Here is a 115,343-nt window from a genome sequence, read left to right as displayed (position 1 = left end):
CCTGTACAGAAAGCTGCGCAAGCACGGGATCGCCCGCTAGACGCGGGATTTGTGGCCACTTGATCGTTCCCACGCTCCACGTGGGAACGCAGCCCGTGACGCTCTGCGTCACAAGAGCGGACGCCGAGCGTCCTGGGAGGCATTCCCACGCGGAGCGTGGGAACGATCGAGGCACTGTTCCGGTCAGGTCAGACCCGGAAGTGACTGACCATCGTCTGCAACTGGCTGCCCAGGCGCGCCAGCTCGACGCTGGAAGCGGCCGTCTCGTCGCTCGCGGCAGCGGTCTGCTCGCAGACGTCGCGGACGCTGATGATGCTGCGGCTGATTTCCTCGGCCACCGCGCTCTGCTCTTCGGCCGCCGCGGCGATCTGCTGGTTCATCGACTGGATGTTCGACACCGTGCGGGTGATGTTCTCCAGCGAAGTTCCGGCCTTGCGGGTCAGCTCGACACTGCTGTCGGTCAGCGAGCGGCTGTTGTTCATCACGGTCGCCACCTGCTGGGTACCGCTCTGCAGGGCCGCCACCAGGCCTTCGATTTCCTCGGTGGACTTCTGGGTACGCTGGGCCAGGCCACGAACCTCGTCGGCAACCACGGCGAAACCACGACCGGCTTCACCGGCCCGGGCCGCTTCGATGGCGGCGTTGAGTGCCAGCAGGTTGGTCTGCTCGGCCACGGCCTTGATCACGTCCATGACGCTGCCGATCTTGTCGCTTTCCTGCTGCAGCACGGTCATGGCTTCGGTCGAGCGCACCACTTCCGTGGCCAGGCGTTCGATCTGGGCGATGGCTTCACCCACCACCCGGTCACCGGCACGGGCTTCGCTGTCCGCGGCGGAGGCGGCCTGCGAGGCTTCCTCGGCGTTGCGTGCGACTTCCTGAACGGTGGCGGTCATCTCGTGCATGGCGGTGGCCACCTGATCGGTCTCGACCTTCTGGCTGTTGGCCCCGGCACTGGTCTGGCCGGTGACCGCCGACAGCTCCTCGGCCGCGCTGGCGATCTGGGTCACGCCATCGCGGATCCCGCTGATCAGGTCGCGCAGCGTCGTGCCCATGCGCTGGATGCCCTGCTGCAGCACGCCCAGTTCGTCACGGCGGGTGACCACCAGGTTGTGCGTCAGATCGCCGGAAGCGATGCGCTCCACCACGCCCAGGGTTTCCTGGATCGGACGGGTGATCTGGCGGGTGATGATCACGGCGGCAAGGATGCCGACCAGCAGCGCGAGCAGCGTGCTGCCCAGTTGCAGGCTGCGGGCCTGGGCGCTTTCGCTGTCGCGGCGGTCCAGTTGGATCTGGTACAGCTGCTCGCTGAGCGCGACGATGCTGTTGCCCTGGTCGGTCATTTCCTTGCGGGCCTGCACCACATCGTTGTTGGCCGCCTTGTACGCCTGCACGGCGGTACGGTAGTTGGTCAGGCCGGTCTCCAGCTGCTGCAGTTCGTTCTGCTGGCTGCTGCTGAAATGCTGTGCCAATTGTTTGAGGCCGACAATCGCTTCATTCAGCTGGTTGACAGCCTTCTGTTCGGTCTCTGGGTTACTGTTGGCGGTGTAGCCACGCACTTCGTAACGGGTCAGCTGGAACTGTTCCTTGGCGCGGGTGATGGCCTCGAACCGTTCGAAGCGGTTTTCATCGCCGGGGGCCATCTGCAGCACGTTGTCGTGGAGGGTGGTGATCAGTTTCTGCACGACTTCGGCGGTGTCACCCATGCTCTGGCGCGCGCTGTTGCCGGTGCGGTAGGCCTCGCGCATCTTGTTCAGCGACTGCTGGTAGGCGCTGATGGTCGCCGCCTGCTCCTTGAGCAACTTGACGTTTTCCGGGCTCTTGAAGCTGTTGAGCAGTTTCTGCTGTTGGGCGATGAACGCGTCGAGGTTGACCTGGACGTTCTGCGCGGCGGTTTCATCGCCGTTGGTCAGCATGTATTGCAACCGGGCCACGCGCAGTTTGGTCAGCGAGGCGTTCAGTTGGGTGATGTCGCTCATCCAGTTGCTGCGGTCGATCAGACCGCCCAGGCTGGTCCAGCCGGTCAGCGCCAGGATCGTGGTAAGCGCCAGGACCAGGCCGAAGCCCAGGCCCAGTTTCAGATTGACGCTGATATTGCCAAACCAGCTATTCATTGAGTTCCTCCAGTAACAGGGTGTCGCTTGCTCGTCGGGTGGCTGGAAGGTGTTGTTATTGGCGCCAGCTGAATTTGTCCGTAGGGGTATATCGGCGGTGGGGCCGATAGCTGAAAGGTTTTTTCCCGGGAAGATGTTTCACGAAATGTAACCGCTTATCGGGGACCGCGTCCTACGCCGGTTTACGCTTCGTCGGGTTGTTTTACCTGGGCCGGGCCAGGTTCATGAATTGAGGAATTTTTCACATCCCTTTCACCGCAGCGCAACCTCCCCGAACCTAGGCTCTTTACCCGAATGAGCTGGAAGCAGGTCATGGAGCGGTCTTTGTCTGCGGCAGTGAAGCCCAATGCTCAGTTGTCATTTTTGCGCTGTAGCGTCGCCGACACTGCTTGCTCAACCGCCTTTGCCTCAGGGGCAGCCGAACGTGGAATCAAGACTGCCGTACAGCTGGGTGAAGCGCATATTCGAATTGAGTCGCCTCGCCAAATACCGCAATACCCTCGTGGTGCTGCTCGCTGCGCTGTTCGTCACGCCGGTGACGCTGGCGGTCCTGCGGCCAATGGCCGCTGTCGACCTGGCCCGCGCTGGCAACCACAGTGCGAAGGCGCTGAGTGCGGCCTGGGGCAGGGGTGACATGGTGGTGCTGGTGCGCCATGTCGAACGCTGCGATCGCTCCAATGCACAATGCCTGGCGGGGGCGGATGGTATCACCGATCGCGCCCGCGATGTGGCGGTGGGGCTCGGAGCCCGCTTCGAGCAGCTCGGCCTGGCCAAGGCCGACATCTACAACAGCCCGTTGACCCGGACGGTCCAGACCTCCACCTATATGTTCAACCAGGCCAGCAGTACCCAGGACTGGTTGTTCAAGTGCCGCAAGACCATGTTGCGCGACATTCGCCGCTACAAGGTCCCGGGGCGCAACCTGATCCTGGTCACCCACAGCGAATGCATGAGTGCACTGGAACAGTCGATGAATTTCTCCATGCCATCCCCGGGCTACGGCCTGTCGTTGTTCCTGACCGAGACTTCAGCCAGCAAGGCGCCGACGGTCATGGGCTACCTTGATGCCGCCGATTGGCAACGGGTGTTCAAGCCGTAGGAAAACGTTGGGCACTCTGTGGCGCAAGCCTCATGGCACTCGATGAGGCATTTGAGTTTGCCGCGATCCCCTTTACAGTACGCGCCCCCTGGGAAATGAATCCCGGGGTTTTTCCCATGGAGTTATCCCTTGAAATACGCGAGCAAGATCGCAGCTTCCCTGCTGTTCACCCTGGCCCTGGGCGGTTGCACCGGCACTGCGATGAAAACCCGGCAGTTGGACAGCAACCAGTACACCGTGATCGGTCACAGCGAAGCGACCGCGACCGGCATGTTGCTGTTCGGGGTGATCCCGATCCGCCAGAACGATCGTTTCGTTCGTGCCCAGACCGCAGCCATCCAGGCCAAGGGCGGTGACGCACTGATCAATACCCAGGTCCAGGAAAACTGGTTCTGGGCCTGGGTCCTGACCGGCTACACCACCAAGGTGTCCGGCGACGTGGTCAAGCTGAAGAATGCTCAGTAAGTACCCGCCCCAATAAAAAAACGGCGCTCCTGAAGCGCCGTTTTTTTATGACCGCAGCCTGGTGGCCTGGGTGGCTAATTCGCCTAGTCAACTTCGGCCCAAGGGTTTGAGCATCCGAATTAACCGTACAAACCGTAAAGGCCACTAGCGGGTGTAGAAGTAGTAGGTGCGCTTGCCGCCGATGGTGACGGTAGCCAGGACCTTGTGCGAGGCATCGGGTTCCTGGTTCTGGGCCACGGCGACATTGTCCGGCGACGCCTGCAGGAATGCATCCAGTTGCTCCTGGGTCTGCACCACATCCTGTTGGCGCTGGGTGTAGAACACCGTCGAGGCCAGGCGTTCGTCCGGTTGGAACAGTGCGATCCGCTTGCCGCTGGCCTGCAGCGCGATGACCTGGTCGGTCACCGGTTTGAACGAGGTGTTACGGTCGGCCAGGGGCGCGCGCCAGGCGGCGACCAGGTAGCCACAGACCACGATGGCCAGCAGCGCGGCGGCCAGGGGGCGGCGCTTGTCGACCAGTTGGCGACTGAACGTCGACGTGGCGGAGCGGCAGCGCAGCCAGTCGAGAATCACCGCGCTGTATTCGGCGGCGATGATGGCAGCGGCCGGAGCCATGGACACCATGTACACCATGCGCTTGCTCGAGGCCAGGGTCAGCAGGGTGAACTGCGCCAGCAGCCAGATGCTGGCAAACAGCAGGTGGCGCTTGCGCATCAGGTCCTTGCGCAGGTGCCAGAGGCCCAGGTAGACCAGCAGGTTCCACGGCAGGAACGCCTCCGGCAACTTGGTGAAGTAATAGTAGAAGGGCTCGTAGTGGCCGGCGGCGGTGAAGGAGCCACTGAAGCGGCCGACACTGTTGGCCCACAGGACTTCCCTGACCGCATCCGAGCCGCCTTGCCCGTACAGCAGCTTCAGCCAGATCAGCAGCGGGATCAGCCCGGCCAGGGTGAACAGTGCCGGGCGCAGCCAGCTGCCGAGGGTGAAGCGCCTGTCGGCCAGGCTTTCACCGACCAGGTAGAAGAAAATCACCACGCCGGGCAGGGCCAGGCCCAGCACGCCCTTGGTCAGGGGCGCGATGGCGATGCCGACCATGAACACCAGCCAGCCCCCGAGGGTGCCGGCCTGGCGCTTGCGCTGTTCATGGGCGTGGAAGAAGGCGAACAGTGCCAGCGACACGCCGAGGCTGAGAATCGCATCTTCACCGACCTGGCGGGCGTTGCCCAGGTAGCTGGCCATGGTCATCAGCATCGCGGCAGCGGCCCAGGCGAGCAGGGTTGGCCGACCGATCTTGCGCATGAAACCGTAGAGTGCGAGCACCGTGAGCAGGCCGGCGAACGCCGAGGCCAGCCGCACCGCCAGCGGCGTGCCGCCCAGCAGCTTGATCGCCGTGGCGTCGAGCCAGAGGCTCAGCGGGGGTTTTTCCAGGAACGGGTCACCCAGCAGGCGTGGAGTGATCCAGTCGTTGTTCAGGTGCATTTCCATGGCGATCCCGGCAACCCGGGATTCGGTGGAGCCTTGCAGCTCGTGGTTACCGAGGGCAAAGAAGAAAACGAGACAGCCAAGCAGCAACAGCAGGAGGACGGGACGTGTTGTTCGCATGGAAATACCGGCGCAATGAAGCTCAGCCCTGGGGCAAGCAGATAACCCGGCACTATACGGAGAAAGATCTTAAGAAATTGTGAATGACTGTGTGCCAATTGGGCGGTGATGGTGAGCGGTGGCGAGCGAGCCCGCCACCGATGCTCCGGGTCAGTCGCCCAGGGCTTCCCCTTCGCGCCGCGGATCGGCGCCACCGGCCCAGGAGCTACGCCCTTGAGCGTCGCGTACCCGCATGATCGCCTGGGTTCCGCTGGTCATTTCCAGCTCGTTGAGCGCATGCCCCTGCTTCTTCAGGGTTTCGACCAGCGCTGCCGAGAACAAACCGGGTTCCAGTTCGGTCGGGCCGTTGCGGCTGCCGAAGTTGGGCAGGTTGATCGCCGCTTGCGGATCGAGGTTCCAGTCCAGCAGGCCGACCAGGGTCTTGGCCACATACTCGATGATCTGCGAGCCACCTGGCGAGCCGACGGTACCGAGGAACTCGCCGTTCTGGCGGTCGAACACCAGGGTGGGGGCCATCGATGAGCGCGGGCGCTTGCCCGGTTCGACGCGGTTGGCCACCGGCTTGCCGTTCTCGCTGGGAATGAAGGAGAAGTCGGTCAACTGGTTGTTGAGGATGAAACCCTCGACCATCAGGTGCGAACCGAACGAGCTTTCCACCGTGGTGGTCATGGACACGGCGCCACCCTGGTCATCCACGGCAACGATCTGCGAGGTGGAGATGCGCATGGGCGAGCGATCCGGGGCGAGAGCGACCGTCAGGCCGGCCGGTACCCCGGGTTCGGCCTTGCCCAGGCTGCGTTCGCCGATCAGCCGGGCCCGTTCGGCCTGGTAGGCGGGGTCGATCAGGCCGGCCACCGGTACCGGGACGAAATCGCTGTCGGCCACGTACAGGCCACGGTCGGCGTAGGCCAGTCGCTCGGCTTCGGCGATCAGGTGCACGGCCTCGGGACGAGGCTCCAGGCTGGCGGCCGTCGCGGTTTTCAGGGGCGGCAGTGCCGCTAGCGCCCAGCGCTTGTCGCGGGCTTCGAGTGCCTGCAGGGTGCCGAAGATCTGCGCGATGGCGATCGCGCCGGACGACGGCGGTGGCATGCCGCAGAGTTTCCATTGCTTGTAGTCGGAGCAGATCGGCGTGCGTTCCTTGGCCTGGTAGCCCTGCAGGTCGGCCAGCGACAGGCTGCCGGGGTTGCTGCTGCCATTGACGGCTGTGACGATTTCTTCGGCGATGCGGCCTTTGTACAGGGCATCGCTGCCTTCCTTGGCGATGCGCTTGAGCACGGCGGCCAGTGCCGGGTTCTTCAGCGTCGTGCCGACTGCTTTCGGGCGACCGTCAGGGTCCAGGAAGTAGGCGGCCATGGCCGGTGACTTCGGCAGGAACGGGCTGGCGGCAATCTGCTTGTGCAGGCGTGGTGAAATCGGAAAACCCTGTTCGGCCAGGCGGATCGCCGGCTCGAACAGTTGTGCCCAGGGCAGTCGACCGTTGCTGCGATGGGCCAGCTCCAGGGCACGCATCACACCGGGCGTGCCGACCGAACGGCCGCCGATCTGCGCCTGGGTGAAGGCCATCGGCGTTCCATCGGCATTCAGGAACAGCTTTTCGCTGGCGCCGGCCGGCGCGGTTTCGCGGCCGTCGTAGGCGTGCACCTGCTTACCGTCCCAGACCATGATGAAGGCACCGCCGCCGATCCCGGTGGCCTGTGGTTCGACCAGCGTCAGCACGGCCTGCATCGCGATGGCGGCGTCCACGGCGGAGCCGCCCTGGCGCAGGATTTCCCGGCCGGCCTCGGCAGCCAGCGGGTTGGCGGCGGCGGCCATATGCCTGCTGGCGTGTTGGGTGAGCATGCCGCTGCGATAGCCCGTGGCGATCTCCGGGGCATCGGGCAGAGGCGCGGCATGACTGCAGACGCTGAACAGGGCCAGCGACAGGGCGAGCGTCAGGGTACGAAGGGAGTGGGGGCGGGAAGTGATTCTGGAGTGCACTGCGTAGGCTCCTACCTTGGACTGAGGGGGGACTATAGAGCGAGCCAGGAGCCGGGGACAGCCCAGCGCTCTTTATCGAGAAGCATTCCCAGTCACTCGGCTTCTGCGCCTTCGTTCAGGGAGCATTCAGTGCCACGAAAGGCACCATGTGGGTTTGCCCGCCCACCCTGTCGCTGCGGATGAGTCGTACACCGATGCTTCACGAAAAACGCCTTGGCCTTGAATCGCTATCGATCTTCCTGATCGCCCTGTTGCTCTTCACCCTTGGAATCTGGGACCAGACGGCCCAGGGCTTCGACGGGCGCTGGTGGTTGTTCCTTGAGGAAATGTACCGTCATGGCCCGGGCTTCTTCGCCACGACCTATGGCGAGCCCTATCCCGACTACCCGGGCACCGCGACCTTCCTGAGCTACCTGTTCGCCCGGCTGTTCGGTGCACCGAACCACCTGGCCAATATCATGCCCACGGCGCTGGCCTCGGCGGGTGTACTGGCGATGGTCTACCGGTTGCTGGCGCCGTCCGGTCGCACCTGGGCCTTGTTGACCGTGCTGCTCACCGCGCTGACGACGCAACTGCTCGAGAAGTCCCGTTCGGTGTGCCTGGACCAGATGACGTCGCTGCTGTGCCTGGCCTGTTTCTACCTGCTGCACACTGGCGAGCGATTGGGATCGAGGCTGCGTCACTCTGCGGTGTTGACGTTGTTCGTGCTGGGTTTTGTCATTCGCGGGCCTTTGGGATTGATCGAGGTCTGCGGCGTGGCCTGTGTCTACTGGGCGATGGGAGTTTCCCGGTCGCGGGCCGACACGCTGCAGATCGTGCGCCGGGTGTTGGGCTACGGCGTGGCCGGCCTGCTGTTGCTGGCGGCCTGCTGGTGGGGGCTGATGAGCCTGGCCCGCCTGACGGCTGGCGAGGATTTCGCCCGGCAGGTCTACACCATGCAGATCGGTGGCCGCCTGGGTGAAAGCGGCGAGCCGTTCTTCTTCTACTTCCAGCTCAGCCTCTACCGCTACTTCCCGGTGGTGCCGCTGGCGCTGGCAACGCTGGTCGCGCTACGGCACAAATGGTCGCAGCGTGGGCACGACGACCAGGTGCAACTGGTCCTGCGGCTGGGGGCCTGTGGCCTGATGATCCTGCTGGGCTTGTCGGTCCCGCACTTCAAGCGTGCCTACTACATCCTGCCGATGGTGCCGATGTTTGCGGCAGTGGCAGCCTTTGGGCTGCTGAACGCGCAAGGTTGGCTGGTGGGTGTGCGGCGTGTCTACACCGCACTGGTGGCGTTGTTGCCGGGGCTCGGAACAGTCGTGGTGTTTGTCCTGCGTCACTCCTGGCTCAAGCATGGGTTCTGGCCGCAGGTGTCGGTGCCACTGCTGGTTGGCGTGCTGTTGGTGCTGCAGGTGATCGCGGCCTATCTCTGGCTGGGGAAAGCCGCCGGGTCGGGGCGGCGCCTCGTGCTGCTCAGCCTGATCGCCCTGGCGGCCCAGTGGTTGCTGCTGGTGAAGGTGGTCGAGCCGGCCAAGGACCTCGAGTTCGACACCCGCGGCTTTGTCGGCCCGGTGGAGCACCTGCGTGCGGCGAACCCGGGTCCGCTGGTGTTCCTCAACCTGGGGCAGGATACCTGGGCGGTCCGCTACATGATGAACCTGGATCACGACGAGAAGCCGCTGTTCATCGCCGGCAAGGATGCCGCCAGCCTGGACTCGCTGCCACGTCCGGCCTGGGTGATCCTGTCGCGCAAGGAGAGTGGCCTGCTGGTGGGCACCTCGCTGGAGAAGGCGGAGCCGGCGTTCGAAGGGCGCTTCAACGGCAATCCCTGCCTGGTGTTCGAGCTGAAGTAAGGGGCTGGAGGGGAGGGTCTTCGTTCAAATAGTGCTCGCCAAGGCCAGGGCATGGAGCTTTAATCGGGTCCGATTCCATTCAATCCGATTCGAGGTGACGAGCCCATGACGCAAGCAAACAACCTGGTCAGTTTCAAACGTCCGGACGGTCGCGAAGTCAGCGGCTACCTGGCCCGCCCGGCCAAGCTGGAAGGCGCCCCGGCCATCGTGGTCATCCAGGAGTGGTGGGGCCTCAACGACCAGATCCGTGGCGTGGCTGATCGTCTGGCGGCCAGCGGGTACCTGGCACTGGTGCCGGACCTGTACCGTGGCGAGTCCACGGTGGAAGAGGAAGAAGCCCATCACCTGATGAGCAAGCTCGATTTCGCCGAAGCGGTTGCCCAGGACATTCGCGGTGCCGTGCAGTACCTGGGTGGCTACACGAAGAACATCGGCGTGACCGGTTTCTGCATGGGCGGTGCACTGACCCTGCTGTCGCTCAACGCGATTCCGGAACTGACGGCCGGCGTGGTCTGGTACGGTTTTCCACCGCTGGAGTACCTCGACGCCTCGGCGATCAAGGCGCCGCTGCTCGGCCACTGGGGCACCCAGGACCTGTTCTTCGCGATCGAAACCGTCGATGCGCTGGAGGCCAAGCTGCATGAGGCCGGCGTCGATGCGACCTTCCACCGCTACCTGGCGCACCATGCCTTCGCCAACGAAACGGCCGTGGGCACGGGTCGTATCGCCGGCACCCAGTTCGACCCGGTCTGGTCGCAGTTGGCCTGGGACCGCACCCTGACATTCTTCGGCAAGACCCTCTGGCAGAACTGATCCCTTGCCACTGATCGTTCCCACGCTCAGCGTGGGAACGATCGGTGTAGGGTGGGGAAGTGTTCTGGGGGTGTCAGTACGCTGGCACTCAGTTAGATCCGTTCTGGTGACGCGGAGCGTCAGGGGCTGCATTCCCACGCGGAGCGTGGGAACGATCGGTGTAGGGTGGGGAAGTGTTCTGGGGGTGTCAGTACGCTAGCACTCAGTTAGATCCGGTCTGGTCGCAGCTGGCGTGGGACCGCCCCCTGACTTTCTTCGGCAAGCCCCTCTGGCAGAACTGATCCCTTGCCACTGATCGTTCCCACGCTCCGCGTGGGAACGCCTCCCAGGCCGCTCGGCGTCCGCTCTGGTGACGCGGAGCGTCAGGGGCTGCATTCCCACGCGGAGCGTGGGAACGATCAGAGTAGGGCGGGGAGGCGCTCGGGGTTTGTCAATACGCCCGCACCCAGCGCACCCGGGTCGTCGCCTGGGTCGAGGTGCCGCCGCTGCCCGTGCCGGGTGTCGACGGGTTGGTGATGGTCTGGTCACTGGTCACCGACGAAACGTCGATGGCGATGCCACCCTGGGAAATGGTGGTCGGGCTGGGGCTGTTGTTGCCGGTGGTGAGCGAGCCCTTGATGTTGGTGGTGGCCCCCGAGGTGCTGACCAGGCCGCCGAGGATCACGTTGCCGTAGAGCGTCCAGCCGCTGGTGGACAGGCCACCGTTGGCCTCGATCGCGATGTTGCCGATCGGCAGGCCGCTGTGGGTCACGTTGGACGAGTCGGTCCAGGTGGCCAGGGCCGGTGGCGTGGCGCTCTTGTTGCACAGGTTGGTCGGGTAGAACGAGCCTGTGCACAGGTTCGAGTAGCCGGAGAAGTTCGGCGAGTACAGCGGCACCATGCCGCTGCTGGTCAGGGTCACGTCACCGGTGGTCAGCACGGTGTTGGTCAGGCGACTCATGCTCTGCACGCCGTTGAAGGTCACGCTGCCGTCGAACCACAACACCCCGGGCGGGAATGCGGTGATGCCGGTCAGGTTCCAGCCGTTGCCTGGCGTCGCACCGTTGCCGCAGGTGCTGTTGCCGTAGTTGCAGATCATGAAGTTGCTGCCCAGCAGGGTACGCAGGTCGGTGGTCGCCAGGTTGTAGGGGCCGGCGGAAACCGTGGTGCCCGCGGCGGTCTTGACGTTCTGGATGGTCAGCATCGGGGTGTTCCCGGAGAACGAGAACACGTAGTTGGCCTGGCTTTTCAGCGGCGCCACATCCACTGCCGTGGCGGTGATGTTGCAGTACGGCACGCCGGGCAGGCCGGGTGAGGCACCGGCGACGTTCGGTGTCAGGTTGGCGATGGTGTTGCCGGTGTAGACCGTGCCGTCCTGGTTGAGCACCCTGCCGGCGATCTGGCTGGCGGTGCTGAACGTCGGCGTGTTCCATTGCGTCACCTTGAGGTTGCCGCCACCCTGGAACTTGCCGACGTTGGCGGTGAGGATCGAGACATCGCTGTTGGCCTTGAGCAGGTTGTAGGTACCGCTGAAACCCTGCATTGTCAGGGCATCGCCCCAGAAGGTGCCGACGGTGCCGGTCTGGAAGATGACGTCTCCTCCATAGATCGAGTTGTAGCTCAACGAGATGCTGGCGGGCAGGGTGCCGGTGCCGGAGATCAGTTGCGCACCGCTGGTGCTGATCGCCCCCGCCGACCGCGTGGCCTTGCTCAGGTCAAGGGTGTAGATCGCGCCGGAGGTCAGGGTGATCAGCGCGGTGCCGGTGCTGGCGGCGGTGATCGAGTTGTCGCTGTTCTTCGTGCCGCCGGCCAGCGCGGTACCGATGGTCGAGCTGCCCGACAGCACGTTGGCCTTGAAGGCACCGGCCTGGATCGCCACGTAGCTGCCGCCCGATTGCTGGATGTTGATGGACTTGGCGCCCACCGTCAGATTGACCGGTGTGCTGCTTGAGCTCAGCTTGAATGTCCCCTCGGTATTCAATGTCGCGTTGTCCGCGATGCCTCCGCCGCTGAGGGTGATACCACCCTTGGCGCACCCGGAGACATAGGCCTTGGAACCGCTCGAGATGCTCAATATGCCGTTGACGACGATGTTTGCCAGGGTCGTGCCGTTGGTGATCGACAGGCTGCCACCGGTATAGCTGAAGTCACCGTTGAACTGCAGCGCCGGTGGCAGCGGGCCGCCCGTCGTTGGCGCCGTGGTGCTGGCCGGGGTCAGCACATAGACTACCTGCAGGGTGTTGGAGGCGAGGTTGCTCTTGGCGGTGATGGTCGCTGTGACCAGGGTACTGCCGCCACTGGGAACCTTGGAGTTGATCTGGGCCGTGAGCTTGGGGTCGCTGATCGGCAGGTTGCCGACGGTGACATTGGCCAGGGTGCTGTCCTGGGTCAGTTGCCCCTGCAGGTACAGACGCACCCATTCCACGCCACTCCAGACCCGCGACTCCGCTGGCGAGGCGGCGTGGGCCGCCATCTGTTGCTGCTGGGCGCCGCCGATGCCGTACATCATGCTCAGCGCGGTGACGCTCAGGGCCATGCCGACGAACAGGATCATCAGGGTAGCGGCCATGCCGCGCTGGGAAGCGCGCGTCGAACGGGAAAACGCGGGTGCAGGCATCGGGCGCTCGGTCAGGAAGTGGGTTTTTCGAAGTTGATCAGGCAGGCCGTCGCCTTGCTTTTCACATACGCCGGCTGTGGGTCGGTGCTGTTGGGATCGAGCGTGCTGTTGTTGGCCGTGAGGCTGACTTGCAACCGATACGCGGTATTGGTGGTGTCGGTGGTCCGGCCGTAGGGCCAGCAGGTGGCGAAACCGACCGCCAGTGATGCATTGCCCTGGCCGCTTTCGATCAGCGTGGTGCTGGTCCAGGTGGTGCTGCCCCATTGCGTCGACGCCTGGGTGCAACTGACCGCCGCCTTGAGGCTGAGCAGGGCGCCGTTGCTGATCAGCAAGCCGGCGCAACTGGCGGTCGCGGTGGAGCTGGTCTGGTAGGACCAGACGATCGCGTTGCCGCTGATGCCGTTCGGTGCCGTGCTGGTCAGGGTCGGGAAGCTGGTCTGGGCGGTGGCGGTACCGGTCAGGGTACCGTTGCTCAGCAGCGCGCCGGACAGCAGGATGAAATTGTTGTCGATGTCGGAGGTGGCCCGCGCCGTGGCGCTGCCGCTCCAGAATCCGGCGTTCATCAGCTCGCGCTGTGCGGTGATCAGCGCCGAGGCCACCTGGCCGTCCTGGCGGGAACTCTGGACCGACGCCAGCGAGTTGTAGACCACGTTCTTGTACAGCGCGAGCATGGCCAGGATGCTGATCAGGGAAATGGTCGTGCCGACGAGCAGGCTGATCAGCGTGAAGCCGCGCTGCGGGCGGTTCAAGATTCGTCTCCGACCCGAATGACGCCGCCAAACAGGCTGCTGTCCTGGGAACGGGTGGTGAGCACCACCGAGCTTTGCGGCGTGCCGCCGGTGATCGTGCTGGTGCCGACGGTGACGGCCGATGCGCTGGTGCAGGTGGCAGTGATCGGTAAGGGGTCAGTCTGAGTCGGGATGGAGATGGTGATCGAACTTTTCGAGCACAGCAGCGCACCATTCTGCTCCAGCAGGCTGCGCATCTGGTTGACCACGATGTTCTGCAACTTCATGTCGCGCTGGCTGACCGCCGCCCGCGACGAGGCATAGGTGATGCCCAGGCCGATGGTCGACATCAGCAGGATGCCGATCAATGATTCGAGCAAGACATCGCCGCGTTGGCGCGCCGGCAATTTATATGAGCGGGACATCGACTGAACTCTCGCTGCCCGCCGTGACCTGCAGTGTGCCGGTGGTGCAGGTGCTGCCGCTGACCGCCAGGCCGCGGTTGCTGAAGGCGACACAGGCCATGTCGACACCCGCGACCTTGATCCCCGCGACGGCCGGAATCGGTGTGCTCCAGAGTGGCTGGCTGGTTGCGGTGCAGTCGATGGACTGCCCGGTGTTGAGGCTGAACAGCTTCAGGCTTTGCCCGGAGCGGCAGAGTACGGCGGCAGGTGCGTTGTCCTGCACGGCGCCCTGGTTGCGCAGCGCCGTCGCCTTGGCCCGGCTGATCCCCTGCTTGAGCAGCCCGGCGGCATCGCGCTGGTAGCTGCTGTTGGTCCAGGACTGGGTCAGGGGTACGCCCACGAACAAGATGAGGCCGAGCAGGGTGATGGTGATCATCAATTCGATGAGGGTGAATCCGCGGCAGCGCATTACAACCAGCCATTACTACTGTTGTAAGGGTCACATGAGCTGATGCTTCGGCTGTTGCTCTGGTCCAGGCTGATGGTGCAACCGTTGAGCGCACCGCCGTTGCCGGTCGCGGTCACGGTGTAGGTGGTCGAAGTGGAACTGAGCGAGTAGTTGAACTTGCTCGACTGGCTAGGCTGCCAGCCCGAAGACGGGTTGCTGGTACAGGACGATGGGTTGCCTGTCAGTACGCACTGTATCTGGGTGCTACCACTGGCTGTGGCGGTCGGATACACCAGTTGTTTCTGATAGGTGTTTTCCAGGTTCAGGCTCAAGGCCACCAGGTCGGACTGAGCCGCCTTGATCGTGCTCTTGTTGACGTAGCTGCTGTAGGCCGGAACCGCGATGGCGGCCAGGATGGCGACCACGACGACGCTGACCATCAGTTCCACCAGGGTGAAACCCGACTGTGCTGGATTGTGCTTCATGGATGTTTGACCGATGTGTTCCGGGGACCCCGTGGGCGCGGCGCATTATGCCACTATTGCGTAACGGTTCGGTGACTGTACCGCCTACCGTTGGGTAACTTTTTTGCGGGTGATCGCCCGTTGGCTGACGCCGGTTTCCCGTCAGCCGGCACGGGGTTTGCTCAAGCATTGCCAGCCATCCGCTGCCGGTGTCGTGGAACTGGACAACCGGCAGCGGCGGCGGCATCGTCAGGGCTACGGCCAGCCGGGCTGGCGATGATGTACGGATTCTGGCGGGAGCGAACATGGCACGGCATATTCAAATAACAACGGCTACCGACCCATGGCACGAAACGAGACAGGCGCGTCTCAAATTGCTACACGAGGGCGAGGTGCCCAACGGTCTGCTGCGCGACGAAATCCACGCGTCCTGGCGCCGTAGTCTTGGGCACGGGCTCAGTTGCCTGGAGCATGAGCCGTCCTGTCACAACCAGTACGGCGACCTGTCGTTGCTGCTCGACAGCAACCGCCTGCTCATCGATGCGGCGACGCCGGAGCTGGAGTACCTGGTCAGCCAGCAGGGCAAGGCCGGGCTGGTGATCCTCGGCGACGCCCAGGCCAACATTCTCGCTCTCGAAGGCCAGACGCACCTGTTGAAAGACTTCGGCCTCAACGACCTGCGCCCCGGCAGTTGCTGGAGCGAGTCGCTGCGGGGCACCAACGCGCTGGGCACGGCGGTGCTGGAAGGCAAGCCGACGCTGATCAACTGCGGCGAACACTACCTGGACCGCCTCAGCCGATTCTCCTGCACCTCGGTGCCGATCCGCGATCCGTCGGGCCAGGTGATCGGCGTGCTCGACGTGACCCGCGACGGCGTGATGAGCCAGCCGCAGGACAACCTGGCGACCCTGCTGCTGGCCGCCAGCAATATCGAAAGCCGGCTGTTCGCCCGCTGCTACCCCGAGCACCTGGTGCTGGCCTTCCATTCCCGTGCGCAGTATCTCGGCTCCGCCTGGCACGGCCTGCTGGCGCTGAGCCTGGACGGCGAGGTGTTGGCGGCCAACCAGCAGGCCTGCGACCTGCTGGAAATCAGTCGGGAGAAACTGCTCGGCCGGCGCAGCAGCGATCTGCTGGGCAGCCGCTCACAGCAATTCATCGCCCGCCTGTTGCAGGGTGGTGTCAGCAGCGTGCAAACCGCCAAGGGCGAGTTCTACTTCCGGGCCCTGCAGGTCCCTCGCACCACCAGCCTGCTCGGTGTGCAGCCGACGCGCAGTGCGCCACCCAAGGCCAACCTGCTGGAAGACCTGGCTGCCGGCGACAGCCGCTTCGCCCGTAGCCTGAACATGGCCAGCAAGGGCCTGGCCGGCGAACTGCCAGTGTTGCTGCTGGGCGAGACCGGCACCGGCAAGGAAGTCGTGGCCCGTGCCCTGCACCAGGCCAGCGGGCGGGCCGACAAGCCGTTCGTGGCCGTCAACTGCGCGGCGATTCCCGAAGGGCTGATCGAGTCCGAACTGTTCGGCTATCGCGACGGCGCCTTCACCGGCTCGCGCAAGGGCGGCATGGTCGGCCGGCTGATGCAGGCCCACGGTGGCACGTTGTTCCTCGACGAAATCGGCGACATGCCGCTGACCTTGCAGGCGCGCCTGCTGCGTGTGCTGCAGGAGCGCAAGGTGGCGCCGCTGGGCGCTGGCGAAGAACAGGACATCGACATCGCCGTGATCTGTGCCACTCACCGCGACCTCAAGCGGCTGGTGCAGGACAGGAGCTTCCGTGAAGACCTCTACTACCGGGTCAACGGCGTCAGCCTGCGCCTGCCGGCGCTGCGCGAGCGCGGCGAACTGGGCGGGATGATCGCCCTGGTGCTGGAAAAGCTTGGTGCCGCCCAGGTGAGCCTGGACAAGGACCTCGCCGAACTGTTCGCCGGCTATGACTGGCCCGGCAACATCCGCCAACTGGAAATGGTGCTGCGCTCGGCCCTGGCCATGCGCGAGGCCGATGAAACCGTGCTCGGCCTGGATCACCTGACTGACAGCCTGCTCGACGAACTCACCGCCAACTGCCGCCAGCCCGGCAGTGTGCGCGAGACCGAGCTGGAACTGATCCGTGCGGCGCTGGAGCGGCACCAGGGCAATGTCTCGGCGGCGGCGGATGCCGTGGGCATCAGCCGGGCCACCCTGTACCGCAAGCTCAAGCAACTGCGTACCTGATGATCGCGCTGCTGGCTCGGCTGGTCGACACCCACAACCCGGCGCTGCTGCGCCAGGCACTGGCCTGGCTGTACGGTTTCGTGCGCCCGCATTTGCGTGCCGTGGCGGCGTTGCTGGGTTTGTCGCTGTGCGCCTCGCTGCTGGTGCTGGCGCAACCCTGGCTGACCAAGACGCTGATCGACGACGGCCTGCTGGCCCGGGACTTCCCGCGGCTGGTGCAGGTGGCCGTGGCGATGATCCTGGTCGGCATCCTCGGCACGCTGCTGGGCGGCATCAATCGCTACCTGCACACGCGGTTGTCCGGGCGCATCCTGTTCGCCCTGCGTGACGATCTCTACGGCCACCTGCAAACCCTGTCGCCGGCCTTCTACGGGCGACGGCGCATCGGTGACCTGATGTCGCGCCTGGATGGCGACATTGCCGAAATCCAGCGATTCGCCGTCGACTCGCTGTTTGGCGCTGTGTCCGCGGTGATCGGCCTGGCCGGGGCGATCGCGCTGATGCTGGCGCTGTCCTGGCAACTGTCGCTGCTGCTGGCGGTGCTGATTCCCTTCGAGGTGCTGTGGCTGCGCTGGATGCGGCGCAAGGTCGAGCGTGATGCCCGCGGCTTGCGCGAGCGTTCGGCGGACCTGTCGTCGTTCCTGGTCGAAACCCTGCCGGCGATGAAATTCATCCAGGCCGCCGGCCAGCAGTCGCGCGAGGCGCAGCGGCTGCACGGGTTGGGGCAGGGCTATCTGCACCAGTTGCTGAAGTTGCAGGTCACCGAGTTTTTCACCAACGCGGTGCCCGGCACGCTGACGTCGCTGTCGCGTGCCAGCGCCTTCATGATCGGTGGTTACTGGGTGGTGCAGGGCAGCTGGCAACTCGGCTCGCTGATCGCCTTCTCCACTTACCTGGGCATGGCTGTTGGCCCGGTGCAGAGTCTGCTCGGTATCTATGTGGCGATGCAGCGGATGAGCGTCAGCCTCGGACGCGTGATGGAACTGAAGAACGAACCGGCCGAGGTCAGCCAGGTGGCGCAGCCGATGCCGCTGCCGGAGGGACGCGGCGAGCTGCGGCTCGACGGTGTCTGGTTCGCCCATGCCGAGCGCGCCGAGGCGGTGTTGCGCGGTGTCGACCTGCGGGTCGCCGGCGGGCTCAAGGTCGCCATCAGCGGCGCCTCGGGTGTCGGCAAGTCGACCCTGATCGACCTGCTGCAACGTTTCTATGACCCCAGCCAGGGACGCATCCACCTGGACGGCTGCGACCTGCGCGAACTGGACCTGGCCGAGTTGCGCCGGCGTATCGCCGTGGTCAGCCAGGACATCGTGCTGTTTCGCGGCAGCCTGGCCGACAACCTGGCCTATTCGGCACCGCACGCCAGTCGTGAGGCGATCCGGCAAGTGGCGCAGTTGGCGCAACTGGACAGCCTGATCGACGGCCTGCCGCAAGGCCTCGACAGCCAGCTCGGCGAGCGCGGCCAGCAGTTGTCCGGCGGCCAGCGGCAGCGGATCGCGATCGCCCGGGCCCTGCTGCAGGACCCACTGATTCTGGTGCTGGACGAAGCGACTTCGGCGGTGGACGAAGCCACCGAGCGCGAAGTGATCAGTGCCATCGACCGGCTGTTTGCCGGGCGAACCCGTATCCTGATCAGTCACCGGGCCTCGACGCTGATGCAGGCCGACCTGCGCCTGCACCTGGCGGACGGGCAGCTCAGGCCGTTGGGTGAAGAGGTGCTGAAGCATGGCCAATGACCTGCTGGTCGGGCTGGTCGATAGCGGGCACGCCTCGGAGCAGGCGTCGCTGATCCACGCGGGGCAGCGTTTCTGGTTGGAGGATGAGCAGCTTCGGCAGGGGCCGTTGCACACCGACAGCCTCGGCCACGGCGCGACCATGATCAGCCACCTGATGGCCGAGGCCGGCACGGCGCGCCTGTGCCTGGCCCAGGTGTTCGGCCGTCGCGGGCAGACCAGTGCCATTCAAGTGGCTGCCGCCATCCACTGGCTGATCGGGCAGGACGTGGCGCTGATCAGCCTCAGCCTCGGTTTACGCCAGGATCGGCCAGTGCTTCGACAGGCCTGCGCCGCCGCGCATGAGGCGGGCATTGTGCTCTGTGCCTCCAGCCCGGCGCAGGGCGAGGTGGTGTTCCCCGCAGCCTACCCGGGTGTGCTGCGCATCACCGGCGATGCCCGTTGTGCCGCGGGGCAGTGGTCCTGGCTGGACAGCGCCCAGGCCGAATTCGGTGCCTCGGTGCGGGCGGGCAACGGCATGGCCGGCGCCAGTGTCGCCTGCGCGGCACTGGCCGGGCATATCGTTGGCTTCCTGCAACGTGAGCCAGGGGCTGGCCGCCAGGCAGTCATCGACCATTTGCGCCAGGGCGCGAGTTTCGTCGGCCCGGAACGCCGTCGGGTGGCGCCGTGAGCATCCTGGTACTGGGCGCCGGCCCGGCGGGCGCAGCCGTCGCGTTGGGGCTCAAGCGGCTGGGTTATCCGGTGCGGGTGATCAGCGATTGGCGGCGCTTCGCGGCGGTGGAGGGCGTGTCGCAGCGCGTCCTGGATGGCTTGCGCCAGGCGGGCCTGGTGCGAGCGGTGGCCTGTGCCAACCCGGCTTCGCCGCGTCGGGTGCAGTGGAGTGGCGAGGAGCGCGGGGTCAATCAGGAGTTCCTGATCGATCGCACGGCCTTTGACCGAGCGCTGCGTGTCGATCTGCTGGACGCCGGCGTCGAACTGGTCGAGGCGCGGGTGAACGCGGTCGAGACCTCGGTCGATGGGCACCGGGTGCAACTGGACAACGGCGACACCCTGCACGGCGAATTCCTCGTCGAGGCCCGTGGGCGCCAGGCGCCGCTGGCCGGCAAGCGCCGGCGTGGTCCGGAAACCCTCAGCCTGCTCAACCGCTGGCAGGCGCAGCCCGGTCGGCCCGCCTCGGCGATCCAGAGCCTGGCCGACGGCTGGGCCTGGATGGCGCGGCTGGCCGATGGTCGTTGCTACTGGCAACTGACCCTGGATGCCGCCGCCGAGCTGCCCGGCAAGGCGCAACTGGCGCACTGGTGCGCACGGCGGCGTGGCGAATCGGCATTGGTGCGCGAGCTGTTTGGCGACGAGGCATTGCAGCCGGCCGAGTTGCACGCTCGCAGCAGCACGGCAATCGTGCTCGATGACGTCAGCGGCCCCAACTGGCTGCGGGTTGGCGATGCGGCGATGGCGGTGGACCCGCTGTCCGGCAATGGCATTTTCCAGTCGCTGTCCTCGGCGTTGCAGGCGCCGGCCGTCATCAACACCCTGCTGCGTTATCCACAGCGTGCCGAGCTGGCGCGAGGGTTCCACCAGCAGCGGGTCGAGCAGTTGTTCCTGCGCTTCGCCCGTACCGGTCGGGATTTCTACGCCTTGGAGCAACGCTGGGCCGAGCAGCCGTTCTGGCGAACCCGCAGAGCCTGGCCGGATGCCGAGCCGATGCACGCGGCGGCGGATTTCGCGCAGATGCGCGTGGTGTCTTCAGCGGTGGTCCGTGGCGATTCGATCGAGGCGGTCGAGGTGGTGGTGACGGCCGACCAGCCCCTGGGCATCTGGCACTTGCAGGGGTTGGAGCTGGCGCCTTTGGTGCGGGCGCTGCAAGCCGGCACGGTGCTGGATGAAGTGCTGCTGCGGGTGCCCGTCCCGCAGCAGCCGATGTTCCGCGCCTGGCTGGTCAGCCAGGGCATGGCTAGGTCACGCTGATCAAAGCTTGATCAGCACCGACTTCAGCTCGGTGTAGTGCTCGATGGCCGCCGCACCCATCTCACGCCCCACGCCGGACATCTTGTAGCCGCCAAACGGCAAGGTCGGGTCCAGTGCGCTGTGGCAATTGACCCACACCGAACCGGACTTGATCCGCGGGATCATCCGGTGCACCGCCGCCAGGTCGTTGGACCAGATGCTCGCACCCAGGCCATAGCGGTTGTCGTTGGCCAGGCGCACGGCTTCGTCGAGATCGTCGAACGGCATCGCCACCAGCACCGGGCCGAAGATTTCCTCCTGCACCAGGCGATGTTGCTGGTCGACGTCCACCAGCACCGTCGGCTTGACGAAATAACCCGGCCCGAACGCCTCGCCACCGCAGGCGATGGTGGCCCCGGAGTCACGGCCGATCTCGATGTAGTTGCTGACCCGCTCCTGCTGCCGTGCGGAAATCAGCGGGCCCATGGCGACGCTCGGGTCGAGGCCGTTGCCCAGCTTCATGCCGTTGGCGATATCGGCGATGTCGGCGACCACCCGGTCGAAGTGCTTGCGGTGCACATATAACCGCGAGCCGGCGCAGCACACCTGGCCCTGGTTGAAGAAGATCGCGGTGGCGGCGCCGGCGGCGGCTTCCTGCAGGTTGGCGTCTGGCATGACGATAGTCGGCGACTTGCCGCCCAGTTCCAGGGTCACGCGGGTCATGTTGTCCATGGCCGCCTTGCCGATCTGCTTGCCGACCTCGGTCGAGCCGGTGAAGGTCAGCTTGTCCACGCCCGGATGCTGGGTCAGCGGCACGCCGGCGTTCAGCCCGGTACCGGTCACCAGGTTGAACACGCCGGCCGGGTAGCCGGCCTCGATCACCAGCTCGGCCAGCTTCAGCGCGGTCAGCGGTGTTTCGTCGGCCGGCTTGAGCACGATCGTGCAGCCGGTCGCCAGGGCCGGGCCGAGCTTCCAGCAGGCCAGCAGCAGCGGGAAGTTCCAGGCGACGATGGCGCCGACCACGCCCACCGCCTCGCGACGGACGAAACCGTGGAACTGGTCGTCGGGCATCAGGGGCAGCGAGGCGTCGACGGTGTGACCTTCGATCTTGGTCGCCCAGCCGGCCATGTAGCGCAGGAAGTCGATCGCCAGCTGCACGTCCATCACCTGGGCCACGGCGGCGCTCTTGCCGTTGTTCAGGCACTCCAGCTCGGCCAGCTCCCGGGCGTCGCGCTCCATCAGGTCGGCCAGGCGCCACAGCAGGTTCTGCCGCTCGCGCGGGCGCATGCGGCTCCACGGCGAGTCGTCGAAGGCCAGGCGCGCGGCACGCACGGCGCGGTCGACATCCGCTGCCGCGGCCGATGGCACCTCACCGAGCACTTCGCCGGTGGCCGGGTTGCGAAAGCTCAGGGTCTGGCCGCTGGTGGCGTCGACCCACTGGCCGCCGATCAGCATCTTGTGCGGACGGGCCAGGAAGTTGCGGGTTTGGGGAAGTATCGGCAGTTCGGCAAGCATGGTGTGTCCCTCTGTCTTTTTAGTTGAGAAGGACTTTCGCAACCGCCATGCCAAACCCGGCTGTTAGTTTAAGTGCATGAAATGGCTGCACTTATTTCAACTTGATGGACAGCGGGAGATCGGCGGGCTGTTGCACTTTGAGACGCCTTGAGACACGGCTGGGACAGCCGTCGTGGCGGGTGTGGCCGGTTGTCTCAAGTTGGAACAGCCTGTCGCGAAATTAAACGCCGCAGCGGCTTTGCGGGGCCCGGTGAAAACCGCCTGGTAGAACTTAAGTAGTTGAGCTGAAAGTGTTTTCAGGAAGTGGCACGCAATATGTATTTGCTGTTTCAGCTGCACCGACAGGCACAATCATAAGAAAAAACTGTGGAGGTCTGATCTTGAAAACCACTCGACACCGGCATCGCGCAGCGAGCCTGGTCCTGGCCACGGCATCCTTGCTGCTGTGGACCCTGGCACCAGCCGCGGAGGAGGGCGAAACCCTCCTCCAGAACAAGTGCGTGGGTTGCCACCTTCCCGAGGGCAAAGATTCCTACAGCCGCATCAGCCACCAGCGCAAAACCCCGGAAGGCTGGCTGATGAGCATTGCGCGCATGCAGACCATGCACGGTCTGAAGATCGAGGACGACGAGCGCCGTACCCTGGTCAAATACCTGGCCGACAAGCAGGGCCTGGCGCCGAGCGAGACCGACGGTGTGCGCTACGCCATGGAGCGCCGGCTCAATACGGTCGAACACTTCGACGAACCGCTGACCCAGATGTGTTCGCGCTGCCACTCCGGTGCGCGTATCGCCCTGCAGCGACGTCCGGCGAAGGAGTGGGAACACCTGGTCAACTTCCACCTCGGGCAGTGGCCCTCCCTCGAGTACCAGGCCCAGTCGCGCGACCGTGACTGGCTGGACATTGCCCTCAAGCAGATGGTGCCGGACCTGGCCAGGCGTTTCCCGCTGGAAAGCCAGGCCTGGACCGACTGGCAGAAGAGTCGCCCGGCCGCCAAGACCCTGGCGGGGCAGTGGAGCTTCAGCGGCCACATGCTGGCCAAGGGCGACCTGCGCGGCCTGATGACCGTCACCGCCGAGGCCGGCGACACCTTCAAGGTCGAGGTCAAGGGCCAGTACGCCGACGGTACGCCGTTCACCGGCAGTGGTTCGGCAATCCTCTACAACGGCTATGAATGGTGCGGCAACGTGAAGATCGGCGACACCCACATCCGCCAGGTGTTCGCCGCCATCGACGGCCAGATGAAGGGCCGGATGTTCGAGGCCGAGCACGATGAGCGCGGCATGGACTTCAGCGCCGCGAAGGACGGCAGCAGCCAGTTGCTGGCCGTGCAGCCGGCCTACCTCAAGGCGGGCAGCGAGGCTGAACTGACCCTGGTCGGTAATGGCCTGGGCGGCACGCCAGACTTCGGCCCCGGCGTCGAAGTGCTCAAGGTGCTGGAGGCCACGCCGCAGCAGGTGCGGGTACGGGTCAAGGCGGCCGTGGATGCGCCGGTGGGCGTGCATCCGGTCAGCCTCGGCGCGCTCAAGGGCGGTGAGCTGTCGCTGTACCAGGCGATCGCCCAGGTGAAAGTGGTGCCCGAGTTCTCCGTGGCACGTATCGGCGAGAACGGCGGCTCGACGCCCAAGGTCCAGGGCCGTTTCGAGGCCGAGGCCTGGGGCAAGGGCGCCGACGGCCAGCCGTACCGCATCGGCTACCTGCCGGCGAAATGGTCGGTGGCGCCGTTCAACGAGCGCGCCAAGGACGACCAGGACGTCAAGTTCGCCGGCGTGATGGGCAAGGACGGCGTGTTCGTGCCGGGCGGTGCCGGGCCGAATCCGCAGCGGCGGATGATGACCAACAACGCCGGCAACCTGAAGGTCATCGCCGAACTCGAAGACGGCGGCCAGAAGGGCGAAGGCCACCTGATCGTCACCGTACAGCGCTGGAACAACCCACCGTTGCCATGACGGCACACCGCTCCGGACGGCGGGTGCCGTCCGGGGTTGCAAGGTCGATTGGGCTGTTTCCCCGGAGGTCGCCATGGGCGCAATCTTGAATCTGGTCGAACGCAACCTGCACGAAGTGCGGGTGGATGCCGACCGCGTGCTGTTCCATATCCCCAGCAGTTCGCTGTTCGCCACCGATGCCGTCACCGGCGGCATCATCGATGTGCTGCGCGAGCAGAGCTGTTCCCCCGAAGACCTGGTGCAGCGCCTGGCCGGGCGTTTCGCCAACCAGGAAGTCAATGAAACCCTGCGTGAGCTGATCGCGCTGGAAGTGGTCAGCGACGGCTCGCCGCTGACGCCGGAAATCGGCATCCGCAAGGTCGAGCGCACCGCGCTCAACACCGTGGTGCTCAACGTCAACACCGGCTGCAACCTGAGCTGCACCTACTGCTACAAGGAAGACCTCGACAAGCCGTCGGCCGGCAAGCGCATGGGCGCGGAAACCGCCGAGGCCTCGGTGGAAATGCTGTTGCGCGAATCGCCCGACGAGCAGCGCTACAGCGTGGTGTTCTTCGGCGGCGAGCCGCTGTCCAACCGGCCGCTGATCGAGCACATGGTCGACTACTGCGAGCGGCGCTTCGCCGAGGCCGGCAAGCAGGTGGAGTTCATCATGACCACCAACGCCACGCTGCTCACCGAAGAGATCGTCGACTACCTCAATGCCCACCGCTTCGGCTTGTCGGTGAGCATCGACGGGCCGAAGACCGTGCACGACCGCAACCGCATCACCGTCGGCGGGCAGGGCACCTACGACGTGGTGCGGCGCAAGGTCGACCTGCTGCTGTCGCGCTACCGCAGCCGGCCGGTCGGCGCACGGGTCACGCTGACCCGCGGCATCACCGATGTCGAGACCATCTGGAACCACCTGTTCAACGAACTGGGTTTCGCCGAGGTCGGCTTCGCCCCGGTCACGTCTGGCGACATGGCCGACTTCAACCTCACCGGCGAGGAACTGGTGCAGGTCTTCGCCAACATGAAGGCCCTGGGCCGGCGCTACCTGGAGGCGGCGCTGGAGCACCGCAACATCGGCTTCTCCAACCTGCACCAGCTGATCACCGACATCCACGAGGGCCACAAGAAGGCGCTGCCGTGCGGTGCCGGGCTGAAGATGCTGGCGGTCGACCACAAGGGCGAACTGAACCTCTGCCACCGCTTCACCGGCTCCAGCCTGCCGACCTTCGGCAACGTGCACAGCGGGGTGAAACAGGCCGAGCTGAACGACTTCCTGTCCCAGCGTCTGGACCGCACCGACACCGGCTGCGACAGCTGCCGCATCCGCAACCTGTGTTCCGGCGGTTGCTACCACGAGAGCTATGCGCGCTACGGCGACCCGGCTCACCCGACCTATCACTACTGCGAGCTGATGCGCGACTGGGTGGACTTCGGCATCGAAGTCTACAGCCGCATCATGGCCGTCAACCCGGCCTTCATCAGCAGCTACATCTCCCCGCGGAAGGCGCACTGACATGAAACACCTCAAGCCGCTCAACCAGAAGGCCCAACTGCTCGAACAGGCAGCCGCCGAAGATCGCCTCGAAGACGTCGTCGCCATGAACTCCGTGGCCGGCTGCACCGCCACCACCGACCCGGGCTGGGAAGTCGACGCCTTCGGTGGCGTGGCCTCGCTCTGCCAGCCGATGGAAGCCGACCTCTACGGCTGCTCCGACCCTTGCTGGTGGCCGGCCCAGGTGCCGGACATGATGAGCACCTACCAGGACTGGAACGCCAGCGCGACCGACTCCCTACAGGACTGGCGCAACCTCGGCACCGTATTCCCGAAAGACAAATGACCGGCGAGCAGAACAATAAGAGGGAACCACTGATGAAACTCCAAGCCATCGCCACCCTGGCGACCGCTGTCGCCGGGCTCGTCCTCGGCGCCCACGCCTGTGCGGCGGAGCCGGTCGGGCCGGCCCTGAAGGCCGGTCACGAATACCTGATCGCCACCAACTACCCGAACAACCTGCACGTGGTCGACCTGGCCACCGACCGCCTGTACAAGAGCTGCCGCCTGCCCGACGCCTTCGGCCCCGGCACGGCGATGATGGCACCGGACCGCAAGACGGCGTTCATCCTCAACAACCACTACGCCGACCTCTACGGCGTCAACCTTGATGACTGCAGCACGGTGTTCCACGCCCAGCTCTCGCAGAAACCGGGGGAGAAGGCCCGCTCGATGTTCTCCTTCGCCGTGAGCGCGGACGGCAAGGAGCTGTACACCACGGTCAACCCGACCCTGATGCTCAACGACCACTACGAAGTCCAGCCGCCGCGCCTGGACGTGTACCGCATCGCCGACGGCCTGGACGCCAGGCCGGTGCGCAGCTTCCCCATGCCGCGCCAGGTCTACCTGATGCGCGCGGCGGATGACGGCAGCCTGTACGTCGCCGGGCCGGACATCTACAAGATGGACGTGCAGACGGGCAAGTACAGCGTGGCGGTCGCTGGCCGCAACTGGAACCGACCGCACTACAGTGCCCCGGACGTGCTGTATTTCTGGCCGCACCAGACGCCCAACCACCAGTTCTCGATGCTCTACACCACCGCCAGGTTCAAGGACGACAAGCAGGACCCGGAAACCGCCGACCTGATCTACGGCTACCTGAGCATTGACCTGAAAACCGGCAAGAGCGTGGTCCAGGACTTCGCGCCTTTGACCGAACTGTACTTCACTGGTCTACGTTCGCCGAAGGATCCGAACCAGATGTTCGGTGTGCTCAACCGCCTGGCCAAGTACGACATCAAAAAGCAGAAGTTGCTGAAAGCGGCCGACCTCGACCACACCTACTACTGCGTGGCCTTCAACACCCAGGGCAGCAAGCTCTACCTGGCCGGAACCTTCAACGACATCGCCGTGTACGACCCCGACAGCCTGAAAAAGCTGAAGAACATCAAGCTGCCCGGCGGCGACATGGCGATCACCACGACGCAGGTCTTCGTGCGCTAAACGTTCAACCACGCGGCGGGAGCGAGCGGGCTCGCTCCCCCAGGCAAGGCCTCCCCGCCAGGACGGCAGACAACAACAAGATCGAGGGGACACCATGACTTCACCCAGCTACACCCGCGGCCAGCAGGACAAGCCCCTGCTGACCCTGACCATCGGCGCCGCATTCGACCAGACCGTGGCACGCTTCGCCGAGCGCGAGGCGCTGGTGGTGCGCCACCAGCAGGTGCGCTACAGCTGGGCGCAACTGGCCGAACAGGTCGAGCGCTGTGCCCGTGCGCTGCTGGCGATCGGCATGCAACCGGGCGACCGCCTCGGCATCTGGGCGCCGAACTGCGCCGAGTGGTGCATCAGCCAGTTCGCCAGCGCCAAGGTCGGCGTGATCCTGGTCAACATCAACCCGGCCTACCGCGTCAGCGAACTGGAATACGCGCTCAAGCATTCCGGCTGCCGCTGGTTGATCTGCGCCGACGCGTTCAAGACCAGCGACTACCACGCCATGCTTGGCGAACTGCTGCCGGAACTGGCCGGCAGCGCCCTGGGCGCCTTGCACAGCCGCATGCTGCCGGAACTGCGCGGCGTGATCAGCCTGGGCCGCAGCCCGGCCGCCGGCATGCTCGGCTGGACGGCGCTGCAGGAGCGCGCCGAGTGTGTCGCCGTCGAAGACCTGCGCGCCTGCAGCGCCCAACTGCAGTTCGACGAACCGATCAACATCCAGTACACCTCCGGCACCACCGGCTTCCCCAAGGGCGCGACCCTCAGCCACTACAACATCCTCAACAACGGCTACATGGTCGGCGAAAGCCTGGGCCTGACCGAGCAGGATCGCCTGGTCATCCCCGTGCCGCTGTACCACTGCTTCGGCATGGTCATGGGCAACCTCGGCTGCCTGACCCACGGCAGCACCATGATCTACCCGGGCGACGCCTTCGACCCGCTGACCGCCCTGCAGGCGGTGGCCGAGGAACGCGCCACCGTGCTGTACGGCGTGCCGACCATGTTCATCGCCGAGCTGGACCACCCGCGCCGCGGCGAATTCGACCTGTCCACCCTGCGCAGCGGCATCATGGCCGGCGCCACCTGCCCGATCGAAGTGATGAAGCGGGTGATCGGCGAAATGCACATGGCCGAGGTGCAGATCGCCTACGGCATGACCGAGACCAGCCCGGTGTCGACCCAGACCGCCGCCGACGACGACCTCGAGCGCCGCGTCGCCAGCGTCGGCCGTACCCAGCCGCACCTGGAGAGCAAGATCATCGACGAGGCCGGCCGCATCGTGCCGCGCGGGCAGATCGGCGAACTGTGCACCCGCGGCTACAGCGTGATGCTTGGCTACTGGAACAACCCCGAAGCCACCGCCGAAGCCCTCGACGGCGCGCGCTGGATGCACACAGGCGATTTGGCGGTGATGGACGAGGCGGGGTACGTGAGTATCGTCGGGCGCAACAAGGACATGATCATTCGTGGCGGCGAGAACGTGTATCCGCGGGAGATCGAGGAGTTTCTGTTCCGGCACCCGGCGGTGGCGGACGTGCAGGTGATCGGGATACCGGATGAGCGGTATGGCGAGGAGATTGTGGCGTGGGTGAAGTGTCATCCGGGGCATAGTGCGGGGGATGAAGAGTTGAAGGCGTTCTGCAAGGGGAAGATTGCGCACTTCAAGGTGCCGCGGTATTTCCTGTTTGTTGAGGCGTTTCCGATGACGGTGACGGGGAAGGTGCAGAAGTTTCGGATGCGGGAGATGAGTTTGGAGCGGTTGGTGGGGGAGAGGGTGGGGTGATGTGAGGAACATGACGTGTCGCTATTTCCGGGTTTTAGCGACACGTTTTTGGCTTATGTCGTTGGCAGCGACATAAGCGATTCTCCTTTCTCGGTGGTGGCTTGCCGATGCTTCGTAATGAGTAGAAATAGCTTTCAAAATGAACTTACTTTTCCTACGTGATTTAGGCGTGGGAGAATGTTGTGTGTGCCGATGACCGTGCCTACATTCCTGAGGTCGCTGCAAATTCAGCGATACGGGTTTCGCAGCCCGGCGATCAGTCAGGCGCACAGCGCCGCGTTAGCGGCTTTTTCATGTCTGCTTTATGGTGGGCTGTGCGCAGGAGGCTTATGCCTGCCGGTTTTTCCTGACTGACCGGTCTGCGAACCTGCGTACAGTTCGCCACCCTTGTGTCGCAGCGAGCGTGGAGATCCCCTATCACAGTCAGGAGATTTGCCATGGTTAAGAAAATCACACCAGATCCGCCGCCCTGTTCCGATGACCCTGTTAGCCCGACACGGCCCGATGCGGCTCGTTTGCTTGATACCCTCACGTTAACACTGTCCAAAACCGTCAATCGCGCTGATCCGCTTTGTCCCTCGATTTTTGCTATCCAGCCTGGGGTTACGGCTCATGATGCGTTGAGCTATGTGTCGAAATTGCTGGAGGTTGCCGAGCTGAATGGGGATGAAATCAGCTTGCATGAGAACCCGGTGGAGCGGACGTTGTTCTGGGGGATGTTGCATTCGGTGGAGATGGCGAAGGCTGTGGTGGATGCGTTGCTGGAAGGATCGCCGCCGCCGTTGGATGTTTGATTTATCAACGTAAGCATGAAGCCGCCTCAGTGGGGCGGCTTTCGTCGCAACTGTCATAGGGCGTCTGCCAATGACTTCTAACCTGCGCCGTTGACGTTCGTGAGCAGAAACTGCTGCAGCGCCGGATCGACCGCGTACAGCACAACCCCTCGACGAGCCCTTGTGAGAAGTACGTAATAGATGTTGCGAATGACTTGTTCGCGTACGGCAGGATCTGTTCGCATATTGCTCAGTCTCCTGTCCGCATTGCAGCTTGAGTCAATTTCGATTCGACCACTTCTCAGGACGATGTCCGGCCCAAGAATGACTCCCACATAGTCATACTCAAACCCTTGTACCGTGTAAATGGCACCCACTTCCTCGTGGTATCCGACGAGTTGATTCCACTCCTTGAATGCCATTTTCTGGTTCCAGCGGGCCTGCCATGGCCCAATATGGATGTCCGTGCCTACTCCGGGCGTGCGCTCCGTCTGCCAGTGCCAGCAGTAACCCGCCACGATGCGGCTTGATGCATTTCCTTGAGCTTGCTCTCTTAGGTGGTCCTCCATGACCTGAGGGGATTCAGCCACCTGCACTGAGAATTCCGGGACTGATGAATACGCCTGGGTTGCTGCTCCGAACACTAGGTCGTAGACCCAATCCACATAACTGTTGGCGCCACGACATCTCAACTGCTCGTCCAGGACATGGGTTATCACGTGGTAACCACGCGCATTGGCCATTTGCTGGAGATCACCGCTGCGGCAGTTCTCCTCTGGACTGATCCATTGAGAATCATCGATGAAAAAGACAATGAGGTGCTTGTTGTCCATCAAGCCTGCGGCCGTTGCTTTTGTCAGGCGATGGGCTTCATCGACGACGAGATAAGGAGTGACCGCCCTTCCATTTACCGCGAAGTCCAGGCCTTTTATGCACTGGCCGATAGCGGCTGACTTGACGTAGTACTTGGGATTCTTGCCCAGCCTCATGAGGTGCTGCACAAGCTTCATGGCGAGAACGGTTTTTCCGGTGCCGACCAATCCGTGGATGATGACGCAAGTGTTCGTCTGGACCTGTTGCACCAGTGGCGCAATCCTTTTGAAAGCATGCGTTTGCTGGCCAGTCGCCTTGAAGAGGTCACTGCAATTGAGTTTTTCGCTGAAATTCAGGATGAACGCGTCCGAGTACTTTCTCTGTGGCGAGGTCAGGTGCGCAAGTGCCTGTGTAGGACGCTTAAGTCGGGATAACAGCAGTGCTGCATCCTGTTCCCCATGGTTCAGAGAGCGGAGCAGGGAGCTGCTGACATGTGAGCTGAACTCATTGGCACGCAACACTTCCTCTTTCGGTTTTTCCTGGTAGTTATGAAGAAAAACCAGCGTGTTGATGGTGGGCTTGAAGTCTCCGAAGTTGAGCGCATGTTCCAGCGCCGATCGGTAGATATTCACTTGCTCACAGGGGTGTTTGCTTGGGTAGGGTTCGGACGCCGCGACTTCCAGCCAGGTCAGGCCGTGATTGGCGCGCAATTTCACAGAGCCTTGTGTCCATTGCTTCAACTCAATGACGATGATTTCCAGCCCCGCCTCACTCTCGCCGAGCAGGATGCAATCGGCACGTTCAGAGCCAATCGGCATCGGGTACTCGATCAGGATATGACCTTGGAGTGGCGGTTGCTGTTGCAGGAGCAACTTGGCGAGTTCAGGGAGGGAGTTCCTCCAGGAGCGGACTTCGGATTCTGATAGTTCCGAATCGGGAAACGTCAGGGCGAAGTCCTTGCACAGTCTTTCGATAAACTCCGGCTTTGCTGCTTCCGAGCAGAAGTCTTCGATCTTGAGGGTCGCAAGAGCCGCCATTGTCACCACTCCATACCGAATTCATGAGCCCGTGCCAACGCGTCAGGTGCACGAGGTGGGTTCCAGGCGAGGTTGCTGGTTAATTGCTCAAGGGCTAGGCGGGTGGTTTCGACGGGCTGGGAGGTGGCAGCAATGGTCACGAAGATTCCTGTGGTGTTGAGCAGGCGAAGATGCGATGGCCACTATTTCGCCTTCATTTCGGATGCTCGACACCTTACTTCCTACAGGCATGATGAGGAAGTGCGTACGACATTTCTCTGTTAGTTGAGAGGGGATTCATTGGGCCCGAGGGGCCCAAATGAGAGCCATTGCACTAGGCCAAGAGTGCGCGGGAACGAGCGGAAGTATCCGGCTTGCGTACGAGCAACCGTTCGCGGAAGTACTGGGCCGTTTCTTCATCTGTGCAGTACAGGTAACAGCCCTTCATCCCGCGGGTCATCAGGGTCCTGTAGGTGTTCTTGATAATCAGGTCGAGTAACTGCCGTATTTTTTCCGGCTCGGCTTTCATGAGCTTCTTGTAGCCGTAGACCGAGCGATCGTTCTTGTCACGTTGCTCCGGCACCGTCACCACATTGCCGCCTCGAATGATCAGGTCTGGGCCGATGATCACTCCGATGTAGTCCACTTCCAGACCCTGGCAAGTGTGGATGCAACCCACCTGTTCGACAGAGTTCTGCGCAATGATCCAGCGCTTCTCATCTTCTTCCAGGTTCCACTGGCGGCGGTAGTGCTCACCAATGACGATATCGTCGTCGCTTGCCCGCTTCTTGCTGTTCCAGGGCCAGCAATAACCGGCGACAACGCGAGCCTTGTTATTACCGTTCTTGCTCTGGATCGCCGCATGCATGGCTTGCGGCGTGTCGAACACCTTGAACTCGTATTCCTCGGTGTCGAGATGCCGGTTTGCTGTTTCCCGCACTTGGAGTGCATTGTCGAGCCAGGCCAGGTAACCATCCGATCCGCTGCAACGGAATTGCGAGGTGAGAACGTATTCCTCGACCTCGGCACCGCGTGTCTTGGCAAAAGCGCGGATGGCTTCGCGATTGCCGATATCTTTCAGCGTGACGCGCTGGTCTTCGTCGATAAAAAAGATCGTGCAGTTCGCGGCATTGATCAGTTCCTTGATCTGGTTATCGCCTTTCTGGCCGTAGAGATCGCTCTTCTCGGTCAGGCGATGGGCTTCGTCCACCACCAAAAAATCGAATGCGCTGGTGGGGGACTCCATGAACGAGCCGGAGCCGGTAAACAACTGCGAAAAGTGGCTGCGGGGCAGGGCGCCGGTCAGCTTGCTTTCGTACACCTGCCGAGGGGCGGAGTTTTTCGATACGTATTTGCCCACCAGCCCGCGACTGGTGAGGTTGACCAGCAGGTTGAGTGCCACCACGGATTTGCCGGTACCCGGACCGCCCTCGATGATCACCACTTTTGGGCGCTCCGTCGAAGCGCCTGCCGCGGCGGCCATGCAGTTTTCATGGATTTCTTTCTGGTCGTCGATAAGAACGAACTCGGCCTGCTTCTTCAGCAGTTTCACCAGCGAGTCGGCTAGAGCCTTCGATGGGCGAATGGGGCTCGCCATCAGTTCATGCAGGACGCTCTTTTCATCGCCCTTGGCGATGTGCTGCTTGATGAACGCCCGCATACGGGCCAGTTCATCCCTGCCTTTCATGAATAGCGGGGCCTTGCTGATGTAGGCCTGGTAGTGCGGCCCATCGATGACATCATCTGGCGTGTAGTTGTGCAGATAGGCACAGGCATGCACTTGGATGCCGCCGGAATACACGGCCTCGTTGAAACCCTCCAGCAGCGAGGCATACGACCAGGCCTGATAGGACGGGTGCACGGTTTCCCGGATCTTGCGGCCCAGGAGGGTTTTGACAATGGCGTCCTTGGATGTCGCACTGGCTTCAGCCCATTGTTTCAGCTCAACCAGCACCACGTTTTGCTTGCCGCTGGCATCCAGGCCGGTCAGGGTGATATCGATGCGCTTGGAGGTCTGCGGTATGTGCAGCTCAATGGCCACGCCGATGTCATTGGGGATTTCTTCGTCGCGCAACACCCGTGACATGGCTCCGAGAGAGTTCTTCCAGGCGTTCATTTCTGCGGCTGCGACGATCCGGCCGGTGGCTGACTCGAAACTACGGAGGATCACGTCCTCGATGTCGTCGTTATCGTTGTCTTTCTGAAACTGCTGTTTGGTCGCTTCGTAAACGATCAAGGTCCTTCTTCCTTACTGGAGCCGGGCAATCAGAGTTGGTCGTATTTCTTTGCGCTGTTCCGAGCCTTCTCGACCGGGTACTTCTCGCCGTTGAGTTGCAGCTTGCGTTGGGCGGCGGCGTTCAGATCGACGCCAAGCACTGAGGCCAGGCGCACCAGATACATGAGCACGTCAGCCAGCTCTTCCTCGACGGCTTGGGCTGTTTCGGGCGTGCGAGCGGCGGTCCTGGAAGCGTCTTCGGTGAGCCATTGGAAGATTTCGGTCAATTCTCCGACTTCGCCGCTCAGGGCCATGACCAGGTTCTTGGGGGAGTGGAACTGGGCCCAGTTACGGTCGCTGGCGAATTTTTCGAGGGCTTGAGCGAGTCGGGTGGTGTCGATGAGCTGGGTAGAGGCGGCGGTGAGAGTGGTCACGGAGGTGTCCTATGGTGTTGAGCAGGCAAGGACGGGAGGGCCAGTGTTTTGCCTTTACTACGGATGCTCGACACCATACTTCCTACAGTCGGTATGAGGAAGTGTGTGCGACATTTCTTTGGGGTATGAGGGAAATTGTTGAGTTTGTTTCGGCATGACCTGCTTGAGCAAGGCTGGAAATGAAGAAATAAATTTGTCCCCATTCCCACCCGTCCCCATTTCCCATTGGAGTAGTTGGCGCGGTTTCGAGGGCGATGGCGTTTGGCTGCGGCTTGCTTCGGGTTGGATTGGCTGGAGGGTTTACAGCGAGAATGGGAGGTTCTTGCTGTTGGCGTATTCGCGGGCAAGCCCGGCTCCTACAGGGGGCGGGGTATGGGGCGAAAGGCCGAGTCGGGCGAAAGGCAAACGCCAGAAACAACAAAGCCCGCACAAGGCGGGCTTTGTTTGCTTTGTTTTGGTGGAGCCGGGGGGATTTGAACCCCCGTCCGCCAGTACTCCGCTGTCGGTCCTACATGCTTAGCCGTGTCTATTGAGTTAACCCTCAGCGACCCGACGGGCAGGGTGCTTTGGGCGAGTTGTGTAAGTTTTAGCCACTTCGTCCACAACGTACTACGCGGCGATTCTGTTCTATATGACAATCATTTTGGGTTTACAGACATCCCCTGATGATTGCTGGACCCGAAGGTGCCAGGAGTGCATGTCAGCTGCAGTTAAGCAGCGAGAGCAGCACCGTATTGGTCGTCATTGGCAACTATAGAAGTTGCAACAGTGGATTTACGAGTTCTGTTACCAACTCGGCATGCACCTAGAGTTTCGCAACCAGCGTCGAATCCAAAACGGCCCCGAACCGGCTTACTTCTCAGTAGGCAGGGCCAGTGTACGCCAATGTGGCTCGAAAGGCCATCCCAACGCATGGCACCACGCTTTCGCTAGCCGCCTTTCTGGCTGTTCTGGATCTGCTGGATCGCGCGCTGGGTGATGGAGATGCACTCCTTGGTGCCCTCGGAGGTGTTCTTCGCCTGGGCGGCCTGGGCCTGCTGCACGCTGTTGGCGATCTCGCCCTGCAGGTCGGCGGCGATGATGGTGGTCTTGGCGTTGCTGATGGTCTGCAGGTTGGTGGTGCACAGGTCTTTCTCGCCATCGGCGAAGGCCGGGGCGGCAAGGAGTGCGGTGACAACGAACAGGCCGGGCAGTACGGAACGTTTCATGTGGATCTCCTTGAACCTGGGGTTCAGGCTGCGAGGTTGCCGAAGTGGCAGGGAGGCCCCTATGGGCGGGGCCTGCTCAATAGACTTCGCGGGGTGTTCAAAGGTTCTGTTTTTGTTGAGCGCGGTGGGGCTGTGGGCGCGTGGCTTGCCGGCGAAGGCGTCTTCCAGATCGCTGAAAGCTTCGCGGGCAAGCCTCGCTCCTACAGGGGAGTGGTGGGCGTTAGAGCGGTTTGGGCTGGGTGACCCGGTCGACCAGGTAGACGAGGCCGTGGTAGTCGATGCCGCCGTGCTGGCTCAGGCCGATTTCGCAGGTGCGGCTGGTGGAGATGCCTTCTTCGCAGTACTGCACCGCGTCCTTGAGGGTGCGCAGGGAGTGGGCGTTGAGTTCCGGGGTGGTGAAGCCCTTGTCGCCAGCGAAGCCGCAGCAGTGGATGCCTTCGGGGATCACTACGTTTTTGCTGCAGCGCCGCGCCAGGTCGATCAGCGCCTGGCTTTCGCCCAGGTGCTGGGTGCTGCAGGTCACGTGCACGGCAATCGGCGCGTCCTGCGGGGTGAAGGTCAACTTATCCACAAGGTGCGTGCGAATGAAGCGCACCGGGTCGTAGAGGTCGAGGCGGCTGTCGCCCAGGTCCTGGACCAGGCGCAGGGTGCACGGGCTGGTGTCGCAGTAGATCGGGTCGAGGCCGCCGCGGCTGGCGTGCAGCAGGGCGCCGATCAGTTCCTGGCGCTTGTGTTCGGCCTGTTCGGTGTAGCCCTTGGAGGCGAACGGCTGGCCGCAGCACAGTTGGTCGGTGTTGTCCGGGAACACCACCTGGTAGCCGGCCTTTTCCAGCAGCGCGCGGGTCTTGTCGAGCAGTGACATCTGTTCCTTGTCGCCAGCGGCCGGGCCCATCACCCGCGAGACGCAGGCGGCCAGGTAGACCACCCGTGGGCGTTCGTCGTTGACTGTCGGGCTGAAGCGCACGGCCCGCTCCGGTTGCGGCATGGCATTTGTCCACAGGGGGGCGCGGCCTTTGGACAACCGGGTCAGGCCGGCCGACAGCCGCGCCAGGCGCGGCGCACCGAGCAGCATGCGTGCGCCATTGGCAACGTGCAGGGTGAAGCGGGCGCCTTGCAGCGAGGTGGCGAAGTGGGTCGCCAGCCAGTCGGCGCGCTTCACGTGGGTGGCGTCGCGAGCGCGCAGTTTTTTCACCAGCTCGCCGGTGTTGATGCCCACCGGGCAGCGCTGGGCACACAGGCCGGTGGCGGCGCAGGTATCGATGCCCTGGTAGTGGTAGGCGGCTTCCAGCTCGGTGGTGTCGACGCCGGCACGCTTCTTCGCCTGGATGTCGCGCCAGATGACGATGCGCTGGCGCGGGCTGAGGGTCAGTCCCTTGGACGGGCAGACCGGTTCGCAGAAGCCGCACTCGATGCATTTGTCGACGATTTCGTCGGCGGCCGGCAGCGGCTTGAGGTTCTTCAGGTGAATCTGCGGGTCGTCGCTGAGCACCACGTCCGGGTTGAGGATGCCCTGGGGATCGAGCAGGCGCTTGATCGACCACATCAACTGGTAGGCGTCGCTGCCCCATTCCTGTTCGACGAAGGGCGCCATGTTACGCCCGGTGCCGTGTTCAGCCTTGAGCGAGCCGCCGAACTCGACGGCCACCAGTTGCGCCACGTCATCCATGAACGCCTGGTAGCGGGCGACTTCCTCGGCGCTGTTGAAGCCCTGGGTGAAGACGAAATGCAGGTTGCCCTCCAGGGCATGGCCGAACAGGATCGCTTCGTCGTAGTGGTGCTTGTCGAACAACTCGATCAGGCGGTTGACGCCGATGGCCAGTTGTTCGACCGGGAAGGTCACGTCCTCGATGATCACCGTGGTGCCGGTCTGGCGCACGGCGCCGACGGCCGGGAAGGTGTCCTTGCGGATCGCCCAGAGCCTGGCGTTTTCCGCTGGGTCTTCGGTGAAGTCGACCTGTTTCTCGACCGGGAAGGTCGTCAGAGAGGCCATGATCTGTACCAGTTGTTCGTGCAGCAGCGACGAGCTGGCGGCGCGGGACTCGATCAACAGGGCACAGGCGTTGTTCGACAGCTCGCGGACGAAGGCCGGCATGCCGGGCTTGTCCTGCACCGAGCGCAGGCTGCGGCGGTCGAGCAGTTCGACGGCGGACACCGGCTGGCGCTTGAGCACGGTGACGGCGGTGCAGCAGGTTTCCACGTCGGGGAAGACGATCAGCGCCGAGGCCTTGTGCGGGTGGTCGACCACGGTGTCGTAGGTGACGGCGCTGATGAAGCCGAGGGTGCCTTCGGAGCCGACCAGCAGGTGGCTGAGGATATCCAGCGGTTCGTCGAAATCCACCAGGGCGTTGAGGGACAGGCCAGTGGTGTTTTTCAGGCGGTACTTGTGGCGGATCTTCGCGGCGAGTTCGCTATTGGCGCGAGTTTCGCGGGCCAGGCTCGCCAGCTGGTCGAGCAGGTCGCCGTGGCTGCCGCGGAAGGCGGCGACGCTGGCCGGGTCTTCGGTGTCCAGGCGGCTGCCGTCGGCCAGCACCAGGCGGATGCCGGCCAGGGTGTGGTAGGTGTTCTGCGCGGTGCCGCAGCACATGCCGCTGGCGTTGTTGGCGACGATGCCGCCGATCTTGCAGGCGTTGATCGAGGCCGGGTCCGGGCCGATTTTGCGGCCGAAGGGTGCCAGCCAGGCATTGGCCTGGGCGCCGATGACGCCGGGTTGCAGGCGGATCTGCTGGCCCTGCTGGCGAATCTCGCGGCCGTTCCAGTTGTCGCCGAGGACGATCAGCACCGAGCCGCTGATGGCCTGGCCGGACAGGCTGGTGCCGGCGGCGCGGAAGGTCACTGGGACCTGGTCGCGGCGGGCCAGCTGGAGCAGGGCGACCACTTCGTCTTCGGACTCGACGCGGATCACCAGTTTCGGGATCAGCCGGTAGAAGCTGGCGTCGGTGCCGAAGGCCAGGGTCGAGAGCGCGTCGTCGAAACGGCGCTCGCGGGGAATCAGCTGTTCTACCGAATGGAGGAACGGGGTGGGCAGGCTCATGCAAACTCCTAACGAGGCCGTTGGCATCTGGCGTGCCCTGGCCGACCCCGTTCAGTCAGGCGGTAATTCGTGTGGGCGCTACGGTTCAGGCGCCCAGTTCACGGACCAGCGAATCACGGGTGATCTCGCTGATCGACTTGGCGCCGGTGAGCACCATGGCAACGCGCATTTCCTTCTCGAACAGCTCCAGCAGGTTCTTCACGCCCGCTTCGCCAGCGGTGGCGAGGGCGTAGAGGAATGCCCGGCCGATCAGCACGGTATCGGCGCCGAGGGCGATCATGCGCACCACGTCGAGGCCGCTGCGGATGCCGGAGTCGGCGAGGATCTTCAGCTCGCCCTTCACCGCGTCGGCAATCGCCGGCAGGGCGCGGGCGCTGGACAGCACGCCGTCGAGCTGGCGACCGCCATGGTTGGAGACGACGATGCCGTCGGCGCCGAATTTCACCGCGTCCCTGGCATCCTGCGGGTCGAGGATGCCCTTGATGATCATCGGGCCGTCCCAGAACTCGCGGATCCACTCCAGGTCCTTCCAGGAGATCGACGGGTCGAAGTTGGCGCCGAGCCAGCCGATGTAGTCGGCAAGGCCGGTCGGGTTGCCGCGATAGCGCGAGATGTTGCCCAGGTCATGCGGCTTGCCCAGCAGGCCGACGTCGAGGGCCCAGCGCGGGTGGGTCATGGCTTGCCAGACCCGGCGCAGCGGCGCGTTCGGGCCGCTCATGCCGGAGTGGGCATCGCGGTAGCGGGCGCCGGGTACCGGCATGTCCACGGTGAACACCAGGGTGGTCACGCCGGCGGCCTTGGCCCGCTCCAGGGCGTTGCGCATGAAGCCGCGGTCTTTCAGGACGTAGAGCTGGAACCACATCGGCCGGTCGATGGCCGGGGCGACTTCCTCGATCGGGCACACCGACACCGTCGACATCGTGAAGGGGATGCCGTGGTCGGCGGCCGCGCGGGCGGCCTGGACTTCGCCACGGCGGGCGTACATGCCGGTCAGGCCGACCGGGGCCAGGGCGACCGGCATGCTCAGGGTCTCGTTGAACAGCCGGGTTTCCAGGCTCAGTTCGGACATGTTCTTCAGCACGCGCTGGCGCAGGGCGATGCCGGCCAGGTCCTCGACGTTATGGCGCAGGGTGTGCTCGGCGTAGGCGCCGCCGTCGGCATAGTGGAACAGGAACGGAGGCAGCTTGCGTTGGGCGGCTGCGCGATAGTCGGTAGAGGCGGAAATGATCATGGGAACTCGCAGCGTGGGTTGACGGGGTACGGCTGTCGGGGCCTACGAGAGACCCCGACATCCTCACGTTAGTGCACCAGCATGCCGGTGAAAACGTAGGCCTGGGCCAGCGTGATCAGGCCGACGATGGTGGCGAAGAACAGACTGTGCTTGAGCGTGAAGCGGAACAGGTCGGATTCCTTGCCCACCAGGCCGGTGGCGGCGCAGGCGACGGCGATCGATTGTGGCGAGATCATCTTGCCGGTGACGCCGCCGCTGGTGTTGGCCGCGACCAGCAGGGTGTCGTTGACGCCGATCTGGTGTGCGGTGGTGGCCTGCAGCGAGCTGAACAGGGCGTTCGACGAGGTGTCCGAACCGGTCAGGAACACGCCCAGCCAGCCGAGGAACGGCGAGAAGAACGGGAACGCGGCGCCGGTCGCCGCCAGCACCAGGGCCAGGGTCGAGGACATGCCCGAGTAGTTGGTGACGAAGGCGAAGGCCAGCACCATGCCGATGGACAGGATCGGCCAGCGCAGCTCGTAGAAGGTCTCCTTCAAAGTGGTCAGACCAGTTTTGAAGTCGATCTTGAGGATCAGCATCGACACCAGCGCGGAGAAGAAGATCGCGGTGCCGGTGGCGGAGATCGGGTCGAGCTTGAACACCGCCGGAATCGGCGTCGGGTTGGCGACGATCGGCGCGGTCTTGATCACCAGTTGGTCCAGGTGCGGCACGGCGAAGTTGAACACGCTGCTGTACATCGCGCCGCCAGTGGCGAACATCGCCTTGAACGACTTCAGCGTCCAGATCGTTACCAGTACGGTGAGGATCAGGAACGGCGACCAGGCCTTGAAGATCTGGCCCAGGCTGTAGGGCGAGGCCAGGGTATTGCGCGGCTGGCCAAAGCCGCCGGCGCTGGCGGTGACCGCGGCAGCCGAGGTGGCACCGGCGATCTGCGCACCGGCGGTACGGCGCGGTTGCCAGACTTTCAGGAACAGGGTCAGGCAGACCAGGCTGGCCAGTGCCGAGGTGATGTCCGGCAGTTCCGGGCCGATGAAGTTCGAGGTGAAGTACTGGGTGACGGCGAAGCTCAGGCCGGCAACCAGCGCGGCCGGCCAGGTTTCGCGCACGCCGCGCAGGCCATCCATCATGAACACCAGCCAGAACGGCACGAACAGCGACAGCAGCGGCAATTGGCGGCCGGTCATGGCGCCGATCTTGAACGCATCGATACCAGTGACCTGGCCGGCGACGATGATCGGGATGCCCAGGGCGCCGAAGGCCACGGGTGCGGTGTTGGCGATTAGGCACAGGCCGGCGGCGTACAGCGGGTTGAAGCCCAGGCCGACCAGCAGGGCGGCGGTGATGGCGACCGGCGCGCCGAAGCCGGCGGCACCTTCCAGGAACGCGCCGAAGCAGAAGCCGATCAGCAGCACCTGCAGGCGCTGGTCGTCGGTGATCGACAACACCGAGCTGCGGATGATTTCGAACTGACCGCTCTTGACCGTCAGTTTGTAGAGAAACACCGCGGCAACGATGATCCAGGCAATCGGCCAGAGGCCATAGGCGAAACCGTAGCCGGCCGCAGCCAGCGCCATGTCGACCGGCATCTTGAAGGCGAAGATCGCCACCAGGATCGCCAGCGCCAGGGTAATGCTGCCCGCCACGTGCCCCTTGAGACGGAACACTGCCAGGGCCAGGAAGAAGAACACGATGGGAATGACGGCCGCGAGAGCGGACAGGCCGAGGCTGCCGAGCGGGCTGTAGAGCTGTTGCCAGGTTTGCATATGGGGTGGCCCCTAATTGTTGTTGGTAGGCGCAGATAAACCGATTTGGGTAATTGGTAATACCAATTTACAATCGTTGAGCGCTAGGTTAAAAGCCTTGCAGGGCATGTGTCAATTTGCCGCCCTGAAACTTTCGTCGCAGAGGCGGTTGGGAAAGGGGCTGATCGGGTGATTTATGCGCTGTCTGGTGGGTGCTGGCGCGGCGCCAATAGGCCAGAATAGGCAGCCCCGGCAAGGGTTCGGGAGCGTGAGGAGTGAGTGATGGGGTTTGATCAGATTCGTCAGCGCCGTTTGTCTGACGATATTGTCGAGCGGCTCGAGGGGATGATTCTCGAGGGCACGCTCAAGCCCGGTGAGCGCCTGCCGGCCGAGCGTGCGCTGGCCGAGCAGTTCGGCGTGTCGCGGCCGTCGTTGCGCGAGGCGATCCAGAAGCTGGTGGCCAAGGGGCTGCTGGCGAGCCGGCAGGGTGGTGGCAACTATGTGGTGGAGACGCTGGGCTCGACGTTCAGCGATCCGTTACTGCACCTGTTGGAAAACAATCCCGAGGCCCAGCGCGACCTGCTCGAATTCCGCCATACGCTGGAGGCGTCCTGCGCCTACTACGCGGCACTGCGCGCCACCGAAGTGGACCGCGATCGGCTGCGGGTGGCGTTCGAGCGACTGCAGAGCTGTTATGCACGGGCGGATGAGGTGAGCCGGGCGGAGGAGGGCGAGGCGGATGCGAACTTCCACCTGGCGATTGCCGAGGCGAGTCATAACGCGGTGTTGCTGCACACGATTCGTGGGTTGTTCGATCTGCTCAAGCGCAACGTGGTGACCAACATCGGTGGGATGTACAAGCAGCGCACGGAGACGCGCGACATGCTGATCAGTCAGCACCGGGAGTTGTACCTGGCGATCATCGAGGGGCGGGCCGAGCAGGCGCGCGAGGTGTCGAGCCGGCATATCCTGTATGTGCAGGAGGTGCTGGAAGAGGTGCGTCAGGAAGTGCAGCGGGTGGCGCGGGCGGAGCGGCGCAAGGGGATTTGAGCGGGTGATTGTGTTCGTTCAGGTGGCAAGGAGGTTGCCGGTAGATTCTTCGCGGATGAATCCGGCTCCCACAATGATCGCGTCGTGCACGACGCAAATTCTGTGGGAGCCGGATTCATCCGCGAAAGGGGCAATGGGACCTAGTCTTCCTTGCCCTTGTTGCGCACCGCGCGCTGCAGTTCGCGACCAGCGTCGCGTTCGCGTTCGGTATCGCGCTTGTCGTATTCCTTCTTGCCCTTGCCCAGGGCAATCTCGCACTTGACCAGATGCTTGCTCCAGTACAGCGAGAGGCACACGCAGGTGTAGCCCTTCTGCTGTACGCCGGCGAAGATCTTCTCCAGCTCGCGCTGGTTGAGCAGCAGCTTGCGCGTGCGCGTCGGGTCGGCGATGACGTGGGTACTCGCGGTGGTCAGCGGCGTGAAGTGGCTGCCGAACAGCCAGGCTTCGCCATCCTTGAGCAGCACATAACTGTCGACCAGTTGTGCCTTGCCCGCCCGCAAGCTCTTTACTTCCCAACCGGCCAGGACCAGGCCAGCCTCGAACCGTTGTTCGACGAAGTAATCGTGGCGCGCCTTTTTGTTTTGCGCGATGGTCCCTGTGGGGTGTTTCTTCTGTTTAGCCATAGGGGCGGCATTATAGGGGGTTGCGCGTCCGTCGGCTACGGTGAAGCTGCGTGCTTGAGCGCGTAGGATGAATCCCGGACAATGCGCCCTCTTTTGTATGCTGCCCAGCCGTGGAATTGACGCTGACATGACGACCCATATTCAACGTTCGGCCTTGCTGCCCTATCCGGCACAGGCGCTTTATGACCTGGTGAACGACGTCGCACGTTATCCGGAATTCCTGCCGTGGTGCTCGGCCTCCCAGGTGCTGGAGAGCTCGGACGTGCACATGCGCGCCACGCTGTCGGTGGCCAAGGGTGGCCTGAGTCAGCAGTTCGTGACCCGCAATACCCTGGTGCCGGGACAGTCGATCGAGATGAATCTCGAAGAGGGTCCGTTCACCCAGTTGCATGGTGTCTGGGTGTTCAAGGCGCTGGGTGAGAAGGCCTGCAAGATCAGCCTCGACCTGACCTTCGATTACGCCGGGCCGATCGTGCGGGCGACTCTCGGGCCGTTGTTCAACCAGGCGGCGAATACGCTGGTGGATGCGTTCTGTCAGCGGGCGAAGCAGATTAATGGCTGAGTCGCGGGTCGCCATCGAGGTGGTGTACGCCGAGGTCGGGCGTCAGTGCCTGCTGGAGGTTTCGGTGCCGGTGGGGACGACCTTGCGGGCGGCAGTTGGCTTGTCGGGGATGGCCGAGCAGTTTCCCGGGGTGGATCTGTCGGGTTGCCCGTTGGGGATTTTCGGCAAGGTGGTGAATGACCCGGAGGTCAGGGTCGTGGTCGAGGGAGATCGTATCGAGATCTATCGACCGCTGCTGGCGGATCCGAAAGAGGTGAGGCGGCTACGGGCGGAGAAGGCGGCCAAGGCTCGGGCGCAGAACTTGTAGGCGCATCGATCGTTCCCACGCCCCTGCGTGGGAACGCAGCCGGTGACGCTATGCGTCACAACGGCAGACGCCGAGCGTCTAGAGAGGCATTCCCACGCGGAGCGTGGGAATGATCAAAACCTTATTCAGGACTAGGCAGGGTGATATTGCCTATGGTGCAGGCTGCTCAGTGTGGCGAGCGGGCTTGCCCGCGCTGGGTGCAAAGCACCCCAAAACCTGCGGGTTGCGCCGTCTCAGGCGATACGGCTGCGGCTGCGTTGCAGCCGAGCGCGGGCAAGCCCGCTCGCCACAAAACCTGCTCTTATCCCGAGAGTTCGGCTTTCATCACGGTAAACCTGCTGACCGCTGTCAGCAGGCTTTTCTCGCGATTGGCTGCTCCGTAGGGTGTCGAGGCTGCTTTCGATCGTTCCCACGCTCCTGCGTGGGAACGCAGCCGGTGACGCTATGCGTCACAACGGCAGACGCCGAGCGGCTAGAGAGGCATTCCCACGCGGAGCGTGGGAACGATCAAAACCTTATTCAGGACGGGGCATCAACAAATAAAAAAGCCCGGACATGCCGGGCTTTTTTTGCGTCGCGATATTACTGCGGTGAGGTATCCAGCGGCTCCGGGGTCGGAACCGGCACGGTTTTCACGCCATCGACGTCTTTCTGGATCTGATCGAGCAGCGAACCTGGCTTGGCTGGCTTCTCTTTCTTCTTCGGTGTTTCGACGTTCTGCGCCGGAGCTTCGACCGTCGTGCCGCTGTCCTTGCCGAGAATGGCTTCGTCACGGCTCACGCCGGGCATGAAGTCGCCCGCCAGGCTCATGAGCTTGTCGTCGTCACTGAAAATCAGGCTGACACGTTCCTGCTGGCGCTCACCGCCACCAGGCTGCAGGCTGTACAGGTAATCCCAGCGATTGGCGTGGAATGTGTCGGTCAACAGGGGGTTGCCCATGATAAACCGTACTTGCCGTCGGGTCATTCCCGGGCGCAACTGGTCTATCATGTCCTGCGTGACGACATTGCCCTGTTGGATGTCGATTTTGTAAACCCCGGGGAATGAACAACCGGCGAGTGCGAGCAGTCCCACTAAGGTGAAACTGGTTAGCAAGAGCTTGGTGTTTTGCATCGGTGGGCGACTTCCACTATCTTGGCTGGGACAACGTAAACCCCGATCATACCCGTATTAAGAGAAGCTGCGAAGCAGCATCGGCGAGAAAGCTGACCATGGTTGAAAATAGCGAACTACGCAAAGCTGGCTTAAAAGTGACTCTGCCACGGGTCAAGATTCTACAGATGCTCGATTCCACCGAGCAGCGTCACATGAGCGCCGAGGATGTGTACAAGGCGTTGATGGAAGCTGGCGAGGATGTCGGCCTGGCGACGGTCTACCGTGTATTGACCCAATTCGAAGCGGCCGGGCTGGTGGTCCGTCACAACTTCGATGGCGGCCATGCCGTGTTCGAGCTGGCGGACGGCGAGCATCACGATCACATGGTGAACGTGGATACCGGTGAAGTCATCGAGTTCATCAACCCGGAAATCGAGAAGCTGCAGCGCGCCATTGCCGAAGAGCATGGCTTTGAGCTGATCGATCACAACCTGGTGCTGCACGTACGCAAGAAGAAGTAATCCTGCGTTACGGATTCAGGTCCGGTGAAGCGAGCGAAGGCGACCCCAGGGTCGCCTTCGTGCTTTTTTATTACCAGAAATGTTCCGGCTTGGAGATTGGCCTCCATTCAGCTTTTGGCCGTGACCACCATCTTCTTCGCGTGAGCGAGGGATTCCTTGGTGAGGTCGATGCCGCCGAGCATGCGCGCGACTTCCTCGACCCGCTCGGTCTTGCCCAGCTTGGACACGGCCGTGTGCGTGGCATTGCTGCCGCGAACCTTGTGTACGAATAGATGATGGTGGCCCTGGGCGGCAACTTGCGGCAGGTGGGTCACGGTCAGCACCTGCCCGCGGTCGCCGAGGCGTCGCAGCAGTTGGCCGACGATTTCCGCCGTCGGGCCGCCGATGCCCACGTCCACTTCGTCGAATACCAGGGTCGGGATGCGCGAGGTCTGTGCGGTGATCACCTGGATCGCCAGGCTGATGCGCGACAGCTCGCCACCCGAGGCGACCTTGGCCAGGGCTTTCAGCGGCTGCCCCGGGTTGGCGCTGACCAGTAGTTCGACCTGTTCAAGGCCATAGGGCAGCGGCTCGTCGCTGGTGTTGGCGTGCAACTCGATGTTGAAGCGTCCGCCGGGCATGCCCAGACGCTGGATTTCCTGTTCGACCGCGCTGGCCAGGCCGGTGGCGGCTTCGCGGCGCAGTTCGCTGAGTTCGCGGGCGCGTTCCTGGTAATGTCGGGCGTAGGCGGTCAGTTCTTCGCCGAGGCGTTCGATGGCCTCGTCGTTGGCGTTCATGGTTTCGATTTCGTCCAGCAGCTTCTGCTGCAGGGTCGCCACTTCGGTCGGCTGGATGCGGTGCTTGCGTGCCAGGGTATAGATGGCATCCAGGCGTTCCTCGAGATACTGCAGGCGGCCCGGGTCGGCGTCGAAGTGGTCGACGAAGCGGTTCAATTCGCCGACGGCTTCTTCCACCTGGATCTGCGCGCTGGCCAGCAGGTTGGCGGCTTCACCCAATGCGCCGGAGCCGTTGCTGACGCTGGTCAGGCGATTGAGGCAGGAGGTGAGGGCGTGCAGCACGTTGCCCGAATCGCTCTCGCTGCATTGCTCGACCACCTGGCGGCAGACACCGAGCAGGGTCTCGGCGTTGGTCAGGTTCTTGTGTTCCTGTTCCAGCTCTTCCAGTTCGTTTTCGCCGAGGGCGAGGTTTTCCAGTTCTTCGAGCTGGTAGCTGAGCAACTGGTGGCGCGCGCGCTGCTCGTCGCCGGAGTTGGACAGGCGCTCCAGCTCCTGGCGGGTCTGGCGCCAGCGTTGGGCAGCGAGCTGTACCTGGCGGGCGAGGTCGGTCGCGCCAGCGTACTCGTCGAGCAGGCGGCGGTGGGTGTCGGTCTTGAGCAGGGACTGGTGCTCATGCTGGCTGTGGATATCGATCAGCAGCTCGCCCAGGGCCTTGAGGTCGCCGAGGGGGCAGGTCGAGCCGTTGATGTAGCCGCGTGAGCGTCCTTCGGCGGTGATGACCCGACGCAGGATGCACGGGCCGTCGCTGTCCAGGTCGCGTTCGGCGAGCCAGCTGCGTGCTTCCGGGATGTCCTGCAGGTCGAAGGTGGCGAGGATGTCGGCCTTGTCCGCGCCGGGGCGCACCACGCCGCTGTCGGCCCGGTCGCCAAGGGTCAGGCCGAGGGCGTCGAGCATGATCGACTTGCCGGCACCAGTCTCGCCGGTGATGACGCTCATCCCGCGGTCCAGTTCCAGGTCGAGATGCTCGACGATTGCGTAATTGTGTACGGACAGGTGCACCAGCATGAAGGCCGCTCCCAGGTTCATGTCTGGTTATTTATACAGTGTTTTCATTTTGCCTGACAATGCCCGGCCTTAGTTCGATTCGCTTGAATGGCCGGCTTTTTTAGCGCGATCGGCGATGCATGGGGTCCATCGATCGGGCGGGGTGCATTTTTTTCGGCACTTGAACCTGGAAAATGCGGCCCCATATACGGGGGCAGAAGCGCGGGCCAAGCCCGCGGACGATATTGAAAGGAGGTTTTTATGGCTGACGAACAGAATCTGGATGCGCAAAATCAGGAAGCCAATCAGGCGGCCGAGGCTTCGAGCGATGACCTGGCAACCCGCGTGCAGGCGCTCGAAGAGCAGCTGGCCGCTGCCCAGGATCAAGGGCTGCGCGTAGCCGCCGACCTGCAGAACGTTCGCCGCCGTGCCGAGCAGGATGTCGAGAAGGCGCACAAGTTCGCCCTGGAAAAATTCTCCGGCGACCTGCTGCCGATCCTCGACAGCCTGGAGCGCGGCCTGGAGCTGTCCAATCCCGATGACGAAAGCATTCGCCCGATGCGCGAAGGCATCGAGCTGACCCTGAAGATGTTCCAGGACACCTTCAAGCGCCACCAGCTGGAAGCCATCGACCCGCACGGTGAGCCCTTCAACGCTGCGCTGCACCAGGCCATGGCCATGCAGGAAAGCGCCGACGTCGAGCCGAACAGCGTGCTGAAGGTGTTCCAGAAGGGCTACCAGCTCAACGGTCGCCTGCTGCGCCCGGCCATGGTGGTGGTGAGCAAGGCGGTCGCCCCGGTTTCGCCGACTATCGACGAGCAGGCTTGAAATCGGTCGTAGCGACCCCATCTATAAGTCAAGCGTTTAAGTGCTACCGCAGTTGGCCATAACCGCTGCGGCAAAAAAATCCAAGTTTCGGGAGAGTGAAATGGGCAAAATTATCGGTATCGACCTGGGGACTACCAACTCCTGCGTCTCCATTCTGGAAAACGGCAACGTCAAGGTGATCGAGAACGCCGAAGGCGCTCGGACCACGCCGTCGATCATTGCATACGCCAACGATGGCGAAACCCTGGTTGGCCAGTCGGCCAAGCGCCAGGCCGTGACCAACCCGCACAACACCCTGTACGCGGTAAAGCGTCTGATCGGTCGCAAGTTCGACGAAGAAGTCGTACAGAAAGACATCAAGATGGTGCCGTACAAGATCGCCAAGGCCGACAACGGTGACGCCTGGGTTGAAGTGAACGGCCAGAAGATGGCGCCGCCACAGATTTCGGCTGAAATCCTGAAGAAGATGAAGAAGACCGCCGAAGACTACCTCGGCGAGGCCGTGACCGAAGCGGTGATCACCGTTCCGGCCTACTTCAACGACAGCCAGCGCCAGGCGACCAAGGACGCCGGTCGTATCGCCGGTCTGGACGTCAAGCGCATCATCAACGAACCAACCGCCGCCGCTCTGGCCTACGGCATGGACAAGGCCAAGGGCGACCACACCGTCATCGTCTATGACCTGGGTGGTGGTACCTTCGACGTTTCCGTGATCGAAATCGCCGAAGTCGATGGCGAGCACCAGTTCGAAGTACTGGCAACCAACGGCGACACCTTCCTCGGTGGTGAAGACTTCGACATCCGTCTGATCGACTACCTCGTCGACGAATTCAAGAAAGAAAGCGGCATGAACCTCAAGGGTGACCCGCTGGCGATGCAGCGCCTGAAGGAATCCGCCGAGAAGGCCAAGATCGAGCTGTCGTCCTCGCAGTCGACCGACGTCAACCTGCCTTACATCACCGCCGATGCCTCGGGTCCGAAGCACCTGAACGTGAAGATCTCCCGCGCCAAGCTGGAGTCGCTGGTGGAAGACCTGGTTCAGCGCACCATCGAGCCTTGCCGCATCGCCCTGAAAGACGCCGGTATCGACGTCGGTTCGATCAACGACGTGATCCTGGTCGGCGGTCAGACCCGCATGCCTCTGGTGCAGAAGCTGGTTACCGAGTTCTTCGGCAAGGAAGCACGCAAGGACGTGAACCCTGACGAAGCCGTGGCCATGGGCGCTGCCATCCAGGGCGCGGTACTGGCCGGTGACGTGAAGGACGTTCTGCTGCTGGACGTCAGCCCGCTGACCCTGGGTATCGAAACCATGGGTGGCGTGATGACTGCGCTGATCGAGAAGAACACCACCATCCCGACCAAGAAGTCGCAGGTGTTCTCGACTGCCGACGACAACCAGGGCGCCGTGACCATCCACGTTCTGCAGGGCGAGCGCAAGCAAGCCGCACAGAACAAGTCGCTGGGCAAGTTCGACCTGTCCGAGATCCCGCCAGCACCCCGTGGCGTGCCACAGATCGAAGTGACCTTCGACATCGACGCCAACGGCATCCTGCACGTCGGTGCGAAGGACAAGGCCACTGGTAAAGAGCAGAAGATCACCATCAAGGCCAACTCGGGTCTGTCGGATGAAGAAATCCAGCAAATGGTTCGCGATGCCGAGCTGAACGCCGAGGAAGACCGCAAGTTCGAAGAGCTGGCTGCCGCTCGCAACCAGGGCGACGCACTGGTGCACTCGACTCGCAAGATGGTCGCCGACGCTGGCGACAAGGTGACCGCGGAAGAGAAGACCGCGATCGAAGCGGCCGTGGTTGCCCTGGAAGCCGCCGTGAAGGGCGACGACAAGGCTGCCATCGACGCCAAGGTCGAGGAGCTGTCCAAGGTCTCCGCGCCTGTGGCCCAGAAGATGTACGCCGAACAGGGCGCCAAGCCTGAGGCCGGTGCACAGCCTGCCCAGGAAGAGGCGCACAAGGACGACGTCGTCGACGCCGAGTTCGAGGAAGTCAAAGACCACAAGTAATCAAGGCTTGTTGGTCGGCCGGTTGACTGCGTTTGCGCGGTGACTGGTAGGATGTCGCCGCGCGGGAGCTTGCTCCCGCGTTGGCGTGTCTGGAGTACGCAAATTTTTACAGCATGCGACAACGCTCGGGTGCTGGCCTCAGGGGCAATTTATGGCAAAGCGTGACTATTACGAGGTATTGGGGGTCGAGCGTGGCTCCAGCGAGGCGGAGCTGAAAAAGGCTTATCGTCGTCTTGCGATGAAATATCACCCGGACCGCAATCCGGATGACAAGGCTGCGGAAGAGAAATTCAAGGAGGCCAACGAGGCCTACGAGGTCCTGTCCGATTCCAGCAAGCGTGCCGCCTACGACCAGTACGGTCATGCCGGTGTCGACCCGAGCATGGGCGGCGGCGGTGCCGGTTTCGGCGGGCAGAACTTCTCCGATATCTTCGGCGATGTGTTCAGCGATTTCTTTGGTGGTGGTCGCGGCGGTTCCCGTGGCGGCGCCCAGCGTGGCAGTGACCTGCGCTACACCCTGGAGCTGAACCTGGAAGAAGCGGTGCGCGGTACCACCGTGAATATCCGTGTGCCGACACTCGTCAACTGCAAACCGTGCGACGGTTCCGGCGCGAAGAAGGGTTCTTCGCCGGTGACCTGTCCGACCTGCGGCGGTATCGGTCAGGTGCGCATGCAGCAGGGCTTCTTCTCGGTGCAGCAGACCTGCCCGCGCTGCCATGGCCAGGGCAAGATCATTTCCGATCCGTGCGATTCCTGCCATGGTCAGGGGCGCGTCGAAGAGTACAAGACCCTGTCGGTCAAGGTGCCAGCTGGCGTCGACACCGGCGACCGCATTCGCCTGTCCGGCGAGGGCGAGGCGGGTACCCAGGGTGGTCCGACCGGCGACCTGTACGTGGTGATCAACGTGCGCGAGCACGACATCTTCCAGCGTGACGGCAAGCACCTGTACTGCGAGGTACCGATCAGCTTCGTCGATGCCGCCCTGGGTGGCGAACTGGAAGTACCGACCCTCGATGGTCGGGTCAAGCTGAAAATTCCGGAAGGTACCCAGACTGGCAAGCAGTTCCGTTTGCGTGGCAAGGGTGTGGCGCCGGTGCGTGGCGGTGGTGCGGGCGACCTGATGTGCCGCGTGGCCGTCGAGACGCCGGTGAATCTGAGTCGTCGTCAGCGCGAGCTGCTGGAAGAGTTCCGTGCCTCGCTGGATGTCGACAGTTCCCATTCGCCCAAGGCCAGCGGTTGGTTCGAGGGCATGAAGCGCTTCTTCGGCGATCTGTAAGGGGCGTTTATGCGACGTATAGCTGTAATGGGCGCCGCCGGGCGCATGGGCAAGATCCTGGTCGAGGCGGTGCAGCAGCAGGTGCCGGTCGCCGGCCTGACGGCTGCGGTGGTGCGTCCGGGCAGTTCGCTGGTCGGTGCCGATGCTGGTGAGCTGGCTTCGCTGGGGCGCATCGGCGTGCCGTTGTCCGATGCGCTGGACAAGGTGGCTGAAGAGTTCGATGTGCTGATCGACTTCACCCTGCCGGAAGTGATGCTGAAGAACCTGGCGTTCTGCCGCAAGGCGGGCAAGGCCATGGTAATCGGCACCACTGGCCTGACGGCCGAGCAGAAGCAGTTGCTGGTGGAGGCGGGCAAGGAGATTCCGATCGTCTTCGCCGCCAACTTCAGTGTGGGCGTCAACCTGTCGCTGAAGCTGCTCGAGCTGACTGCCCGGGTGCTGGGTGAGGATGCGGACATCGAGATCATCGAGACCCATCACCGGCACAAGGTCGACTCGCCTTCGGGGACGGCCATGCGCATGGGCGAGGTGATCGCCGATACGCTGGAGCGTGACCTGCAGAAGGTGGCGGTCTACGGTCGCGAAGGGCATGTCGGCGCGCGGGCGCGTGACACCATCGGCTTTGCCACCGTACGCGGTGGTGACGTGGTGGGCGATCACACCGTCTTGTTCGCTACCGAGGGTGAGCGCCTGGAAATCACCCACAAGGCCTCGAGCCGCATGACCTTCGCCAAGGGGGCCGTACGTGCGGCGCTGTGGCTGGATGGCAAGGCGGCCGGCCTGTACGACATGCAGGACGTGCTCGACCTGCATTGATCTGAGTGATGTTCCCCCTGCTTTCACTTATGGGGGCAGGTCCTGTGAGGCGGTGCAGTCAGGCCTTGTGGGAGCCGGATTTATCCGCGAAGCTTTTAGCGACCTTGAGATGGCTAAAGGCTTCGCGGATAAATCCGGCTCCCACAGGGTAGGCTCCCACAGGGTAGGCTCCCACAGGGTAGGCTCCCACAGGGTAGGCTCCCACAGGGTAGGCTCCCACAGGGTAGGCTCCCACAGGGTAGGCTCCCACAGGGTAGGCTCCCACAGGGTAGGCTCCCACAGGGTAGGCTCCCACAGGGTAGGCTGGGTGTTCTCGAAACCGCTTGGCGACGTCCTGTCGCATTCTCCAGCCTTTAAGGCTCATTAGCGGTGGATTAAAAAAGCGTTTTTCTGTAAGCTACAGCTTTAGTGTGTCCACTAAAAGCGCGCAGAATAATTCAGTGAAAGAAGCGGGGTGACGTGTCCATACGTCACTCCGCTTTTTTACAACCTGCGATCGCCCTTTCAGGCTTTATTTACGGGAGGTCTTCTTGACTAAGCCAGCCATACTTGCCCTTGCTGATGGCAGCATTTTTCGCGGCGAAGCCATTGGAGCCGACGGCCAGACCGTTGGTGAGGTGGTGTTCAACACCGCAATGACCGGCTATCAGGAAATCCTTACCGATCCTTCCTACGCCCAACAAATCGTTACCCTGACCTACCCGCACATCGGCAACACCGGCACCACGCCGGAAGACGCCGAGTCCAACCGTGTCTGGTCGGCTGGCCTGGTCATCCGCGACTTGCCGCTGGTGGCGAGCAACTGGCGTAACACGATGTCCCTGTCGGACTACCTGAAGGCCAACAATGTGGTGGCCATCGCCGGTATCGACACCCGTCGCCTGACCCGCATCCTGCGTGAGAAGGGCTCGCAGAACGGCTGCATCCTGGCCGGCGACAACATCACCGAGGAAGCGGCCATCGCCGCAGCCCGCGGCTTCCCAGGCCTGAAGGGCATGGACCTGGCGAAAGTCGTCAGCACCAAGGAAGCCTACGAGTGGCGTTCGACGGTCTGGGAATTGAAGACCGACAGCCATGCGACCATCGAGGCCGCCGACCTGCCTTACCACGTCGTGGCCTACGACTACGGGATCAAGTCGAACATCCTGCGCATGCTGGTCGAGCGCGGTTGCCGCGTCACCGTGCTGCCGGCCCAGGCGCCTGCGAGCGCGGCGCTGGCCCTGAACCCGGATGGCGTGTTCCTGTCCAACGGCCCTGGTGATCCGGAGCCTTGCGACTACGCGATCCAGGCGATCAAGGAAATCCTCGAGACCGAGATCCCGGTGTTCGGCATCTGCCTGGGTCACCAGCTGCTGGCCCTGGCCTCCGGCGCCAAGACCATCAAGATGGGTCACGGCCACCACGGTGCCAACCACCCGGTACAGGACCTGGACTCCGGTGTCGTCATGATCACCAGCCAGAACCACGGTTTCGCCGTGGACGAAGCGACCCTGCCAGGCAACGTCCGGGCTATCCACAAGTCGCTGTTCGACGGCTCGCTGCAGGGCATCGAGCGTACCGACAAGAGCGCGTTCAGCTTCCAGGGCCACCCTGAAGCCAGCCCGGGCCCGAACGATGTGGCACCGCTGTTCGATCGCTTCATCAATGAGATGGCCAAGCGTCGTTGATTGCCTGAATGCCCAGGGCGGCCCCGCGATGCGGCGGCCCCCTCGGCCACTTCAAGGATTGTTCAACGGCTTGCCGACTGACCCGCGGATTTGAGTGACAAACCCATGCCAAAACGTACAGACATTAAAAGCATCCTGATTCTCGGTGCCGGCCCGATCGTCATCGGCCAGGCCTGCGAATTCGACTACTCCGGCGCCCAGGCCTGCAAGGCCCTGCGCGAGGAGGGCTACCGCGTCATCCTGGTGAACTCCAACCCGGCGACCATCATGACCGACCCGGCCATGGCGGATGCGACCTACATCGAGCCGATCAAGTGGCGCACCGTGGCCAAGATCATCGAGAAGGAGCGTCCGGACGCGCTGCTGCCGACCATGGGTGGCCAGACTGCCCTGAACTGCGCCCTGGACCTGGAGCGCGAAGGCGTCCTGGAGAAATTCGGCGTCGAGATGATCGGTGCCAACGCCGACACCATCGACAAGGCCGAAGACCGTTCGCGCTTCGACAAGGCCATGAAGTCCATCGGCCTGGAGTGCCCGCGCTCCGGTATCGCCCACAGCATGGAGGAGGCCAACGCGGTCCTCGAGAAGCTCGGCTTCCCCTGCATCATCCGTCCGTCCTTCACCATGGGCGGCACCGGTGGCGGTATCGCCTACAACCGTGAAGAGTTCGAAGAAATCTGTGCCCGTGGTCTGGACCTGTCGCCGACCAAGGAACTGCTGATCGACGAATCGCTGATCGGCTGGAAAGAGTACGAAATGGAAGTTGTCCGCGACAAAAAGGACAACTGCATCATCGTCTGCTCCATCGAGAACTTCGACCCGATGGGCGTGCACACCGGTGACTCGATCACCGTCGCGCCGGCGCAGACCCTGACCGACAAGGAATACCAGATCCTACGTAACGCCTCGCTGGCGGTACTGCGCGAGATCGGCGTGGAAACCGGTGGTTCCAACGTGCAGTTCGGTATCTGCCCGGACACTGGCCGCATGGTCGTCATCGAGATGAACCCGCGGGTATCGCGTTCCTCGGCGCTGGCTTCGAAAGCCACCGGCTTCCCGATCGCCAAGGTCGCCGCCAAGCTGGCCGTGGGCTACACCCTGGACGAGCTGTCGAACGACATCACTGGTGGCAAGACCCCGGCGTCCTTCGAACCGTCGATCGACTACGTCGTCACCAAGCTGCCACGCTTCGCCTTCGAGAAATTCGGCCAGGCCGATGCGCGCCTGACCACCCAGATGAAGTCGGTGGGTGAAGTGATGGCTATCGGCCGGACCTTCCAGGAATCCCTGCAGAAAGCCCTGCGTGGCCTGGAAGTGGGTGTCTGCGGCCTGGACGAGAAGCTCGACCTGAGCAACCCGGAAAGCATGAGCGTGCTCAAGCGCGAACTGACCGTGCCGGGCGCCGAGCGCATCTGGTACGTGGCGGACGCCTTCCGTGCCGGCATGAGCGTCGAAGACATCTTCGGCATGAACATGATCGACCCCTGGTTCCTGGTGCAGATCGAGGACCTGGTCAAGGAAGAAGAGCGCGTCAAGACCCTGGGTCTGGCCGCCATCGACCGCGACCTGATGTTCCGCCTCAAGCGCAAGGGCTTCTCCGACCAGCGTCTGGCCAAGCTGCTGGGCGTGACCGAGAAGAACCTGCGGACCCACCGCCAGAAGCTGGAAGTGTTCCCGGTCTACAAGCGCGTCGACACCTGCGCGGCCGAGTTCGCCACCGACACCGCCTACCTGTACTCGACCTATGAGGAAGAGTGCGAGGCCAACCCGTCGACCCGCGACAAGATCATCATCCTGGGTGGTGGTCCGAACCGTATCGGTCAGGGCATCGAGTTCGACTACTGCTGCGTACACGCGGCACTGGCGCTGCGCGATGATGGCTACGAGACCGTCATGGTCAACTGCAACCCGGAAACCGTTTCCACCGACTACGACACCTCCGATCGCCTGTACTTCGAGCCGGTGACCCTGGAAGACGTACTGGAAATCGTCCGCGTCGAGAAGCCGAAGGGCGTGATCGTCCAGTACGGCGGCCAGACTCCGCTGAAACTGGCGCGTGCCCTGGAAGCGGCCGGCGTGCCGATCATCGGTACCAGCCCTGACGCCATCGACCGTGCCGAAGACCGTGAGCGCTTCCAGCAGATGGTCGAGCGTCTGAACCTGCGCCAGCCGCCGAACGCCACTGTGCGCAGCGAAGACGAAGCCGTCCGCGCCGCGAGCAAGATCGGTTATCCGCTGGTTGTGCGTCCGTCCTACGTGCTGGGCGGCCGGGCGATGGAAATCGTCTACAAGGAAGAAGAGCTCAAGCGCTACCTGCGCGAAGCGGTCCAGGTGTCGAACGACAGCCCGGTCCTGCTCGACCACTTCCTCAACTGCGCCATCGAGATGGACGTGGACGCGGTCAGCGACGGTACCGACGTGGTGATCGGCGCGATCATGCAGCACATCGAGCAGGCCGGCGTTCACTCCGGTGACTCCGCGTGCTCGCTGCCACCGTACTCGCTGCCGGCGCACATCCAGGACGAGATGCGCGAACAGGTCAAGAAAATGGCCCTGGAGCTGGGCGTTGTCGGCCTGATGAACGTGCAGCTGGCGCTGCAGGGCGAAGACATCTACGTCATCGAAGTGAACCCGCGTGCCTCGCGTACCGTGCCGTTCGTGTCGAAGTGCATCGGTGTCTCCCTGGCCATGATCGCTGCCCGCGTGATGGCTGGTAAGACCCTGAAGGAACTGGGCTTCACCAAGGAAATCATCCCGAACTTCTACAGCGTGAAAGAGGCGGTGTTCCCATTCGCCAAGTTCCCTGGCGTTGACCCGATCCTCGGCCCTGAAATGAAGTCCACCGGTGAAGTGATGGGCGTCGGCGATACCTTCGGCGAAGCGTTCGCCAAGGCGCAGATGGGTGCCAGCGAAGTGCTGCCGACCGGCGGTACCGCGTTCATCAGCGTGCGTGACGATGACAAGCCACTGGTTGCAGGCGTGGCCCGTGATCTGATCAACTTGGGCTTCGAAGTGGTTGCGACCGCCGGTACTGCCAAGCTGATCGAAGCGGCAGGCCTGAAAGTGCGCCGGGTCAACAAGGTGACCGAAGGCCGTCCGCACGTCGTTGACATGATCAAGAATGACGAAGTCACCCTGATCATCAACACGACCGAAGGCCGCCAGTCGATTGCCGACTCGTACTCCATTCGTCGTAACGCGCTGCAGCACAAGATCTACTGCACAACCACCATTGCTGCTGGCGAAGCCATCTGCGAGGCGCTCAAGTTCGGTCCCGAGAAGACCGTTCGTCGCCTGCAGGATCTACACGCAGGATTGAAGGCATGAGCATAACCAAGTACCCCATGACCGTTCAGGGTGCCAAGGCCCTGGAAGATGAGCACGCTCACCTGACCAAGGTCGTCCGTCCGAAGCTGAGCCAGGACATCGGCACGGCCCGCGAGCTGGGTGACCTGAAGGAAAACGCCGAATACCATGCTGCTCGCGAGCAGCAGGGTATGGTCGAGGCGCGGATTCGCGATATCGAAGGTCGCCTGCAGAACGCGGTGATCATCGATGTCACGACCATTCCGCACACCGGCAAGGTGATCTTCGGCACCACGGTGGAGATCGCCAACGTCGAGACCGACGAAAGCGTGACCTATCACATCGTGGGTGAGGATGAAGCTGACATCAAGCAGGGCAAGATTTCGGTGGGTTCGCCTATCGCTCGCGCCCTGATCGCCAAGGACGAAGGCGATGTCGTGACCGTCAAGACGCCGGGTGGCGTGATCGAGTACGAGATTGTCGCAGTCCGTCACATCTGAACGCAGGCGCCCGCTACGTGCGGGTGCCATGCTCTGGCAGCTGGCCCAGATGCTCTGGGTCGGCGGCTTGTGGTTATTGCACGTTGGGCTGTTGCCGGTCCTCGCGCAGATTGGCCTGGCGCCGCTGCTGATCGAAGAGATCGGCGGCCAGCTGGGCTCCTTATTGGTGGGATTTGCAGTGGTCTGCGTGACCGTGCAGGTCCTGGTGCTGGTTCGAGTCGAAGGTCGATCGAGTCTGTGGCGCGATACTCGCGGGCAGTTGCTGCTGATGGCCTGGTATGCGGGCGCGATGTATTTCGCGGTGCGCTACTGGCAGCCGCAGGCCTCGCGCTGGCAGTTGTTCAGTTATCTGGTGCTCGGCCTGTCCGGGCTGGTGCTGGTACTGCAGCCCGTTCCGGGCGAAGGTGGCAGGGCACGCGAAGCGTACCCCTGACCCTGGCGGGTATCACTTGTAGCGATGAACGTTCGACAGTTGCTTGTTGACGTCGAAGTTGCGGCGATAGATCAGTGCCATCTTGCCGATGACCTGGACCAGGTCCGCCTTGCCGACCTTGCACAGCTCTGCGATGTGCGCCAGGCGCTGTTCGCGGTCGAGGATATTGAGCTTGACCTTGATCAGCTCGTGATCGTTCAGTGCGCGCTCGAGTTCGGCTAGCACACCTTCAGTCAAACCGTTGTCAGCCACAGTCAATACTGGTTTCAGATGGTGGCCAATGGATTTGTACTGTTTCTTCTGCTCTGGAGTGAGCGGCATAATCTGACCCTGCGTCTGATCTTGTAAAAAAATGGCGGCTAGTTTACCCGACCGAGTCCGGGCCCGCCTAGTTAATCGCGATTCGACAATTTTCGAGGTGGCCCGTGGCCCGTTCCAAAACCAGCCAGAACTGGCTGAAAGAGCATTTCAACGACCCATTCGTCAAAATGGCGCAAAAAGATGGGTATCGCTCCCGTGCCAGCTACAAGCTGCTGGAGATCCAGGAGAAGGACAAGCTGATCCGTCCGGGCATGACCGTGATCGACCTGGGTGCGGCGCCGGGTGGCTGGTCGCAGGTGACCAGTCGTCTGATTGGTGGCAAGGGCCGGCTGATCGCGTCCGATATCCTGGACATGGACAGCATTCCCGACGTGACCTTCATCAAGGGCGATTTCACCGAGGATGCCGTGCTGGCGCAAATTCTCGAGGCGGTCGGAAATTCCGAGGTAGACCTTGTGATTTCCGATATGGCCCCCAATATGAGTGGTACGCCTGCCGTGGATATGCCGCGCTCGATGTTCCTCTGCGAGCTGGCGCTGGACCTGGCGGGGCGTGTGTTGCGCCCTGGTGGTGATTTTCTGATCAAGATCTTCCAGGGTGAAGGCTTCGACGAGTACCACAAGAATTTCCGCAAGCAATTCGACAAGGTACAGACGCGCAAGCCGGCGTCGTCCCGTGATCGCTCCCGTGAGCAGTACCTGCTGGGTCGCGGTTTCCGTGGACGGAGTGAGTAAGGCGGTTTTTTTTGGCGGGGCGATAGGAAATTCGCATTTCGCCTCGCGAACATAAGCGAATATTGTGTAGTCAATGTTTCACAAAGGGTTACAGACGGCGCCTGCGAAGCTGTAGGTAATGTAGTAAGTTATGCCGGTGAATATCATGCGAAGCGCGCGCCACGAACGGAGCAAGCTTCAGAGGGTAGTTAATTGAACGATATGGCAAAGAATCTGATCCTGTGGTTGATCATCGCGGCTGTCCTGGTGACGGTGATGAACAACTTCTCCAGCCCTAACGAGCCACAGACCCTCAACTATTCCGACTTCATCCAGCAAGTGAAGGATGGCAAGGTCGAGCGCGTTGCCGTGGACGGCTACGTAATCACCGGCAAACGCAACGATGGCGACAGCTTCAAGACCATTCGTCCGGCAATCCAGGACAATGGCCTGATCGGCGATCTGGTCGACAACCACGTCGTGATCGAAGGCAAACAGCCTGAGCAGCAGAGCATCTGGACCCAGTTGCTGGTCGCCAGCTTCCCGATCCTGGTGATCATCGCGGTGTTCATGTTCTTCATGCGCCAGATGCAGGGTGGCGGTGGCGGCAAGGGCGGGCCGATGAGTTTCGGCAAGAGCAAGGCGCGCCTGCTGTCCGAAGACCAGGTGAAAACCACCCTGTCCGACGTCGCCGGTTGCGACGAGGCCAAGGAAGAAGTGGGCGAACTGGTCGAGTTCCTGCGTGATCCGGGCAAGTTCCAGCGCCTGGGTGGTCGTATCCCGCGCGGCGTGCTGATGGTCGGCCCTCCGGGTACCGGTAAGACCCTGTTGGCCAAGGCTATCGCCGGTGAGGCGAAAGTACCGTTCTTCACCATTTCCGGTTCCGACTTCGTCGAGATGTTCGTCGGTGTCGGTGCCAGCCGTGTTCGTGACATGTTCGAGCAGGCCAAGAAACACGCACCTTGCATCATCTTCATCGACGAGATCGATGCCGTGGGTCGCCATCGTGGCGCCGGCATGGGTGGTGGTCACGACGAGCGCGAGCAGACCCTCAACCAGTTGCTGGTGGAGATGGACGGTTTCGAAATGAATGACGGCATCATCGTCATCGCCGCGACCAACCGTCCGGACGTGCTCGACCCGGCGCTGCTGCGTCCTGGTCGCTTCGACCGCCAGGTGGTGGTCGGCTTGCCGGATATCCGTGGCCGCGAACAGATTCTCAAGGTGCATATCCGCAAGGTGCCGGTCGGTGACGACGTTGCGCCAGCCGTGATTGCCCGTGGTACCCCCGGTTTCTCCGGTGCGGACCTCGCCAACCTGGTCAACGAGGCTTCGCTGTTCGCCGCTCGCGCTGGCAAGCGCATCGTCGAAATGAAGGAGTTCGAGCTGGCCAAGGACAAGATCATGATGGGCGCCGAGCGCAAGACCATGGTCATGTCCGAGAAAGAGAAGCAGAACACCGCTTACCACGAAGCCGGTCACGCGATCGTCGGTCGTGTGGTTCCCGAGCATGATCCGGTCTACAAGGTCTCGATCATCCCGCGCGGTCGTGCGCTGGGTGTGACCATGTTCCTGCCGGAAGAGGACCGCTACAGTCTGTCCAAGCGCGCGCTGATCAGCCAGATCTGCTCGCTGTACGGTGGCCGTATCGCCGAAGAGATGACCCTGGGCTTCGATGGCGTTACCACGGGGGCTTCCAACGACATCATGCGTGCCAGCCAGATTGCGCGGAACATGGTGACCAAGTGGGGGCTGTCCGAAAAACTGGGCCCGCTGATGTACGCCGAGGAAGACCAGGAAGTCTTCCTGGGACGTGGCGGTGGTGGCCAGAACGCCAGCTTCTCCGGCGAGACGGCCAAGCTGATCGACTCCGAGGTGCGCAGCATCATTGACCAGTGCTATGGCGCGGCCAAGCAGATCCTCACCGACAACCGCGACAAGCTCGACGCGATGGCTGATGCGCTGATGAAGTACGAAACCATCGACGCCGACCAGATCGACGACATCATGGCCGGTCGCACTCCACGCGAGCCGCGTGACTGGGGTGGTTCGGGCTCTTCGGGTACCACGCCTCCGGTAGCGAAGAACGAGCGTCCTGAAGCACCGATTGGCGGTCCTGCGGCTGATCACTAAGGTTATCAATGACTTCTGTTAAGTCCTCGACCCGGTTGCCTTGCGGCAACCGGGTTCTTGATTTGGCCCGGACGCATGTCATGGGCATTCTCAACGTTACCCCTGATTCCTTTTCCGATGGCGGGCGCTTCAGCCAGCTGGACGAGGCGTTGCGGCATGCCGAGGGCATGGTGCAGGCCGGTGCTACGCTGATCGATGTCGGTGGTGAATCGACCCGGCCGGGCGCGCGGGTCGTTTCGCCCCTGGAAGAGCTCGAGCGGGTGGCACCGATCGTCGAGCGCATCCATCGCGAGCTGGATGTGATCATTTCGGTCGACACCTCGACGCCGGCGGTGATGCGGGAAACGGCACGCCTCGGTGCGGGCCTGATCAATGACGTGCGTTCGTTGCAGCGCGACGGCGCGCTGGATGCGGCGGCGGCCACCGGCTTGCCGGTGTGCCTGATGCACATGCTCGGCGAGCCTGGCGACATGCAGGACAATCCGCACTATGCCAATGTCACGCAGGAAGTGCAGGCGTTTCTGGTCGAGCGCATGGCCGAATGTGAAGCGGCGGGGATTCCCGCGCAGCGGATCATCCTGGATCCGGGTTTCGGTTTTGCGAAAACCCTCGAGCACAACCTGAGCCTGTTCAAGCACATGGAGCAGTTGCACGGGTTGGGCCGGCCGCTGTTGGTCGGTGTCTCGCGAAAGAGCATGATAGGCCTGACGCTTGGGCGACCGGTGGGTGAGCGCCTGTATGGCAGCCTGGCCCTGGCGGCGTTGGCGATGACCAAGGGCGCGCGGATCCTGCGCGTGCATGATGTGGCCGAGACGGTCGACATCGTCAGGATGATCGCTGCGGTGGAAGCTGCCGAATAAGAATGATGGAGCACGTATGAAGAAAAAATATTTCGGCACCGATGGTATTCGGGGCCGCGTCGGGCAGTACCCGATCACCCCTGATTTCATGCTCAAGCTGGGCTGGGCCGCGGGCATGGCGTTCCGCAAGCAGGGCGCCTGCCGTGTGTTGGTCGGCAAGGACACGCGCATTTCCGGCTACATGTTCGAGTCCGCCCTGGAGGCCGGCCTGTCCGCCGCTGGGGCCGATGTGATGCTGCTGGGGCCGATGCCGACTCCGGCCATCGCCTACCTGACCCGCACGTTCCACGCCGAGGCGGGGATCGTCATCAGTGCTTCGCACAACCCGCACGACGACAACGGCATCAAGTTCTTCTCCGGTGAAGGCACCAAGCTGCCGGACGAAGTCGAATTGATGATCGAGGAATTGCTCGATGCGCCGATGACCGTGGTCGAGTCGGGGAAGCTCGGCAAGGTTTCGCGGATCAACGACGCGGCCGGTCGCTACATCGAGTTCTGCAAGGGCAGCGTGCCGACCGGCACCAAGCTGTCCGAGCTCAAGATCGTGCTGGACTGCGCCCATGGCGCTACCTACAAGGTGGCACCGAGCGTTTTCCGCGAGCTGGGTGCACAGGTCACCGCGCTGTCGGTGCAGCCCAACGGGCTGAACATCAATGACAATTGCGGCTCGACCCATATCAAGCCGCTGCAGGCGGCGGTGCTGGCCGAGCAGGCTGATCTCGGGATCGCTTTCGACGGTGACGGCGACCGGGTGCTGATGGTCGATCACACCGGTACGGTGGTCGATGGCGACGAGCTGGTGTTCATCATTGCGCGGGACCTGGCCGAGCGCGGCAAGCTCAATGGCGGCGTGGTCGGCACGCTGATGAGCAACCTCGGCATGGAGCTGGCGCTGAAGGAGCTGGACATCCCGTTCGTGCGTGCCAATGTCGGTGACCGCTATGTGATCGCCGAGCTGCTCGAGCGCGACTGGCTGGTGGGGGGTGAGAACTCGGGCCATATCCTGTGCCTGAATCACAACACGACCGGTGATGCGATCATTGCCGCGCTGCAGGTGCTGCTGGCGCTGCGCCGTCGTGGCGAAACCCTGGCCGAGGCGCGCCAGGCCGTGCGCAAGTGTCCGCAGGTGCTGGTCAACGTGCGTTTCGGCGGTGGCGTCGACCCGGTCAAGCACCCGCAGGTGGTGGCCGAGTGCGAGCGTGTCACCCAGGCCATGAATGGTCGTGGGCGCGTGCTGTTGCGCAAGTCGGGTACCGAGCCGCTGGTGCGTGTCATGGTCGAAGGCGAGGACGAAAAGTCCGTTCGTGGGCATGCCGAAGGGCTGGCAAAACTGGTTGCTGAAGTTTGTGCCTGAAATTGGCTTGCCAGTGATGATCTGGTTGGGTAATATCTGCGCCCACTTTGACCCGCGAGGTAGAGCATGCGTCGCCCCATGGTAGCTGGTAACTGGAAGATGCACGGTACCCGCGCCAGCGTCGCTGAGCTGATCAAAGGGCTGCGTAATCTGGCCCTGCCGAGCGGTGTTGATGTTGCGGTATTCCCGCCTTGCTTGCATGTCACCCAAGTGGTCGATGGTTTGAAAGGCAAGTCGATTTCGATCGGTGCGCAGAACTCTGCGGTGGAATCCATGCAAGGCGCCCTGACAGGTGAGATTGCACCGAGCCAATTGGTCGATGCAGGTTGCTCCCTGGTTCTGGTTGGGCACTCCGAGCGTCGCCAGGTAATGGGTGAAACGGATCGGATGCTCAATCGCAAGTTTGCGGCAGCGCAGGCTTGCGGGCTGATACCGGTGCTGTGCGTAGGGGAGACCCAGGCAGAGCGTGAAGCCGGCAAGACGCTGGAAGTGGTTTCGCGTCAGTTGGGCAGCATCATCGAAGAGTTGGGTGTCGGTGCTTTTGCCAAGGCTGTGATCGCTTACGAGCCGGTCTGGGCCATTGGTACCGGGCTGACAGCTTCGCCGCAACAGGCGCAGGATGTGCATGCAGCCATTCGCGCGCAGTTGGCGGCAGAGAATTCTGAAGTCGCTCAAGGTGTGCGGCTTCTATACGGCGGCAGCGTGAAGGCGGCCAATGCGGTCGAACTGTTCGGCATGCCGGATATCGATGGGGGGCTCATTGGTGGAGCTTCCCTGAATGCAGATGAATTCGGTGCGATCTGTCGCGCTGCGGGAAACTGAGAAATGCTGGAAACGATCGTAGTCGTTCTTCATCTGTTGGCTGCACTGGGAGTGGTTGCTCTCGTACTGCTGCAACAGGGTAAAGGTGCGGAAGCTGGTGCATCTTTCGGCGCAGGTGCTTCAAATACTGTGTTCGGAAGCCAAGGTTCCTCTACCTTTCTTAGTAAGTTTACTGCTATACTTGCCGCAGGTTTCTTCATAACCAGCTTAGGGTTAGGTTACTTTGCTAAAGAGAAAGCTCACCAGCTGACTCAAGCAGGTCTTCCAAGTCCGGCAGTGTTGGAAGCGCCAAAGCAAAAACCGGCATCTGATGATGTACCGGTGCTCCAGGAGCAAAAGTCGGCCACTCCGGCAGGCGATGTACCTCAAGCTCCAGAGCAGAAGAAGTAAAACGGGTTTCATGCTGTAAACGTTGTATTGCCGAGGTGGTGGAATTGGTAGACACGCAACCTTGAGGTGGTTGTGCCCATAGGGTGTAGGGGTTCGAGTCCCCTTCTCGGTACCAATTATCAGGAGAGCCCGCTGTTGCGGGCTTTCTTGTAGGTGGAAGGTTACATTGACCCAAAATGGGTTCGGTCGTATACTTTTGCCCCAGCTTTGTCGCGGGGTGGAGCAGCCTGGTAGCTCGTCGGGCTCATAACCCGAAGGTCGTCGGTTCAAATCCGGCCCCCGCAACCAGTTTTAGCGGAGCCCCTTTTCAGGGGCTTTTTGTTAGCTGGACCACAATTGATGCCGCGTTGACGGCATTTCAGGGATGGGCGATTCGCCCATTTTTTGTTTTCTTAAATCGCATGCACATCATGCACGAGGGGGTTCAGGTGTCGAGCAAGCTAGAACAGTTGCAGGCCTTGCTGGCCCCGGTGGTCGTGGCCCTGGGCTATGAATGCTGGGGTATCGAGTTTTCCGCTCAAGGCCGCCATTCCGTGTTGCGCGTTTATATCGATAAAGAGGGTGGTGTCCTGGTGGATGACTGCGCCATCGTCAGTCGCCAGATCAGTGGTGTACTGGATGTCGAAGATCCGATTTCCACTGAATACACCCTTGAAGTTTCTTCTCCTGGCATGGAACGCCCGCTGTTCACCCTTGAACAGTTTGCCTCGCATGCCGGCGAACAAGTGAAAATAAGGTTGCGCTCGCCTTTCGAAGGTCGACGCAACTTTCAGGGCCTTCTGCGTGGAGTGGAAGAGCAGGACGTCGTGGTGCAGGTGGATGACCACGAGTTCCTGTTGCCGATCGATTTGATCGACAAGGCCAACATTATTCCCAGTTTTGACTGAGACGCGGATCCCGCGGATCCAATGGCTTGCGAAAGGCGAGGCGTACGATGAGCAAAGAAGTATTGCTGGTTGTTGAGTCGGTATCCAATGAAAAGGGTGTACCGGCAGGCGTGATTTTTGAGGCGCTGGAGATTGCTCTGGCGACTGCTACCAAGAAGCGCTTTGAAGACGAAGTTGACCTGCGTGTGGAAATCAACCGCCACACCGGTTCCTATGAGACTTTCCGTCGTTGGACTGTGGTCGAGGAAGCCGATCTTGACGATCCGGCGATCGAGACCTGGCCAAGCAAGGTGGCGCAGACCCATCCGGGTGCCAAGGTTGGCGATGTCGTCGAGGAAAAGATCGAGTCCATCGAGTTCGGTCGCATTGCTGCCCAGACCGCCAAGCAAGTCATCGTGCAGAAGGTCCGCGAAGCCGAGCGTGCGCAGGTCGTCGATGCCTATCGCGAGCGCCTGGGCGAGATCATCTCCGGCACCGTGAAGAAAGTCACCCGCGACAACGTCATCGTTGACCTGGGTAACAACGCCGAAGCGCTGCTGGCCCGTGAAGACATCATTTCCCGCGAAACTTTCCGCGTCGGTGTACGGGTTCGTGCACTGCTCAAGGAAATTCGCACCGAGAACCGTGGTCCTCAGCTGATCCTGTCGCGTACCGCGCCGGAAATGCTGATCGAACTGTTCCGTATCGAAGTCCCGGAGATCGCCGAAGGCCTGATCGAAGTGATGGCTGCCTCCCGTGACCCGGGTTCGCGTGCCAAGATCGCCGTCCGCTCCAAGGACAAGCGTATCGACCCGCAAGGCGCGTGCATCGGCATGCGTGGTTCGCGCGTCCAGGCCGTCTCCGGCGAACTGGGTGGCGAGCGTGTGGATATCGTGCTGTGGGACGACAACCCGGCCCAGTTCGTCATCAACGCCATGTCGCCGGCTGAAGTCGCGGCGATCATCGTTGATGAAGATGCCCACGCGATGGACATCGCCGTGGGTGCCGACAACCTGGCCCAGGCGATCGGCCGTGGCGGCCAGAACGTCCGCCTGGCCAGCCAGCTGACCGGCTGGACCCTGAACGTGATGACCGAGTCGGACATCCAGGCTAAGCAACAGGCAGAAACCGGTGACATCCTGCGCAACTTCATCGACGAGCTGGAAGTCGACGAAGAGCTGGCACAGGTGCTGGTCGATGAAGGTTTCACCAGCCTGGAAGAAATTGCCTACGTACCGTTGGAAGAGATGCTCAACATCGACGGCTTTGACGAGGAAATCGTCAACGAGCTTCGCGCTCGTGCCAAGGATCGCCTGTTGACCAAAGCCATCGCTACTGAGGAAAAGCTGGCAGACGCCCATCCGGCCGAAGACCTGCTCTCGCTCGAGGGCATGGACAAGGATTTGGCGATGGAACTGGCGGTGCGCGGCGTCATTACCCGCGAAGACCTGGCCGAGCAGTCGATTGACGACCTGCTCGACATCGACGGCATCGACGATGATCGTGCCGGCAAGTTGATCATGGCCGCCCGAGCCCACTGGTTCGAGTAATTAGGCGCGGCCTGAGGAGAGAAGTGCATGACGCAAGTCACGGTGAAACAACTGGCCGATGAGGTCAAAACACCGGTAGAGCGCCTGTTGCAGCAGATGCGTGAGGCAGGTCTGCCGCACACCGCCGCCGAGGAGCATGTCAGCGACAGCGAAAAGCAGTCGCTGCTGACTCACTTGAAGAGCAGCCACAAGGCGAAAGTGGAAGAACCGCGCAAGATCACCTTGCAGCGCAAGACCACCAGCACCCTGCGTGTTGCCGGCAGCAAGAGCATCAGTGTTGAAGTACGCAAGAAGAAAGTCTTCGTACAGCGCAGCCCGGAAGAAATCGAAGCCGAGCGCAAGCGCGAGCAGGAAGAACGTCGCGCCGTAGAAAATGCGGCCCGTCAGAAGGCGGAAGAAGAAGCCAAGCGCCGCGCCGAAGAAGAAGCGCGTCGCCAGCCTGCGCCTGCGCCGGTGGTCGAGCCTGTGGTCGAAGCGGTCGCCGCTCCGGCCGAAGTCGACGAGCCAGTGCGTGAAGCAGCACCGGCTGCCGCGCCGGCCCCTGCCGCCGACACCCGCAAGCGCGAAGAGCCACGTCGTTCCGACAAGTCCCGTGGCGACGAAAACCGTCGTGGCGACGGCGAGCGCAAGAACGCTCCGCATCGCGCTTCGGTCAAGGAAAAGGCGCCGGCTGTACGCGTTGCTCCACGTACCACCGACGAGGAAAGCGATGGCTTCCGTCGTGGCGGTCGCGGCGGTGGCAAGGCCAAGCCGAAGAAACGCAACGCTCACGGTTTCCAGAGCCCTACCGGGCCTGTGGTACGTGACGTGAAGATCGGCGAGACCATCACTGTGGCCGACCTGGCTCAGCAGATGTCGGTCAAGGCTGCCGAAATCATCAAGTTCATGTTCAAGCTGGGTACTCCGGCGACGATCAACCAGGTTCTGGACCAGGAAACGGCCCAGCTGGTGGCCGAGGAACTGGGCCACAAGGTGACCCTGGTCAGCGATACCGCCCTGGAAGATTCCCTGGCCGAGTCGCTGAAGTTCGAAGGTGAGGAATTCTCCCGCGCGCCAGTCGTGACCGTCATGGGTCACGTTGACCACGGTAAGACCTCGCTGCTCGACTACATCCGTCGTGCCAAGGTTGCCGCTGGCGAAGCCGGTGGTATTACCCAGCACATCGGTGCGTACCACGTGGAAACCGACCGCGGCATGGTCACCTTCCTCGACACCCCGGGTCACGCCGCGTTTACCGCGATGCGTGCCCGTGGTGCCAAGGCGACCGACATCGTGATCCTGGTGGTCGCGGCCGACGACGGTGTGATGCCTCAAACCATCGAAGCCGTCCAGCATGCCCAGGCAGCTGGCGTGCCGCTGGTTGTCGCGGTGAACAAGATCGACAAGCCGGGTGCCGACCTCGATCGCATCCGCAGCGAGCTGGCGACCCACGGCGTGACCCCGGAAGATTGGGGTGGCGATACTCCGTTCGTTCCGGTCTCGGCGAAAGTCGGTACTGGCGTCGACGAACTGCTCGAAGCGGTCCTGCTGCAGGCCGAGGTCCTGGAACTCAAGGCAACGCCTTCCGCTCCTGGCCGCGGTGTCGTGGTTGAATCGCGTCTCGACAAGGGCCGCGGTCCGGTCGCCACTGTCCTGGTTCAGGACGGTACGCTGCGCCAGGGCGACATGGTCCTGGTCGGCTCGAACTATGGCCGCGTGCGCGCCATGCTCGACGAGAACGGCAAGCCAATCAAGGAAGCCGGCCCGGCGATCCCGGTCGAGATCCTCGGCCTGGACGGCACTCCGGATGCGGGCGACGAGATGAGCGTGGTGGCTGACGAGAAGAAAGCTCGTGAAGTCGCGCTGTTCCGCCAAGGCAAGTTCCGCGAAGTCAAACTGGCTCGCGCACATGCCGGCAAGCTGGAAAACATCTTCGAAAGCATGGGCCAGGAAGAGAAGAAGACGCTTAACATCGTCCTCAAGTCCGACGTCCGTGGTTCGTTGGAAGCGCTGCAAGGCGCGCTCAACGGTCTGGGTAACGACGAAGTGCAAGTGCGCGTCGTCGGTGGCGGTGTCGGTGGTATCACCGAGTCCGACGCCAACCTGGCACTGGCCTCCAACGCTGTACTGTTCGGCTTCAACGTGCGTGCCGATGCTGGCGCACGGAAGATCGTCGAGCAGGAAGGTCTGGATATGCGTTACTACAACGTGATCTACGACATCATCGAAGACGTGAAGAAGGCCCTGACCGGTATGCTGGGCAGCGACGTTCGGGAGAACATCCTGGGCGTGGCCGAAGTCCGCGACGTATTCCGTTCGCCTAAGTTCGGCGCCATCGCCGGCTGCATGGTGATCGAGGGTAGCGTGCACCGTAACCGTCCGATCCGCGTACTGCGTGAAGACATCGTGATCTTCGAAGGCGAGCTGGAATCCCTGCGCCGCTTCAAGGATGACGCTTCCGAAGTCCGTGCCGGCATGGAATGTGGTATCGGTGTGAAGAGCTACAACGACGTCAAGGTCGGTGACAAGATCGAAGTCTTCGAGAAGGTTCAGGTTGCTCGCAGCCTCTGAATCGCAGGCTTCCAGGAGCCGTGATGGCCTGTCGCAGTATTCTGCACGGGCCTTGAGCGGACTCTAAACGCAACGCCCGGTCCGGCTTCTGCCAGGCCGGGCGTTTGCCGCTTTCAGACCTCTAGGCTTTCGCCTCGGGGCAGTAACAGGTAACAAGACATGGCAAAAGAATATAGCCGTACCCAACGCATCGGCGATCAGATGCAGCGCGAGCTGGCCCAGCTGATCCGTCGTGAGGTCAAGGACCCGCGCGTCGGCCTGATCACCATCACCGCAGTCGATGTCAGCCGTGACGTCGGCCATGCGAAGATCTACATCACCGTGATGGGCCAGGACAACCTGGCAGACATCGCCCAGAGCATCAAGGTGCTCAACTCGGCGGCCGGGTTCCTGCGCATGCAGCTGGCCCGTGAAATGAAGCTGCGCAGCGTGCCGCAGTTGCACTTCCACTACGACGAAAGCGTTGCCCGTGGTGCCCACCTGTCGGCACTGATCGAGCGCGCCGTGGCCGAGGACAGCCTGCACGGCGAGGGCAGCGACCCTCAGGGCGCCCAACCAGAAGACGGTCGGGAGTAAGTAGTGGCCCAGGTCAAACGTATCCGCCGCAACGTCAGCGGTATCATCCTGCTGGACAAGCCGCTGGGGTTCACCTCCAACGCGGCACTGCAGAAGGTTCGCTGGCTGCTCAACGCCGAGAAGGCCGGCCACACCGGCAGCCTCGACCCGCTGGCCACCGGCGTGCTGCCACTGTGCTTCGGCGAGGCGACCAAGTTCTCGCAATACCTGCTCGATTCCGACAAGGGTTATGAAACCCTGATGCAATTGGGCAAGACCACCAGCACGGCGGACGCCGAAGGCGAGGTTTTGCAGACTCGCCCGGTGACCGTTGGTCGTGCCGATATCGACGCGGTGCTGCCGGATTTTCGTGGTGAAATCAGTCAGATACCGCCCATGTACTCGGCCCTCAAGCGTGATGGGCAGCCGCTGTACAAGTTGGCTCGTGCAGGGGAAGTAGTGGAGCGCGAACCGCGTTCTGTTACTATTGCGCGCTTGGAATTGCTCGCCTGTGAAGGCGATACTGCCCGACTGGCAGTGGAGTGCAGCAAGGGCACCTATATTCGTACCCTGGTAGAGGATATCGGTGAGCGGCTCGGTTGCGGTGCGTATGTCGCCGAACTGCGTCGGACCCAGGCCGGTCCTTTCAGCCTGGCCCAGACGGTGACGCTCGAAGAGCTGGAAGCCGTGCATGCCGAAGGTGGCAACGAGGCGGTCGACCGCTTCCTGATGCCGTCGGACAGTGGCCTGCAGGATTGGCCTTTGCTCAAGTTTTCCGAGCACAGCGCGTTCTACTGGCTCAACGGCCAGCCAGTGCGTGCTCCGGACGCGCCGAAATTCGGCATGGTCCGGGTACAGGATCACAATGGTCGCTTCATCGGTATCGGTGAAGTGAGCGAAGACGGGCGCATCGCGCCGCGTCGACTGATTCGGTCAGAATGACCGGACGAGGGTGGCTGTCAACAGGCACGGTCACTACTCTTTTATAAATGCGGGGATTTGTCCCCGGCCTGTTGAAACTGTCCCTGGATGGTTTCCTGATATAAGGATTGCCCACATGGCACTCAGCGTTGAAGAAAAAGCTCAGATCGTTGCCGACTACCAGCAAGCTGTTGGTGACACTGGTTCGCCAGAAGTGCAAGTTGCACTGCTGACCGCCAACATCAACAAGCTGCAAGGTCACTTCAAGGCCAACGGTAAAGACCACCACTCCCGTCGTGGTCTGATCCGCATGGTAAACCAGCGTCGTAAGCTGCTGGACTACCTGAAAGGCAAGGACGTGACTCGCTACAGCACCCTGATCGGTCGTCTGGGCCTGCGTCGCTGATCCAGCGATTGCGCTAGAGGTTGGTTGTCTGTCCTGTGTCAGTGGGTTTCCCACCGGCATGGGGCAGGCTCCCAGCCTCAAGTTTTATCTGGAGTGCCGGATCATTACGAAAGCTGCCCCGCAGGCCGTTTTCGTAATGATCCAGGACCGGGTCGATGCCCGGTACTGGCCAAGGATTTCGCAAGAAGCCAGTTCCCCCAAGAGCCACAAAGAAGGTAGGACACCGTGAACCCGGTAATCAAAAAATTCCAGTTCGGTCAGTCGACCGTAACCCTCGAGACTGGTCGCATCGCTCGCCAGGCTTCCGGCGCAGTGCTGGTCACCGTTGACGACGACGTCAGCGTGCTGGTGACCGTTGTTGGTGCCAAGCAAGCCGATCCGGGCAAGGGCTTCTTCCCCCTGTCCGTGCACTACCAGGAAAAGACCTACGCTGCCGGCAAGATCCCTGGCGGCTTCTTCAAGCGTGAAGGCCGTCCTTCCGAGAAAGAGACCCTGACCTCGCGCCTGATCGACCGTCCGATCCGTCCGCTGTTCCCTGAAGGTTTCATGAACGAAGTGCAGGTTGTCTGCACCGTCGTCTCCACCAGCAAGAAGACCGATCCGGACATCGCGGCGATGATCGGTACCTCGGCTGCCCTGGCTATCTCCGGTATCCCGTTCGACGGCCCGATCGGCGCCGCTCGCGTAGCTTTCCACGAAAGCACCGGCTACCTGCTGAACCCGACCTACGAACAATTGAAAGCCTCGAGCCTGGACATGGTCGTGGCCGGTACCTCCGAAGCGGTACTGATGGTCGAGTCGGAAGCCAAGGAACTGACCGAAGACCAGATGCTGGGCGCGGTACTGTTCGCCCACGACGAATTCCAGGCCGTTATCCAGGCCGTGAAGGAACTGGCTGCCGAAGCGGCCAAGCCAACCTGGAGCTGGGCTCCGCAAGCCGAAGCCAGCGAGCTGCTGGGTGCCATCCGCGCCGAATTCGGCGAAGCGATCTCCCAGGCCTATACCATCACCGTCAAGGCCGAGCGTTATGCGCGCCTGGACGAGCTGCGCGAGCAGGTCGTGGCCAAGCTGTCGGGCGAAGAAGGCCAGCCTTCCGCCGGTGAAGTCAAAGCCGCTTTCGGTGAAATCGAATACCGCACCGTTCGCGAAAACATCGTCAACGGCAAGCCACGTATCGACGGTCGCGACAACCGCACCGTGCGTCCGCTGAACATCGAAGTCGGTGTTCTGCCGAAGACCCACGGTTCGGCCCTGTTCACCCGTGGTGAAACCCAGGCGCTGGTGGTTGCCACGCTGGGTACCGCCCGTGACGCGCAACTGCTGGACACCCTCGAAGGCGAGAAGAAAGACCCCTTCATGCTGCACTACAACTTCCCACCGTTCTCGGTTGGCGAGTGTGGTCGCATGGGCGGTGCTGGCCGTCGTGAAATCGGTCACGGCCGTCTGGCCCGTCGTTCTGTCCAGGCCATGCTGCCAAGCGACAGCGACTTCCCGTACACCATCCGCGTGGTATCGGAAATCACCGAGTCCAACGGTTCCAGCTCCATGGCTTCGGTCTGCGGTGCTTCCCTGGCCCTGATGGACGCCGGTGTACCGATGAAGGCGCCAGTGGCCGGTATCGCCATGGGCCTGGTGAAGGAAGGCGAGAAGTTCGCCGTCCTGACCGACATCCTGGGTGACGAAGACCACCTGGGCGACATGGACTTCAAGGTAGCCGGTACCGCCAAGGGCGTCACCGCGCTGCAGATGGACATCAAGATCAAGGGCATCACCGAAGAGATCATGGAAATCGCCCTGGGCCAGGCCCTGGAAGCGCGCCTGAACATCCTCGGCCAGATGAACCAGGTGATCGGCCAGTCCCGTAGCGAGCTGTCCGCCAACGCCCCGACCATGATCTCGATGAAGATCGACACCGACAAGATCCGTGACGTGATCGGTAAAGGTGGCGCGACCATCCGTGCGATCTGCGAAGAGACCAAGGCTTCGATCGATATCGAAGACGACGGCTCGATCAAGATCTTCGGTGAGACCAAGGAAGCGGCCGAGGCAGCTCGCCAGCGCGTCCTGAGCATCACTGCAGAGGCCGAGATCGGCAAGATCTACCTGGGCAAGGTAGAGCGCATCGTCGACTTCGGTGCCTTCGTCAACATCCTGCCGGGCAAGGACGGTCTGGTGCACATCTCGATGCTGAGCGACGCTCGCGTAGAGAAAGTCACCGACATCCTGAAGGAAGGCCAGGAAGTTGAGGTGCTGGTGCTGGACGTGGACAACCGCGGCCGTATCAAGCTGTCCATCAAGGACGTCGCCGCTGCCAAGGCATCGGGCGTCTGATCGACCCTGCGCCTCGTGTTGAAAAGGACCCTTCGGGGTCCTTTTTTCATGGGTGATGGAAAGTGGTGGGCATTCAGCGGATTGCTGGCAGAAAGACGCTGCAACTTGCAAGCCCGGGTGAAGGCCTGTCATGCAATCTGCACGATCACTGTTTTTGGCTTTTTCATTAACTATTTGATTTTTAAGGAATTTATTTCTTTCTGAAAATTGGCACAGCGCCTGCAATATTCAGGTAACCCTGCTGCCAGGACACGGCGCAGATTTTCCAGAAGAACAGGAGTGACTCATATGAAAAAGTTCGCTATCGCTACCGCAGCTGCCACCGCTCTGACTCTGACCCTGGCCAATGCTGCCTTCGCGGCTGAACAGACTCAGGCTTCCAAGCCGATGATGATCGCCGCCGGTGAAGTCACCAAGGCCAAGGAAGAGACCTCCGATACCTGGATCACTACCAAAGTCAAAGCTGACCTGCTGACCGAGAAAGGTATTCCTGGCAGCGATATCAAAGTCGAAACCGAGAAAGGCGTCGTGTCGCTGTCTTCGGAGAAGAAGGTGACCTCGGCCCAGAAAGAGACCGCGGTGCATATCGCCAAGAACATCAAGGGCGTGAAAGGCGTTACTGCCGAAGCTCTGAAAACCGAGTAAGCCTGGAGTTTCGCCGGAACCGGCAGTAGGGACCAACGGATGAGTGTGTAGTCCATCCGCTGGACCCTGAGGTTCATGCGACGGGTCACAGGGATGTGACCATTACAGGCCTCGGCGTTTTGCGTCGGGGCCTGTTCTATTTTGGGGGCGGTAAAAGCTTCGCGGGCAAGCCTCGCTCCTACAGGGTGTGTTGCACACCCTGCGTGCACATACAACTCTGTAGGAGCAGGGCTTGCCCGCGAATGGGCCCTGAAGATCAGCCGCGGCTCAAGGGCTGCGGGTACTGCGGATATCCACCAGCTGGCCGCCCTCGAAGCGCAGCGACTGCTTCATGCCACCGCTGGGCGTGTAGATCCATTCCTCGACCTTGACTCCGTCCCGACGGTTGCCGTGGCGCACCTCGATGTAGCCCTTGTCGATCACCGCCACCGGCTGGCCACACTTGGTGGTCACGTCGTAGGTGCTGTCGCCGTAGCTGATCAGGCCCTTTTCGCAACGCAGGGTGGAGGCGTGGGCCTGGCCTGCCATCAACAGGATGGCCGCCAGGCTGAAGATGAAGCGTTTTGGCATGGTTACTCGCTGTCCAGGTGCAGGGGGGTAACGACGCGGCCATCACTTTCGGCATCGCCGATGGTGGCGTCGATGAAGTACACACGATCGTCTGCCAACTGTCCCTTGTCCACCAGGAAGTCCTTGATGCTGCTGGCGCGATCCTGGCCCAACTTGCGCAGGAGCACGGTGTTGCCGCTCCAGTTCTTCAGCACGCCGTCGCGCAGCTTGGCGGTGCGCTCGTCGCGGCTCAGCTGTGCCCATTCAGCCGGTGGCTGCTGTTTGATCAGGTTGCGGTAGATGCCTTCCAGCATCGGAGCCTTCTCGTCTTCCGGCACCTGCAGTTGTGCCGCCTGGGCCGGGACCTTGTCGCCACGACGCTGGAGCATCTTGTAGTAGGTCGCCTGGTACTCGCGCTCCAGGCGCTGCTGGGCGATCAGCATGCCGTCGCTGCTCTGGGCGCTGGTGCCTTCGATTTCCAGGCGCAGGTTGGGCCGTTCTTTCAGTGCGTCGGCCAGTTTGCTCAGTGACGATTCGGCGTCCTTGCTCAGGTCGCTGGAGCCTGGTGCAAACGCGACGTTGCTCAGGTCCTGGGCATCACCACCGGCAATCAGGCCGCCGATGAACTTGAAGGGCGCCGCCGCCGCACGGACGATCAGGTTACGCAGGGTCTGCCAGACGATCGGCATTACGCTGAATTGCGGATTGTTCAGGTCGCCGGAAACCGGCAGCTCGATGGAGATCTTGCCATCGACGTCCTTGAGCAGGGCAATGGCCAGCTTGATCGGCAGGTCGACGGCATCCGGGCTGTCGACTTTCTCGCCCAGTTGCAGTTGCTCGACCACCAGCTTGTTCTCGGCCTTGAGCTGGCCCTTGGTGATCAGGTAGTGCAGGTCGAGGTTGAGCCGGCCCTTGCGGATGCGATAGCCGGCGAATTTGCCGGAGTAGGGCGTCAGCGTGGTCAGCTCGACACGCTTGAAGCTGGTGGCGATATCCAGGCTGGCCATCGGGTCGAACGGGTTCAGTGCGCCCTTGATGGTCACCGGCGCATAACGGTCGACCTTGCCCTTGACGTCGACGTCCGCCGGTTTCGCCTGGCGGCTGTCGATGGTGCCGATCTGGCCGTTGAGCTGCTGGATGGCGGTGGCGAAGTTCGGCGTCAGGCTGAAGTCGGCGAAGTTGGCCGAGCCGTCATTGATGGCGATACCGCCGATATGGATGCCCAGCGGCTTGCTGTTCGACGGCGCCGGCTTGGCGGCGGGCTTCCTGCCACTGCTGGCGGGTTGCGGGATCAGCAGGTCATCGACGTTGGTGGTGCGGTCGTCGTTGATCATGAAGCGCGCGTAGGGCTGGTACAGGCTGACCTTGTCGATCGACAGGCTGTCACCGTGCTGGTAGTTCAGGCCGTCCACCTGCAGCTTCTGCCACTTCACGAAGTCCCGGCTCTTGAGGGTGTCGAGCGTGTGCATCTGGTCGACCTGGGCTCGGCCGGTAACGCTGAAGGCCAGCGGGTCGACGCTTTTCAGGTTGACGTCGAGGTCGCTACCGAGCATGCCGCTGCGTACTTCCAGGCGGATGAACGGCTCGACGTAGGCCTGGGCCACCCGCAGGTCGATGTCCTTGGTGTTGACCTTGAGCTTCGCGCTGATGGGGCTCAGGTTGACCTGGCCGCTGGCGAGGACCTTGCCCTGCTTGCCCAGCCCGGTATCGAGCTTGAGGGTGAAGGGCGACTGGTTGAGGCTGTCGAAGTTCTGCAGGTCCAGGTTCAGTGGGCCGACCTCGAGCGCGACCGGTGTCTTGTTGGCCCGGTCGGCCAGGTGCACGCGGTAGTCACGCAGTTGCACGTCCTTGAGCAGCACCTGCCAGGGCTTGCTCGGTGCGGCAGGCGCAGGTGGCGGCGCGTCGGCGGTGGCTGGCTGCGGTTTCTTTTCCTCGGGCTTGGCCGGTTGGCTGGCGAACAGTTTCTGCCAATCCAACTGCCCGTCGGCTTCGCGGGCGGCCCAGGTTTCCAGTTTGTTGCTGTGGATCTTGCCGACCACCACCTGTTGCTTGGCCAGGTCGACGGTGGTTTCGCTCACGTCCAGGCGCTCCAGGCGCGCCAGGGGACGACCATCAGGTGCCTTGATGGCGAACGGGGCAACGCTGACCGAGGCGTTGCTCAGCTGCATCTCGGTTTCCTTGGCGAGGCTGAGCTTGTAGTCGGTGCTGAGGTTCAGGATGCCGTCTTCGAGTACCAGCGGCAGGGCGTCACGTACATACGGCCACCAGAGCTTCATCTTGCCGTCGGTGACTTTCAGCGAGCCTTCGGAGGTGATCGGCGCCAGGCTGAAATTGCCTTTCCAGTCGATTCGCCCACCCTCGGGACCAGCGGCCACCAGTACCATGTCGGCGCTGTCGTCGGGGAGGGTGCTGAGGTGTTTCAGCTGCAGGTCCAGCTTGTCGTAGAGGAATTCGATGGGCTCGCTGGGGCGCAGGTCCTGGAAGTGCACGTAGCCACCGGCCAGGGTGATCTGGTCGACGCGTACCGGGAACGGCTTGGCGTTCGGATCGGCCGGGGTCGGTTCGCTGGCGGGCAGCTTGAACAACTGCGCCAGGTTCAGCGTGCCGTCCTTGTTGAAGATGATTTCAGCGTGTGGCGTGTCGAGCTGGATATCCGCCAGGTGCAGGGCGTGTGTCCAGAGGCTGTCGATCTGCAGGTTGACGTACAGGCGTTCGAACGACACCTGCTCCTTGCCCGGCTCGCCGATGTTCAGGCCCCACAGCGTGACCTCCAGGCTGAACGGGTTGAGTTCCAGGCGCTGGAGCTTGGCCGGCACCGTGGCGTAGTTTGCCAGCTGCTGGTTGGCGATGCGCAGCACCACGCCCGGCAGGATGAAAAAGCCCAGCACGGTGTACAGCGCGAGGACGGTCAGCAAGGCGCCGAGGGCGCGTTTCAATCCTTTGGACATGTGATGCGTCGTCTTTCTCAGTCGGAGGTGCCTTGGAGTATGGCACGCGTTTATGGTTGCGAAGCAATCCCCTTTTTTCTTCGCAACCCCCGGTTTTCTGGCGTCATTTCTAGAGCTGGAGGATCAGGGTTTTCAGTGGTGGCTGGCCGTCTTTGGACGGGAAGTCCCCGGCCGGCTTGAGCACCTGCCAGTCGCGGACCGGGCGGCCGGCTTTTTCCGCACAGCGCAGTACCTGCTCGCGCCAATCGTCTAGGCTGACCTTCGCCAGGTTGTTGCAGCAGATCAGCACGCCGTTGTCGGCCGTGGCCAGCAGGGCCGGCTTGAGCAGGCTCTGGTAGTCGCGCAGCAGGTCGACGGTGCCGAAGGCGCTCTTGGCCCAGGCGGGCGGGTCGAGCAGTACGAGGTCATACTGGCGTTGTTCCAGGCGCGGATAGCTCGGCAGCTTCTGGCCCCGACGCTGGGCAATCGGCAGCCCGGCCAACTGGCGGATGGCCGGGAAGTAATCGGATTGCACGAACTGCATGGCGGGCAGCTCAGGGTTGAGCTGCCCGTTCTCGCGACCCACCGCCAGGTTGCCTTCGGCGAAATCGAGGTTGCAGACCTCCCGCGCCCCGCCGGCCGCAGCGCTCAGGCCGACGCCACAGGTGTAGGCGAACAGGTTGAGCACGCTCTTGCCACGGCTGTGCTGCTTGACCCAGCCACGGGCATTGCGCAGGTCGAGGAACAGCAGTGGGTCCTGGCCGGCGTGGCGACCGCGAACACGGTAGTTGAGGCCCCACTCATGACCGACCAGGTCGACCAGGGCGTTTTCCTCGGCGCGATAGACAGCATCTTCCCGGTCGACCCGCGAATTGCCCCGCGAGCGATCGTTGTAGACCAGCAGGGTTTCCAGGCCCAGTGCCTGGTTGACGGTGGCGTGCGCGTCCAGCAGCGAGTCGCGATCCAGCGTCTGGTGGAAACTCTGCACCATCAGTTGCGGACCATAGCGGTCGATGGTCAGGCCACCGGCGCCCTCCTGGCTGCCATGGAACAGCCGATAGCAATCGGTGCCCTGGGCATGCAGTTCGGCCAGCAGGTCCTGGCGTTGATCGAGGGCGGCGCGCAGCGCCTGGTTCAAGGGAGACATGGAGCGCGCCTTGGGTCGGAATTGGCGGGCGATTCTACCAGCCTTTTGCGCCTCGATCCCGCCCGTCGCCCCCGCAAGACGGGGGCTGGGAGTGGTTTTCGTTTCGCCGCTCAGTGGTTCAGGCGCTGGCCGATCAGGTTCTCGACCACGCTCGGATCGGCCAGCGTCGAGGTGTCGCCGAGGCTGTCCAGTTCGTTGCAGGCGATCTTGCGCAGGATGCGCCGCATGATCTTGCCCGAGCGGGTCTTCGGCAGTGCCGGTGCCCACTGGATCAGGTCCGGCTTGGCGAAACTGCCGATTTCCTGGCTGACATGGGCCAGCAGTTCCTTCTTCAGGGCCTCGTTTGCCTCGATGCCGTTCATGGGCGTGACGAAGGCATAGATGCCCTGGCCCTTGAGGTCATGGGGATAACCGACGACAGCGGCCTCGGCGATGCTCTCATGGAGCACCAGGGCGCTTTCCACCTCGGCCGTGCCGATGCGATGCCCGGAGACGTTGATCACGTCATCGATCCGCCCGGTGATCCAGTAGTGGCCATCCTCGTCGCGACGCGCCCCGTCGCCGGTGAAGTAGTAGCCGGGGTAGGGCTTGAAGTAGGTATCGACCATGCGTTGCGGGTCGCCGTAGACGCTGCGGATCTGTCCCGGCCAACTGTCCCTGATGACCAGTACGCCACTGCCGGCACCGCTGATTTCCTTGCCTTGTTCGTCAAGCAGCACCGGTTGCACGCCGAACATCGGCTGGGTGGCGCAGCCGGGCTTGAGTTGCCGGGCGCCGATCAGCGGGGTGAGCATGATGCCGCCGGTCTCGGTCTGCCACCAGGTATCGACGATGGGGCAGCGTTGCTCGCCGACCACGTTGAAGTACCACTCCCAGGCCTCCGGGTTGATCGGCTCGCCAACGCTGCCGAGCAGGCGCAGGCTGGCCCGGGAGGTCTGCTTCAGCGGCTCGGCACCCTCGCGCATCAATGCCCTGATGGCCGTCGGGGCGGTGTAGAAGATGTTCACCTGGTGCTTGTCGACCACCTGCCAGAAGCGCGAGCTGCTCGGGTAGTTCGGTACGCCTTCGTAGATCAGGCTGGTGGCGCCGTTCGCCAATGGGCCATAGACGATGTAGCTATGGCCGGTGACCCAGCCGACATCGGCGGTGCACCAGAACACCTCGCCCGGACGGTAGTCGAAGACGTGGCGGAAGGTCATCGCCGCCTGCAGCAGATAGCCGCCAGTGGTGTGCAGCACACCCTTGGGCTTGCCGGTGCTGCCGGAGGTGTAGAGGATGAACAGCGGGTCCTCGGCGGCCATCGGCTCGGGCGGGCAGTCGTCGCTGATGCCATGCACGGCCTCGTGGTACCAGATATCCCGTCCTTCGAGCCAGGGCACGGGGCTTTGGGTTCGTTGCACCACCAGCACGCTGCTGACCTGTGGACAACTTTGCAGGGCCTTGTCGACGTTCTGCTTGAGCGGGATGTACTTGCCGCCGCGTACGCCTTCGTCGGCGGTGATCACCGTCTGGCAGCCGGCATCGAGGATGCGGTCGCGCAGGGCCTCGGGCGAGAAGCCGCCGAACACCACCGAGTGGATCGCACCGATCCGCGTGCAGGCGAGCATCGCGTAGACCGCCTCGGGAATCATCGGCATGTAGATGCAGACCCGGTCACCTTTCTTCACGCCACGCTGTTTGAGCACGTTGGCCAGCCGGCAGACGTGATGGTGGAGCTTGCGGTAGGTGATCTGCGCCGACTCGGCGGGATTGTCGCCTTCCCAGAGCAGCGCGGTATCGTCACCGTGTTCGGCGAGGTGGCGGTCAATGCAGTTGTAGCTGACGTTCAGTTGGGCACCGTCGAACCAGCGGGCCTGGCCGGTGCGCAGGTCGCATTGGCGCACCGTGTGCCACGGCTTGATCCAGTCGAGAAAGTGCCTGGCCTGTTCGGCCCAGAAGGTGTCGGGGTGGTCGATCGATTGTCGGTAGAGCCGCTGGTAGTCGTCCTGGCTCAGTTGGGCGGCCTGGCGGGTGGCTTCGGCCTTGGGGTATGTGCTGATATCGAACATGGCGATTCCTTGTTCTTGTCTGCGACAAACTCAAGGGTGCGCCCTGTTGAGGCGGGGTTCAAGCGGATAAAAGGCCGAATATCGCACCTGCAGGAGCAGGGCTTGCCCGCGAAGAGGCCGGTCAGAGCGCTGATCGTTCCCACGCGGAGCGTGGGAACGATCGAAGCTTGACCGGGAACAGTGCCTATCAGCCGCGATGACGACCGCGGAAGTAGTTGATCAGGCCCTGGGTCGAGGCGTCCTCGGCGGCCGACTCCTCGCTGCCGGTCAGGCGGTTGTAGACGCCCTTGCCCAGCTCCTTGCCCAGCTCCACGCCCCACTGGTCGAAGGCGTTGATACCCCAGATCACGCTCTGCACGAAGACCTTGTGCTCGTACATCGCCACCAGCGCACCCAGGCGACGTGGGCTGATGCGTTCGACCACCAGGGTGTTGCTCGGACGGTTGCCCGGGATCACCTTGTGCGGGGCCAGCTTCTGCACGTCGGCTTCGCTCATGCCCTTTTCACGCAGCTCGGCTTCCGCCTCGGCGCGGGTCTTGCCGAGCATCAGTGCCTGGCTCTGCGACAGGCAGTTGGCGTACAGCCACTGATGGTGGTCGGCGACCGGGTTGAAGCTGACGATCGGCACGATGAAGTCGGCCGGGATCAGTTGGGTGCCCTGGTGCAGCAACTGGTGGTAGGCGTGCTGGCCGTTGCAGCCGACGCCACCCCAGATCACCGGGCCGGTATCGGTCGACACCGGCGTGCCGTCCTGGCGCACGCTCTTGCCGTTGGATTCCATGTCCAGCTGCTGAAGGTGCTTGGTGATGTTGCGCAGGTAGTGGTCGTACGGCAGGATCGCATGGCTCTGCGCACCCCAGAAGTTGCCGTACCAGACACCCAGCAGGGCCAGCAGGACCGGCATGTTCTGTTCGAACGGCGCGTTCTGGAAGTGCTGGTCCATGGTGTAGGCGCCGGACAGCAGTTCCTTGAAGTTCGACATGCCAATCGCCAGGGCGATCGGCAGGCCGATGGCCGACCACAGCGAGTAGCGGCCGCCGACCCAGTCCCACATCGGGAAGATGTTCTCTTCGCGGATGCCGAAGGCCACGGCGGCGGCGTTGTTGCTCGATACCGCGATGAAGTGCTTGTACAGCTCGGCCTCGGAACCACCTTGGGCCAGGTACCAGGCGCGGGCGGCCTGGGCGTTCTTCAGGGTTTCGAGGGTGTTGAAGGATTTCGACGAGACGATGAACAGGGTGGTCTCGGCGCGAATCTTCGCCGACAGCTCGTGGAATTCACTGCCGTCGATGTTCGCCAGGTAGTGGCAACGAACGCCCTTGTGGGTGTAGGACAGCAGGGCCTCGGAGACCAGCTCCGGGCCGAGGAACGAGCCACCGATACCGATGTTCACCACGTCGGTGATCGGCTTCTCGGTGTAGCCGCGCCACAGGCCGTCGTGGATGCGCCCGACCAGCTCGGTGATCTGGTTCAGCACCTTGTGCACGTCGGGCATCACGTTGACGCCGTTGACCAGCAGCTTGTCGCCGACCGGCCGGCGCAAGGCGGTGTGCAGGGCCGGGCGGGCCTCGGACGAGTTGACCGGCTCGCCGGCGAACAGCGCCTTGATCGCGCCTTGCAGGTCGACTTCATTGGCCAGGCCGACCAGCAGGTTGCGGGTTTCGCTGGTGATCAGGTTCTTGGAGTAGTCGAGGAACAACCCGCAGCTGCTGAGCGTGAATTGGTTGAAGCGCTGCGGATCGGCATTAAAGGCTTCGCGCATGCTGAAGTTGTGCATGTTTTCGCGGTGTTGATTCAGCGCCTGCCAGGCGGGCAGAGCGGTCACGTCGTGAGGAGTGCGGTAGTACGCCATCGCTGCGGATTTCCTTTTACGAGAACTGCCTTTTGGACATTTGGCTTTTTTGGACACCAGAAACGCCGGATCGTCCTGCTCTTGTGGTAGGCAGTGTCCGGCAATCTGCGTCGGCACGGTTGGGAGACGCAGCGCGATTACAGTAAACCTCGCGCTGGCATCTGTCTTGGCTTTGTCTGACCTTTTCCCGGTACTTTTTCGCACTTACCCCGGTTTTCCCCTGGTGGGCGAGTGGTTGCGAAATCGTCTGGAAGTCCACGTGCGGCGGCAGTTTGCCCGAACCCTTGGGTCCGGGCAATCGCTGCTCAGGCTGGCGTGTCGAGGTTCAGGTGCAGGTTGTCGATCAGGCGGGTAGTGCCGAGGAAGGCGGCGACCAGAATCACCAGGTCACGGTCCTGCGCGGTGGCCGTGCGCAGGTTCAGGGCGTGGCGGATTTCCAGGTAGTCCACGCGCAAACCGGCACTCTCGATCAGCTTGGCCTGCTCCGCGAGCAGCTTGGAAAAATCGCGTTCGCCCTGTTCGATGGCCGTGGCGATCTGGCTCAGGCTGCGATACAGGGCCGGGGCGGCAGCACGCTCGGTTTCGCTGAGGAAACCGTTGCGCGAGGACAGCGCCAGGCCGTCGGCAGCGCGCACCGTCGGCTCGCCGATGATCTGGATCGGCATGTTCAGGTCGTGGACCAGGGCGCGAATCACCGCCAGTTGCTGGAAGTCCTTCTGGCCGAACACGGCCAGGTCCGGCTGGACCATGTTGAACAGCTTGCTGACCACGGTCGCCACGCCTTCGAAGTGCCCCGGCCGACTGGCGCCGCACAGGCCTTCGGACAGTTGCGGGACGCTGACCCGGGTCTGCCCGGCCATGCCGTCGGGGTACATCTCTTCCACTGTCGGCGCGAACAGCAGGTGGCAGCCGGCTTCCAGCAGCTTTTCCTGATCGGCGGCGAGGGTGCGCGGGTACTTGTCGAGGTCTTCGTTGGCGCCGAACTGCAGCGGGTTGACGAAGATGCTCGCCACCACGAAGTCCACGCGTTGCGCAGCCTTGGTCACCAGCGCCGCATGGCCGGCATGCAGGTTGCCCATGGTCGGCACGAAACCGATGCGCTTGCCTTCGCTGCGCGCGCGGGCGACGGCGGCGCGCAGTTCACGAACGGTCTTTACTGTATTCATGCCGAAAACCCGTGTTCGGTCCCAGGGAAAGTCACTGCCTTGACTTCGCTGACGTAGGCGCCGATGGCGGCCTGGATGCTGGTCTGGCCGGCCATGAAATTCTTGACGAACTTGGGCACGCGGCCGCTGATGGAGAGGCCGAGCATATCGTGCAGCACCAGCACCTGGCCGTCGGTCGCACTGCCGGCGCCAATGCCGATGACCGGAACCTTCACCGCCTGGGTGATCTCTGCCGCCAGGTCGCTTGGCACGCACTCCAGCAGGATCATCGCGGCACCGGCCTGCTCCAGGGCGATGGCGTCGGCGCGCATCTGGCGGGCCTGGGCCTCGCCGCGGCCCTGGACCTTGTAGCCACCGAAGATGTTCACCGATTGCGGGGTCAGGCCCATGTGCGCACACACCGGTACGCCGCGCTCGGCCAGCAGGCGAATGGATTCGGCCAGCCAGGCGGCGCCCTCGACCTTGACCATGTTGGCGCCGGCCTGCATCAGCTGGGCGCTGTTGTGCAGGGTCTGTTCGACGGTGGCGTAGGCCATGAACGGCAGGTCGGCGACGATGAACGCGCCCTGGTTGCCGCGCTTGACGCAGGCGGTGTGGTACGCGACTTCGGCCACAGTCACTGGCAGTGTGCTGTCATGCCCTTGGGAAACCATGCCCAGCGAATCGCCAATCAGCAGCACTTCGACACCGGCCTCGCAGCTGGTTTGGGCGAAAGTGGCGTCATAGCAGGTCAGCATGGTGATTTTCTCACCTTTCTGCTTGAGGCTTTGCAAGGTGGTCAGGGTAATGTCTGGCATGAAAAAGTCCTCTTCAGGCGCCGTGCAAATTACTGCGAGTAACGCGCGTGATTCGTCATTTATACAGGCGCACGTTCTTCTGTCGTGCTTATAAAGCCTGGATTGCGCCCTTTAACGCCGCAGGGGCGGCAATGGGACGCCTATAGTCGTGAGGAGGACTGGGGAAGTCAATCGTATGTGTTACCGCAATGTTACGGTAGAAGTGTTACCGCTGTGACTGATGCGATTCAGCACGGGACGACAGGCCGGGGAGGGAACGCTTTACCCGTAGGAGCGAGGCTAGTCGGGGCGCTCCCGCAGGGTTACGGGGCCAGGCGTTCCACGCCGACGAACGGACATTCGGCCAACAGCTCCTGCAGGCTGCGGCCATCGGCCAGTTGCAGGTCGGCCGGGGCCAGTTCCGCCAGTGGGTAGAGCACGAACGCGCGGGCCTGCATGTGATAGTGCGGGACCTTCAAGCGCGGCTCGTCGATCAGCCGGTCACCGAACAGCAGGATGTCCAGGTCCAGCGTGCGCGGGCCCCAGCGCTCGTGGCGTTCGCGACCCTGGTCGAGCTCGATGCGCTGCAGGGCGTCGAGCAGTTCCAGGGGCGGCAGGCGACTGTCGATCGCGGCTACCGCGTTGGTGTAGCGCGGCTGGCCTGGCAGCAACGAGTCGCTCTGGTAGAACGCGGAAACACCGGCCAGTTCGCTATCCGGCAGTTGGGCCAGGGCCTGCACCGCGTTGCGCAGTTGTTCCGCCGGGTCGGCGAGGTTGCTGCCCAGTCCGATATAGACGCGCTCCATCAATTCACTCTTCCGAACCGGCGGTGCGCTTGCGTTTGCCGGCGTTGCTGCGCCGACGCTTGCGGGGCGCGCCACTGCTGTCTTCCTTGCCGCTGAGGTCGCGGATCATGTCGCGGCGACCGGCATCGGTGGCGTCCTGGTAGTCGGTCCACCATTCGCCGAGGCCGTCGGTCTGCTCGCCCGCGGTTTCACGCAGCAGCAGGAAGTCGTAGCCGGCGCGGAAGCGCGGGTTGTCCAGCAACTGGTCGGCCCGTTTGCCGCTGCGGCGCGGCAGGCGTTCCTGCATGTCCCAGATCTCGCGGATCGGCATGGTGAAGCGCTTGGGGATCGCGATGCGCTGGCATTGTTCGCTGATCAATTCGTGAGCGGCTTCCTGCATGGCCGGAATCGGCGGCATGCCGCGCGATTGCAGGCGCAGCACCCGTGCTGGCAGCGCCGGCCACAGCAGCGCGGCAAACAGGAACGCCGGGGTGACCGGCTTGTTCTGCTTGATGCGCAGGTCGGTGTTGATCAGCGCCTGGCTGATCAGCGTGTGGGTGTAGGTCGGGTTGTGTTCCAGGGCCTCGAAGCTGGCCGGGAACAGCGGTTCGAACAGGTTCAGGTCGACCAGCATCTCGAAGGTGTCGGCGGCATGGCCGGAGAGGAACAGCTTGAGCACTTCCTCGAACAGCCGTGCCGACGGGATCTCGCGCAGCAGTGGCGCCAGGTCGCGAATCGGGGTGACGGTGTGGCGTTCGATGCCGAAGTCGAGCTTGGCGGCGAAACGCACGGCCCGCAGCATCCGCACCGGGTCTTCCTGGTAACGGCGGGTCGGGTCGCCGATCAGGCGGATCAGCCGGTTGCGGATGTCGTGCACGCCATTGGCGTAGTCGAGAATGCGCTCGCTGACCGGATCGTAGTACAGGGCGTTGATCGTGAAGTCGCGGCGCTGGGCATCGTCTTCCAGTGTGCCGTAGACGTTGTCGCGCAGAATGCGCCCGCTTTCGTTACGGGACGACTGGTTGCTGTCTTCCTCGTCCTCGTCCTGCGGATGGTTGGCGCGGAAGGTCGCGACCTCGATGATTTCGCGGCCGAAATGGATGTGCACGAGCTTGAAACGCCGCCCGATGATGCGGGCATTGCGGAACTCGGCCCGGATCTGTTCCGGCGTGGCGCTGGTGGCGACGTCGAAGTCCTTGGGCGTGATGCCCAGCAGCATGTCGCGCACGCAGCCGCCGACCAGGTAAGCCTGGTAGCCGGCGTTCTGCAGGCGCTCGACGATATTCACCGCGTACCGGCTGAACTGGGCCTTTTGCAGCGAATGCTGGCTGCTGTTGAGCACTTCAGGGGTACTGCGCTTGTGTGGCGTTCGACGCACGGGAGAACGGAATGACTGGAACAGCTTCTTCAGCATGGGATGCACTGTTTGAAGGAATATTCGGCGAGCACGGATAATGGCCGCATGATGGGCGGGGATTCTAGCATTTAGTCGAGGGATGGTGTAGGACGCTGCAGGACGACTGTCCTGGATGGGCTCAAGGCCTTGTAGTGCGGGGCTGATCGAGGCAGGAAGGGGATGTTGCGGAAACTACAAGGGGAGCTCGAGGCTCCCCCAGAAGTAGTTGCGTGCTCTTTTTATTATGGTTGCGGGCTTTTTGTTTTTGTTGATCGCCCTGTGTCACAGGTCTTCCCTGTGACGCCTCCCAATCGGGAGTCAAGAGCAAACGGATTGCTTTGGTCGCTGTGTCGTCATGATCCGTGGATCCAATCAGTTCGGGCTCTGCTTCGAGTGCAGTTTTTGTTGTTCTCGGCCTGATCGTGGGGCAAGCCCCAAATACAACGCCTCTCCAAAAGAATCAGTTAGCTGCGCCTCCGCCGTTTTGTTCTTGTTATGCGTGAGTCGATTCGTCTTATTTTTATTGTCTTGTACGTCGCTTGTTATTGTTCTTGTACCAAACATATAGCAGGTGCCGTGCCAACTTTTGCGATCTCCAGTAAAACCGGGGCTTTCGACGGTTTTCCAGCTTTTCGGAGGCGAAAAAAAGCCGGGCTTTCGTTACCGATAGACCCGGCTTTTGTTACGTGAAAAATCTGAGGTAACAGTTTTTTCACATCCAAGGGTGTTACCTGTGGGGCTGTGCCGCTCAGCTTTCGCTGGTTGCCCCGGTCTTGCGCCGCGGGATACCCAGGCGCTGGCGACGTTCCCACAGGCACTTGCGGCTGACGCCGAGCTTGCGTGCCAGCTCGGTCTCGGTCATGTGGTCCTGGTGCTCGAGGACGAAATGCTGGAAGTAGTCTTCCAGGGACAGGTCCTCGGTCGGTTCGTGGCTGCTGTTGGCCGCGCTGCTCGGCGCTGGCGCCAGGCCGATGAATTCCTCTTCCTCCAGGTCGCCCAGCTCGATGTCGATACCCAGCAGGTCCGCCGAGATTTCCGGGTTCTCGCACAGAATCACCGCGCGCTCGACCGCATTCTCCAGCTCACGGACGTTACCCGGCCAAGAGTAGTGGCGGATGGCTTGTTCGGCATCGGCGGCGAACTTGAGGTCGTTACGCCCGATGCGGGCGCTCTGGCGGGCGAGGAAGGCGTTGGCGATTTCGTTGACGTCTGCACCACGTTCGCGCAGGGCCGGCAGTTTCAGTGCAATCACGTGCAGGCGGTAATACAGGTCTTCACGGAACTGGCCGATCTTGGCCAGGTTCTTCAGGTCACGGTGGGTCGCGGCGATCAGGCGCACGTCGACCTTCTGCGACTGTACCGAACCGACCCGGCGGATCTCGCCTTCCTGCAGCACGCGCAGCAGGCGCGCCTGGGCTTCCAGTGGCAGTTCGCCGATTTCGTCGAGGAACAGCGTGCCGCCGTCAGCCGCCTCCACCAGGCCGGCACGACCGGCGCTGGCGCCAGTGAATGCGCCTTTCTCGTGGCCGAACAGCTCGGACTCGATCAGGGTTTCCGGGATGGCCGCGCAGTTCACCGAGATCATCGGGGCCTTGGCCCGCTTGGACAGGTTGTGCAGGGCACGGGCCACCAGCTCCTTGCCGGTCCCCGACTCGCCCTGGATCAGCACGTTGGAGTCGGTGGGCGCGACCTTGCGGATCTTGCCATAGAGGTCCTGCATCGGTGGGCAGGAGCCGATGATGCCGATCTCGCCGTTGCTGTTGCCGCCCAGGGATTTCTCCGCCGCGCCAGCGCTCTTCGGTGCGCTGCGCTCGGCCGGAGCCGCCTGGCCGTTCTGGCGGTCGCGCAGGATGCGCGCGACGGCCTGCAGCATCTCGTCGTGGTCGAATGGCTTGGCGATGTAGTCCACCGCGCCCATCTTCATCGAGTCGACGGCCGAACGCAGGCTGGCGTAGCTGGTCATGATCAGCACCGGCGTGCCCTGGCCGAGCTTGATCAACTCGGTACCCGGCGCGCCGGGCAGGCGCAGGTCGCTGACGATCAGGTCGAACGAGGGGATGCTGAAGCGTTCCTGGGCTTCCTGTACCGAGCCGGCCTCGCTGACCTGGTACTGATTGCGCTCCAGCAGGCGGCGCAGTGCGGAGCGGATAATGGTTTCGTCTTCGACGATCAAAATGTGCGGCATTGATTCGGTTCTCTCGACGGTCTCAGTTCACAGCGGACGTCGCTTCGACATGACGGGGCAGGGTTATCCGGATACGGGTGCCTCGTTGGCTTTCGGTGTCAGCCGGGCTGTCGATGGTGATTTGTCCATAATGCTCTTCAACGATGGAATAGACCAGTGCAAGGCCCAGTCCGGTACCTTCGCCAGGATCCTTGGTGGTGAAGAAGGGTTCGAACAATCGATCCATGATGTTCTTCGGAATGCCGGTGCCTTCATCTTCGACGATCAGATCGACGGTATGTTCGAAGGCCTCGCTCTTGACCCGTACCGCGCTGCCGGCAGGCGAGGCGTCACGGGCGTTGGACAGCAGGTTGATCAACACTTGCGCCAGGCGCTGCGGGTCGCCCTCGACGCAGTGGTCCGGGTCGCAGAGGTTGAAGAACTGTACTTCGAAATTGCGCCGGTTCAGCGCCAGCAGACCAATGGCATCCTGCGCGACCTCGGCCAGGCATACCGCTTCGTCGTTGTGCTGGTGGCTGCCGGCGTGGGCGAAGCTCATCAGCGACTGGACGATGCGCGACACGCGTTTGGTCTGTTCGAGGATCTGCCCGCTGATTTCGGTGATCTCGCCGTCTTCCTCGCGTTCCTCGCGCAGGTTCTGCGCCAGGCAGGCGATACCGGTGATCGGGTTGCCGATTTCATGGGCAACCCCGGCCGCCAGGCGGCCGATGCTCGCCAGGCGCTCGGAGTGCACCAGCTTGTCCTCGAGCATCTGCGTTTCGGTCAGGTCTTCGACCAGCAGCACCAGCCCGCTGTTGCCAGGGGCCAGCGGTTCGTCGATCGCCGCCTTGTGAAGGTTCAGCCAGCGGGTCTGGCCGTCGAGGGCCAGGCGTTGCTTGTGCAGGTGTTCGTCCGGCAGGTTGATAAAACCTTGCAACAATTCTCTCCACGGCTCGCCCAGGGTCGGCAGGCGCGAGCCGACCACTCGTTGCGCGGCGACGCCGGTGAGTTCCTCCATGGCCCTGTTCCACATCAGGATTTCCTGGTCCTTGGCCAGCGAGCAGACGCCCATCGGCAATTCCTGCAGGGTCTGGCGGTGGTAGCGGCGCAGGGCATCGAGTTCGGCGGCCAGGCCGGTCAGGCGCGAGTGGTAATCCTCGAGTCGGCTTTCGATGAAGTGGATGTCCTCGGTCACGTAGCTTTCGCCGCCAGCCTTGTAGGGCAGGAAGGTCTCGACCATGTCCTGGGCCACGCTCGGCCCCATCAGGCCGGACAGGTTGGCCTCGATCCGGTCGCGCAGGCGACGCAGGGCGTAGGGGCGGCGCTCGTCGAAGGGCAGGTAGAGGTCGCGCAGGGCCTGTTCGACTTCCTTCTGCGCCGCCTTGGCTCCCAACGGCTTGGCCAGTTGCGTGGCGAACTCCTGGGGCGAGGCGGCATGCAGTTCGCGGCGCTGCGGACGACGGACGTTGTCGACTGCGCAGGCCTCGGCGGCACTGGCCTCCTCGGTGCTGGCATTGCTGAACAGCGAGACCAGGGTGAACATCAGCACGTTGGCCGCCAGCGAGGCGATCGCCGCCATATGCCAACTGGTGTCGTCCAGCACGTAGATCATGTTCAGCAGCGGAATATAGAAACCCTGCAGGTTGCCGACCAGCGGCAGCATCATGGTCACCAGCCACACCAGCACCCCGGCCATCAGACCGGCGATGAAACCGCGCCGGTTGGCGGTCGGCCAGTACAGCACCGACAGCACGCCCGGCAGGAATTGCAGGGTGGCGACGAAGGCGACGATACCGAGGTTGGCCAGGTCCTGTTCGGCGCCCAGCAGCAGGTAGAAGCCATAGCCGGCCATGATGATCGCGACGATCAGGGCGCGGCGGGTCCACTTCAGCCAGCGGTAGATGTTGCCCTCGGCCGGTGGCTGGTAGAGCGGCAGCACCAGGTGGTTCAGGGCCATGCCGGAGAGGGCCAGGGTGGTGACGATGATCAGCCCGGTGGCCGCTGACAGCCCACCGACGTAGGCCAGCAGGGCCAGGGCCGGGTTGTTCGCGGCGATACCGATACCGAGGGTGAAGTACTCCGGGTTGGTGGTGGCACCCAGCTTCAGGCCAGCCCAGAGAATCAGCGGTACCGCCAGGCTCATCAGCAACAGGAACAGCGGCAGGCCCCAACTCGCGCTGACCAGCGAGCGCGGGTTGAGGTTCTCGGTAAAGGCCATGTGATACATGTGCGGCATCACGATCGCCGAGGCGAAGAACACCAGCAGCAGGGTGCGCCAGGGGCCTTCCTGCAGCGGGGTGTGCAGGGCGGCGAGGGCGGTCTGGTTCTGCAGCAGCCACAGTTCCAGTTGCTGCGGGCCGTCGAATACGCCGTAGAGGGCATAGAGACCGACGCCGCCGATGGCCACCAGCTTGATCACCGACTCGAACGCGATCGCGAACACCAGGCCCTGGTGCTTTTCCCGGGTGGCGATGTGCCGGGAGCCGAAGAAGATGGTGAAGAGCGTGACCAGGGCGCAGAAACTCAGGGCCACGCGATGCTGCACCGGCTCGCGGGTGAGGATGCCGATGGAGTCGGCCACGGCCTGGATCTGCAGGGCCAGCAGTGGCAGCACGCCGATCAGCATGAATACCGTGGTCAGCGCGCCGGCCCAGGTGCTGCGGAAGCGGAAGGCGAACAGGTCGGCCAGTGACGACAGCTGGTAGGTGCGGGTGATCTTCAGGATCGGGTACAGCAGCACCGGTGCCAGCAGGAACGCCCCGGAGACGCCGAGGTAGCTGGAGAGGAAGCCGTAGCCATACTGGTAGGCCAGGCCGACCGTGCCGTAGAACGCCCAGGCACTGGCATAGACGCCCAGCGACAGGGTGTAGGTCAGCGGGTGGCGAATGATCGAGCGTGGGATCACGCCCCGTTCGCTGATCCAGGCCACGCCGAACAGCGCCAGCAGGTAGGCGGCGCTGACCAGCAGCATCTGGGTCAGGCTAAAGCTCATCGGCATCTTTTTGGCTCTGCAGGATGAAGGTCACGACGATCAGGATCAGCCAGAGCAGGTACGGCCGATACCAGGCGCCTGTCGCGTCGATCCACCAGTCCATGATCGCTGGCGAGAACAGATAGATCCCGACGACCAGGAGCAGGACCAATCGATAGATGTACATCCTGGCCTCTCTTTTTTATGACGTGCCCGAAAACGTGCGGCGATGGTAACGGATGGGCGCCAACCTGCAAGGGGCGTCAGTGCAATTGCGCTTCGGCCAGGGTCGCGACCCTGGGTATCAGTGTGGCATCCCAATGGCCAATTCCCCAGTCGAGTACTTCCCGCGGCGTGGCCTGTTCCAGTTCGGCAGGCGGCTTCTGGCCGAGGGTGCGCAGGGCGCGCAACAGCAGCGGCGTGGCCTGGTCGCCGGTCAGCGGCGGCGAGCGGTAGGACTTGCCGAGCTTGTTGCCGTCCGGCTGGATGATCAGCGGGACGTGCAGGTAACGCGGCTGCGGCAGCCCGAGCAGTTCCTGCAGGTAGAGCTGGCGCGGCGTCGAGTCGAGCAGGTCGGCGCCGCGGACGATATCGGTGACGCCCTGCCAGGCGTCGTCGAGCACCACTGCCAGCTGGTAGGCGTAGAGGCCGTCGCGGCGACGGATCACGAAATCGCCGGCTTCGCGCCCCAGGTGCTGGCGCAATTCGCCCTGGACCCGGTCCTGGAAGCTGTAGCTGAGCTCCGGGACACGCAGGCGGATGGCCGCGTTCTCCTGGGCATGGCCAAGGTTGCGGCACAGGCCCGGGTAGACCCCGTGGTAGGCCTCCAGCTCCTTGCGCGAGCAGGTGCAGGCATAGGCCAGCCCCTGGCTGAAGAGGCGATCGAGTACCTGGGCGTAGGCGTCGTGGCGTTCGCTTTGGCGGATCAGTTCGCCGTCCCACTCGAAACCGTAGCGCTCCAGGGCGTCCAGAATGGCGGCCTGGGCGCCCGGCACTTCCCGTGGCGGGTCAAGGTCTTCCATGCGCAGCAGCCAGCGGCCGCCGACCGCGCGGGCATCCAGGTAGGAAGCCAGGGCCGCGACCAGCGAGCCGAAGTGCAGGTGTCCACTGGGAGTAGGGGCAAAACGACCGACGTAGGCGGGAGAAGCAGTAGAGGCAGTCATGGAGGGCAGGGTACTGGAGAATCCGCAGGTGGTGCCAGCAGGCGCAGAAACGAAAACGGAGCGTTCGCACGCTCCGTTCGTTCAGTTCGGCGAGGGTTACTTGCCGACCTGTTTTTCCTTGATTTCTGCAAGGGTCTTGCAGTCGACGCACATGTCAGCGGTCGGTCGGGCTTCCAGTCGGCGGATGCCGATCTCGACGCCGCAGGATTCGCACCAGCCGTACTCTTCGTCCTCGATGAGTTGCAGGGTCTTGTCGATCTTCTTGATCAGTTTGCGTTCGCGGTCGCGGGCGCGCAGTTCGAGGCTGAATTCCTCTTCCTGGCTGGCGCGGTCGGCGGGATCAGGAAAGTTGGCTGCTTCATCTTTCATGTGATCAACGGTGCGGTCGACTTCCTGCATCAGGTCCTGCTTCCACTTCTGCAGGATCTTGGTGAAGTGCTTGCGCATGGGCTCACCCATGTACTCCTCGCCCTGGCTTTCAACGTAGGGTTCGAAGCCGCTGATCGACTGGATGTTTTGCTGCTTTGCTTGGGTGGGCATGTAATGGACCGCCTCTACTCTTCTAATCCATTGCGCAGGATTGAAACGTCACCGACACCTGCCGGCCCTGCGGCTGCAAGCGGGCGAACTTACCAGATCAAATCGGGGCGCGCTACTCCCGGTTGTCGAGCCTGGCGGGACGGGATGGCCGATAATTCATTTTAGTCAATCCTGGCCATGATGTCGGAATGCTTCGCCGCCGGTCTTCATGGACTTCGCCGATGTTTTAAAGGTTCCCGGTGGGCTGCGCTCGGGTAAGATCGGATTTTGCCCAACCCGATTTTGCCTACACGAATGCAAGGAAGGCCAATGGCTCAGTCCTACAGTGCGCGCAGCCGCGCGATCGAACCGTTCCACGTGATGGCCCTGCTGGCGCGCGCCAACGAATTGCAGGCCGCCGGGCACGACGTGATCCATCTCGAAATCGGTGAGCCGGATTTCACCACTGCCGAGCCGATCATCCAGGCCGGCCAGGCGGCCCTGGCCGCGGGCAAGACCCGCTACACCGCCGCCCGTGGCTTGCCGGAGCTGCGCGAGGCGATCTCCGGGTTCTACCGCCAGCGCTATGGCCTGGCGATCGACCCGCAACGCATCCTGGTCACGCCCGGTGGTTCCGGGGCATTGCTGTTGGCCAGCAGCCTGCTGGTCGACCCGGGCAGGCACTGGTTGCTGGCCGATCCGGGATACCCGTGCAATCGTCACTTCCTGCGCCTGGTCGAAGGGGCTGCACAGTTAGTACCGGTCGGACCGGATGTGCGCTATCAGCTGACGGCCGAGCTGGTCGACCGGCATTGGAACGAGAACAGCGTGGGTGCCCTCGTCGCCTCCCCGGCGAACCCGACCGGGACCTTGCTGGGCGGTGATGAACTGGCGAGCCTGTCGAAGGCGGTCAAGGGCCATGGCGGTCACCTGGTGGTGGACGAGATCTACCACGGGCTGACCTACGGTTGCGACGCCACCAGCGTGCTCGAAGTCGATGACAGTGCCTTCGTTCTAAATAGCTTTTCCAAATATTTCGGCATGACCGGTTGGCGCCTGGGATGGCTGGTCGCACCGCCGGAGGCCGTGGCTGAACTGGAGAAACTGGCGCAGAACCTCTACATCAGCGCCCCGAGCATGGCCCAGCATGCCGCCCTGGCCTGTTTCGAGCCGCAGACCCTGAGCATTCTCGAAGAGCGTCGCGCCGAATTTGCCCGTCGTCGGGACTTCCTTCTGCCGGCGTTGCGCGAGCTGGGCTTCGGCATCGCGGTGGAGCCTGAAGGCGCGTTCTACCTGTACGCGGATGTCAGCGCGTTCGGCGGCGATGCCTTCGCGTTCTGCAAGCATTTCCTGGAGACCGAGCACGTGGCGTTCACTCCGGGCCTGGATTTCGGTCATCACCTGGCCAGCCATCATGTGCGTTTTGCCTATACCCAGAGCCTGCCGCGCCTGCAGCAGGCGGTGGAGCGGATTGCCCGTGGCCTGCGGAGCTGGCAAGGCTGATGCGTTTTTCTCCTGCACTCGAAGAGGGACGGCTGATCAAGCGCTACAAGCGCTTCCTGGCGGATATCGAGACCGCCAGCGGTGAATGGCTGACTATCCACTGCCCGAACACCGGCTCGATGCTCAACTGCATGGTCGAAGGCGGGCAGGTCTGGTTCAGCCGTTCCAACGACCCCAAGCGCAAGCTGCCCGGGACCTGGGAAATCGGCGAGACGCCCCAGGGACGGCTGGCATGCATCAATACGGCACGGGCCAACCCGCTGGTCGAGGAGGCCCTGCGTGCCGGGCTGATCAGTGAACTCGATGGCTTCACCGGCTTGAAGCGCGAAGTTGCCTACGGCCAGGAGAACAGCCGGGTCGATTTCCGCCTGGACTACCCGACGGGGCCGGCGTTCGTCGAGGTCAAAAGTGTCACCCTCGGCTTCGATGACTCCGCGGTGGCGGCCTTTCCGGATGCCGTCACCCAGCGCGGCGCCAAGCACCTGCGCGAACTGGCCGCGCTGGCGCGCGAGGGGGTACGGGCGGTGCAGTTGTACTGCGTCAACCTGACCGGAATCGAGGCGGTGCGTCCGGCACAGGAAATCGATCCCGGCTACGCCCAGGCCCTGCGTGAGGCAGTGGCGGCAGGTGTCGAGGTGTTGGCCTACGGGGTCAGCCTGACGCCTGAGGAAGTTCGCGTGGACCGGCGCCTGCCAGTACTACTCTAGGCCCGCACCCAGATGCCCTCGGCGTCTTCCCGGCAGGGCAGCGCCGTCAGCGACTGGCCGGCACAGGGCCCGGCCACGCATTCACCGTTTTCGATCAGGAACAGTGCGCCATGGGTGGCGCACTGGATCAGGCTGGCGCTGGGATCGAGGAACTGGTCGGGTTGCCATTCGAGGGCAATGCCACGGTGTGGGCAGCGATTGCGATAGACATACACCTGCCCGGCACGACGCACTGCCAGCAGCGGGCTGCCGTCCAGGTCGAAGCCACGGCTGCTGTTGTCGGCGAGGGTGTCTGAAGCACAGAGAAATTTCATTTCGATCCTTTGCAAGCCGCTCCGGCCTTTAATTAAGGGGAAGGATACGGCAGGCGATGGGATGGGGTGAAACCTGTGACAGGAGATGTCTCGGGTTGACGTCCAAATGCAAATAATTATCAAATAACCGTTTGCTCGAGGGCGAACGGGCACCTGCCTGTCCCTGGGGCCTGTCGCTCGATCATCTTTCGAAGGATATTTGTCCATGCGCCTGAGTTCATGTCTGATTGCACTGGGGGCCGGGCTTGCGCTCAGCCATGCGGTGATGGCCGAGCAAGTGCCGCAGCGTTGGGTCAGTGCCGGCGGCGCGTTGTCGGAGTGGGTCAGTGCGCTGGGTGCGGAGTCGCACCTGGTGGGGGTCGACACCACCAGCCAGCACCCCGAGACGCTCAAGGCCCTGCCAAGCATCGGTTATCAGCGCCAGCTGTCGGCCGAGGGCATCCTGAGCCTGCGCCCGCAGATCCTGATCGGTACCGAGGAAATGGGGCCGCCACCCGTTCTGGCGCAGGTGCGTGGCGCCGGAGTGCGGGTCGAATTGTTCTCCGCCGAGCCGGACCTGCCGAGCCTGCAAGGCAACCTGCAGCACCTGGGCCGGTTGCTGGGTGACGAGCCGCGGGCCGCGCAGCTGTTCCAGGGTTACCGGCAGCAGCTCGACCAGCAGCAGGCCAGCCTCAGGCAGGTTCAGGCCGGGCAGCCGGCGCCAGGGGTCTTGCTGCTGATCGGAAATGCCGGGGGCAAGCCGCTGATCGCCGGCAAGGGCACCGCCGCCGAATGGCTGGTGACCCAGGCCGGCGGGCATAACCTGGCCACCCATAATGGCTACAAGCCTTTCTCGGTCGAGGCCCTGGCCGGATTGAATCCCGAGGTGCTGGTGTTCGCCGATCGCAGTCTGAGCGGCGATGCCGCCCGCCAGGCGCTGCTCAAAGAGAACCCGATCCTGGCCTCGACCCGCGCGGCCAAGGCCGGGCGGGTCTTCGAGCTGGATCCGACCCTGCTGGTCGGCGGGCTTGGGCCGCGCTTGCCGGCGTCGCTGAAGAAACTCACCGGGGAGTTCTACGCGAAGGGTTCGTCCGCACCATGACCGTGCTGGTCAAGCCTCGTACCTTGTTCGTCGGCCTGGGCCTGCTGTGCCTGCTGGCGACCTGGCTGTCGCTGGCCTTGGGCCCGGTCAGCCTGCCGCTGGCCGATATCCTGCGGGCGGCATTGCGCCTGCTGGGCGTGGCGTTGCCGGCCGAGGGGCTGGAGCAGGCGGAGCTGATTCTCGGGCAGATCCGTCTGCCCCGTACCCTGTTGGGACTGTCGGTGGGTGGAGTGCTGGCATTGTCCGGGGTGGCGATGCAGGGATTGTTTCGCAATCCCCTGGCCGACCCGGGGCTGGTGGGGGTGTCCAGCGGCGCGGCGCTCGGGGCGGCGATTGCGATCGTCGGAGGGGCGGCCTTTGGCGGATTGCCGGAGGTGATGGGCCCCTACCTGTTGTCCCTGTGTGCCTTCCTCGGCGGATTGGGGGTGACGGCGCTGGTCTATCGGCTGGGGCGGAGCAATGGCCAGACCAGCGTGGCAATCATGCTGTTGGCGGGGATCGCGCTGACGGCCCTGGCCAGCTCGGCGGTTGGGTTGTTCACCTATCTGGCCGACGACGCGACCTTGCGGACCCTGACGTTCTGGAACCTGGGCAGTCTCAATGGCGCCAGTTATGCGCGCCTGTGGCCACTGTTGCTGATTACGGTGGGCGTGGCGCTGTGGCTGCCACGCCGGGCCAAGGCCCTGAATGCACTGCTGCTTGGTGAGTCGGAGGCCGGCCACCTGGGGATCGACGTCGAAGGACTCAAGCGTGAGCTGGTGCTCTGTACCGCTCTGGGCGTGGGGGCGGCGGTGGCTGCCGCCGGCATGATCGGCTTCATCGGCCTGGTGGTGCCGCACCTGGTGCGGCTGCTGGCCGGTCCGGATCACCGGGTGTTGCTGCCGGCGTCGGTGCTGGCTGGCGGTACCCTGCTGCTGTTCGCCGACCTGGTCGCGCGGCTGGCGTTGGCCCCGGCGGAACTGCCTATCGGCATCGTCACGGCATTCCTCGGCGCGCCTTTCTTCCTGTATCTGCTGTTGCGGGGACGTGCCTGATGCTACGAGCGCGGAACTTGACGGTCTGCCGCGGTGCGCAGCCTGTGCTGGCGGGTATCGATCTCGAACTCCGGCCAGGCGAGTTGCTGGGGGTTCTCGGCCCGAACGGGGCCGGCAAGAGTACCTTGCTCGGTGCCCTGGGCGGCGAACTGGCGCCAAGCGAGGGCGAGGTCTGGCTGGACCAGCAGCCCCTGGCCCAATGGAAGGGCGCGCAAAGGGCGCAGCGCCTGGCAGTACTGCCGCAGAGCTCGACCCTGGATTTCGCCTTTCGGGTCGAGGAGGTCGTCGGCATGGGGCGCCTGCCGCACCAGAGCGGGCAGGTACGTGACCGGGAAATCGTCAGCGAGGCCCTGCAGGCCGCCGATGCGGCTCACCTGGCCGGGCGCAGCTACCTGGCGTTGTCGGGCGGCGAACGCCAGCGTGTGCACCTGGCGCGCGTGCTGGCGCAGCTCTGGCCGGGCCATGCAGGCCAGACCCTGCTGCTCGACGAACCGACCTCGATGCTCGATCCCCTGCATCAGCACACCACCCTGCAGGCGATTCGTGAATTTGCCGACCGTGGCGCCGCAGTACTGATCATCCTGCATGACCTGAACTTGGCGGCACGTTACTGCGATCGCCTGCTGCTCCTCGAACAGGGCAGGCCCCGGGCCCTGGCCAGTCCGGCCGAGGCCCTGCAGGCGGACCGGCTCAAGGCCGTGTTCGGCCTGGAGGTGCTGGTGCTGCCTCATCCCGAGCGGGGGCATCCGCTGATCATTGCCCGCTGAGTTCAGGTCGCCACGTCAGCCAATCCGTCGATTGGCTGTAGGTACATCTGGAAACAGCTGTCTTGGAGGTCCACTGCCTGGTCTTTGTGAGATTTTTGCGTGTTGGTGCAGCGATGTTTCCTGTTCTTGTGTAGCCAGGGTCTTTGTCTTTGGCTTGCCATGATTTCCGCCGAATGACTCCTTTATTGTGTCCACAACGTGCACGGCGCGTTGCCTGGGGTCCTGGCCGCGCAGATGCAATGATCGGATGTGGGAGCAGACATGAAGCAGATGAACCAGACGGATCGGCAGTTGGCGCAACAGGCCCTGGGGCTGCTCGACCTGACCTCGTTGAGCAATGACGACGATGCCGAGCGCATCGTATCGCTGTGCCAGCGGGCCCTGACGCCCTTCGGGCCGGTTGCCGCGGTATGCGTCTTTCCGCGTTTCGTCGCCCTGGCCCGGCAGACGCTCGACAGCCTCGGCGCGCAGGAGATCCGGGTGGCCACGGTGGTCAACTTTCCCTATGGCGGGCCGAACGTGGCCTCGGCGGTTTCGGAGACGGAAGCGGTACTCAGGGCTGGGGCGAATGAGGTGGACCTGGTCTATCCCTATCGCTCGCTGCTGATGGGCGATACGCAGACGGGGTTGACCATGGTCGCGGCCTGTCGCGACCTGTGTGTCGGCAGGGCCCGGCTCAAGGTGATCCTGGAGACCGGCGAGCTGCGTGACCCGCAGATGATTCGCCAGGCCAGCCAGGATGCGATTGCCGCCGGTGCCGACTTCCTCAAGACGAGTACCGGCAAGGTGCTGGTCAACGCCACCGAGCAGGCGGTGCGCATCATGCTCGAGGCTATCGCCGAGCGCGGTGGGCTGGTTGGCTTGAAGGCGGCGGGGGGGATTCGTACCCTGGCCGATGCGCGGACCTACATCGAACTGGCCAGGAGCCGTTTCGGTGCGGGCTGGGTCGACGCCGACCATCTGCGCCTCGGTGCCTCGGGACTGCTGGACGAATTGTTGGCGCAACTGGAGTGGTCGACGGAGCCGTCGGGCGGCCGCTGACGATCAGCGGATTACAGGCAAAAAAAGACCCGGCAAAAAGCCGGGTCAATAACCGTGATTAGCCTGATGAGGAGATAATCTGAGAGTCCGAACCAGGGTCCCTTCAGAAAATCCAACCGATCTCGCGATCAGTTGTGATAATCATAACGATTCTCATTTCTAAGTCAACCGCTTTTTTTCGACCGTTCGTCGACACTTCCTTCATGGCTCAGTGGGACTGCCGGGTGGCGGTCAGGCGGGTGACTTCCCGGTTCAGCAGGTCGATGCGGCGCGCCATGCTCTGGATCAGGCTGTGGGCAATGCGCGGGTTGCTCTGGGTCAGGCTGAGGAACTGCTCCTTGGGGATCAGCATGACCGAGCAGGGCTCGCTGGCGATTACACTGGCGCTGCGTTTCTCGCCGGTGAACACGGCCATGGCACCGAAAATTTCATCCTTGGGCACGTCACCGACCTTGTGCCCGTCGACAAAGGCCTCGGCATGCCCGTTGATGATGATGAACACGTGGTCGGCATCGTCGCCCTGGCGGATCAGCACTTCGCCAGCGGCGACCTGTTGGAAACCGTTGCTGCTGCGAAACTCCGGCTGCTTGAGCCGGGTCACGGCATCCGTCAGCAAGGCTGTCTGGCCCACCAGGTAGCGCAGCAGCATTTCACTGCGGGCTTCGTCGGCGTAGATGTGCTGGAACACCGCGCGTCGCTGGTAGGGCAGCAGGCGTAGCGGGCCATCGCTGCTCAGCAGGCAACGGGGCCAGTCGATACCCTGGCGCAGTCCCACCAGGTCGCCTTCATGCAGGTAGAACAGGGGGCGTTCGTCGACCCTGGCATGCACCAGGCCGCTTTCGATCAGGTAGAGCCGATCATCGGCCAGTTGCGGGGCAAGGTCGGGGCTTTCTTCGAGTTCAATGGCTTCGCCGCAGGGGGACAAGCCTTCCAATAGTCGAGCGGGAATGCTCTGCAGCCGATTGATCAATTCATCGGCGTATGCCGGTTGCTCCCCGAGTAGATACATGACAGACCTGCACAATCAATTCTTATGGCGTGACGATATCGCTTCCAACTGTTTATTCAAGGCTTCTTTGCGTTCCAGCGGGATGTCATTCCAGTGAATGTCCATCAAGGCGCCCTCGATAGCGTACAACAGCACTTTCGAGGCTCTGAATCCGCGGGTTCTCACGGCACGATAGGCATCCACTGCCCCGAGTCGACGCAAATCCGATGCGCTGTGGATGCCCACTGCGTGAAGCCATTGCGCCGATGTCTTGCCCAGGTTTTTCAGGTGTTGCAGTTCATCGTTCATCAAGCCTCCTTGCGATGGCCGAACGCTGCGTTGACGAGAGTAGGCAAGCCTGAAAAGAGTGTAGCGGTCAGTAGGAAAAGCGTGGTTCGTTGGTCGGTTTGTGCGTAAAAGCTTCTAAGGCGCAGCGCGCAAGAGCACGAGTCATGAGGGCGTGGTATGCGCGATAGCTGCCGCTGTCCAGGGCCCCGATTGGCGCTGGACCCAGCGATTGCCACTGTGCCGGAGGGGTTATTCCGGTTCGTAGCGCATCCGCGTGCCGAACTGTACCGACATCAGGATTTCCGCTGCCTTCAGCTGTGGCGGGAAATAGGCACCGGAAATCTGCGCGTGGGCCACGCTGGCACCTTCGAGTCGGGAGTTCTGGAAATCCACCCCGCGCAGGTCGGCGGAACGGAAGTAGGCATTGGTGAAGTCGATCCCGTCGGCATTCAGTTCGCGCAGGTCGAGACCGCGGAAGTCGCCGCCGCGCATGTCGATCGGGCCGTCCTTGGGGCGGGCCTTGTTGAAACCGGCAACATCATCTTTATGCAGCAGGGCATACAAGGCGGAATCAAGAAGCTTGGGCTGGCTCATGGGGCGTTTTCCGTTGGATTTATGACGCCAGTATAATGCCACTATGTTTCAACCGTGAAGCCATTGCGGCTTCACGGTTGAATATAGTTTCTACAGATTAGGCAAGCGCAGGCGAATTTGCGCGATCAGGGTGTCGAGGCTGCCGCTTTCGTTGGTCTGGACACGCTTGGTGCGCAGGATTTCATCGGCACCCAGCGCTTCACGGGAGGCCTGCTGCGCAGCGATGACGTCCAGGGTCGCATCGGAAGGGTCGACGGCGTCGGCCTGACGTTGGGCCAGCCAGCTTTCGATCACGGCCTGGGGGGCATCGCAATCGATGATCAGGCACGGCGCGCCGGTGGCCTCGGCAATCGCGGCAGCGGCATCGCGCTGTTCGCGCTTGAGGTAGGTGGCGTCGATCACCACCGGGAAGCCGGCGCGCAGGATGACCTCGGCGATTTCGTGCAGGCGCTGGTAGGTCCGTGCGCTGGCGTCCTGGCTATAAATGCCGCTGCCGACGTCGTTACCGCCTTGCTGCTGGCCGAACAGGCGCTTGCGTTCAACGTCCGAGCGCAGGCGTACCGCACCCAGAGCTTCGACCAGGCGCATGGCCACATGGCTCTTGCCGACGGCGGAGACACCGTGGGTGACCGCCAGGAAGCGCGAGGGAATGGTGCTGTAGCTTTCCGCCAGGTTGGCGTAGTTGCGGTATTGGCGCAGGGTGGTGGCGCGCTGCACCGCAGTGGCCTCGGGCGACAGGCTGAACAGGGCGACCTTGGCCCGTACCAGGGCGCGATAGGCCTTGTAGAAGTTCAGCACTTCCAGGCCCTGGTAGTCGCCGGTCAGCTCCAGGTACTGGCTGATGAAGCGCCGGGCCAGGCTCTTGAGGCCGCGGTCCTCCAGGTCCATGGCCAGGAAGCCGATGTCGGCATAGACGTCGGTGAAGCGGAACGGTTCGTTGAACTCGATGCAATCGAAGATCACTACCTTGCCGTCGATGACGGTGGCGTTGCCCAGGTGGATATCGCCGTGGCATTCGCGGATGAACCCTTCGGCCTTGCGCTGGGCGAACAGCGGCTTGAGGCGTTCGAAACTGGATTCGGCCCAGGCTTGCAGGGCATCGAGTTGTTGCAGGTCAGCCTTGTCCTGAAGGAAGGGGAGAATCTGCTCAAAGTTTTGTCGGACTGGGTCCATGACCGCTTCCGGCGTGCCTTGGTAGTGTTCCTGCGGCACGTGCGGGGCGTTCAGGTGGAAGTGTGCGATCTGCTCGGCCATCTCGTCGATGTGCCGGGCCGTCAGTTCACCGTTGGCCTGCAGGGTGCTGAGCAGCTGGCTCTGCGGGAACTGGCGCATTTTCAGCACGTACTCGATGGCCGGACCTTCGCCGCCCAGTCGTGGCGCTTCGGCGCTGCCGGTGATTGGCAGGACTTCCAGGTACAGGTCGTCGGTCAGGCGCTGGTTCAGGCGCAGCTCTTCATTGCAGAAGTGCCCACGGGCAGACAGCTCGGTGAAATCGAGGAAACCGAAGTTCATCGGCTTCTTGATCTTGTAGGCGTAGGAGCCAGTGAGCAGCACCCAGGAAATATGGGTCTCGATGAGCTGGAATCCTTCTACCGGGTGCGGGTAGAGGGCCGGGTTTTGCAGGGCGGCGATCAGGGATTGGCTCACGAGCGATCCTTCAGAGGTCAGAAAATCAAGGGCGTCATTATGGCCGCTCGGGAGGGGAGTGCAAACCGCCGGGTGTGCATGTTGATCATGAATAAAGTGCGTATAATCCGCGCCCATGACTCGTACCCGATCCCCTCGTTCCAAACCCAAACCTCCGTCCGGTGGCCTTCGTCCCTGGCTCGGCTGGGCCCTCAAGCTCAGTCTGGTCGGGCTTGTGGTGCTGGCCGGTTTTGCCGTCTACCTCGATGCCGTGGTGCAGGAGAAATTCTCCGGCAAGCGCTGGACCATCCCGGCCAAGGTCTACGCCCGGCCGCTGGAGCTGTTCGTCGGCCAGAAGCTGAGCAAGGAAGACTTCCTGACCGAGCTCGATGCCCTGGGCTATCGGCGCGAACCGGTGGTCAATGGCCCTGGCGCTGCGTCCGTCAATGGCAACACGGTCGACCTGAATACCCGTGGCTTCCAGTTCTACGAGGGGATGGAGGCCGCGCAGCCGGTACGCGTGCGTTTCTCCGGCGACTACGTGGCGGAGCTGGCCGGGCTCAACGGCTCGAAACTGTCGGTGGTGCGCCTGGAGCCGCTGCTGATCGGTGGCCTGTACCCGAAGAACCTCGAAGACCGCATCCTGATCAAGCTCGACCAGGTGCCGCCGTACCTGCTCGATACCCTGGTGACCGTGGAGGACAGGGACTTCTACCACCACTTCGGGGTGTCGCCGAAGTCGATTGCCCGGGCCATCTGGGTCAACACCTCGTCCGGGCAGATGCGCCAGGGCGGCAGTACCCTGACCCAGCAGCTAGTCAAGAACTTCTTCCTGACCAACGAGCGCAGCCTGAGCCGCAAGCTCACCGAAGCGATGATGTCCGTGTTGCTGGAGGTGCATTACAGCAAGCAGGAGATTCTCGAGGCCTATCTCAACGAGGTCTTCATCGGCCAGGACGGCCAGCGCGCCGTGCACGGCTTTGGCCTGGCGAGCCAGTTCTTCTTCAGCCAGCCGCTGTCCGAATTGAAGCTGCACCAGGTCGCCTTGCTGGTGGGCATGGTCAAGGGGCCGTCCTATTACAACCCGCGGCGTTATCCGGACCGGGCCCTGGAACGACGTAACCTGGTACTCGACCTGCTGGCCCAGCAGGGCGTGGTGACGACCGAGCAGGCCGAGGCCGCGAAGAAGATGCCGCTGGGCGTGACCAAGCGTGGCAGCCTGGCCGACAGTTCGTTCCCCGGCTTCCTCGACCTGGTCAAGCGCCAGTTGCGCGAAGACTATCGCGACGAAGACTTGACCGAGGAGGGGCTGCGCATCTTCACCAGCTTCGACCCGATCCTGCAGATGAAGGCCGAGGCCTCGGTCAATGACACCTTCAAGCGCCTGGGGGCTCGCAAGGGCGCCGAGGATGTGGAGGCGGCGATGGTGGTGACCAACCCGGAAACCGGTGAGGTCCAGGCCATGATCGGCAGCCGGCAGCCCGGATTCGCCGGTTTCAACCGCGCCCTGGATGCCGTGCGCAACATCGGCTCGCTGATCAAGCCGGCGGTGTACCTGACCGCGCTGGAAAAACCGAGCCAGTACACCCTGACCAGTTGGCTGTCGGATGAAGCCTTCTCGGTGAAAGGCGCGGACGGACAGGTCTGGAAACCGCAGAACTTCGATCGCCGCTCCCATGGCACGATCTTCCTGTATCAGGGGTTGGCGCATTCCTACAACCTGTCGACGGCACGTCTTGGCCTGGAAGTCGGTGTGCCGAACGTCCTCAAGACAGTTGCCCGCCTTGGGATCACCCGCGAGTTCCCGGCCTATCCGGCGATTCTGCTGGGTGCAGGCGGCATGACGCCGATGGAAGTGGCGACCATGTACCAGACGCTCGCCAACGGCGGCTTCAATACGCCGATGCGCGGTATCCGCAGCGTGCTGACGGCCGAGGGTGAGCCGCTCAAGCGTTACCCGTTCCAGGTCCAGCAGCGTTTCGATCCGGGCTCGATCTACCTGATCCAGGCGGCGATGCAGCGGGTAATGCGCGAAGGTACCGGTGCCAGTGCCTACAACGTTCTGCCCAAGACCCTGACCCTGGCGGGCAAGTCCGGTACCAGTAACGATTCCCGTGACAGCTGGTTCGCCGGTTTCAGCCAGGACCTGCTGGCCGTGGTCTGGCTGGGTCGCGACGACAACGGCAAGACACCATTTACCGGTGCCACCGGCGCGCTGCAGGTCTGGACCAGTTTCATGAAGAAATCCGATCCGCTGCCGCTGGACATGCCGCAACCGGATAACATAGTTCAGGCCTGGATCGATCCTCACACCGGACAGGGTACCGATGCCAGTTGCCCAGGCGCAGTGCAGATGCCGTATATTCGCGGCAGCGAGCCGGCGCCAGGTGCCGCTTGCGGTGGCTCGGTGCCTGCGCCGGCCAGCGAAGTGATGGATTGGGTCAAGGGCTGGTTGAATTAAGCGAAGAGGGTTTGCAGTGAACAAGTGGTGGTTTCCAGCTTTTACAGCTCTGGCTTTGCTTGGCGGTTGCTCGAGCGTGCCCCATGGTTCGATCCCGGTCGTCGACTCCGGGACCGCTGTCTCCAACAATGACCGGATTTCGGCCAACGGCGGTTTCCGCCAGACCACCATCCGCCGTACCACGCCGAACCAGGCCCAGGCCGTTCCGCAGGATTCCGGCGTCGTGGTGATGGTGCCGGGTGGTGGTGCCGCGACTTCCGCGCCGATCAGCAGTGAACCCTGGACTCCCGGCCCGTCCACGACCGGGCCGATCACCCCCGGTCCGGTGGACAGCACGCCGATCCAGACGTCGTCGATCAACCAGGGCAGCTATGGCATGTCGCAACCGACCGGTATCCCTTCCGGCAACGGCGGTGGCCTGTCGGCGGACGAGCAACTGGACGGTCCGGTCCTGGCCCTGCTGACCACTGCGCAGCAGCAACAGTCGAGCGGTGACCTGAACGGTGCTTCGTCGAGCCTGGAACGCGCCCAGCGCGTTGCCCCGCGTGAGCCGCAAGTGCTTTACCGCCTGGCCCAGGTACGCATGGCCCAGGGTGATGCGCCGCAGGCTGAACAGCTGGCACGACGTGGCCTGGGGTTCGCCAACGGTCGTCCAGACCTGCAGGCCAGTCTCTGGGAACTGATCGCCCAGGCGCGGGAAAAGCAGGGTGATGCCGCCGGTGCCGCCCAGGCTCGCCAGAAAGCCCGGGTCAACCTCTGATGGATAGCCGCTTTCCGTTGATCGCCGATCAGTTGCTGCTGATCGAGCGCGAGTTGCGCGCCCAGGGCTGGTGGGATGAGGTGCCGCCCAGCGAGGCGTCACTGTCCAGCGTCGAGCCGTTCAGCGTCGATACACTCGGGTTCGAGCAGTGGTTGCAGTGGATCTTCCTGCCGAAGATGAAGGTCATCCTTGAGGATGACCTGCCGCTGCCCAATGCTTCGGGCATCCTGGCCATGGCCGAGATGGTCTATGGCCAGCGTCCGGGGGAGGGCGTGGAGCTGCAGGCGTTGCTGGCGCAGTTCGATCGGCTGATCAGCGAGTCGCGCTGATCTGTGGCGAGGGGGCTTGCCCCCATTGGGCAGCAGGGCGGCCCTGAAGCCTGTCGCCGCGTTGTGTCAGGCAGATTGTGTCTGGCGTGATCGCTGCTGTGTTGCCGCCGAGCGGGAACAGGCCCACGCGACCAGACCCCTTTTGCAAGAATTCAGGAACAGTGATCCTCGATCGCCTTGCGCGTCTCGACCAGGCGCGTCTGCCGTTCCTCATCGGTCAGCCGGTGCAATTCCCCATTCACTTCCTCGCGAACCCGCGGGTCGTTCAGTAGTTGCGCCAGGTTGGTCCTGGCCTTCTCGCAGAACACCTTGCGCGACGCCTCCTGTTCGGCCACCTGTTTCTTGACCTTGGCATCCACCGCATTCTGGTCACCCACGGGGGCGCTGGCCGGGAGTGTGGCCTTGGACGGCGATGGTGGACTGCTGATCGCCGGTTTCACCTCGGTGGCGGACTGCCCGGGCGGCGGCGTGGCATCGAAATGGGTCACGCCCTGGGCGTCCACCCACTTGTAGATCGGGTTGGCCAGGCACAGCGGGCTCAAGGCAAACAGCAGGCTGGCCATGAGAATGCTCGTACGCATCGGGTTTCCTTGTCAGGCGGTTCAAGCAGCAACCTAGCACATTCCTTGTGTAATGGTTTTCTTCTGCATTCTCATGCGCTTAGTTCGAAGAAAGCGCACAGATGACTTGACTTGAGCGAGGCGAATCAGAACAATCCAAAGTCCGCTGTAGAGGGACTGCCAGAAGCAGACCCACTCGGCAGATCATGAGGCGCACATCCGCGCCGACCTGTTACACCCGCAACGCGTTACCTCGCGCTGGGTGGGAAACCCCCGCAACACTTTGGGGCACTCCCAATACTTGCTCAGTCAGTGCTGACGTAGTCGGCGACCACCGTCGCTCATGCTCTGCCGAGAAGTAAACCTATTAAGACCCGTCTCCAGTGTCTGTGGACGGTATTCTGGCGTTTTAGAGGTGAACAACGTGGAGCTTTTATCTGGCGGTGAGATGCTCGTCCGCTTCTTGCGTGACGAAGGCGTCAAATATATCTACGGGTACCCGGGTGGTGCTCTTCTTCATGTCTACGATGCCCTGTTCAAAGAGCCGGAAGTGAATCACATCCTGGTTCGTCACGAGCAGGCGGCTACCCATATGGCTGACGGCTATGCCCGTGCCACCGGCAAGGCCGGCGTGGTACTGGTGACTTCCGGGCCTGGCGCGACCAACGCCATTACCGGTATCGCCACTGCCTACATGGACTCCATCCCGATGGTGATCATCTCCGGTCAGGTGCCCAGCACCCTGGTCGGTACCGATGCGTTCCAGGAAACCGACATGATCGGTATCTCCCGGCCGATCGTGAAGCACAGCTTCATGGTCAAGCACGCTTCGGAGATCCCGGAGGTCATGAAGAAGGCGTTCTACCTGGCGCAATCCGGCCGTCCTGGTCCTGTCGTTGTCGATGTCCCGAAAGACATGACCAACCCGGCCGAGAAGTTCGAATACGTTTTTCCAAAGAAAGCCAAGCTGCGCTCCTACAGCCCGGCGGTACGTGGCCACTCCGGCCAGATCCGCAAGGCTGCCGAAATGCTCCTGGCTGCCAAGCGCCCGGTGCTCTACTCCGGCGGTGGCGTGATCCTCGGTGGTGGCTCCGCGCCGCTGACCGAACTGGCGAAGATGCTCAACCTGCCGGTAACCAACACGCTGATGGGCCTGGGTGGCTATCCTGGCACCGACCGCCAGTTCGTCGGCATGCTCGGCATGCACGGCAGCTACACCGCCAACCTGACCATGCACCATGCCGACGTGATCCTGGCCGTCGGTGCGCGTTTCGACGACCGTGTCATCAACGGTGCGCCGAAGTTCTGCCCGAACGCCAAGATCATCCATGTCGACATCGACCCGGCCTCGATCTCCAAGACCATCAAGGCAGACGTGCCTATCGTGGGTCCCGTGGAGAGCGTGCTGACCGAAATGGTCGCTGCCCTCAAGGATATCGGCGAGACTCCGAACAAGGAGTCGGTGGCCAGCTGGTGGAAGCAGATCGACGAATGGCGCGGCGATCGCGGCCTGTTCCCCTATGACAAGGGTGACGGCAGCATCATCAAGCCACAGACCGTGATCGAGACCCTGTGCGAAGTGACCAAGGGCGATGCCTTCGTCACCTCCGACGTGGGTCAGCACCAGATGTTCGCGGCGCAGTACTACAAGTTCAACAAGCCCAACCGTTGGATCAACTCCGGCGGCCTGGGCACCATGGGCTTCGGTTTCCCGGCGGCCATGGGCGTCAAGTTGAGCTTCCCGGACTCTGACGTCGCCTGCGTGACCGGCGAAGGCAGTATCCAGATGAACATCCAGGAGCTGTCCACCTGCATGCAGTACGGCCTGCCGGTGAAGATCGTCAACCTGAACAACGGTGTGCTCGGCATGGTCCGCCAGTGGCAGGACATGAGCTACGGCAGCCGCCACTCGCACTCGTACATGGAATCGCTGCCTGACTTCGTCAAGCTGGTCGAGGCCTACGGTCACGTCGGTATCCGTATCACGGATCTGAAGGACCTGAAGCCGAAGATGGAAGAAGCGTTCGCCATGAAGGATCGCCTGGTGTTCCTCGATATCCAGGTCGATACCAGCGAGCACGTCTATCCGATGCAGATCAAAGACGGCTCCATGCGCGATATGTGGCTGAGCAAGACGGAGCGTACCTAACATGCGGCACATCATTTCCCTGCTTCTGGAAAACGAACCGGGTGCTCTGTCCCGTGTAGTCGGCCTGTTCTCGCAGCGCAACTACAACATCGAAAGCCTGACCGTGGCGCCGACCGAAGACCCGACCCTGTCGCGTCTGACGCTGACCACTGTCGGGCATGATGAGATCATCGAGCAGATCACCAAGAACCTGAACAAGCTGGTCGAGGTGGTCAAGCTGGTCGACCTGTCGGAGAGTGCTCACATCGAGCGCGAGCTGATGCTGGTCAAGGTCAAGGCCACCGGCGCCCAGCGCGCCGAGATCAAGCGCACCACCGATATTTATCGCGGGCAGATCGTCGATGTCAGCGCCAGCGTCTATACCGTGCAATTGACCGGTACGAGCGACAAGCTGGACAGCTTCATCCAGGCGATCGGGACGGCCTCGATTCTGGAAACCGTACGCAGTGGCGTCACCGGGATTGCCCGTGGCGACAAAGTACTGAGCATCTAATCTCAATCAATTTAGCGAATGGCCTCACGGCCTGGATATATAGGGGTATTTCATGAAAGTTTTCTACGATAAAGACTGCGACCTGTCGATCATCCAGGGCAAGAAAGTCGCCATCATCGGTTACGGCTCCCAGGGCCACGCACAAGCCTGCAACCTGAAAGACTCCGGCGTCGACGTCACTGTCGGCCTGCGTAAAGGCTCGGCTACCGTTGCCAAGGCCGAAGCCCACGGTCTGAAAGTGGCTGACGTTGCTACCGCCGTTGCTGCTGCCGACCTGGTCATGATCCTGACCCCGGACGAGTTCCAGGGCCAGCTGTACAAGAACGAAATCGAGCCGAACATCAAGAAGGGCGCTACCCTGGCCTTCTCCCACGGCTTCTCGATCCACTACAACCAGGTCGTTCCACGTGCTGACCTGGACGTGATCATGATCGCGCCGAAGGCTCCAGGCCACACCGTACGTTCCGAGTTCGTCAAGGGTGGCGGTATCCCTGACCTGATCGCTATCTACCAGGACGCTTCGGGCAACGCCAAGAACGTCGCACTGTCCTACGCGGCCGGCGTTGGCGGTGGTCGTACCGGCATCATCGAAACCACCTTCAAGGACGAGACCGAAACCGACCTGTTCGGTGAGCAGGCCGTTCTGTGCGGCGGTACCGTTGAGCTGGTCAAGGCCGGTTTCGAAACCCTGGTCGAAGCTGGCTACGCGCCAGAAATGGCCTACTTCGAGTGCCTGCACGAACTGAAGCTGATCGTTGACCTCATGTACGAAGGCGGTATCGCCAACATGAACTACTCGATCTCCAACAACGCCGAATACGGTGAGTACGTGACTGGCCCAGAGGTCATCAACGCCGAGTCCCGCCAGGCCATGCGCAACGCTCTGAAGCGCATCCAGGACGGTGAATACGCGAAGATGTTCATTGCCGAAGGTGCGACCAACTACCCATCGATGACCGCCAAGCGTCGCAACAACGCTTCGCACGGCATCGAGATCATCGGCGAGCAACTGCGCTCGATGATGCCTTGGATCAGCGCCAACAAGATCGTCGACAAGACCAAGAACTAAGTTCCGGTCCTGTCTGGAAAAACGCGGCCTAGGCCGCGTTTTTTCGTTTAGGGGGCGGCTTCTGGTATAAAGCTGCATCGTTTGGCGGCCGAACGCCGGTCGCGAACCCCTGTCGAATCATTTTTCACCGTTGCAAGGTACTGTCCATGAGCGAACGTCCCGAAGAGCCGAACCAGGCTCCCGACGCCGAAAGCCTGCTGCCGATCGATGAGCATGTCGAAGAAGGGCATGACGACGAAGGCCGTAAGGTCCGGCATCGTGGTATCTATCTGCTGCCCAACCTGTTTACCACGGCGAACCTGTTTGCCGGTTTCTACGCCATCATCAGTGCGATGAGCGCACAGAGTGCCGCCAGTGCCGGGGATCCGGCCGGGGCGAGCAAGTATTTCGCGTTTTCCGCGATCGCGATCTTCGTCGCGATGGTGCTCGATGGTCTTGACGGGCGGGTGGCCCGGATGACCAATACCCAGAGTGCCTTCGGCGCCGAATATGACTCGCTGTCCGACATGGTCGCCTTCGGCGTGGCACCGGCACTGCTGGCCTTTGGCTGGGCGCTGGGTGACATGGGCAAGGTCGGCTGGATGGTGGCCTTCATCTATGTGGCCGGCGCGGCGTTGCGCCTGGCGCGCTTCAACACCCAGGTCGGTACGGCCGACAAGCGCTATTTCATCGGCCTGGCCAGCCCGGCAGCGGCCGGCGTGGTGGCGGGTACGGTCTGGGCGTTCAGCGACTACGGTATCCAGGGTTCGAAGATGTCCTTCCTGGTGGCGCTGCTGGTGGCGGCGGCCGGCATGCTGATGGTCAGCAACATCAAGTACAACAGCTTCAAGGAGCTGGATCTCAAGGGGCGCGTGCCGTTCGTTGCGATCCTCGCCGTGGTGCTGGTGTTCGCCGTGGTGTTCAGCGACCCGCCGCGCATTCTGCTGCTGATTTTCCTCGCCTACGCGGCATCGGGTCCGATCCAGTACCTGCTGCATTTGCGTCGGAACAACAGCGGTAAATGATGTAATTTCCCCCAGACTCCGTAGTCTATTGGTACATCTGTCATCCAATACTGCGGAGTCGTCATGCTGATCAAGCTATCCCGAACCTCCGACTCCCGGGAGTCGGAGGTCACGCCTGAAACACTCTACCTTTCTCGTCGCAGTCTGTTGGGCGGCTCCGTGGCTGCCTTGGCGCTCGCTGGCATGCCGGGCTGGGCCGCTGCCGAGTCGGCGCGCTATGCCGATGTCGAGGCGGGCCATGCGCCGTCCTGGTTTACCGGCAAGTTGCCGGATACCCGCTGGGGCGCGGTGACGGTCAAGGATGAGGCCATCACCCCGTACAAGGACGCTACGCACTACAACAACTTCTATGAGTTCGGTACCGACAAGGGTGACCCGGCGCAGAATGCCGGAGCACTGAAGACCGAGCCCTGGTCGGTGGTGATCGATGGCGAGGTCGGCAAGCCCGGACGTTATGCCCTCGAAGACTTCATGAAGCCTTATCAGTTGGAGGAGCGGATCTATCGATTGCGCTGCGTCGAGGCCTGGTCGATGGTGATTCCGTGGATCGGCTTTCCGATTTCGGCGCTGCTCAAGCAGGTCGAGCCGACCTCCAGGGCAAAGTACATCCGTTTTGAAACGCTGCAGGATCCCAAGAGCATGCCGGGCCAACGCTCCGGGTTTGCCCTGATCGATTGGCCTTATGTGGAAGGGTTGCGTCTGGACGAGGCGATGAACCCCTTGGCGATTCTGGCCGTGGGCATGTACGGGCGTGAACTGCCGAATCAGAACGGCGCGCCGTTGCGCCTGGTGGTGCCGTGGAAGTATGGCTTTAAGAGCGTCAAGTCGATCGTGCGGATCAGTCTGGTGGAAGAGCAGCCGAAAACCACCTGGCAGAGCATTGCGGCGAACGAGTATGGCTTCTATGCCAACGTCAATCCTGCGGTCGATCACCCGCGTTGGAGCCAGGCCCGGGAGCGGCGCCTACCCAGTGGCTTGTTCAGCCCGAATGTACGGGAGACGCAGATGTTCAATGGTTATGCGGAGGAAGTCGCCTCCCTGTATGCCGGCATGGATCTGCGGAAGAACTATTGATGCGATATCCGTTGTGGCGCCTGAGTGTGTTTGTCGTGGTGATGGCCTGGCCGTTGCTCTGGTTGTACCAGGCCTGGATTTTCGCCCTGGGGCCGGACCCGGGCAAGGTACTGGTCGATCGCCTGGGTTTGGGGGCGCTGGTCCTGTTGCTGGTGACACTGGCGATGACACCACTGCAGCGACTGGTTGGCTGGGCCGGCTGGATAGCGGTGCGGCGGCAGTTGGGGCTTTGGTGTTTTGCCTATGTGTTGCTGCACCTGGCGGCCTACCTGGTGTTTGTACTGGGGCTGGATTGGTCGCAGTTGGGGGTGGAGTTGAGCAAGCGGCCCTACATCATTGTCGGGGCCTTGGGGTTCCTGGGACTGCTGGCACTTGCCGTTACCTCGAATCGCTATAGTCAGCGGCGGTTGGGCAGGGCGTGGAAAAAGCTGCATCGCCTGGTCTATGTGATCCTCGGGCTGGGGTTGTTGCACATGTTGTGGATCGTGAGGGCGGACCTCAAGGAATGGACGGTGTATGCCGTTGTCGGTGCCTTGCTCCTGCTGTTGCGTGTCCCGGGGATTGCGCGGAGGATTCCGCGGCTCGCGGCAAGTAAGCCGGCCTCCAGCAAATAGGGGCGTGAATGCATGTCCCTGACTTTTATGACAGAAATCTGAAAATAACGGTTGACGCTGGTTCCCAGGGGCCTATAATGCGCCCACTTCCGGCGCGGACTGAACGGAAAACTCCTTGAGATTCAATGAGTTATCAGGTTTCAGGCAGCGCAGTTTCAAATCATCGAAACACGGAAATGGCTGTAAAAGAGGTGTTGACAGCAGCGTGTAACGCTGTAGAATTCGCCTCCCGCTAACGAGAGATCGGAAGCGCAAGTGGTTGAAGTTGAAGAAGAAATTCTGAAAACTTCTGAAAAAAATCACTTGACAGCAAATGAGGCTGCTGTAGAATGCGCGCCTCGGTTGAGCGAACAGCTCACCCAACGCTCTTTAACAACTGAATCAAGCAATTCGTGTGGGTGCTTGTGGTGTAAGACTGAATAGTCACTAGATTATCAGCAGCACAAGTGACCATGCGAGAAATCAAATGAGTCATTTGAGTATGCTGAGCCAAGTTTAGGGTTTTCTCAAAACCCAAGCAGTATTGAACTGAAGAGTTTGATCATGGCTCAGATTGAACGCTGGCGGCAGGCCTAACACATGCAAGTCGAGCGGATGAGAGGAGCTTGCTCTTCGATTCAGCGGCGGACGGGTGAGTAATGCCTAGGAATCTGCCTGGTAGTGGGGGACAACGTTTCGAAAGGAACGCTAATACCGCATACGTCCTACGGGAGAAAGCAGGGGACCTTCGGGCCTTGCGCTATCAGATGAGCCTAGGTCGGATTAGCTAGTAGGTGAGGTAATGGCTCACCTAGGCGACGATCCGTAACTGGTCTGAGAGGATGATCAGTCACACTGGAACTGAGACACGGTCCAGACTCCTACGGGAGGCAGCAGTGGGGAATATTGGACAATGGGCGAAAGCCTGATCCAGCCATGCCGCGTGTGTGAAGAAGGTCTTCGGATTGTAAAGCACTTTAAGTTGGGAGGAAGGGTTGTACGTTAATACCGTGCAATTTTGACGTTACCGACAGAATAAGCACCGGCTAACTCTGTGCCAGCAGCCGCGGTAATACAGAGGGTGCAAGCGTTAATCGGAATTACTGGGCGTAAAGCGCGCGTAGGTGGTTCGTTAAGTTGGATGTGAAATCCCCGGG

Annotated in this window: 95 protein-coding genes, 2 tRNA genes, 1 rRNA gene, 1 other RNA gene and 2 pseudogenes (2 of these 101 only partly in view); 59 read left to right on the top strand and 42 right to left on the bottom strand. The window is 62.7% G+C overall.

Translation table 11 applies throughout. The features are described from left to right. On the top strand, positions 1 to 40 hold the 3' end of the coding sequence (locus HU752_RS28955; RefSeq protein WP_186683058.1) for a sigma-54-dependent Fis family transcriptional regulator. 1,877 nt of this gene lie to the left of the window's left edge; the window shows 40 of its 1,917 coding nt (coding positions 1,878-1,917); its start codon lies beyond the left edge, outside the window; it ends in the stop codon at positions 38 to 40. Positions 41 to 188: 148 nt separating this feature from the next. On the opposite strand, the pseudogene HU752_RS32330 reads toward HU752_RS28955, so the two are convergent. Then, positions 189 to 785: pseudogene (locus tag HU752_RS32330) on the bottom strand (methyl-accepting chemotaxis protein); the annotation flags it as partial. A gap of 306 nt (positions 786 to 1,091) precedes the next feature. Continuing rightward, a pseudogene (locus HU752_RS32325) lies at positions 1,092 to 2,111 on the bottom strand (methyl-accepting chemotaxis protein); the annotation flags it as partial. 424 nt (positions 2,112 to 2,535) lie between these two features. Between HU752_RS32325 and pmrG the strand changes: the two are divergent. Together pmrG and HU752_RS28940 are read left to right on the top strand one after the other, a co-directional pair. Then, the gene (pmrG, locus tag HU752_RS28945) at positions 2,536 to 3,210 is read left to right on the top strand and encodes a lipopolysaccharide core heptose(II)-phosphate phosphatase PmrG (protein WP_437182302.1); all 675 of its coding nucleotides are present in this window, start codon (positions 2,536 to 2,538) and stop codon (positions 3,208 to 3,210) included. 129 nt (positions 3,211 to 3,339) lie between these two features. Next, a complete protein-coding gene (locus tag HU752_RS28940) occupies positions 3,340 to 3,675 on the top strand; it encodes a hypothetical protein (protein WP_186683054.1) in 336 nt (111 codons plus the stop codon). A gap of 144 nt (positions 3,676 to 3,819) precedes the next feature. Here the strand turns inward: HU752_RS28940 and HU752_RS28935 are convergent, their stop codons facing one another. Together HU752_RS28935 and ggt are read right to left on the bottom strand one after the other, a co-directional pair. Continuing rightward, positions 3,820 to 5,274, bottom strand: a complete 1,455-nt coding sequence (locus HU752_RS28935) for an ArnT family glycosyltransferase (RefSeq protein WP_186683052.1) — start codon at positions 5,272 to 5,274, stop codon at positions 3,820 to 3,822. Between the two features lie 150 nt (positions 5,275 to 5,424). Then, a complete protein-coding gene (gene ggt / locus HU752_RS28930) occupies positions 5,425 to 7,251 on the bottom strand; it encodes a gamma-glutamyltransferase (RefSeq protein ID WP_186683050.1) in 1,827 nt (608 codons plus the stop codon). Between the two features lie 194 nt (positions 7,252 to 7,445). On the opposite strand from ggt, the gene HU752_RS28925 reads away from it, so the two are divergent. Both HU752_RS28925 and HU752_RS28920 read left to right on the top strand, forming a co-directional pair. Further along, complete coding sequence (locus tag HU752_RS28925; protein ID WP_186683048.1) at positions 7,446 to 9,086, top strand: glycosyltransferase family protein; 1,641 nt, start codon at positions 7,446 to 7,448, stop codon at positions 9,084 to 9,086. A gap of 105 nt (positions 9,087 to 9,191) precedes the next feature. Further along, a complete protein-coding gene (locus HU752_RS28920; RefSeq protein ID WP_186683046.1) occupies positions 9,192 to 9,899 on the top strand; it encodes a dienelactone hydrolase family protein in 708 nt (235 codons plus the stop codon). 430 nt (positions 9,900 to 10,329) lie between these two features. Here HU752_RS28920 and HU752_RS28915 read toward each other — a convergent pair whose 3' ends face one another. The 5 genes from HU752_RS28915 to HU752_RS28895 are packed head-to-tail and all read right to left on the bottom strand — an operon-like array spanning position 10,330 to position 14,560. Continuing rightward, complete coding sequence (locus HU752_RS28915; protein WP_186683044.1) at positions 10,330 to 12,495, bottom strand: hypothetical protein; 2,166 nt, start codon at positions 12,493 to 12,495, stop codon at positions 10,330 to 10,332. An 11-nt stretch (positions 12,496 to 12,506) separates the two neighbouring features. Beyond that, positions 12,507 to 13,244, bottom strand: coding sequence for a PilW family protein (locus HU752_RS28910; protein WP_186683042.1), 738 nt, complete (start codon positions 13,242 to 13,244; stop codon positions 12,507 to 12,509). Further along, entirely contained in the window at positions 13,241 to 13,648 is a 408-nt protein-coding gene (locus HU752_RS28905; RefSeq protein WP_186683040.1) for a hypothetical protein, read from the bottom strand. The genes HU752_RS28910 and HU752_RS28905 overlap by 4 nt, the downstream gene beginning before the upstream one ends. Further along, positions 13,632 to 14,096, bottom strand: coding sequence for a pilus assembly FimT family protein (locus HU752_RS28900; protein WP_186683038.1), 465 nt, complete (start codon positions 14,094 to 14,096; stop codon positions 13,632 to 13,634). The genes HU752_RS28905 and HU752_RS28900 overlap by 17 nt, the downstream gene beginning before the upstream one ends. Then, complete coding sequence (locus HU752_RS28895) at positions 14,096 to 14,560, bottom strand: type IV pilin protein (RefSeq protein ID WP_186683036.1); 465 nt, start codon at positions 14,558 to 14,560, stop codon at positions 14,096 to 14,098. Before HU752_RS28895 ends, HU752_RS28900 begins: the two co-directional genes overlap by 1 nt. A gap of 284 nt (positions 14,561 to 14,844) precedes the next feature. On the opposite strand from HU752_RS28895, the gene HU752_RS28890 reads away from it, so the two are divergent. Genes HU752_RS28890 through qhpG form a run of 4 tightly spaced genes read left to right on the top strand, consistent with a single transcriptional unit; the run spans position 14,845 to position 20,441 of the window. Beyond that, complete coding sequence (locus HU752_RS28890; protein WP_186683034.1) at positions 14,845 to 16,746, top strand: sigma-54-dependent Fis family transcriptional regulator; 1,902 nt, start codon at positions 14,845 to 14,847, stop codon at positions 16,744 to 16,746. Next, the gene (locus HU752_RS28885) at positions 16,746 to 18,479 is read left to right on the top strand and encodes an ABC transporter ATP-binding protein (protein ID WP_186683032.1); all 1,734 of its coding nucleotides are present in this window, start codon (positions 16,746 to 16,748) and stop codon (positions 18,477 to 18,479) included. Before HU752_RS28890 ends, HU752_RS28885 begins: the two co-directional genes overlap by 1 nt. Next, positions 18,469 to 19,146 carry a subtilisin-like serine protease QhpE gene (gene qhpE / locus HU752_RS28880; RefSeq protein WP_186683030.1) on the top strand — a complete coding sequence of 226 codons (678 nt, stop codon included), beginning with the start codon at positions 18,469 to 18,471 and terminating at the stop codon, positions 19,144 to 19,146. The genes HU752_RS28885 and qhpE overlap by 11 nt, the downstream gene beginning before the upstream one ends. Further along, positions 19,143 to 20,441 carry a flavin-dependent monooxygenase QhpG gene (qhpG, locus tag HU752_RS28875; RefSeq protein ID WP_186683029.1) on the top strand — a complete coding sequence of 433 codons (1,299 nt, stop codon included), beginning with the start codon at positions 19,143 to 19,145 and terminating at the stop codon, positions 20,439 to 20,441. Before qhpE ends, qhpG begins: the two co-directional genes overlap by 4 nt. On the opposite strand, the gene HU752_RS28870 is transcribed toward qhpG, so the two are convergent. Beyond that, positions 20,442 to 21,935, bottom strand: coding sequence for an aldehyde dehydrogenase family protein (locus tag HU752_RS28870; protein ID WP_186683027.1), 1,494 nt, complete (start codon positions 21,933 to 21,935; stop codon positions 20,442 to 20,444). 380 nt (positions 21,936 to 22,315) lie between these two features. Here HU752_RS28870 and peaA point away from each other — a divergent pair, with 380 nt between their 5' ends. The 6 genes from peaA to HU752_RS28840 all read left to right on the top strand — a co-directional run bounded on the left by peaA (position 22,316) and on the right by HU752_RS28840 (position 29,441). Beyond that, on the top strand, positions 22,316 to 23,884 hold the full coding sequence (gene peaA / locus HU752_RS28865; RefSeq protein ID WP_186683024.1) for a quinohemoprotein amine dehydrogenase subunit alpha: 1,569 nt from the start codon (positions 22,316 to 22,318) through the stop codon (positions 23,882 to 23,884). A 73-nt stretch (positions 23,885 to 23,957) separates the two neighbouring features. Further along, complete coding sequence (gene peaB / locus HU752_RS28860; RefSeq protein WP_186683023.1) at positions 23,958 to 25,388, top strand: quinohemoprotein amine dehydrogenase maturation protein; 1,431 nt, start codon at positions 23,958 to 23,960, stop codon at positions 25,386 to 25,388. 1 nt (position 25,389) lies between these two features. After that, positions 25,390 to 25,713, top strand: coding sequence for a quinohemoprotein amine dehydrogenase subunit gamma (qhpC, locus tag HU752_RS28855; protein WP_186683021.1), 324 nt, complete (start codon positions 25,390 to 25,392; stop codon positions 25,711 to 25,713). A 32-nt stretch (positions 25,714 to 25,745) separates the two neighbouring features. After that, a complete protein-coding gene (gene peaD / locus HU752_RS28850) occupies positions 25,746 to 26,870 on the top strand; it encodes a quinohemoprotein amine dehydrogenase subunit beta (protein ID WP_186683019.1) in 1,125 nt (374 codons plus the stop codon). 94 nt (positions 26,871 to 26,964) lie between these two features. Next, entirely contained in the window at positions 26,965 to 28,647 is a 1,683-nt protein-coding gene (locus HU752_RS28845) for an AMP-binding protein (RefSeq protein WP_186683016.1), read from the top strand. 437 nt (positions 28,648 to 29,084) lie between these two features. Beyond that, a complete protein-coding gene (locus HU752_RS28840) occupies positions 29,085 to 29,441 on the top strand; it encodes a hypothetical protein (protein ID WP_186683014.1) in 357 nt (118 codons plus the stop codon). 77 nt (positions 29,442 to 29,518) lie between these two features. On the opposite strand, the gene HU752_RS28835 is transcribed toward HU752_RS28840, so the two are convergent. From HU752_RS28835 to HU752_RS28800, 8 genes are all read right to left on the bottom strand, one after another. Continuing rightward, entirely contained in the window at positions 29,519 to 31,270 is a 1,752-nt protein-coding gene (locus HU752_RS28835; RefSeq protein WP_186683012.1) for a DNA/RNA helicase domain-containing protein, read from the bottom strand. Between the two features lie 313 nt (positions 31,271 to 31,583). Then, on the bottom strand, positions 31,584 to 33,485 hold the full coding sequence (locus HU752_RS28830; RefSeq protein WP_186683010.1) for a DUF2075 domain-containing protein: 1,902 nt from the start codon (positions 33,483 to 33,485) through the stop codon (positions 31,584 to 31,586). Between the two features lie 29 nt (positions 33,486 to 33,514). Continuing rightward, positions 33,515 to 33,865 carry a nucleotide pyrophosphohydrolase gene (locus HU752_RS28825; RefSeq protein WP_437182391.1) on the bottom strand — a complete coding sequence of 117 codons (351 nt, stop codon included), beginning with the start codon at positions 33,863 to 33,865 and terminating at the stop codon, positions 33,515 to 33,517. A gap of 488 nt (positions 33,866 to 34,353) precedes the next feature. Then, positions 34,354 to 34,742: a transfer-messenger RNA gene (gene ssrA, locus HU752_RS28820) on the bottom strand. 85 nt (positions 34,743 to 34,827) lie between these two features. Then, positions 34,828 to 35,106, bottom strand: a complete 279-nt coding sequence (locus HU752_RS28815) for a PA2433 domain-containing protein (RefSeq protein WP_186683006.1) — start codon at positions 35,104 to 35,106, stop codon at positions 34,828 to 34,830. 220 nt (positions 35,107 to 35,326) lie between these two features. Further along, positions 35,327 to 38,137: an FAD-binding and (Fe-S)-binding domain-containing protein gene (locus HU752_RS28810; RefSeq protein ID WP_186683004.1), complete on the bottom strand. Its 2,811-nt coding sequence runs from the start codon at positions 38,135 to 38,137 to the stop codon at positions 35,327 to 35,329. A gap of 85 nt (positions 38,138 to 38,222) precedes the next feature. Then, positions 38,223 to 39,368 (bottom strand): FMN-dependent L-lactate dehydrogenase LldD, encoded by a 1,146-nt coding sequence (lldD, locus tag HU752_RS28805; RefSeq protein WP_186683002.1) that lies wholly within the window; start codon positions 39,366 to 39,368, stop codon positions 38,223 to 38,225. Positions 39,369 to 39,436: 68 nt separating this feature from the next. Further along, complete coding sequence (locus tag HU752_RS28800; RefSeq protein WP_186683000.1) at positions 39,437 to 41,131, bottom strand: lactate permease LctP family transporter; 1,695 nt, start codon at positions 41,129 to 41,131, stop codon at positions 39,437 to 39,439. A gap of 261 nt (positions 41,132 to 41,392) precedes the next feature. Here HU752_RS28800 and HU752_RS28795 point away from each other — a divergent pair, with 261 nt between their 5' ends. Then, positions 41,393 to 42,160 carry a GntR family transcriptional regulator gene (locus tag HU752_RS28795; protein WP_017904111.1) on the top strand — a complete coding sequence of 256 codons (768 nt, stop codon included), beginning with the start codon at positions 41,393 to 41,395 and terminating at the stop codon, positions 42,158 to 42,160. Positions 42,161 to 42,300: 140 nt separating this feature from the next. Here the strand turns inward: HU752_RS28795 and smpB are convergent, their stop codons facing one another. Then, on the bottom strand, positions 42,301 to 42,783 hold the full coding sequence (gene smpB, locus HU752_RS28790) for an SsrA-binding protein SmpB (RefSeq protein ID WP_010447282.1): 483 nt from the start codon (positions 42,781 to 42,783) through the stop codon (positions 42,301 to 42,303). Positions 42,784 to 42,910: 127 nt separating this feature from the next. Between smpB and HU752_RS28785 the strand changes: the two genes are divergently transcribed. Continuing rightward, positions 42,911 to 43,345 (top strand): type II toxin-antitoxin system RatA family toxin, encoded by a 435-nt coding sequence (locus tag HU752_RS28785; RefSeq protein ID WP_017904112.1) that lies wholly within the window; start codon positions 42,911 to 42,913, stop codon positions 43,343 to 43,345. Continuing rightward, positions 43,338 to 43,652 (top strand): RnfH family protein, encoded by a 315-nt coding sequence (locus HU752_RS28780; protein ID WP_186682998.1) that lies wholly within the window; start codon positions 43,338 to 43,340, stop codon positions 43,650 to 43,652. Before HU752_RS28785 ends, HU752_RS28780 begins: the two co-directional genes overlap by 8 nt. A 582-nt stretch (positions 43,653 to 44,234) precedes the next feature. Here the strand turns inward: HU752_RS28780 and HU752_RS28775 are convergent. Further along, positions 44,235 to 44,765: an outer membrane protein assembly factor BamE gene (locus HU752_RS28775; protein WP_186682996.1), complete on the bottom strand. Its 531-nt coding sequence runs from the start codon at positions 44,763 to 44,765 to the stop codon at positions 44,235 to 44,237. Between the two features lie 98 nt (positions 44,766 to 44,863). Between HU752_RS28775 and fur the strand changes: the two genes are divergently transcribed. Next, positions 44,864 to 45,268: a ferric iron uptake transcriptional regulator gene (gene fur, locus HU752_RS28770; RefSeq protein WP_186682995.1), complete on the top strand. Its 405-nt coding sequence runs from the start codon at positions 44,864 to 44,866 to the stop codon at positions 45,266 to 45,268. Between the two features lie 107 nt (positions 45,269 to 45,375). Here the strand turns inward: fur and recN are convergent, their stop codons facing one another. Then, positions 45,376 to 47,049 carry a DNA repair protein RecN gene (gene recN / locus HU752_RS28765; RefSeq protein WP_186683191.1) on the bottom strand — a complete coding sequence of 558 codons (1,674 nt, stop codon included), beginning with the start codon at positions 47,047 to 47,049 and terminating at the stop codon, positions 45,376 to 45,378. 240 nt (positions 47,050 to 47,289) lie between these two features. Here recN and grpE point away from each other — a divergent pair, with 240 nt between their 5' ends. From grpE to HU752_RS28725, 8 genes are all read left to right on the top strand, one after another. After that, positions 47,290 to 47,856 (top strand): nucleotide exchange factor GrpE, encoded by a 567-nt coding sequence (gene grpE, locus HU752_RS28760; protein WP_186682993.1) that lies wholly within the window; start codon positions 47,290 to 47,292, stop codon positions 47,854 to 47,856. 100 nt (positions 47,857 to 47,956) lie between these two features. Beyond that, complete coding sequence (dnaK, locus tag HU752_RS28755) at positions 47,957 to 49,873, top strand: molecular chaperone DnaK (protein WP_186682991.1); 1,917 nt, start codon at positions 47,957 to 47,959, stop codon at positions 49,871 to 49,873. Positions 49,874 to 50,024: 151 nt separating this feature from the next. Beyond that, the gene (dnaJ, locus tag HU752_RS28750; RefSeq protein ID WP_186682989.1) at positions 50,025 to 51,149 is read left to right on the top strand and encodes a molecular chaperone DnaJ; all 1,125 of its coding nucleotides are present in this window, start codon (positions 50,025 to 50,027) and stop codon (positions 51,147 to 51,149) included. 9 nt (positions 51,150 to 51,158) lie between these two features. After that, entirely contained in the window at positions 51,159 to 51,965 is an 807-nt protein-coding gene (gene dapB / locus HU752_RS28745; RefSeq protein WP_186682987.1) for a 4-hydroxy-tetrahydrodipicolinate reductase, read from the top strand. Positions 51,966 to 52,495: 530 nt separating this feature from the next. Continuing rightward, positions 52,496 to 53,632, top strand: coding sequence for a glutamine-hydrolyzing carbamoyl-phosphate synthase small subunit (carA, locus tag HU752_RS28740; RefSeq protein WP_186687527.1), 1,137 nt, complete (start codon positions 52,496 to 52,498; stop codon positions 53,630 to 53,632). Positions 53,633 to 53,737: 105 nt separating this feature from the next. Further along, positions 53,738 to 56,959, top strand: a complete 3,222-nt coding sequence (gene carB, locus HU752_RS28735) for a carbamoyl-phosphate synthase large subunit (protein WP_186687511.1) — start codon at positions 53,738 to 53,740, stop codon at positions 56,957 to 56,959. Between the two features lie 2 nt (positions 56,960 to 56,961). Continuing rightward, the gene (gene greA / locus HU752_RS28730) at positions 56,962 to 57,438 is read left to right on the top strand and encodes a transcription elongation factor GreA (protein ID WP_186687531.1); all 477 of its coding nucleotides are present in this window, start codon (positions 56,962 to 56,964) and stop codon (positions 57,436 to 57,438) included. A 28-nt stretch (positions 57,439 to 57,466) separates the two neighbouring features. Then, on the top strand, positions 57,467 to 57,871 hold the full coding sequence (locus HU752_RS28725) for an MFS transporter (RefSeq protein WP_186687494.1): 405 nt from the start codon (positions 57,467 to 57,469) through the stop codon (positions 57,869 to 57,871). 12 nt (positions 57,872 to 57,883) lie between these two features. On the opposite strand, the gene HU752_RS28720 is transcribed toward HU752_RS28725, so the two are convergent. Continuing rightward, complete coding sequence (locus HU752_RS28720) at positions 57,884 to 58,192, bottom strand: YhbY family RNA-binding protein (RefSeq protein WP_186687491.1); 309 nt, start codon at positions 58,190 to 58,192, stop codon at positions 57,884 to 57,886. A gap of 104 nt (positions 58,193 to 58,296) precedes the next feature. Here HU752_RS28720 and rlmE point away from each other — a divergent pair, with 104 nt between their 5' ends. From rlmE to HU752_RS28640, 16 genes are all read left to right on the top strand, one after another. Then, complete coding sequence (gene rlmE / locus HU752_RS28715; protein WP_186687488.1) at positions 58,297 to 58,926, top strand: 23S rRNA (uridine(2552)-2'-O)-methyltransferase RlmE; 630 nt, start codon at positions 58,297 to 58,299, stop codon at positions 58,924 to 58,926. 201 nt (positions 58,927 to 59,127) lie between these two features. Then, positions 59,128 to 61,038, top strand: a complete 1,911-nt coding sequence (gene ftsH, locus HU752_RS28710) for an ATP-dependent zinc metalloprotease FtsH (RefSeq protein ID WP_186687485.1) — start codon at positions 59,128 to 59,130, stop codon at positions 61,036 to 61,038. Between the two features lie 8 nt (positions 61,039 to 61,046). Next, the gene (gene folP / locus HU752_RS28705) at positions 61,047 to 61,898 is read left to right on the top strand and encodes a dihydropteroate synthase (RefSeq protein ID WP_186687467.1); all 852 of its coding nucleotides are present in this window, start codon (positions 61,047 to 61,049) and stop codon (positions 61,896 to 61,898) included. A gap of 16 nt (positions 61,899 to 61,914) precedes the next feature. Further along, positions 61,915 to 63,252, top strand: coding sequence for a phosphoglucosamine mutase (glmM, locus tag HU752_RS28700; RefSeq protein WP_186687464.1), 1,338 nt, complete (start codon positions 61,915 to 61,917; stop codon positions 63,250 to 63,252). A 66-nt stretch (positions 63,253 to 63,318) separates the two neighbouring features. Then, the gene (gene tpiA, locus HU752_RS28695) at positions 63,319 to 64,074 is read left to right on the top strand and encodes a triose-phosphate isomerase (RefSeq protein ID WP_186687461.1); all 756 of its coding nucleotides are present in this window, start codon (positions 63,319 to 63,321) and stop codon (positions 64,072 to 64,074) included. Positions 64,075 to 64,077: 3 nt separating this feature from the next. Continuing rightward, positions 64,078 to 64,464: a preprotein translocase subunit SecG gene (gene secG / locus HU752_RS28690; protein ID WP_186687458.1), complete on the top strand. Its 387-nt coding sequence runs from the start codon at positions 64,078 to 64,080 to the stop codon at positions 64,462 to 64,464. A 29-nt stretch (positions 64,465 to 64,493) separates the two neighbouring features. Continuing rightward, a tRNA-Leu gene (locus tag HU752_RS28685) sits at positions 64,494 to 64,579 on the top strand. Between the two features lie 96 nt (positions 64,580 to 64,675). Next, positions 64,676 to 64,752 (top strand) — tRNA-Met (locus tag HU752_RS28680). 140 nt (positions 64,753 to 64,892) lie between these two features. Further along, complete coding sequence (gene rimP / locus HU752_RS28675) at positions 64,893 to 65,351, top strand: ribosome maturation factor RimP (RefSeq protein ID WP_054058270.1); 459 nt, start codon at positions 64,893 to 64,895, stop codon at positions 65,349 to 65,351. 47 nt (positions 65,352 to 65,398) lie between these two features. Next, a complete protein-coding gene (nusA, locus tag HU752_RS28670; protein ID WP_186687455.1) occupies positions 65,399 to 66,880 on the top strand; it encodes a transcription termination factor NusA in 1,482 nt (493 codons plus the stop codon). A 27-nt stretch (positions 66,881 to 66,907) separates the two neighbouring features. Next, positions 66,908 to 69,430, top strand: a complete 2,523-nt coding sequence (gene infB, locus HU752_RS28665; protein WP_186687452.1) for a translation initiation factor IF-2 — start codon at positions 66,908 to 66,910, stop codon at positions 69,428 to 69,430. 159 nt (positions 69,431 to 69,589) lie between these two features. Further along, the gene (gene rbfA / locus HU752_RS28660) at positions 69,590 to 70,006 is read left to right on the top strand and encodes a 30S ribosome-binding factor RbfA (RefSeq protein WP_186687449.1); all 417 of its coding nucleotides are present in this window, start codon (positions 69,590 to 69,592) and stop codon (positions 70,004 to 70,006) included. 3 nt (positions 70,007 to 70,009) lie between these two features. Beyond that, a complete protein-coding gene (truB, locus tag HU752_RS28655; protein ID WP_186687446.1) occupies positions 70,010 to 70,927 on the top strand; it encodes a tRNA pseudouridine(55) synthase TruB in 918 nt (305 codons plus the stop codon). 115 nt (positions 70,928 to 71,042) lie between these two features. Further along, complete coding sequence (gene rpsO, locus HU752_RS28650) at positions 71,043 to 71,312, top strand: 30S ribosomal protein S15 (protein WP_017904137.1); 270 nt, start codon at positions 71,043 to 71,045, stop codon at positions 71,310 to 71,312. A 225-nt stretch (positions 71,313 to 71,537) separates the two neighbouring features. After that, a complete protein-coding gene (gene pnp, locus HU752_RS28645; protein ID WP_186687431.1) occupies positions 71,538 to 73,643 on the top strand; it encodes a polyribonucleotide nucleotidyltransferase in 2,106 nt (701 codons plus the stop codon). Between the two features lie 288 nt (positions 73,644 to 73,931). Then, on the top strand, positions 73,932 to 74,288 hold the full coding sequence (locus HU752_RS28640; RefSeq protein WP_186687424.1) for a BON domain-containing protein: 357 nt from the start codon (positions 73,932 to 73,934) through the stop codon (positions 74,286 to 74,288). 267 nt (positions 74,289 to 74,555) lie between these two features. Here the strand turns inward: HU752_RS28640 and HU752_RS28635 are convergent, their stop codons facing one another. The 14 genes from HU752_RS28635 to dksA form a co-directional block, all read right to left on the bottom strand. Next, positions 74,556 to 74,858 carry a DUF2845 domain-containing protein gene (locus HU752_RS28635; RefSeq protein WP_186687422.1) on the bottom strand — a complete coding sequence of 101 codons (303 nt, stop codon included), beginning with the start codon at positions 74,856 to 74,858 and terminating at the stop codon, positions 74,556 to 74,558. Between the two features lie 2 nt (positions 74,859 to 74,860). Beyond that, complete coding sequence (locus HU752_RS28630) at positions 74,861 to 77,785, bottom strand: DUF748 domain-containing protein (RefSeq protein ID WP_186687420.1); 2,925 nt, start codon at positions 77,783 to 77,785, stop codon at positions 74,861 to 74,863. A gap of 109 nt (positions 77,786 to 77,894) precedes the next feature. Continuing rightward, positions 77,895 to 78,911, bottom strand: coding sequence for a class I SAM-dependent rRNA methyltransferase (locus HU752_RS28625; protein WP_186687418.1), 1,017 nt, complete (start codon positions 78,909 to 78,911; stop codon positions 77,895 to 77,897). 110 nt (positions 78,912 to 79,021) lie between these two features. Further along, complete coding sequence (gene acs, locus HU752_RS28620) at positions 79,022 to 80,959, bottom strand: acetate--CoA ligase (protein ID WP_186687416.1); 1,938 nt, start codon at positions 80,957 to 80,959, stop codon at positions 79,022 to 79,024. Between the two features lie 187 nt (positions 80,960 to 81,146). Beyond that, the gene (gene pgi / locus HU752_RS28615) at positions 81,147 to 82,811 is read right to left on the bottom strand and encodes a glucose-6-phosphate isomerase (protein WP_186687414.1); all 1,665 of its coding nucleotides are present in this window, start codon (positions 82,809 to 82,811) and stop codon (positions 81,147 to 81,149) included. A 305-nt stretch (positions 82,812 to 83,116) separates the two neighbouring features. Further along, on the bottom strand, positions 83,117 to 83,977 hold the full coding sequence (gene panC / locus HU752_RS28610; protein WP_186687412.1) for a pantoate--beta-alanine ligase: 861 nt from the start codon (positions 83,975 to 83,977) through the stop codon (positions 83,117 to 83,119). Then, on the bottom strand, positions 83,974 to 84,774 hold the full coding sequence (gene panB, locus HU752_RS28605) for a 3-methyl-2-oxobutanoate hydroxymethyltransferase (protein WP_186687409.1): 801 nt from the start codon (positions 84,772 to 84,774) through the stop codon (positions 83,974 to 83,976). The genes panC and panB overlap by 4 nt, the downstream gene beginning before the upstream one ends. A gap of 302 nt (positions 84,775 to 85,076) precedes the next feature. Beyond that, positions 85,077 to 85,559, bottom strand: a complete 483-nt coding sequence (folK, locus tag HU752_RS28600; RefSeq protein ID WP_186687406.1) for a 2-amino-4-hydroxy-6-hydroxymethyldihydropteridine diphosphokinase — start codon at positions 85,557 to 85,559, stop codon at positions 85,077 to 85,079. 4 nt (positions 85,560 to 85,563) lie between these two features. Beyond that, the gene (locus tag HU752_RS28595; protein WP_186687403.1) at positions 85,564 to 86,952 is read right to left on the bottom strand and encodes a polynucleotide adenylyltransferase PcnB; all 1,389 of its coding nucleotides are present in this window, start codon (positions 86,950 to 86,952) and stop codon (positions 85,564 to 85,566) included. 730 nt (positions 86,953 to 87,682) lie between these two features. Beyond that, on the bottom strand, positions 87,683 to 89,119 hold the full coding sequence (locus tag HU752_RS28590; RefSeq protein WP_186687401.1) for a sigma-54-dependent transcriptional regulator: 1,437 nt from the start codon (positions 89,117 to 89,119) through the stop codon (positions 87,683 to 87,685). Positions 89,120 to 89,141: 22 nt separating this feature from the next. Beyond that, positions 89,142 to 92,096 carry a sensor histidine kinase gene (locus HU752_RS28585; RefSeq protein WP_186687398.1) on the bottom strand — a complete coding sequence of 985 codons (2,955 nt, stop codon included), beginning with the start codon at positions 92,094 to 92,096 and terminating at the stop codon, positions 89,142 to 89,144. Next, positions 92,080 to 92,256 (bottom strand): hypothetical protein, encoded by a 177-nt coding sequence (locus tag HU752_RS28580; protein WP_003176118.1) that lies wholly within the window; start codon positions 92,254 to 92,256, stop codon positions 92,080 to 92,082. Before HU752_RS28580 ends, HU752_RS28585 begins: the two co-directional genes overlap by 17 nt. Positions 92,257 to 92,332: 76 nt before the next feature. Continuing rightward, positions 92,333 to 93,232: a tRNA glutamyl-Q(34) synthetase GluQRS gene (gene gluQRS / locus HU752_RS28575; RefSeq protein ID WP_186687395.1), complete on the bottom strand. Its 900-nt coding sequence runs from the start codon at positions 93,230 to 93,232 to the stop codon at positions 92,333 to 92,335. A 96-nt stretch (positions 93,233 to 93,328) separates the two neighbouring features. Beyond that, complete coding sequence (gene dksA / locus HU752_RS28570) at positions 93,329 to 93,772, bottom strand: RNA polymerase-binding protein DksA (protein ID WP_017904154.1); 444 nt, start codon at positions 93,770 to 93,772, stop codon at positions 93,329 to 93,331. A gap of 309 nt (positions 93,773 to 94,081) precedes the next feature. Between dksA and HU752_RS28565 the strand changes: the two genes are divergently transcribed. Together HU752_RS28565 and sfsA are read left to right on the top strand one after the other, a co-directional pair. Beyond that, positions 94,082 to 95,254 (top strand): pyridoxal phosphate-dependent aminotransferase, encoded by a 1,173-nt coding sequence (locus HU752_RS28565; RefSeq protein WP_186687392.1) that lies wholly within the window; start codon positions 94,082 to 94,084, stop codon positions 95,252 to 95,254. Next, the gene (gene sfsA, locus HU752_RS28560) at positions 95,254 to 95,961 is read left to right on the top strand and encodes a DNA/RNA nuclease SfsA (protein WP_186687388.1); all 708 of its coding nucleotides are present in this window, start codon (positions 95,254 to 95,256) and stop codon (positions 95,959 to 95,961) included. Before HU752_RS28565 ends, sfsA begins: the two co-directional genes overlap by 1 nt. Here the strand turns inward: sfsA and HU752_RS28555 are convergent. After that, entirely contained in the window at positions 95,958 to 96,275 is a 318-nt protein-coding gene (locus HU752_RS28555; protein WP_186687385.1) for a Rieske (2Fe-2S) protein, read from the bottom strand. The two genes, sfsA and HU752_RS28555, sit on opposite strands and share 4 nt — an antisense overlap. 205 nt (positions 96,276 to 96,480) lie before the next feature. On the opposite strand from HU752_RS28555, the gene HU752_RS28550 reads away from it, so the two are divergent. The 4 genes from HU752_RS28550 to deoC all read left to right on the top strand — a co-directional run bounded on the left by HU752_RS28550 (position 96,481) and on the right by deoC (position 100,198). After that, positions 96,481 to 97,356, top strand: a complete 876-nt coding sequence (locus HU752_RS28550; RefSeq protein ID WP_186687382.1) for a heme/hemin ABC transporter substrate-binding protein — start codon at positions 96,481 to 96,483, stop codon at positions 97,354 to 97,356. 50 nt (positions 97,357 to 97,406) lie between these two features. Next, positions 97,407 to 98,390 (top strand): FecCD family ABC transporter permease, encoded by a 984-nt coding sequence (locus tag HU752_RS28545; protein ID WP_186687530.1) that lies wholly within the window; start codon positions 97,407 to 97,409, stop codon positions 98,388 to 98,390. After that, positions 98,390 to 99,157: a heme ABC transporter ATP-binding protein gene (locus HU752_RS28540; protein ID WP_186687379.1), complete on the top strand. Its 768-nt coding sequence runs from the start codon at positions 98,390 to 98,392 to the stop codon at positions 99,155 to 99,157. Before HU752_RS28545 ends, HU752_RS28540 begins: the two co-directional genes overlap by 1 nt. Positions 99,158 to 99,418: 261 nt before the next feature. Then, entirely contained in the window at positions 99,419 to 100,198 is a 780-nt protein-coding gene (gene deoC / locus HU752_RS28535) for a deoxyribose-phosphate aldolase (protein ID WP_186687376.1), read from the top strand. Between the two features lie 208 nt (positions 100,199 to 100,406). Here the strand turns inward: deoC and HU752_RS28530 are convergent, their stop codons facing one another. The 4 genes from HU752_RS28530 to HU752_RS28515 form a co-directional block, all read right to left on the bottom strand. Next, positions 100,407 to 101,207 carry a Crp/Fnr family transcriptional regulator gene (locus HU752_RS28530; protein WP_186687372.1) on the bottom strand — a complete coding sequence of 267 codons (801 nt, stop codon included), beginning with the start codon at positions 101,205 to 101,207 and terminating at the stop codon, positions 100,407 to 100,409. A gap of 15 nt (positions 101,208 to 101,222) precedes the next feature. Next, positions 101,223 to 101,495, bottom strand: coding sequence for a TfoX/Sxy family protein (locus tag HU752_RS28525; RefSeq protein WP_010444127.1), 273 nt, complete (start codon positions 101,493 to 101,495; stop codon positions 101,223 to 101,225). 228 nt (positions 101,496 to 101,723) lie between these two features. Then, entirely contained in the window at positions 101,724 to 102,068 is a 345-nt protein-coding gene (locus HU752_RS28520; RefSeq protein ID WP_186687370.1) for a pentapeptide repeat-containing protein, read from the bottom strand. Between the two features lie 90 nt (positions 102,069 to 102,158). Next, positions 102,159 to 103,715: a bifunctional aminoglycoside phosphotransferase/ATP-binding protein gene (locus tag HU752_RS28515; protein ID WP_186687368.1), complete on the bottom strand. Its 1,557-nt coding sequence runs from the start codon at positions 103,713 to 103,715 to the stop codon at positions 102,159 to 102,161. A 115-nt stretch (positions 103,716 to 103,830) separates the two neighbouring features. Here HU752_RS28515 and mrcB point away from each other — a divergent pair, with 115 nt between their 5' ends. Genes mrcB through HU752_RS28500 form a run of 3 tightly spaced genes read left to right on the top strand, consistent with a single transcriptional unit; the run spans position 103,831 to position 107,244 of the window. Beyond that, entirely contained in the window at positions 103,831 to 106,155 is a 2,325-nt protein-coding gene (gene mrcB / locus HU752_RS28510) for a penicillin-binding protein 1B (protein ID WP_186687366.1), read from the top strand. A gap of 16 nt (positions 106,156 to 106,171) precedes the next feature. Next, complete coding sequence (locus tag HU752_RS28505; protein ID WP_186687364.1) at positions 106,172 to 106,915, top strand: tetratricopeptide repeat protein; 744 nt, start codon at positions 106,172 to 106,174, stop codon at positions 106,913 to 106,915. Continuing rightward, positions 106,915 to 107,244: a YqcC family protein gene (locus HU752_RS28500; protein ID WP_186687362.1), complete on the top strand. Its 330-nt coding sequence runs from the start codon at positions 106,915 to 106,917 to the stop codon at positions 107,242 to 107,244. Before HU752_RS28505 ends, HU752_RS28500 begins: the two co-directional genes overlap by 1 nt. Positions 107,245 to 107,396: 152 nt before the next feature. Here HU752_RS28500 and HU752_RS28495 read toward each other — a convergent pair whose 3' ends face one another. After that, on the bottom strand, positions 107,397 to 107,825 hold the full coding sequence (locus tag HU752_RS28495; protein ID WP_186687360.1) for a DUF4124 domain-containing protein: 429 nt from the start codon (positions 107,823 to 107,825) through the stop codon (positions 107,397 to 107,399). Positions 107,826 to 108,228: 403 nt separating this feature from the next. Here HU752_RS28495 and HU752_RS28490 point away from each other — a divergent pair, with 403 nt between their 5' ends. From HU752_RS28490 to HU752_RS28460, 7 genes are all read left to right on the top strand, one after another. Then, complete coding sequence (locus tag HU752_RS28490) at positions 108,229 to 109,953, top strand: acetolactate synthase 3 large subunit (RefSeq protein WP_186687358.1); 1,725 nt, start codon at positions 108,229 to 108,231, stop codon at positions 109,951 to 109,953. Position 109,954: 1 nt separating this feature from the next. Beyond that, entirely contained in the window at positions 109,955 to 110,446 is a 492-nt protein-coding gene (gene ilvN / locus HU752_RS28485; protein ID WP_010444113.1) for an acetolactate synthase small subunit, read from the top strand. Positions 110,447 to 110,498: 52 nt separating this feature from the next. After that, on the top strand, positions 110,499 to 111,515 hold the full coding sequence (gene ilvC / locus HU752_RS28480) for a ketol-acid reductoisomerase (protein WP_186687356.1): 1,017 nt from the start codon (positions 110,499 to 110,501) through the stop codon (positions 111,513 to 111,515). Positions 111,516 to 111,661: 146 nt separating this feature from the next. Further along, complete coding sequence (gene pssA / locus HU752_RS28475) at positions 111,662 to 112,519, top strand: CDP-diacylglycerol--serine O-phosphatidyltransferase (protein ID WP_186687353.1); 858 nt, start codon at positions 111,662 to 111,664, stop codon at positions 112,517 to 112,519. A gap of 63 nt (positions 112,520 to 112,582) precedes the next feature. After that, on the top strand, positions 112,583 to 113,593 hold the full coding sequence (msrP, locus tag HU752_RS28470) for a protein-methionine-sulfoxide reductase catalytic subunit MsrP (protein ID WP_186687350.1): 1,011 nt from the start codon (positions 112,583 to 112,585) through the stop codon (positions 113,591 to 113,593). Further along, entirely contained in the window at positions 113,593 to 114,207 is a 615-nt protein-coding gene (gene msrQ / locus HU752_RS28465) for a protein-methionine-sulfoxide reductase heme-binding subunit MsrQ (RefSeq protein WP_186687345.1), read from the top strand. The genes msrP and msrQ overlap by 1 nt, the downstream gene beginning before the upstream one ends. A gap of 525 nt (positions 114,208 to 114,732) precedes the next feature. Next, positions 114,733 to 115,343 (top strand): 16S ribosomal RNA (locus tag HU752_RS28460); it runs 926 nt beyond the window's last position.

Source organism: Pseudomonas vanderleydeniana (assembly GCF_014268755.2).
Lineage (GTDB): Bacteria > Pseudomonadota > Gammaproteobacteria > Pseudomonadales > Pseudomonadaceae > Aquipseudomonas > Aquipseudomonas vanderleydeniana.
The sequence above is the reverse complement of the archived record's forward strand: the minus strand, read 5'-3'. Positions and strand labels throughout refer to the sequence as shown.

Bases quoted from the DNA above. Each gene is read 5' to 3' on its own strand.
- HU752_RS28935 (WP_186683052.1), bottom strand. From the start codon at position 5,274: ATGCGAACAACACGTCCCGTCCTCCTGCTGTTGCTGCTTGGCTGTCTC.
- HU752_RS28925 (WP_186683048.1), top strand. From the start codon at position 7,446: ATGCTTCACGAAAAACGCCTTGGCCTTGAATCGCTATCGATCTTCCTG.
- HU752_RS28920 (WP_186683046.1), top strand. From the start codon at position 9,192: ATGACGCAAGCAAACAACCTGGTCAGTTTCAAACGTCCGGACGGTCGC.
- HU752_RS28915 (WP_186683044.1), bottom strand. From the start codon at position 12,495: ATGCCTGCACCCGCGTTTTCCCGTTCGACGCGCGCTTCCCAGCGCGGC.
- HU752_RS28905 (WP_186683040.1), bottom strand. From the start codon at position 13,648: ATGTCCCGCTCATATAAATTGCCGGCGCGCCAACGCGGCGATGTCTTG.
- HU752_RS28900 (WP_186683038.1), bottom strand. From the start codon at position 14,096: ATGCGCTGCCGCGGATTCACCCTCATCGAATTGATGATCACCATCACC.
- HU752_RS28895 (WP_186683036.1), bottom strand. From the start codon at position 14,560: ATGAAGCACAATCCAGCACAGTCGGGTTTCACCCTGGTGGAACTGATG.
- HU752_RS28890 (WP_186683034.1), top strand. From the start codon at position 14,845: ATGGCACGGCATATTCAAATAACAACGGCTACCGACCCATGGCACGAA.
- HU752_RS28885 (WP_186683032.1), top strand. From the start codon at position 16,746: ATGATCGCGCTGCTGGCTCGGCTGGTCGACACCCACAACCCGGCGCTG.
- qhpE (WP_186683030.1), top strand. From the start codon at position 18,469: ATGGCCAATGACCTGCTGGTCGGGCTGGTCGATAGCGGGCACGCCTCG.
- HU752_RS28870 (WP_186683027.1), bottom strand. From the start codon at position 21,935: ATGCTTGCCGAACTGCCGATACTTCCCCAAACCCGCAACTTCCTGGCC.
- peaB (WP_186683023.1), top strand. From the start codon at position 23,958: ATGGGCGCAATCTTGAATCTGGTCGAACGCAACCTGCACGAAGTGCGG.
- qhpC (WP_186683021.1), top strand. From the start codon at position 25,390: ATGAAACACCTCAAGCCGCTCAACCAGAAGGCCCAACTGCTCGAACAG.
- peaD (WP_186683019.1), top strand. From the start codon at position 25,746: ATGAAACTCCAAGCCATCGCCACCCTGGCGACCGCTGTCGCCGGGCTC.
- HU752_RS28845 (WP_186683016.1), top strand. From the start codon at position 26,965: ATGACTTCACCCAGCTACACCCGCGGCCAGCAGGACAAGCCCCTGCTG.
- HU752_RS28840 (WP_186683014.1), top strand. From the start codon at position 29,085: ATGGTTAAGAAAATCACACCAGATCCGCCGCCCTGTTCCGATGACCCT.
- HU752_RS28835 (WP_186683012.1), bottom strand. From the start codon at position 31,270: ATGGCGGCTCTTGCGACCCTCAAGATCGAAGACTTCTGCTCGGAAGCA.
- HU752_RS28815 (WP_186683006.1), bottom strand. From the start codon at position 35,106: ATGAAACGTTCCGTACTGCCCGGCCTGTTCGTTGTCACCGCACTCCTT.
- HU752_RS28810 (WP_186683004.1), bottom strand. From the start codon at position 38,137: ATGAGCCTGCCCACCCCGTTCCTCCATTCGGTAGAACAGCTGATTCCC.
- lldD (WP_186683002.1), bottom strand. From the start codon at position 39,368: ATGATCATTTCCGCCTCTACCGACTATCGCGCAGCCGCCCAACGCAAG.
- HU752_RS28800 (WP_186683000.1), bottom strand. From the start codon at position 41,131: ATGCAAACCTGGCAACAGCTCTACAGCCCGCTCGGCAGCCTCGGCCTG.
- HU752_RS28795 (WP_017904111.1), top strand. From the start codon at position 41,393: ATGGGGTTTGATCAGATTCGTCAGCGCCGTTTGTCTGACGATATTGTC.
- smpB (WP_010447282.1), bottom strand. From the start codon at position 42,783: ATGGCTAAACAGAAGAAACACCCCACAGGGACCATCGCGCAAAACAAA.
- HU752_RS28785 (WP_017904112.1), top strand. From the start codon at position 42,911: ATGACGACCCATATTCAACGTTCGGCCTTGCTGCCCTATCCGGCACAG.
- HU752_RS28780 (WP_186682998.1), top strand. From the start codon at position 43,338: ATGGCTGAGTCGCGGGTCGCCATCGAGGTGGTGTACGCCGAGGTCGGG.
- HU752_RS28775 (WP_186682996.1), bottom strand. From the start codon at position 44,765: ATGCAAAACACCAAGCTCTTGCTAACCAGTTTCACCTTAGTGGGACTG.
- fur (WP_186682995.1), top strand. From the start codon at position 44,864: ATGGTTGAAAATAGCGAACTACGCAAAGCTGGCTTAAAAGTGACTCTG.
- recN (WP_186683191.1), bottom strand. From the start codon at position 47,049: ATGCTGGTGCACCTGTCCGTACACAATTACGCAATCGTCGAGCATCTC.
- grpE (WP_186682993.1), top strand. From the start codon at position 47,290: ATGGCTGACGAACAGAATCTGGATGCGCAAAATCAGGAAGCCAATCAG.
- dnaK (WP_186682991.1), top strand. From the start codon at position 47,957: ATGGGCAAAATTATCGGTATCGACCTGGGGACTACCAACTCCTGCGTC.
- dnaJ (WP_186682989.1), top strand. From the start codon at position 50,025: ATGGCAAAGCGTGACTATTACGAGGTATTGGGGGTCGAGCGTGGCTCC.
- dapB (WP_186682987.1), top strand. From the start codon at position 51,159: ATGCGACGTATAGCTGTAATGGGCGCCGCCGGGCGCATGGGCAAGATC.
- carB (WP_186687511.1), top strand. From the start codon at position 53,738: ATGCCAAAACGTACAGACATTAAAAGCATCCTGATTCTCGGTGCCGGC.
- HU752_RS28725 (WP_186687494.1), top strand. From the start codon at position 57,467: ATGCTCTGGCAGCTGGCCCAGATGCTCTGGGTCGGCGGCTTGTGGTTA.
- HU752_RS28720 (WP_186687491.1), bottom strand. From the start codon at position 58,192: ATGCCGCTCACTCCAGAGCAGAAGAAACAGTACAAATCCATTGGCCAC.
- ftsH (WP_186687485.1), top strand. From the start codon at position 59,128: ATGGCAAAGAATCTGATCCTGTGGTTGATCATCGCGGCTGTCCTGGTG.
- folP (WP_186687467.1), top strand. From the start codon at position 61,047: ATGACTTCTGTTAAGTCCTCGACCCGGTTGCCTTGCGGCAACCGGGTT.
- glmM (WP_186687464.1), top strand. From the start codon at position 61,915: ATGAAGAAAAAATATTTCGGCACCGATGGTATTCGGGGCCGCGTCGGG.
- tpiA (WP_186687461.1), top strand. From the start codon at position 63,319: ATGCGTCGCCCCATGGTAGCTGGTAACTGGAAGATGCACGGTACCCGC.
- secG (WP_186687458.1), top strand. From the start codon at position 64,078: ATGCTGGAAACGATCGTAGTCGTTCTTCATCTGTTGGCTGCACTGGGA.
- nusA (WP_186687455.1), top strand. From the start codon at position 65,399: ATGAGCAAAGAAGTATTGCTGGTTGTTGAGTCGGTATCCAATGAAAAG.
- infB (WP_186687452.1), top strand. From the start codon at position 66,908: ATGACGCAAGTCACGGTGAAACAACTGGCCGATGAGGTCAAAACACCG.
- rbfA (WP_186687449.1), top strand. From the start codon at position 69,590: ATGGCAAAAGAATATAGCCGTACCCAACGCATCGGCGATCAGATGCAG.
- rpsO (WP_017904137.1), top strand. From the start codon at position 71,043: ATGGCACTCAGCGTTGAAGAAAAAGCTCAGATCGTTGCCGACTACCAG.
- HU752_RS28640 (WP_186687424.1), top strand. From the start codon at position 73,932: ATGAAAAAGTTCGCTATCGCTACCGCAGCTGCCACCGCTCTGACTCTG.
- HU752_RS28635 (WP_186687422.1), bottom strand. From the start codon at position 74,858: ATGCCAAAACGCTTCATCTTCAGCCTGGCGGCCATCCTGTTGATGGCA.
- HU752_RS28630 (WP_186687420.1), bottom strand. From the start codon at position 77,785: ATGTCCAAAGGATTGAAACGCGCCCTCGGCGCCTTGCTGACCGTCCTC.
- HU752_RS28625 (WP_186687418.1), bottom strand. From the start codon at position 78,911: ATGTCTCCCTTGAACCAGGCGCTGCGCGCCGCCCTCGATCAACGCCAG.
- acs (WP_186687416.1), bottom strand. From the start codon at position 80,959: ATGTTCGATATCAGCACATACCCCAAGGCCGAAGCCACCCGCCAGGCC.
- pgi (WP_186687414.1), bottom strand. From the start codon at position 82,811: ATGGCGTACTACCGCACTCCTCACGACGTGACCGCTCTGCCCGCCTGG.
- panC (WP_186687412.1), bottom strand. From the start codon at position 83,977: ATGAATACAGTAAAGACCGTTCGTGAACTGCGCGCCGCCGTCGCCCGC.
- panB (WP_186687409.1), bottom strand. From the start codon at position 84,774: ATGCCAGACATTACCCTGACCACCTTGCAAAGCCTCAAGCAGAAAGGT.
- folK (WP_186687406.1), bottom strand. From the start codon at position 85,559: ATGGAGCGCGTCTATATCGGACTGGGCAGCAACCTCGCCGACCCGGCG.
- HU752_RS28595 (WP_186687403.1), bottom strand. From the start codon at position 86,952: ATGCTGAAGAAGCTGTTCCAGTCATTCCGTTCTCCCGTGCGTCGAACG.
- HU752_RS28590 (WP_186687401.1), bottom strand. From the start codon at position 89,119: ATGCCGCACATTTTGATCGTCGAAGACGAAACCATTATCCGCTCCGCA.
- HU752_RS28585 (WP_186687398.1), bottom strand. From the start codon at position 92,096: ATGCCGATGAGCTTTAGCCTGACCCAGATGCTGCTGGTCAGCGCCGCC.
- HU752_RS28580 (WP_003176118.1), bottom strand. From the start codon at position 92,256: ATGTACATCTATCGATTGGTCCTGCTCCTGGTCGTCGGGATCTATCTG.
- gluQRS (WP_186687395.1), bottom strand. From the start codon at position 93,232: ATGACTGCCTCTACTGCTTCTCCCGCCTACGTCGGTCGTTTTGCCCCT.
- dksA (WP_017904154.1), bottom strand. From the start codon at position 93,772: ATGCCCACCCAAGCAAAGCAGCAAAACATCCAGTCGATCAGCGGCTTC.
- HU752_RS28565 (WP_186687392.1), top strand. From the start codon at position 94,082: ATGGCTCAGTCCTACAGTGCGCGCAGCCGCGCGATCGAACCGTTCCAC.
- sfsA (WP_186687388.1), top strand. From the start codon at position 95,254: ATGCGTTTTTCTCCTGCACTCGAAGAGGGACGGCTGATCAAGCGCTAC.
- HU752_RS28555 (WP_186687385.1), bottom strand. From the start codon at position 96,275: ATGAAATTTCTCTGTGCTTCAGACACCCTCGCCGACAACAGCAGCCGT.
- HU752_RS28550 (WP_186687382.1), top strand. From the start codon at position 96,481: ATGCGCCTGAGTTCATGTCTGATTGCACTGGGGGCCGGGCTTGCGCTC.
- HU752_RS28540 (WP_186687379.1), top strand. From the start codon at position 98,390: ATGCTACGAGCGCGGAACTTGACGGTCTGCCGCGGTGCGCAGCCTGTG.
- deoC (WP_186687376.1), top strand. From the start codon at position 99,419: ATGAAGCAGATGAACCAGACGGATCGGCAGTTGGCGCAACAGGCCCTG.
- HU752_RS28530 (WP_186687372.1), bottom strand. From the start codon at position 101,207: ATGTATCTACTCGGGGAGCAACCGGCATACGCCGATGAATTGATCAAT.
- HU752_RS28525 (WP_010444127.1), bottom strand. From the start codon at position 101,495: ATGAACGATGAACTGCAACACCTGAAAAACCTGGGCAAGACATCGGCG.
- HU752_RS28520 (WP_186687370.1), bottom strand. From the start codon at position 102,068: ATGAGCCAGCCCAAGCTTCTTGATTCCGCCTTGTATGCCCTGCTGCAT.
- mrcB (WP_186687366.1), top strand. From the start codon at position 103,831: ATGACTCGTACCCGATCCCCTCGTTCCAAACCCAAACCTCCGTCCGGT.
- HU752_RS28500 (WP_186687362.1), top strand. From the start codon at position 106,915: ATGGATAGCCGCTTTCCGTTGATCGCCGATCAGTTGCTGCTGATCGAG.
- HU752_RS28495 (WP_186687360.1), bottom strand. From the start codon at position 107,825: ATGCGTACGAGCATTCTCATGGCCAGCCTGCTGTTTGCCTTGAGCCCG.
- ilvN (WP_010444113.1), top strand. From the start codon at position 109,955: ATGCGGCACATCATTTCCCTGCTTCTGGAAAACGAACCGGGTGCTCTG.
- ilvC (WP_186687356.1), top strand. From the start codon at position 110,499: ATGAAAGTTTTCTACGATAAAGACTGCGACCTGTCGATCATCCAGGGC.
- pssA (WP_186687353.1), top strand. From the start codon at position 111,662: ATGAGCGAACGTCCCGAAGAGCCGAACCAGGCTCCCGACGCCGAAAGC.
- msrP (WP_186687350.1), top strand. From the start codon at position 112,583: ATGCTGATCAAGCTATCCCGAACCTCCGACTCCCGGGAGTCGGAGGTC.
- msrQ (WP_186687345.1), top strand. From the start codon at position 113,593: ATGCGATATCCGTTGTGGCGCCTGAGTGTGTTTGTCGTGGTGATGGCC.